This is a genomic window from Vibrio sp. 1F279, assembly GCF_041439815.1.
Lineage (GTDB): Bacteria > Pseudomonadota > Gammaproteobacteria > Enterobacterales > Vibrionaceae > Vibrio > Vibrio tasmaniensis_A.
In genome coordinates, this window is the sequence record NZ_JBGOOU010000015.1 from 1 (window position 1) to 110154 (window position 110154).

A 110154-nucleotide genomic window follows, 5' to 3' on the forward strand; every position below is an offset into this window, starting at 1 on the left:
GAATCGAACCCGCATCATCAGCTTGGAAGGCTGAGGTAATAGCCATTATACGATGTACGCACATCGTCTTAACGAGTTTGATAATGCCACATCTAACTGAAAACGAAACCTTTTTCTTTCATTTTTATTCTAAGTGCTCGCATAACCACCACTCCGCTAGTTTTTCCATCATGTTCGGCGCTTTTAGAGTGAATAAAATGTGACTAAACTCTCGTTAAACGTAGGGCGAGAAACAACAAAGAACCCTCCACTCTTTCTAAGACCCATTCAGTTGGATTTATAAACCTATTTTAGTGGTGTTTTCTCATCATAAAATCAACATAAATACAGGCAATTTGACCGTTAACATAAACTGATTTCCATTCGTATTTTGATGCCCAATAATAACAATCTGGATGCATTGTTTTAACTTGCCAGTCTGCCAAAGTATTCATCAAGCGAATGCGAAGCGGGTGGAGTTATAGGCTCCTCTAAGCGTTCGAAGGAAAAAGTAACGAATTTAGTTGATAATTCATGCAAAACTCTCGTCATTACGTCTATCGTTTGGTACATTTGCCGCACATTTTGTCTCCCCTAAAATTCCCATGCCTTCTCAGTTCCGAATTAACAAAATTGTTGAAATTGGTGACACTCTTCATCGCAGTGGTTGTGCTCCTTACAAGCTAGAGAAATACACCCAATTCTATGCAAAAAAGCATGGTGTTGATGTGATGATCCAAGCAACGCCAACCGCGATTAATTATCAATTTCCAGACGATAACAACGCCGTTATTCTTAAGCGTCTAAAGCCTGCTTCGATTAACTTGAGTTTGTTGGCCAATACCATCATTCGTATTAACCAACCGAGCAGTGAGCCTGTGCCAGAGCCTGTTGGTTACTCTAAACTTGTGACGGCACTGGCCAATATGGGTATTCCGCCAGCGTATCTGATGCTAATTGGCAGTACGTTAGAAGCGGTTGGCTTTTCTGCATTACTGGGTTTGATGGTTTGGGTATGTCAGCAAGTTCTTCATTCACGTCGCGCTATTGCGGTTGAATTCATCTCGGCACTATTAACGGGTATCTTCGTGGCATTTTTGGCAAGCACAGGGTTGCCGATCCCGGTGTGGGCGTTATGTATCGCTTCGATTGTCTTGTTTGTCCCCGGGTTATCCATAGCCAACGCACTAGAATGTTTGGCGTTTAATGATCTCGTCTCTGGTACCAGTTTGTTAGGGCAGAGCGCATTAACCCTGATAAAGCTGTTTGTCGGGATTATTATGGGGCTCAACATTGGTGAAGCGATATGGGGACAAGCGGTCTCCATTGACTATACGAATGCGGTTCCGACATGGATGCACATATCTGGTTTGGTGTTGATCTCGGTGTCGATTGGTGTGATGTTCAATGCGCGTCCTAAAGACATCTTACTTGGCTTGCCAGTGGCAGTTCTGGGTATGTGGGGGCCATTCTATCTTGGTTTTGATAGTGGCTGGGTTGTCGGTACTTGGGTTACGACGGTTCTTATTACTTTGTACGGGACTTGGATTGCCAAGAAGATGGAACTCACGGGCTCTATTTATATCGTGCAAGGGATCATCATCTTGGTTCCGGGTAGCCGAGTATTAGTAAGTGCCAGCCAGTCGGTGTTTGAACAATCGATTTTGCCTATTCCGAGTATTGGTTTATCGGCGTTATTCATGTTCTCTGCAATCGTGGCAGGACAAATCACCGCTTACTCGATTTACTCACCAAAAGTCGAACGTTAAGCCGTTCTGCTTCTCAAATTTTTAAACAAACACAGCTTAGCGACTGTGTTTGTTCGTTTTAGGTACTGATCTTTTTAAGACAATTAGCTCTCCGTAAAACTTGTTAGATTTATGCTCGCTAAGCCTGACAAGAGTCATTAAAATGGAACAAATTCTATTTAAATGAAGTATTAACGTATGTCTCTACCTCCTTGCCCGCAATGCCAATCTGAATATGTCTACCCAGACCAAAACAACCTAATCTGCCCTGAGTGTGCCTATGAGTGGAACCCAGAAGAAGAGCGTTTAGAAAGAGAAGCCGCGCGTGTTAAGGACGTAAATGGCGTTGTATTGGAAAGTGGCGATAAAGTTACCTTCATTAAAGATCTAAAAATTAAAGGCAGTTCTTCTGTACTGAAAATCGGCACTAAAGCGGTAATCAGACGAATAAATGAAGGCAAAGATCATCAGTTAGATTGCAAGCTTGATGGTGGTGGTGAAATGCTCGTTACAGCGAAGTACGTTAAGAAGCAGTAGTCGAGCGTTGGCTATATAGTTCATTGATTATTGTTGGAGATATTTTGAAGTATTCGACAAGACCCGCTCAGTCATCAGATTATGAATTTCTGTTCGAGCTGAAAAAGGCGGCTGAATTTGAGCCAATCAAAGCTGTTTTTGGCTGGGATGAGCAAATTCAACGAGATATACACGCCGAAGAGTGGGCAGAAGAACGACCTGAAATCATTGAATATCAAAGCAAAGCGATTGGCAGTGTGTTGCTGCAAGACAAAGGCGACCACTTCTATTTTTGCCGATTCTTCTTGCTGCCTGAGTATCATGGAAAGGGAATTGGTAGCCAAGTACTGAAAGACTTCTTAACTAAGGCTGATTGCTTAACTAAGGCTGACAGCCTCAATAAACCCGTCGAACTATGCTATTTACAAGGTAATCGAGTTGGAGATTTGTATCTGAGGTTTGGATTTGAAATTACTTCGCAGAATGACCAGTTTGTTTATATGTGGCGGTCACCTGGCCAACATAGCAGATGTTAGATATAGCCTTTTAAAGTTATAGAACAAATAGTTTTATATCAATGTAACTAAGTCTTAATCGCTATGTCTTGTGGCGGCACACCGAAGGTTTTCTTAAAAGCATTGGTGAAATTAGAAGGGTGCTGATAACCCGCTTCATAGGCGGCCTCGGTGATTGAAACCAACCCTCGTTCTAAATGCTGGCGTGCGATCTCTAATCGTCTCAAACGGATGTAACCGTTGATTGTCATGTTGTATGACTGCTTAAAACGCCTTTGAATATTAGATACACTCATCGAAAAATGCTCAGCAAGCATTTTTAGGCTCAGCTCTTGGTCGAGATGAATTTCAATAAAGCAGATTACAGCCTCAATTCGTTCGTCATAACTTTGATGTTCAATGTTAGTTACACGTGTCGCTGGTTTTATTATTTTTGGTTTAGTTTGGTAAGCCAGACAGCAAGTTTGTGGTAGTTGATGCATCGAATTCTCAAGGATCTGTTGAGTTAAGGATTCTATATGCAACTTCTGATGGAAGTTATTGGGTGAAGAGCAAGTCGTCAATTCTTGTGTCAGCTTCCAGATTTCTTCCGTCACTTCTAATTGGAAGTTGGCATTATGTGTATTGATGAAGTTTCGGCATTTACACTCTTCGGTTACTCGAGATTCGAACCATTTTGGTTTGACTAAGATGTTAATATTATTGAGTTTATTGCTTGCTGTCATCACTCGACGGAAATTGGCGGGTTTAGTGAGGTTGACCACCACACCTTGAGGTTGATGAGTGGCATCGAGATCAAATTCGAGATCATCGTAACCAAATGACAGCTTACCTTCCAAAAGAATGGTGATCAGAACTGAAGCGTGAGCGGTAGAGATTATCTTAGTATCGACGAGCTCAATACAGCGGCCACCGTGGATAAATATTAGTTCATTATATTGATAAGAAAGAAATTTCCCCTCAGCCAGTGATGTCTGTGTAGTTTGACCTTGTGTGACAATAATCTGCTTTTCTGTTTGCTCCAACTTTTTAGTCAGAGTGACTTTGCCAATTTTAGCTCGTTTAGACGTTACTTCACTCATTTGACCGTTCCTCATAACAGCTGTGCGTTTTTGCATAAGCAAATCATCTGTGCATTTATAGGTTACAACTCTATCATGATTGATAATTATTATCATTTACATCTAGGATTGAATCTATGGAAAGCCCAGTCAGATCAACAATTAAGCTTTCAGCCCTCTATATCGCAATTGCCAGCACGTTTAGTAGCTCTGTTATTGCCGAAGAAAGTACATCGCACTTCGATGAAGTTGTGGTTTGGGGAACGAAAGTCTCAAGCAACACTGAATCGATCATTGCAGATGACATGTCACTGAAGCAAGCTGACCATATGTCAGATTTGCTGCGCGAAATCCCCGGTGTTGATGTTGGGGGAACGCACTCGATCAACCAGCGAATTACGATTCGCGGCCTAAGCGAAACTGACTTAGACATTCGATTGGATGGCGCTTCTCAGCACGCCAACATGTTCCATCATATTGGTAATTTGACTCTTAACCCTGACATATTGAAATCAGCGGATATCCAAGTAGGTAACAACTCGGTGACGCAAAATGGGTTAGGCGGTTCAGTGCTGTTTGAAACCAAAGATGCCAAAGATCTACTTCGCTACGACGAGACTTTTGGCGCTCGTGTTTATGGCGGGTATGCCACGAATGCAAGCCAGCAAGGTTCACTTACTGTGTATGGTTTGTTGTCAGATAACGTCGATGCCATGCTTTACAGTCATTACATGAGCCGTGACAATTTTGAAGATGGTGATGGTACTGAAACCTTTGGCTCAGAAGGGGATGTATACAATATTCTAGGTAAGATTGGTTTTGAGCCAAGTGACTTACACCGTTTTGAACTCTCTTATGATATGTACCGTGATAACGGTGATTACAGTCCACGCCCTGATATGTCGGGTGGTACGAACGTGGGTTTGTCTAAAAACATCCTCATTCCCACCGATTACAACCGTGACACCATCACGGCCAGCTATGAGCTGCGTGGTGAAAGTCATCAAGGTAACGTGACTCTATACAACACGGAAACTGAGATTCAGCGAGATGAAAGTGTTATGGCACCACGTTGGCCTTCTAATCGCTTATCCAAAAACACGGCTAAAAACCAAAACTTTGGTCTCAACGCAAAGTTCCAATCCGATTATCGCCTGATGTCGTTTGATAACATCGCGACTTATGGCTTTGACTATATGGACAAGTCATCGAGCAGCTATTACGGCAGCAGCAAGTTTATGGACGAGTCAGCAATCTCTACAGCCCTTTTTGTTGAAGATCAGTTCTACTTTACTCAAGCATTCTCGGTCACGGCAGGGCTTCGTTTTGATGATTACCAACGTAAAGCAGAAGTTGGTAGCGAAGATTTTGACGATGTAACTTGGTCGTTGGCCACTCAATGGGATGTTACTCAAGATTGGACGCTGTTCGCGAGTACACGTTCGTTGTTCAAAGGCCCGGAGTTGATGGAGAGCTTTATTGCTTACCAAGATGTCGCTTATTTGGCTAACAATCTGAAGGCTGAGACAGGGCAGAACACGCAAGGTGGTGTCCGTTTCGATAAACGCTTGGATAATCACTTTATTGGTGCCAACCTGACAGTATTCCAAACTAATATTGATGACTATATTGCCGAAAAGTATCAACGTGCAAGTAAGAGTTATTTGATTTATAACCTAGGTGACGTTGAGATAAAGGGCTTCGAGGCGAGCTTATCTTATGGCTACGAGATGTTTAACAGTAAGCTGTCCTATGCGCTTTCAGAGACTAAAAATAAAGACACAGGCGGTGCAGTCGCAGGTGGCAATGGTCGAAGTATTGATATGGGTGACAGCATTACGCTGACACTCGATTATCAGTCTGAAGCGCTTGAGACTATCTTTGGTTGGAATTCGATGTTTGTTAAAGATGAAGACAACGTATTTGATGGTCAGCCGATCAAAGAAGGCTATGACGTTCATAACCTGTTTGCTCAGTGGGTGCCTTCGAATCTTGATGGATTGTCTGTCACCTTTGGTATCGATAACGTGTTTGATGAGCAATACACCTCACACGCTTCTCGTTCAGGTACGGCAAGAGGCTTTACCTTGGATGACTATGAACCTGGCCGTAACTACAAGCTTTCTGCCGCGTATCAGTTCTAGGAAAGGTTTAAACTCATAGGTTTGGTTGGAGCGATAAACTCACGGTCGTAGGGATCCGGAAGGGGTATTGCTCGAAATTGAAGTTATCCGTTTAAGTCATTCTAGTGAAAAGAAAAGCGCCTCTCGAGCAAGGAATCGAGAGGCGCTTTCGCCTTATTTGTTATTGTGGGAATCACTCAATAGGCAAAGACAGCACACCACAATTGAGTTCTACTTGGCTCAGCCATTCTGTTGGAATCGCTCCGTCTTCTTCGTAGAAACACGCCGCTAATACCGCGCCAATCACAATCGCACGCCCGCAGCTGTCACCACCACATAAGATGTTGTCGCGAATGCCTTGTTTGTAATTCTGAGCACCCGCAATGATGCGAATCAGCAGTGGAAACGCGGCACTTAGTTCACAATGTAATCCGAACTTTTTCGCGGCATCTGTTATTGAAAGCTCGGGATCAGCCAGAGCTTCGTCGATTTGGTCGTGTATAAACTTGCTACAGGTTTGTCGCACCATCTCTACCGACTGCAATGGCGAGTTGCCTTGAATCGCCGCTTGAACCAGCAGGGTGATGGCTTGCGCCCATTCCACGGCTTTGTCGTTGTTGTTGGTCACTCGCACCGCGCTCTCGACCATAGCTGGTAAAGTGTGAGACGTGTAAGTACAGGCTACTAATGGAATTATCTTTGAAACTGCGGGGAGCTGCGTGTCATCTGCGCCACAGGCAGTAATCGGGGCGTCCTCTAGTTCTAATTGATGGATATTCAGCAAGCTCATGCGCGTCGCTTTATCAATGTAGCCTTGCCAACTGCCGCCAAAATCAAACCAGTTGCGGAAATGTTGAATATAGCTCGCTTCATCGTATTTTTGGTTGTCGACTAAACTATCGACCATAGCCAATAACTGAGCACCGTATTGCGATTGGTCGCCAGCGGTTTTTCCTTGGTGCGCAAAGTAGCCTTTGTCTTGATAATCGAACTGATTCGGTGACCGAAATTCTGGCTCGAAACCAGCCACGTGTAAGATCCTCTCTTGGTCATACAGCCAGTGCAACCCCATGGAAGCGGCGTCTCCAACCAATGCGCCGACAACGGCGTAAAAAGCTCTTTCTTTATGATTGTCCATGCTGAGTGATGTCCTTGAGAAGAATCAACGTAGTTCGATACTTCAAGTATAGTGATTAGACGAGTATTTCGCTGTGTTTCTAAGAAGAAATATGAAGGGATAAATCCCGATTGGTCAATAGCTTAAACCAATCAGGTGAACTTGATAAGGGAAAGGAATGGTCGGGCGAGTCGGTACTATTAATTAATGACGTTACTGATGGTTAAGGTAAGCACTAGAACGTTGTTCAATCACTTTGAACAGACGCGAAAGCGCAAAGCATAAAGCAAAATATACGAAGCCTACAATCAGCCAGATCTCGAAGATCAACCCCGATGAGTTTGCCATCTCAGTACCAACAAACGTCATCTCTTGGATCGAAATCAGAGACACAATCGACGTGTCTTTAACCAAGGAGATTGCTTGGCCTGCCAATGGTGGGGTGATGGCAGTTAATACTTGTGGGCCAACCACAAATCGATACTTAGACAATGCAGACAAGCCAAGCGAATCGGCCGCTTCCCATTGGCCTTTAGGAATACCTTCTAAACCCGCTCGAATCACTTCCGCAATGTAAGCCGAAGAGAGCAAACCAATACAGATAACACCAGACGCTAAGTTTTCCCAAAGGTTAGCAGGACCAAACAGAAAGGCTTGAACAGCGTTAATCTCGCCATTGTGTTCACGTAAGATACTTTCTAAACCAAGTAATGGAATCAGTTGGTTAGAAACGAAGAAATAGAAGATGAAGACAAACACCAGTGGCGGAATATTTCGAACCAACTGGATAAAAATCAGTGCCGGTGTTTTGAAGAAAGCGATCTTTGAGTGTCTTGCTACACCTAACAATGTGCCAAAAGAGAGTGCTAACACCATACTCCAGACACTCAAGCGCAGTGTAGCGATCAAGCCTTGGAAGAAGTAGGGAATACTGCCTTGAGAAGGTGGAATGAAAATTAGGGTAAACGCATCTTCCCAGCGCCACTGGTAGTTGATACCAACAGCAGAACGATAATAAAGCCAGCCTGCAAACACACAAATGACAGCGAGTAACACGCCATCCAAAAGGTTAAGGCGTTGATACCAAGGCTTCATATAAACGTTGGGCTTAGGTGTTGTTAATGCGCTAGTACTACTCACGTCATTCCTGTTTAAACAATAATAATTAGTAGGCTGTTTTGTTGAGTTTTAGATCATCATTAAAGCGAATCAAGTTGCCGAATCGAGGCAGTGCAGACAACGCACTGCCTCGATTCACTAGCAAAAGTTCAGATTACTGACCTTGAGCAATCTGGTCCTGCCAATCTAGAGTAGAGAACCAGTACTCGTAACGCTCTTTCAACCAACCGTCTTTAGTACGTGCTTTGATCCATTCGTTGAAGAATTCTGCCTTGTCAGTTTCACCTAGGCGAACTGCAAATGCTTCGTTACCTTTTGATAGACGCTCTTCAAATGGAATAAATAGCGTGTCTGCATTTTTGATCGTTTCGTGTTCTGGTTTCGGGCTAGACGCGATAACCGCGTGCGCGTTGCCGTTTAACACTTCTTGGAATGCTTGAGCATCGTCATCGAACTGTAGAACTTTCGCTTTAGGGAAGGTTTCACGAGCGACTTGAACCGTGAATGCTCCACGACGTGCTGCAATTTTTACGCGGCGAGAATCAAAATCAGAGATCTGAGTAAAACCTTCCGCTAGCTCTTTGTTAGCCGCCAGTTGAACGCCAGAGTGCGAGTAAGGTTCAGTGAACAATACGCTTTTAGCTCGCGCTTCAGTGATAGACATACCGCCGATGATTACATCAAATTTTTTCGATAATAGAGAAGGGATAATACCGTCCCATGCCGTAGGTACAAATTCGACTTTCCAACCAGAATCTTCGGCAAGGCGTTTCGCCACGTCGATTTCAAAGCCAACGAGATCGCCTTGTTTGTTACGCATCGCCCAAGGAACAAATGTCGACATCCCAACGCGCAGTGAGCCACGTTCGTTGATTTTATCGAGGTTAGGCGTTTCAGAAGCAAGTGCAGGCAAACTTACGGCAAGCGCAAGTAGGGCTGTAATCGCGGTTTTAAATAGCTTCATGCTGATAAATCCTTATTGTGTTCGCCAGTTAGCCCCGAGCTTATGCTCAAGCCAAGCAGCAACGGCAGAAAGTGAAAGTGTAAGAGCAAGATAAATGATCGCCACAGAGAACCAAATCTCGAATGGCATCGCGGTTTCAGAAACAATGTTTCTGGCTTCAGTCGTCAGGTCAAAAATAGCCATGACACTCACAATTGAAGAGTTTTTAATAAGAGAGATCACTTCATTAGTCAAAGGTGGCAAGGTACGTTGCACCACCTGAGGAAGAATCACATCCCAGTAAGTATAGGTCTTTGATAAGCCCAAGGATTGAGCTGCTTCAAATTGTCCTCTCGCAATACCATTTAAACCGGCACGAAATATCTCGGCGGTGTAAGCGCCTTGGAAAAGTGCCAAGGCTAAAACGGCAGTGCTAAAGCGATCCAGCCCTAACACGGGGCCAAATACAAAATAGAGCAAATAAATTTGTACTAATAACGGCGTGTTACGAATCAACTCAACATAGCTGGTGGCTAAGGTGCGTCCAACCACAGAATTTGAGTTCCTCAATAGCGCCGTCGTTAAACCAATGATCAGCGTAGCAACCAAAGAAATCAGAGAGATATTGATGGTAACCAGTAGCCCTTCAACTAATTCTGCAGGCCACCATTCACCATCTTCATAGAAAGCAATATAGTCCGGCACACGCTCCCATTGCCAGCTGTATCCCATGGTTTGTGCGCCAGAGTCGAGAATCCAAACAACAGCAGCCACCAGTACAACAATCTGTACCAAAGCAGATAGGGCGGGTTTAATAATTCGAATCAACATCAATAAGTCAGGATCTGATTTAGGAACGCTTGAGTACGTTCATGTTGAGGGTTTTCAAAGAGCGCTTGTGGCGTATTCGATTCCACAATTTGTCCTTCATCCATGAAGATAACGCGGTCGGCCACTTGTTTCGCAAAGCCCATTTCGTGGGTCACACACACCATGGTGATACCTTCGCTCGCCAGTTCAACCATCACGTCGAGCACTTCGTTGATCATCTCCGGATCAAGCGCTGAAGTCGGTTCATCAAAAAGCAGTAATTCAGGCTTCATGCACAGCGAACGGGCGATAGCTACACGTTGTTGCTGACCGCCAGAAAGTTGTACTGGGTATTTGTTGGCTTGTTCAGCGATGTGTACGCGCTCGAGATAGTGCATTGCAAGCTTTTCGGCTTCTCGTTTGCTTTTTTTCAGCGTACGTATTGGAGACAGAGTCAGGTTTTCAAGCACGGTAAGATGGGGGAATAAATGAAAATGCTGAAACACCATTCCGACTTGGCCAGGTGTGTTGAATTTACTCGGAAGTACTTGTTCTAACACGCAAAGCTCGCCACTTTCGAAAGGTTCTAGCTGATTGATACAACGGATTAAAGTTGATTTACCCGAACCTGATGGCCCGCAAATCACCAGTATCTCTCCTTGTTCAATCTTTAAATCGATATCCTTTAGGGCATGAAAATCACCATACCACTTGTTAAGTGACTTAAACTTAACCATTTCCTTGAGATTGTTCAAATCGTTGTTCATACCTAATAAAGAGACAGGTTTACCTTAACAATATAGAAATATGATTGCACATTAAATTAAGGACTTATGAGAATTTAATAGCATCTTGTAGGGCAAATTAAAAAGCAGCGCCTGATTTGGACGCTGCTTGAGGATATACGCAAAGGCAAAGAATTTGGTTCAGTTTCACGGAATAAATTTTTAGATTATGGTGATTTTCTTTAGAACCTTGTTTTCCTTGCTTTAATTTTGACTGCTATTGAATTGCAGACTCTAAAATCTCACGCGTTTTCTGAGGCGTGATTGCTTTGTTCTCGCCAAGCTCTAGGTAACCGTGTGATTCAAGTTGAGCAACAACGTTGTCGATTGCTGCCGCTTTAGTTGCTTCGTAACCGTCGAACATAGTTGCAACGTCTAGGCTGTGGTAGAAGGCTTCGATTGCAGCAATAGTGCGCTCGGCTAAATCAGCACCCGCTTCTAGGCCAAATACGTTGCGACCCATTTGCTCTAGCTTGCCACGCTTCGCTTCGATTTGATTACGAAGTAGTGAAGGTTGAACAATCGCAAGAGAACGTGCGTGGTCTACGTGCCATAGTGCTGTGAATTCGTGGCCAATCATATGTGTTGCCCAATCTTGAGGAACGCCAGTACCAATCAGGCCGTTAAGCGCTTGGTTTGCAGTCCACATTAGGTTTGCACGCCATGCGTCGTTGTCACGCTCGTCGTATTGCTTACCCAGTACAAGTAGGTTCTTAAGCAGTGTTTCTGCGTAACCGTCTTGAACCATCGCGTCTGTTGGCATTGTGATGTATTGCTCACATACGTGAACCCACGCATCAACTAGACCGTTGATCAGTTGGCGCTCTGGCAGAGACTTCATTACGTCTGGGTCCATAACCGCGAACTTAGGTTGTACTGCAGGGTTCATGAACGCCAGTTTCTCTTGAGTCTCTTTACGAGTGATTACAGCACCCATGTTAGATTCAGAACCTGTCGCAGGGAGTGTCAGTACAGCACCAATAGGGGTTGCTTCAGTAACTTGGTGTTTGCCCGCTAGGATATCCCAACCGTCGCCGTCGTATTTAGCTGCCGCAGCAACGTATTTAGAACCGTCGATTACTGAACCACCGCCAACAGCGATAATGAACTCTACGTTTTCTTCTTTAACAAGAGCGACGGCTTTATCTAGCGTCTCTTTGGTTGGGTTAGCTTCAACACCAGCGAACTCAATCCAAGCGTGATCCTTTAGAGAAGCGACAACTTGGTCGTAAACACCGTTGCTTTTGATTGAACCGCCACCGTAGATGACTAGTACTTTCTTCGAAGTATCAACCGCTTGGCTGATAGCGTTGATTTGGCCTTGGCCGAAGTGGATAACTGTAGGGTTAACATAAGTGAATTGCATTAGAGATTCCTTGTGTAAAGCTCAATTTGTTATTTTATTTGATTGCTCAATTTCTATATTTGCATATTAGTACAGTAATCTAGGGTGATGAAGAGCTGATTCTCCAAATAAATTGCCTATTTCTACAAAATTGATATTCTTTCTCTGCTTTAGCTTACTTACTCTTAGCACTTGGAATGGAAAGTCGCCACTTATGAAAACACTCGCGCAGTTGTTACAGTCTTATGTAGAACACAAAGGTTGGGATGATCTCGAAGGGATCAGAGAAACTGAAATTGGCGGTGTGTGGTTGTATAGAAGCAGTGGCGGGAATCAACGTCAGCCATTCACTTACCAGTCGGGTATTATCATGCTCGGGCAGGGCAAAAAGAACATCTATATTGGCGATAGACCCGTTACTTACGCTGCTGGTGATTATCTTGTGGTAGGCGTGCCAATGCCATTGGAGTGTGAAGCCTTACCTGTAAATGGCGAACCATTGCTTGGTTTGTCGATAAGCATCGATTCTCAGCGCTTGCACAGCTTAGTCAAAAAGCTGGAAGACCAAGGCTTTCTAGAGAGCTACTGCAACAAGCACAAGCAGAATTCGAGCGGCTTAGAATCGACGCCAATGGAAGAGCAAATGCTGGAGAGCTTTACTCGATTGGTCAAAACTCTACATTGTGACATTGAAGCCAATATATTGGGCGATGCCATGGTCAGCGAAATTGTCTACCGCGCCCTAACCGGTTCAGAAGGGCGTGTGCTGTTTGATTTAGCTCATCATGACGGCCATTACGCACGTGTCGCTAAAGCGCTGTCTAAAGTGCATGAAGAGTACGACCAAACCATCACTGTTCAATCGCTTGCCGACGAAGCCAACATGAGCGTGTCTGCCTTCCACAATGCATTCCGTAATGTCACCTTTGAATCTCCTCTTCAATATTTGAAGAAGGTAAGACTCAACAAAGCCAAAGAACTGATTCAGCTAGAAGGCCTTCGCATCAGCGATGCTGCTCGCCGAGTCGGCTACTCCAGCCCATCCCAGTTCAGTCGCGAATTTAAGCGCCACTTCAATACCACTCCGAGAGCGGTTTAGTTCTTCTTTCAACGAAACTATCTGTTGAGAGCTATGGTGTCGATTGCTCATCGTTGACGCCATCGTGATTCCTGAAAGTACCATTTCTTGGTTGAACACCATACTTCTCATGTCATCCCCCTGAGTCTCATATTTGTTGAATTATATGAGTAAATGTATCTAATCATAGGCATTGTCAGATTGTAGGTATTTGATTCTCGAATATATTATTAACGTACTTATATAAAATAAGCTCTCAAAAATAATTAATTAAATAGCCTAAGAATTTATGCATGGGTATAAGAGGTAAAGTTACTAACCTAGCTAGTAATGGAGTTTTAGTGTGAACAACCTATCAAATATCATCTAAATTTTGTAAATTACCCATCGAATTATCTGAGAGAGTATTCAGGATTATTGAATAGACTTAAAATTAAAGAGAATTTAGCAGTTGATAAAGCCTAATGTGACGGATAATTAGTCGCTTGATGACTAATTATCCTGTAACTTGCTGATTTATAGTCAACTGAGAGTCTGATGTATATCACGTTTACCCTAAAATAATTCACTTAACATGGCGCTACTTTAATCATTCTTTCCAATACGATTGTTAAATATAAATACGTATTCCTATATTATTAAAAGGATAATTCCGATGAGTAGCGATATCATTAAAATTTCAAGAAATACTGAAAATGCACCAATTAATTCTGTATCTACACAAACGGTCGCTTTTTCTCATTATAATAACTTTTCTGCTCAACTGCCTGTTGACCCTAAAACAGGTGAAATAGTTATTGGAGATATTAAAGATCAAGCAGCACAATGCTTAAATAATATTAAGGCCATTGTTGAAAGCATCGACCATGTTATGGATGATGTTGTGAAGATTAATGTTTTCGTTAAGAATATTTCTGATATCGATGCTATCGATGAAGTTTACGCAAGCTTCTTCAACAACAGCCTGCCGACACGTACAGTCGTGGGTGTAGCTGCGCTACCGAACAGTGACGCTTTAGTTCAAATGGATGCTCTTATTTCAAACGGCGAAGGTACTAAACCACAAGCACCTTGCGCACTAGTTAAGGTCTCAAGAAATACAGATAATGCGCCTCAAAGTGCTGTATCGACGCAGACAGCGGCTTTTTCTCACTACAACAACCTTTCGGCTCAATTGCCTATCGATGTAAATACAGGTGAGTTGGTTTCAGGTGGTATCACAGAGCAAACGACACAATGTTTAGCAAACATTAAAACGATTCTAGAGAGTATCGGTCATGTCATGAATGATGTGGTTAAAACCACTATCTACCTTAAAAATGTTGAAGATGCAGAAAAGGTAAATGAAGTTTGCGCTAAGTTCTTCCCAAGTTATGTACCAGCGCGAACGGTTGTTAATGCTGCTGAACTACCAATGGGCGCTTTAATTCAAATTGATACATCCGTTTCACATGGCGACGGTACACCGCCGCAATTACCAGAAGACACTCGCTTGTTGGTTATTGAAGCTAATAATACTGTCGATGCCCCTTTCATGGCTTATTCGCACACCGTTGCTTTCTCTCACTACAATCATATTTCAGGCCAATTACCTTTAGACCCGAAAACAAATGAAATGGTTGCTGGTGGTGTAAAAGAGCAAGCGGAACAATGTTTACAAAATATTAAGGCGATCATTGAAAGTGTTGATCATAGTATGGACGATACTGTGAAAATTAATATTCAGCTTAAAAATGTTTCAGACATTGATACAGTGAACGAGGTCTACACAACATTCTTTAATGCTGAATTACCGGCAAGAACGGTGGTTGGGGTTTCAGAGATTCCTATGAATGCTCTAATTCAAATTGATGCAGTCGTTTCCAACTGCGAAGGTACACCACCACAAGACGTCGTTGCTTAAATTAATTGCACCCTTCTCAATAATAGCGATCAGATCTCGGCTTTAGCTCTTAAACATTGAGTCGAAACATAAGCCGGCGGTCTGATCTGCTAACTCCCCACAGATACTGCCAATCCCAAGCCTCGCTACATAACTTATTCGAAGCGATATAATTAAGCTTATACTCGACATATGGTGCTTATTGAGTCGAAGTGTCTTAATATGAAAAACAGATGCTTAACGTAAGAAAGAAAACCAGTTTATGCAATTTCGAGTTATTTTATTGTTGTGCCTAGCGGTAGTGGGGTGTTCATCTAATCAAGAGCTAACACCTGATCCAACAACTATCACGCTTTTTTATGGTGAGACGTCGATCTCGGCGGGTGTGTTAGAAGATAAAACATTTAATTCGGTTCTAGCCAATAGAAGAGAGAGTGTTACTTTCTCGGGCTCACTATCAAAACAAAACTCAGGTTACTTAGTTGATATGTTAGTGATCAGAGAAAATAGAGCACCACGTTCAAAGCGCCAATTAAACACCTTACTTCTTATGAAGCCGGGAGAGTTAGTGGATGTTGGCGGTGTGAACAATGATGTGTTCAGAGTCATTTTAGAGTAACAATCCCGAAGTAATCAATTAATGTAAAATTTTTCTTTACCTCAACCTAACTTCAAGTCTTAAGCTTCTCTTACCCAATAAGAAGGAGCTTATTATGCAAAATAACTACGTAAAAGAACTCGCCGTTAAAACTTACCAAGAAGACCTTAAGAAAGAGTACGTTAAATCTAAAGCTAGGCCATTCCACGGCCCGAGTTTTATCGGCGGCGTACTGTTGTCAGTCGTGTTGGTTGGGTTGTTTTATTGACTTGAAAGCGTACAGGCCATTGAGATAACTTATTACAGGATACTGATAGCCGAATTGTTGTGAAAGCTAAAACAATCAGAGGTACCGAGATAAACATAGTAACCTTAATTGCGTTATCTTCTACCGATGATTTGGCAAACTCACAGTAATACTGGCCAAATATATCCAACGACTACCCATTCGACAGTAACTTAGTGTAATTACACTAAACTATTCATTACAGCTTGCCTTGACCAGCCTTTATGTAGCTTTACTACCTCAGTGCTGATTTGTACTGGATGATTCTGCTAATACCTACAACAACGTTAGCTGTTGACGACTTTACGTCGCTATGAACTATGACTCTTCGTTAGTTTCTCTATCATCAATTATTGTTCAGTTAATTATACAGAGCAGCTTCCTTTTTATTTGGTTTTATCCATCAAAATGTCCTGCTCTCCTTTCAATGGAGATTTCCCATATATTCAGATGGTTGAGGTTAGGATTAGGTGTTTGCGTTAGGACTTAACTTACTCTCTAGCGTGCATTTGATTACATTTATGGTTTGTTTCACTTCCAAACAGATTGGTTTCATCAAGGGTATGTGGTGATGTAACCCAGATAAAGTTGCTGATTTCAATCCCTCCCCATTAAATATCGCGATCACTGTCAGTTTTTTATAGCGCAAATAAATACTAAAAAAAGCGATGCAATCATTACCCCCTGAAATGGCACTGTGGCGTAATTTTGTGGCTATTATGTTATGAAGTTGTCGGTAGGTTACGGTATGTATAATATACGGTTAGTAGTGTTTCCGTGCGTGATATTTATAAATGTGCACAATTACACTCAATTCAGGTAGATGACTATTAAGTGGTCAGATTTGTTTTTATTTGTGTAAATCTCATAAGTAAGAATACAATCATTCCGTTGCATCGCAAAATGCGATGCATATCACTTTGTTCGGGGTGCCGTGTTGTCTACTGTTAATTTACTTTGTCTGTTTTTTATTACATTACTAATAATATGCACATCATTTCATTTGAAGTCGTCGGAAGGTAAAAAAAAGCTATCTTTTGTTCAGCAAAGACTTGAACGAGAACAAAATAAACAAAGGCTCAAACGTTTTTTCTGTGAAGAAACAGATTTACCTAACATCAACTATATTCAAGAAAAATTATTAAGAACAAACAGAAGTACCTACAAGATCATGCATGTAATCTGTGTTGGGAGATCTGCAGATTTCTATAAGTTTTTCGACTCAAAAACTAGTCGAATAGTTAAAACAGAATTACATCACTACCTAAGTAAGACACTTTCACCAAGGGTTATCGGTTTGTTTGAAGACAAATACATTGTTCTTGTATTTGAAAGCGATACTCCCTGGGAAGAAAAAAAAATCCTTGAGCAGCAACAAAAAATTCAATTCTCTCTGCCTCTTGAAAAGAAAGTAGGCGATAAAACCCTAACTTTTGATTATTCTCTTGCTAGCATGATCCTATCTAATTTTGATAAACCCCAAGATAAAAATCAGTTGTTTAGAAGAATGGCTTACAGTGTTAAAAAGTCACTTCAATCTATTGATGGTGTCTACATATATAACATTAATGACTATGAAAAAAACGTTAGAACCCGTTCGGTAATCCAAGCTTTACATCACGATATAAAAAAGGGAGGGACTCAGTTCGAGCTTTTTTATCAACCCGTCGTTTATAGTATGAATACTTCTAAAGAGTACCTTTGGGAAATATTGCTTAGGTGGAAACGCACAGAGTTCGGAGGTCCTGGTGTATTTATGCCATTATTGGCAACGGAGCCGCACCTACATTACTCATTAACCATTATAATTTTTAAAAAAATAATTGAATACGCAAAAAAAACTCAAGATACACTTCCTAATATCAGTGTTAACATTAGTCATGCAGATTTAAGTATCGTTGACTTTTATGATGATGTAATGGAATTAACCAAATTAGTTCCAGAGTTAAGAAGTAAGATAATATTTGAAACAGTTGAATATAGTGAGGGTCTTTTACATAGTTATGCTAAAGAAAATATAATTGCTCTTAAAGGGGCAGGTTTTCGATTTGCTATTGATGATTTTGGATGTGGTTACTCCAATTTTAACCTTTTATCAGAAAAATATTTTGATTTTATTAAGCTAGATAAGTCGTTACTACAAAAATGTCAGGAAGATATTTTGGCCAATGAGACACTTAAGTTTATGGTTAAGCTATCTGAGCGTATTGATGTAACCTTGATTGTCGAAGGCGTTGAAAATCCTCAACACCTACGACTACTTCCAAAAAAATCTAACATATTATTCCAAGGCTTTCATTTTTCCAAACCAAGAAGGTTAATTAGCAATGTGAAAACAGGTTGATATATGTATGGGTAATAATATGTGAAGGGCTGTAAATGACATTAAACAAAATCGAATTCGTTAACTAATTTAAGAGTATTACTATTTTAAAATTTCAACAAATAATAGAGATCCATTTAAATGAAAATGAAAATGAAAATGATGATACCAATTTTGTGCATTCTGGCCTTATCAGCTTGTGGTGGCGGCGGTGATGGTGGGAGTAACCCGACAATTCACAAAAAAGCTACTGGAAAAGTAATCGATGGTTATATTGTTGGCGCTACCGTTTTTCTAGATATAAATAATGATGGTAAGTATAACGCAAACACTGAACCTAGAGCTTTAACTACAAAAGGTGGTAGTTATGAGCTTGACCTAAATGAAACCCAAGATAAATGCCTTGGTTATGCTCCAACGATAGTAGATGTTCCTGTTGGCGCTATTGATGAAGATTTGGGGCCTGTGAAAAATGCTTATCGTATGGTCTTACCCCCTGAATTTAAAGAACAGGTCGATTTCAAAAACCGTTTTATCACCCCTTTAACTTCATCTTTATGGGCGACAGTAGAAACCAATAATGGTAAAAGTAACTATACGTGTCAGGATCTAATGAGCGATATAGAAAAACAAACTAAACAGGCTCAAGCGTTAGAGCATGCTCTTACAGAAACAATTCGCACATATAATATTTCTGAGGCTAAAATTTATGGTGACTTTATTGCATCCGAAGATAGTGACCTTGCCTTAAAGGCCCAAAATATCGTAACAGGTCTAAAGAAATCGTTCACAGATACAAAAGATTTACAACAAACCAACCCCAATAGCTATGTGCAAGTTCATTACTACTTCAAAGATGAAAACGGCGCTAGGAATTGGTATAAAAAGGTTTATATTTCTTCTCTAGGTACTAATCAATCAGCAAAGCAAACAACCACAAAAATGAGCGATGATTTGTTAACAGAGGTGGAAGTGTTGTCTGAGTCCACATCGGTTAACCTTTCAACTCAGTGGGGTGTTTACAACAATACTTTTGATATTGCTAGTATTAACAATTTTAATAGCAGCATCCGTCCGGGGTGTACATTCACAGAGAAAATCATTATTAAAGATGATAAATTTGATAATGTACTATCTAACATTGCCTACGATGGTAATATACATAACTTAGTGAATTGTCAATCTCTGGATCTAACAAATAAAATAGTCTCTAGAACTACTTCAACTTGGAAATATAACAAGAGTATCAAAGAACAATTAAATCGTACTTATGTCGACTGGAATGAGCATACTTTTGGAAAAGGCGATGACTTTGGATTATCGACAGTCGTTAATGTTAAAAGTCATTTAAATAGTTTAGATTCTGAAAATATCAAAACAAACATTATGGGTAGATATAAAGATTACTCTAGTAATGAATTAGGTGACGCATCTAAGGTCATACGGTCAAAGATAGTTAATGATCAGAGTAAAGAAATCACCTATTGGAAAACACTCTTTCGTGCATCTCCGACGACATATTCACGAAGAATAACATCGTCAGATCAAACTTCTGTATACGAAAAAAGTACTGACGGAACTAATTGGGTAGTATCGAGTAAACCGTAGTCGTTAAGTATGTATATAATTGATGGGGTGGGTTGCTTAAATGTCACGCCCCATTCACTTCTATTAAAAAATATCTTCCTATGCCCACTAGAACCTCACTTTCAGCTGCTAACTCTGAAATAAGTAGTGACGTACCGTTTACTCAGAGATTTGGGTACTCGAATTTCAATCGTAGGCAAGGCTTTCGAAATAACCATTGGGAGTACTCGTATGGATGTATTTTTGCATTTACTTCAAACAAGTGATGCTAGGGCGCTCTTGGAATTTGAAGTAGACAATAGAGATTGGTTCGAGATGTCTGTACCACCACGGGAAGAAAGTTTTTATTCACTTTCAGGTGTAGAGAAGCAGATTGCTAGTTTTTTAGCGGAATATGAAAGTGATGAGATGATTCCTATGTTGATAAAAGATGAACAAGGGATTATCTGCGGTAGGATTAATGTACGTGACATCGACGAACACGGAGAACGAGGAGAGCTAGGCTATCGAGTGGGTCACTCCTTTAGTTCTAAAGGCATTGCGTCTAACGCGGTGAGGAAGTTACTTATCTATTTGGCGGAGCACTCTTCCCTTAAATATGTGGATGCCTATGCGTTAGGGGGTAATGTTGGTTCCAACAAGATTTTATCCAAGGCCGGTTTTGGCTTAGTTGAGCGTGTAGAGAATTACGCGTTATTCAAAGGGCAAAATCAAGACGCTAATTATTATCGTAAGGTATTAGCTGAGTAGGTGAGTATCAGTGCCTTATTCATTAGAAGCTGGCAGCGTCCTTCTAGCCAGCTTATGGTTTTATGTTACTTAAAATAGATCTTTAGGTTTACGGCCACTTATTAGATTTACATTTACTTCTGAGGCTTGTTACGTTCGATTACGCTAATAGCGATAGCCAAAAACAGAATATCTTTCACTAGGAAGAAGTTAGTGACTAAGATGCCATCCGATACTTTCCAAACGTTTGGCGTGGTGACTAGAAAGCTCAGTGTCACAACAAAGATAGCCGCTGCTGCAATACCTGAATAGAAAGCAATTGTCGGTTTCCTAAATCCAACGAGCAGTCCAATCGCAACAACGATCTCCGCGCCACCCACCATGTTAGAGACAGCTTGTACTGAGAACAGTTTGTAAAGCCAGTTCATTGCTGGGTGGTTTGCAATTAAAGGCTCAATTAGCATCGCTTCAGTTGGCGTAAACTTGTAAATACCAATCCAAGCTAACACTAATGCTACACCAATCACGCCTAGGCTGTATCCGACGTTACTCTGTTTTAAATCATAGGTTTGAACATGCATAAAAGTACTCCATTTAATAAAATCTCTGAATATGACCGCAAGAGTTCAGATTAAATTTCGCGTTGAGAGTAATACTTAATATATTTATCTAGAAACTCAATAGATGGTGATTTATTGTTTTGATATTAATGCGTAGGCTAGTGATGTTGAACACCAAAGTCATAGGTTGGCGATAGTGCTGTTTAGCCGGTACTACGAGCTTTCTAATTTTTGTTTTCAATGTTAGGAATTTGGATTAGATTACGCTGATGTGCACCCTAATTATAAGAAGAGTATAACCAGTGAAAATTCATAGAATTAATCCGACCAAGCGTTGGTCTGATGTGACTGTGTTTAACGGTATTGCAAGCTTTGTTGAAGTACCAGAGGCGGATACAACGGCAGGAATTAAGAATCAGGTTCAGCAAATCTTCGAACAAGCTGAAGAAATGATGAGTTTGGTAGACAGCGATAAATCTCGTGTATTGTCAGTGACTATTTACCTAACGGATTTCGCTAACTTTGATGCACTCAATGAAGTGTGGGAAGAGTGGTTCCCTGAAGGCTGCGCGCCAAGCCGTGCGTGCGTGAAAGCAGAACTCGCTAACCCTGAACTATTGGTTGAGATGTCATTCATGGTTGCTGCTGATGAAAAGTTTCAATAAGCCGAAATCTCGGTAGATACAAGCGCTAGTAGACATAACTATTAATAAAGTCGACAGCGAACAGATAAAAAAAGCCACTCAGGTGAATCACTTGAGTGGCTTTTTAGTGTTCTACGCTATCCGAAACTAAATCGGATTAGGTATTAAGCGAGACCTTGATCTCTTGCCATCTGCTTCGCGATCTTCGGTGCATGCCATAGACATGGCAGCAAGATAAACGAAACAGGAACGGCAGTGATCACAATGAACGACTGCAGAGCTGAGATGCCGCCAGAGCCCATTGAGATAAGCGCGATAGCCACTGCCCCCATAATGACGCCCCAGAACGTTCTAACTGCTGAGTTAGGTTCTGTAGTACCAGTCATTACTACACTGATGGTGTAGGTCATTGAGTCACCTGTGGTCACAATGAACGTGGTCGTCAGGATAAGGAACAGGATTGCAATCAGAGTCGGGAACGGTAGTTGCGAAGTAATAGCTAGTAGTACAGCTGGAAGGTTGAAACCTTCGAATGCGCTAGATATTACGCCTGGGTTCTCTAATTCAAACGCTAAGCCACTACCACCAACAATGCTGAACCAAAAACAAGTCACAAGCGGTGCAACGATGCTGATAGAAACGATCATTTGGCGAATAGTTCGGCCACGTGAGATACGAGCAATGAAGATCGCCATCATTGGGCCATAACCTAAGAACCAACCCCAGAAGAATACAGTCCAGCCACCTAGCCACGCAGTATCTTGGCGGTATAGCGCCATTGGGATAAAGTTGTCGACCATTTCACCGATTCCTTGTAGGTAACCATCAATGATAAAGCTGGTTGGGCCAACAAGGAGAATGTAAACGATTAGGCACACCGATAAGATGATGTTGTAACGGCTTACCAGTTGGATGCCTTTACTTAGACCACTTAATGCCGACAGCGTATACATTGCAATAGCGAATAGAATAACGACGCTTTGGGTAGCAAAGCTGTCAGAAATTCCAAACAGCTCGCTCAACGCGTAGCTGATCTGTAGGCCAAGGAAGCCGATAGGGCCGATTGTACCTGCGGCTACTGCCACAATGCTGCACGCATCAACGACGTTACCAATCCAACTGTTGATTGCCTTGTCGCCCAGTACTGGGTAAAGCAGGGTGCGTGGCTTAAGAGGAAGGCCTTTTTCGTAGTGCAAGTACATAAGCACAATCGAAGAGAGACCACCTAAGATAGCCCATGCAAGGAAACCCCAGTGCATGAAAGATTGTGATAGTGCATTGAATGCCATCGCTTGAGGGTCTGCATTGCCATACAGCGGTGGAGCTGAAACAAAGTGAGCAATTGGCTCTGCAGCTGCCCAGAACACGCCACCACCCGCAAGGAGTGTACATAGGACGATAGACATCCATTTAAACGTGGTCATTTCTGGTAGGGCAAGCTTCCCTAAACGAACATGGCCTGTGCGACTTAGTGCAAGCACTAAACCGATAATGAAATTGAGTAGTAGTAGGACTTGCCAGAAAGCACCGAACCATTTAGTTGAGTAACTAAAGCCGATGTTGACAAGTTCGGACAATACGGAGGTGTTGGTGAAAGCAAGGATGACAAAGAGGGTCAGGAAACTGCCACTCAGCCAAAAGACTGGGTTTCCGAGTTCCAGTTTTTCACCCAAAGATTGAGCTCTATTGAAATCGATAGAAGTAGATTCTGCGTTGATGTTTTCGTTGGCGACTTGCGTCAAGTTGGACATTATTTCTTCGCTATATTTGGCTCTTTCAAGCCTATGTATTTCTCCCACATTCGGATAAAAATGTGAGGCTCGTCAAAAAAGCCGCTGATACTAACATATTTGTTATCCAAAAGTGGGCGATTTCATAAAATAATCTCAAATCGCCCCTAATTCCCTACTTTTTGGTTAGTTTTGATACGAATTCTCATCGAATCTAAATCATATTTCTAAATTTTGAGACACTATTTTTTTAGCTTTGCGAAATAAATTAATATTAGTTGTTGGTGCAAAATAAGTGTCGAGTCATTGCATGCTATAAACAAATTAATGCGAGTCATTTTATAAATAAGGAATATTTTAGGTGTTTAATTGGCACTGTTACCTACAGTTGTTTTGCGAAGGAATTTAAGTGGCAAAAAAAGTGTCATTTACTTTAAATATCTTAAAACAACAACTTAAGGGACTGCAAACATGCACCTAAATCAAGGAAGAGTGGCCAAAAAGGTTTTTACACTCAGTACTCTCACTGCGTCATGCTTAATGGCTTTCAATAGCTATGCGGCTGTGGATTGCTCAACGTTAGAAGCGTGGGATCCTGCCACGGTTTACACCGGCGGCGATCAAGTTTCACATGACGGTAGTGCTTACAAAGCCAATTATTGGAATCAAAATAACAACCCAAACAAATTCGAAGGTGACCATGCACAATGGAAGAAGGTTGATGTGTGTAGCGGTGGTGGTACGCCCAATGAAGTGCCAACGGCTTCGTTAACGACTCCATCAGCCTCTGACATAATCACTGAAGGCGATAACGTGGTGTTGAGTGCAACGGCGCTAGATTCTGACGGCAGTGTTACCTCGGTTGAATTCTTCATTGATGGAACTTCAGTTGCGGTTGTAACAGCGGCACCTTTCGAAGCGGCTTGGGCTGCAACGTCTGGTAGCCATCAGGTTTCGGTTGTTGCTACAGACAATGAAGGCGCGGCTAGCTTAGCGAGCGCGGTCTCTATTTCTGTCGATTCAGTTACACCTGGAAATGAAGCGCCGACAGTATCGGTTGCGCTTTCTGCATCTTCGGTTGATGTTGGTGGTGTGGTAACGCTTACCGCAACGGCAACAGACAGCGATGGTACGGTTGATAAGGTCGATTTTTATGTGGCAGGTTCTTTAGTCGGAACGGCTGCGACAAGCCCATACACGCTTAACTACACAACCACTCAAGCGGGTTCTTTAGCGGTTTACGCAAAAGCGACTGACAATCAAGGCGCAACGACAGATTCAGCGCTGGCTTCTTTGACGGTGAATGGCGTACCAACGGTGAGCACTTGTCGACCTGATGGCTTGTATCAAACTCAAGGTGTCGATGTTCCTTATTGTACGATTTACGATGATGAAGGCCGTGAGAAAATGGGCGCGGATCACCCACGTCGTGTCATTGGTTACTTCACCAGCTGGCGTGCAGGGGATGACCCACAAGCTGCTTACCTAGTAAATGACATTCCTTGGGAACAACTCACACACATTAACTACGCTTTCGTGAGCATTGGCTCAGATGGCAAAGTAAACGTGGGTGATGTGAACGATCCAAACAACGCAGCGGTTGGTAAAGAGTGGCCGGGCGTGGAAGTTGACCCAGCATTAGGCTTCAAAGGTCACTTCGGTGCATTAGCGACAGCGAAGAAAAAACACGATGTTAAGACTTTAATCTCAATCGGTGGTTGGGCGGAGACCGGTGGCCACTTTGCCACTGATGGTAGCCGAGTGGCTGATGGTGGTTTCTATACCATGACGACCAATGCTGACGGTTCTATTAACCATCAAGGTATCGAAACATTCGCAACTTCAGCGGTTGAAATGCTTCGTAAATACAAGTTCGATGGTCTAGATATCGATTACGAATACCCAACGTCAATGGCGGGCGCAGGCAATCCGTACGATAAAGACTTTATGGAACCACGTCGTCAATACCTATGGGCTTCTTACCAAGTGTTGATGAAAGTGTTGCGTGAGAAGCTTGATGCAGCCTCTGCGCAAGACGGCAATCACTACATGTTAACTATCGCGGCGCCTTCTTCGGGTTACCTACTGCGCGGTATGGAAACATTCGATGTAACCAAATATCTCGATTACGTAAACATCATGTCTTATGACCTTCACGGTGCGTGGAACGATCACGTAGGTCATAACGCTGCGTTGTTTGATACAGGTAAAGATTCAGAGTTAGCACAGTGGAACGTATACGGCACAGCGGCTTACGGCGGTATCGGTTATCTGAATACGGATTGGGCCTACCACTACTTCCGTGGTTCTATGCCAGCAGGTCGTATTAACATCGGTGTGCCTTACTACACACGTGGTTGGCAAGGTGTAACTGGTGGTGAGAATGGTCTTTGGGGCCGAGCACCACTGCCAAACCAAGCTGAATGCTCAGCAGGTACTGGTGAAGGCGAGAAGAACAACTGTGGCCATGGCGCAATTGGTATCGATAACATGTGGCACGATACTGATCCGAAAGGCAACGAAATGGGTGCAGGTTCAAACCCAATGTGGCATGCGAAGAACTTAGAGAAAGGCATTTGGGGTTCTTATGCAGCAGCTTACAAGCTTGATCCTGTTAACGATCCTTCAGATGTTCTAATGGGGACTTACACGCGTAACTATGACAGCGTGGCTGTTGCTCCTTGGTTGTGGAACGCAGAGAAGGGCGTATTCCTTTCAACGGAAGATAAAGATTCTATCGATGTGAAAGCCGATTACGTTATCGACAAAGAAATCGGTGGCATCATGTTCTGGGAACTAGCAGGGGATTACAACTGTTACGTACTCGATGCGAACGGTAACCGAACTTCAATCGATACAACCGAACAGGCGTGTAATAGCGGAAACGGTGAGTTCCATATGGGTAACACTATGACGAAAGCTATCTACGATAAGTTTAAGTCAGCTACTCCATATGGAAACAAGGTTGCAACGGGTGCTATCCCAACGGAAGCATTAGATATTACTGTTTCTGTAGGTGGCTTCAAAGTCGGTGATCAAAACTATCCAATTAACCCTAAGATCACGTTTACAAACAATACAGGTCAAGCGCTTCCTGGTGGTACTGAGTTCCAGTTCGATATCCCAGTGTCTGCACCTGATAACGCAAAAGATCAATCGGGCGGTGGTTTGTCTGTGATTGCTTCTGGTCACACTCGTGCCAATAATATTGGTGGTCTAGATGGTCCGATGCACAGAGTAGCGTTTACATTACCTGCATGGAAAGAGCTTCCTGCTGGTGGTGTGTATGAACTCGATATGGTTTATTACTTGCCAATTTCTGGCCCTGCAAACTATACAGTGAATGTGAATAGTGTCGATTATGCATTTAGCTTTGAGCAGCCGGATCTACCACTGGGTGATATCAGTACTGGTGGCGGTAATCCTGGTGATGGCGGTACCAACCCAGGTACATGCGATACTGCGGGTTTAGCTGTATATCCCGACTTACCTCAGAAAGATTGGGCGGGTAACCCAAGCCACGCAAACACGGGCGACCAAGTGGTTCATAACGGTAGTGTTTACCAAGCAAACTGGTGGACAAGTGCCGAGCCGGGAAGTGACGGCAGTTGGACCAAAGTGTGCTCTTAATTTAATGCTAAGCAATGCATTTATAGACAATAGAGCGTAGTAATAGGTAATAAATGCGAATGCTTTTAAGTCTATTTATCAGGGCTTTAGTATAAATTAAGTTATCAATTTAAACGTAAAATCAAAACGCCGAACTGAATCCAGTTCGGCGTTTTTGCTATAAGTCACAGATTGCACATGAAGAGCGCTATTAATATCGGCTATCGTTCAGTAAAATCGATAAATGTGATATAAAACAATCTACTTATAAAAACAATAGCGTTACCTAAAATTTAAAAGCTATGAGGTGATTTTGAAAGTAAGACGTAAGTATATCCTCAACTTTTCCATCGTGTTGGCCCTCGTATCTTTGGTCCTCTCTGCTATTCAATTTAACCGAACCAAAGAATCACTTTTAGAGTCTAATCAATTCTTCTTCCGTACTATTGTAAACGCAAGCTACGACATCGTAGATACTACCGTTAACGAAGCTATTAAAACCTATCTCAAAGGTGTGACTGATACTGTCGCTTCTCACACACTAGGTGTCACTCCAGAACAAGAAGTTAAAGAAGTCATCCGAATTGCTAACGAATTGGTGATTGGAGAGTCAGGTTATATCTATTTGATGTCACCACAAGGTGTCCACCTGTATCATCCGTTTTTACAAGGGCAAAATCGCGCGCATTTAACCCATATTCAAACGCAACTGACCTCAAAGTCTGGAATGACTCAGTATTCTCATGCTAATCCACATGAAGTCGGCAAGCGTGCGAAGGTCGCGTATTCAGTGAGGCTACCGAGTGGTAATACATTGGTGGCGACCACTTATAAAGATGAACTCATGTACTTGGTCGATCTCGAAGCGCTTAAAGATAAACTAAGAAAGTATTCATATGGCGATAGTGGTTATGTATATATTGTTGATTTGCAAGGCGAGCTAGTCCTCCGACCCAATTTTGAACACGAACACTTGAAAGCCTTAATTGGTTATTCATCAGAGTTGCTCATCGATAAGGTCGTTGCTGAGCCTGAAGGGCATTTTAGTTACTCAATTTCAGATGACAACGGTACGACAAACAAAAACATTTTCTATAAGCTCTACCCATATCTGAATTGGATCATTTCTGCTGGAGTTTTGGAGCAAGAGCTCAATAAGAACCACAGTTTATTGCTAGTTAGTTTGATGACCTTGGTTATAAGTTTGCTTAGCATCATCGCCGTTTTGGTGCTTTACCTGCGGCACCGTCATTTAAAGATCTTAGATGTAGCTAGCTTAGATTATCTTACGGGGTTGAGTAATCGGCGGGACTTTATTACTCAGGTTAAGATGAGAATTTTAGAGTGTTCTCCTTATCCGTTAAAAGGTGTTGGTATCATTCTTCTAGATATTGACCATTTTAAATCGGTAAACGATCTACACGGGCATAATGAAGGCGATAGAGTGATCTGTGCCGTTGCAAAAGTATTGAAGCAATTTGCAAATGAAAATCGTCTAATTGCTCGCTATGGCGGTGAGGAATTTATCTTTGTGACTTTTGATTGCAATGAATATCAATTGTACGAGTTGTCGGAAGAGCTTAGGCGTAGCGTCGAAAAAATTGAGGGGTTAGTGTTACCTGTAACGGTCAGTGTTGGGTGTCGCTATGCAAATGCACTGTTCCACATAGAAGGCACGATAGACCAAGCTGACAAAGCACTTTATCAAGCGAAAAAGAATGGACGCAATAACACACAGGTGTACAGAGAGAGTCAATATCGTATTGTCTGTAATTGAAGTTTTCTAAAACTGATAAGCATGAAAAAGCCCAAATAGAACGTTCTATTTGGGCTTTTTTAGAATTGTTTGAAAGTGCTAGCCGTTAATCTAAGCTTTTGCTGCTTTCATCGCTTCATTTTTTTTTTCCTTTTGCATTTTTGCAAGGAAGTAGATGTTCACACAAGCGATGAAACCGTTGGTTGCAACCACTGGCCATGCGTCAATCATAACGCCGTATGCTGTGAATAGAGTACAGCCAACAAAGTTAAGGACACGCAGACGCACGATATCTTTCATTGTTAATGAAATTGCGACCATAATAGATGCCGCGTAACCTAAAATTTCAACCATATTGAATTCCATTGTGTGACCCTCTTAATTTTGCCGATGCTTTATCGGTACCAATTCTTCTCTTCATGAGATGATTGAGGAAGCTCCGTGCCCCGAATGGTTTGGTTATGTTTAACTAAGTTTACTATACCGAGTCTATTTCTGTGGTTAAACCCCCAAAATGAGTAGAAGTGAAGGTTAGCGATTACGCAAACGTTTAATGATCTTTCTATTAATATAATTACTGTTTATGTTGAAGGTTAAATTGATAATTATTCTTGTATAGGAAAGGAAGCCGCAAATGATAAAACGATTCATATGTGCAACAAAAGGCGTAAGTAAAGTCACGTTGTTGGCTTTGATAGCGATTGGACTGACAGCGTGTACAACCAACGAAACGACTCCAACTCACAATTATGGCGTGGTGACCAGTGGTGACTTTGATTTCATGAAACATGGGGTAGTCACGTACTCATGGCATCCCGAATCAGAGCAAGTGTACCTTTCTGAAAAATATGACAAGACGGTCGTCACTGATCTTGTACGCGAAGCGATTAAAGAACAACTTTCATTGAAAGGTTATAAGTTGAAACCCGGCGTTGGTGATGTCGTAGTAGGTTTTGGATTAGCTGAAGAATCTGAACTGAACGATGAATCGATCTTTGATGCGATTCAGCTATCTACAGGTGTGCCATTTTATAGTGATGATGGAAAGGTAAGCGAGAAAGGGTCTCTGTATATTGCTTTTTTTGTTCCTAATTCGGAAGTTATACAGTGGCAAGCACTGGCGCAGTCTGGTATCCAACCTGATTTAGAGCCGAGCGAAAGCAAACAGCGGGTTATGGGCTTTGTTGAAATGTTATTTAGACGTATGCCTGAGAGGTAAAGCGAAGTGTTGAATGTATTCATTGAGTCAATCGTTCTTGTGTAAAAAACGAACAGGTCGCAGATTATACTTTTTTATTTGTAACGAACCGTACAAATACGTAAAGCAACGTAAAGTTCGCGCTTCTTTTGCTAGCATTTGTCTATACTGAACAAAACGTTAACTTAGGTTTGATTCAATGAAACGGTTCTCAAAATACTCTCTCCCTCTATTAAGTATGTTCATTGTAAGTAACGCAGCGATCGTAACGAATAATGCTGTCGCGGCACCTTCTATAGTACCAAGCCCACCTAGCCTAGGCGCAAAAGGGTATGTGTTAATTGATTTTAACTCTGGTGATGTGCTGGTAGAAAAAAACGCACACACTAAGTTAAACCCAGCGAGTTTAACCAAGCTTATGACCAGTTATGTGGCTGGACAAGAGATGAAACGAGGTAACATCTCTGCTGATGATCAGGTGCGAATCAGCGAAAACGCATGGGCGAAAAACTTCCCTGATTCTTCAAAAATGTTCATCGAAGTTAACACTGATGTGGCGATGATGGATCTTTACCGTGGCTTGATTATTCAATCAGGGAACGATGCGAGTGTTGCGATTGCAGAACATGTTGCAGGCTCACAAGATGCATTTGTTGACTTGATGAACTCTTGGGCAGCTTCGCTAAAACTGGAAAATACCCATTTTGCGAATGCACATGGTTTAGATGCGGACGATCTCTATTCAACGCCTTATGATATCGCTCTATTAGGCCGTGCGATTATTCGCGATTTACCGGATGTGTATGGTTTATACAGCGAACGCTCGTTTAGCTACAACAAGATTACACAACACAACCGCAATGGCTTATTACGTGATAGAAGCTTGACGGTCGATGGCATGAAAACAGGCTACACCTCTGGTGCCGGCTACAGTTTAGCGAGTTCGGCGACACAAGGTGAGATGAGACTTATTGCGGTTGTGATGGGCGCATCAAGCGTTAAGAGTCGTGAGTCAGACAGCAAACAATTGTTGAGCTATGGTTTTCGTTTCTTCGATACGCTAAACCCTCATCAAGGCGGTGACCAAGTCGCTGAAGAGAAGGTGTGGTTTGGTGCTCAAGATACGTTGAAGCTAGGCGTTGCAGAAGATACGTTTATTACGCTGCCTAAGTCAGACAGCAAAAAGTTAACGGCATCGATTGAACTAATATCTGAACTGAAAGCCCCGATTTCAGAAGGCCAAACCTTAGGCGTTGTTCATTACACCGTTGATGGTGAAGATGTTCAAACTCAACCTTTGATCGCGTTGGAAGCGGTAGAGCAGGCTGGCTTGTTCAAACGCTTGATGGACTACGTAAAGCTATTTTTTGCTAGTCTGTTCTAAATCGAGGCTAGTCTGTTGTAAAGCGAGATAGTGGCGACAAGTCACGATGGAAAACCTAAATAGTATGGGCGTTGTGAGTAAATCACAGCGCCTATTTTTTTTCTACATCAACGAAAACAACGTGCCGCACTATCTTTATTAGCCGTAGCGGTCGGTTTCGATTACTATACGCAAAATTTAGCAGCGTAGTCACTTATGACGATTGAGATAAAGAACGTAACCGAACCCGAAGTAACATGTGCTAATTGTCAGGCATGCTGTTGCCGTTTAGAGGTTATGATCATCACAGATACAGGCGTACCTGAAGAGCATATCGCTTATGATGAATGGGGCGGCGAAACGATGTTGCGGCTCGACGACGGTTGGTGTTCTGCTGTAGATAGAGAAACACTGATGTGTACTATTTACGAAAACCGACCTTGGATCTGTCGTGAATTCGAAATGGCCTCTTTTGAATGTGTTGATCAGCGCAAAGATGTAATGGGTTAAGACTTTATCTTAGCTATCGATGTTAGTTGAGCTCTAACTGTTCTTAGAGCTTTAACTATTCCTTGCGCTCAAATACTTCGCAAGAAAATCGATAAACACTCGGATTCTTTGGGGCAAATAATCGCTCGCATGATACACCACGTACATTGGTAGCTGGTTATTACTCCAATCTTCCAATAACCTTTTTAGTTCTCCTTTCTCAACATACTCTTTGCCCATCCAATCCGGTAAAGCAACAATACCTAAACCTTGTCGAGCCATTTTAAGTAGCATATCTGGGCTATCTGAAGTGAATATTTGATTTACTTTAATGGTATTAGTTTTGTCGCTCTTGTCGGTAAAACGCCATTCATTCGCAGGGCTCATCAGGGAGTAGGTTAAGCATTGGTGTTCGCTCAAATCTTGTGGATACAGAGGAATCCCTTGTTTTTCTAGATAATCTGGTGATGCGAAGTAGTGAACTTTGTTGTTAAACAAGAAGCGTGCTTTTAGCCCTGAGTCTTTGAGTTGTGACGCGCGGATGGCAACATCAATATTGTGTTCATTAATGTTGACGATGCGGTCATCGATGCTGAGGTTAATGCGGATACCTGGGTGCTGTTCAATGAAAGCTTGAAGCGGCTCACTGAGTAACATCGATGAAAAAGCACTTGGCGCAGATATCTTAAGCTCACCTTCCACGGATTCTGTTTCACGCTTGAGCCTACTTTCTATGGTAGACATCTCTTCGAGTAAACGGGAGCAATAAGTCAGGTAGTCTTTGCCTGCATGGGTTAGGGATATTTTGCGACTGTTTCGCTGAAACAGCGTCATTCCTAAATCACTTTCTAACCACGCAATCTTTTTACTTACGGCACTTTGTGTCACGTCGAGTTTATTGGCAGTAGCAGTAAAACTGTTCAGCTGCGCAGTTTCCACGAAGATACGAATACACTCAATTTTATCCATTCTAGTTGTCCTATATCTTGTACCTAAACCCAATCATTCCAAATTGGAATCCTAACTATCATAAAACTAGCATTTATCGTTCTATTTATGAATGGTTAAATGATTCCACTACGTTAATGATTCTTAAGAAAGGTGGCAACATGAGTACAGTAGTGAGTGTATTACTAGTGGTGTTCTTTTTATTGGCGAGTTCAATCAAGACAATTGCTTGGCAAAAGAAAGTGTTTGAAATCCAGCTTGGCTTTTTTAAAAGCTATGGATTAAATCGCGTCATCATGTTTCTAGTTGGCATGGTTGAGTTTACTGGAGCTGTATTGTTGCTCTGTGCTTTGGTTGGTTTAGCACCTGAACATACGCAACTGATGGGAGGTTTGATATTAGCGAGTACTTCACTAGGGGCGATTTACTTTCATTTGAGATTCGATACGTGGAAGGATGGTATTCCCGCGATGGTTACTCTGTTGGGTTCTGGCTTCTTGGTCATTGCATCGTACTAAGTTTATTCGACATGTAGCGATAGCTATGAGAGGCAAAGGAAATAAGAGTAGGGCACGAAGCCCTACCAAATGGAAACGGTTTAGAACTCAGAAGGCACTTCAAACTCGAGCCATTCACCGGTTGTTGGGTGAATCAGTTTTAAGTAGCCAGCGTGAAGGTGTAAACGCTCACGTTTGTATCCGTATAAGTCGTCACCTCGAATCGGTACACCAAGGCCTGACGGGTGAGCACAGTGTACGCGCAGCTGGTGGGTTCGTCCTGTTTTAGGGTACAAGTGAACCTTGGTTTTGCCATTGTTGGTGCTGACCGCTTCCCAATGAGTTTCAGCATTACGTCCATGTTCATGGCAAACCAATTGTCTTGGTCTGTCTGTTATGTCGCCGCGCAAGGGCAAGCTGATATCGCCAGATTTGCCGTCGATTTCACCATCTAACAGAGCTGTATATCGTTTCTCTACGGTTCTATCGATGAATTGCTTTTGGATGTGTTTATTGGACTCTGCGGTCAGTGCCAAGATCAGCAATCCAGACGTCGACATATCTAACCTATGGATAATCAAAGGGCCTGTTGCGTCGGGGTAGCGCGCTTTAATGCGGGTATAAACAGAGTCCTCGATAAACTTACCAGGAACCGATAAGAACTCCTCGGGTTTATTCACCACCACGATCTCGTCATCTTCATAGACAATATCAAACGACTTACCAACCGCAGGGTTCACGATAAGAGGGTTATCTTCTAATTCGATGCCGTTTAGCTGGTGGTCGAGGATCTCGAAGCTTTTGCTTTGGCAAACCGGGTACAGGTTTGCGTGCTGGCGAATGACAGCCGTTGGAGGCAATCCCCACCAAAACTCAGACAATGCTAATGGCTGAAAGCCGTGTTCAAAAGCAAAATTAAGCAGCTTAGGTAGGCAGCAGTCGCCAGAGCCTTCAAGAGCGTCTTTGCCATCTAACAATTCAAGCAGGTTCTTTGATTCGAGAGCTTGGTTGTTAAAGCGATAATGAGACAACCGTTGCGCTTCTAATTCGGCTGAGATCGCTTGGTACTCTTGCTTGCGGCTCGTGAGTTCGCTTTCGATAGCATCAACTTGCGACTGGCGTTCTGCGATCTTTTGTTTCCACTCGATTCTAAGTGCTTTTAAGTCGCGTTTCTCTTGGCTGCTTTGATTGCCCAGTTGTTTGAGCAAATTCGCTGCTGACTCTAGATTCCCCAATGCCTTTTCTTGATTGGCTTGTTCTCTGAGTTCGTTACGCTGAGATTTGTTTGCTGCCATGGCTAATTGAAAGGCTTCGATAGCTTGTGCTGATTCGATTTTTAACTCTTCAAATTCAGCCAATAATGCGTCTAGGTTGTGCGACTGTTGTAGTTTTTCAATGTCATCCGCTAGTTGCGATTGGCGAGCAAGGTTTGCACTGTTGTGAGATTGAAACTGTTCTGAATCGAAGGCTGATGGAACAAAGTTAATGTTGTTTAACTGAGAGGCCAAAGACGGATATAACTGCAAACCTGAAAACGCAGAAAGGTAACCTAGCTCTTGTGTAGTTGGGTTCTGAACAAGAAGCACGGCGTAGAGGTTGCCTTGCGATGTTTCATTCACACCGCAGTCGAGTAACGACTGCTGAAGTTGCTGCATGGCAAACTCACACGTTGGATGTGGTGTGTAGTAGTACGGAAACGTAAAACGAGTCGGTAGCGGTAAGTCTACATTCGTATTGTCGTTTTTTAGGTGCAGTGGTGTGTATTGAGCAAGGTTTGCTGACATGAAGATCAAACTCTATGGCTGTTCAGTTAGAGTTCGGTATTGTTGTCGAAATGAAGGCAAATGAGAAGCCAAAGCGAAAGATAAATCGGCTTTGGCTTCATTTAGTTGCTTGTGCTTATCCGAAGCGCGTCCGAGCTTGATTGAAACTCGATCAGTTCGAGTGTTCTAGCTCTAGTTGCTCGGCTTTTTGGTAAGCAGGGTGGCTCGTTAAAAGATCACCGTATTTAGCAATGTTAGGGTAGAGCGCAGTGGCACCGAAGTTACCCACGATTTCTACGATGAACGACATCATGAAATCGGCACCCGTCAGAGTATCAGCAACAAGGTAAGTTGTACCTTCAAGCGCTTCGTTGACAAAGGTTAGGATCTTTTGGTTTTCATCATCAGCGTAGCCGCCAAGGAAATTAGTCTCGCAACCGTCTTTCATCACAAAGATTTTAAGTAGCATTGGCAGAATACCAGAGCTTTCAGCGAAGTGAAGCCACTGTGAGTATTCCACGTAGTCAGCGGTGCCGCGCACTGGTGCGAACTTACCTTGACCGTATTTGTCGATTAGGTACTCGGTGATAGCACCAGATTCGCTGATCACGACGCCATCGTCTTCAATAACCGGAGATTTACCAAGAGGATGAACGGCCTTCAATTCTGGTGGCGCTAGAAACGTTACACTGTCTCGTTGGTATGGTTTGATTTGGTAATCTACTCCAAGCTCTTCCAATAGCCAGATGATGCGTTTTGAGCGAGATTTGTTTAGGTGATGCAAAGTAATCATGATTTTACCTAGTTAACTGGTTCAGTTTTTGAATTTATTTAGCTTCGTTTGTTTTGATAACAAGCTTACCGAAGTTTTGGCCTTCCAATAGACCCATGAATGCTTGTGGCGCCTCGTCTAGGCCTTCAACTAGGTGCTCACGGTAATGCATCTTGCCTTGAGACAACCATTCTGTCATTTGAACAGCAAACTCATTGTAACGGTGTGCGTAATCATCAAAGATAATGAAACCTTGCATCTTAATACGCTTGACCAAAAGAGTGCCCATAAGGCTAGACATGCGATCTGGGCCTTCAGGAAGTGATGTCGCATTGTATTGTGAAATAAGGCCACAAACAGGAATGCGAGCACCAGTGTTAAGCAACGGCATTACCGCATCGAACACCTTGCCGCCAACGTTTTCAAAATAAACGTCGATGCCGTTGCTACATGCTTTAGCCAGTTGCTCCGCGAAGTCGTCGGCTTTGTGGTCGATACATTCATCAAAACCAAGCACTTCTTTCGCGTACTGACATTTCTCTTGACCACCAGCAACGCCAATGACACGACAGCCTTTTAATTTTCCGATTTGGCCAACGGTTGCGCCTACTGCACCTGTTGCAGCCGCAACGACTAGAGTGTCGCCTTCTTTAGGTTGGCCGATATCAAGTAAGCCCATGTACGCAGTAAAGCCTGGCATACCCATGATGCCTAGTGCGTAAGAAGGGTGTGTTGGCTCTTTACCTAGTTTGATTAGGCCTTCACCATCAGACACACCAAGATCTTGCCAACCGGTGTAAGCCAGTACCCATTCGCCAACTTCAAAATCGCTATTGTTTGACTCTTCAACCTGACACACGGTTGCACCGACCATCACTTCATCAATCGCAACAGGGTCTGCGTAAGATTTAGCATCGCTCATTCGGCCACGCATGTACGGGTCTAGAGAAAGGTAAACTGAGCGAAGTAACATCTCGCCGTCTTTAATTGTTGGTGCGGCTACTGTCTCCAAACGGAAGTTATCTTGAGTCGGTGCGCCTACTGGGCGAGAAGCCAATACGATGCGGCGGTTGTCTTGTTGAGTCATTGGGTATCCTTAATTTTATATTATGTTTATTTAGAATTAGACCAGTCGTCTAGTCTTGTTGTCTAAAAATCCCGCCGTCATCAAATGATAAGAGGGCGGGTTATCTGTCGTTAGTAAAGACTAAACACAGTACGTGGTTAGTTTTTACCTTTTAAAATCTGTTGGGTTAGGTTTAAAGCTGATTCTAAGCTACGTGAACTCTGGCTTAGTTTGCTTAATAAGCTTGCGCCTAACCACATAGAATATAGATTTTGAGCGGTTTCTTGGCTCTCTTCAACCTTTATCGAACCATCATCAATACCACCGACAATGCACTGCTCGATGGTATGCGTCACTTTCTCAGCACCTTTCAATAGCGCTTGGCGCATAGGATCAGAAAGATCAGAAACTTCGGCGCTGAGCTTAACGACTAAGCATTTATGAGCGTTACAAGTACCGTTTTCAATCTGTGACCATCGAGTGAAATAACTGATAATTCTCTGGTAATGGTTGCCTTCACCATGAACCAAAATAGTTTCAACTCTGCTGATGTAGGTCTCAAAATAGTGCTGGATCAGAGCCTCGCCAAATTGCTCTTTAGATTTAAAGTAGTGGTAAAACGATCCTTTTGGAACATCCGCTTCTTTAAGCAATTGCGATAAGCCAACGCCGTTAAAGCCGTTGTTCACTATTAATTGGTAGCCAACATCTAAAACATGCAGGCGTGTGTCGTTCGTTTTATCGTTCATGGGCTTACTATAAGTTAAATTAGACCAGTCGTCTAGTCTTCGGCTTTTTGAGGTATATTCCGTCGTTACAAAAGTGGCTTCAATTATTCAAACGTTCACATATAAAAAAGCCCCAACATAGCTCGTATGTTAGGGCTTAAATCAGTCTCTTCAATTATTTGATAGAGATTAACTCAACATCAAAAATCAAAGTTGCTGATGGTGGGATAGGGCCTGAACCACCTTTACCGTAAGCCAATTGGCTTGGGATAAACAGGCGAACTTTTTGGCCTTCGACCATGTAAGTCAAACCTTCTTGCCAGCCTTTTATCACTTGTTTAAGAGCAAATGAGATTGGCTCACCACGATCAACAGAGCTGTCGAAAACAGTGCCGTCGATAAGTGTACCGTGGTAATGAACCGTTACTTTGCTGTTCTTAGTTGGGTGCTCTGTACCAGTACCTTCTTCAAGAACTAGGTATTGAAGACCACTTTCAGTCGTAACAACCCCTTCTTTAGCGCCGTTTTCGATAAGGAATTGTTGGCCTTGTTCGATATTTTCTTCGCCAGATTTATGGTTAATCCAAGTGCGGTAGATCATGAAGCCAGCCAAAATAAAGACAATGACCGGGATGATAAATTTAGACATAGTAAAACCTATTTATTGTTGATTTTTTATAGAGAAAAGCCGTTACGGCTGAGTCAAAAGGTAGTTGATCGTTTTTGCGATGCCTTGAACATCTTGGTGACCTGCTGTTAGTACTTGGTATTTACCGTTGATGATAAATGTTGGTACTGAGTTGATTTGACCTTTAACCGAGATCTCCTCAGCTTTCTTTACGTAGTCAAATAGAGCGACTTGCTGTTCTTTGTTCAGTTGGTATGGGCTAACCAGACCACGAGAAGTGAACGCAGTCTCTAGAGCTTGTTGACGTTGTTCTGGAGTCGCATCTGTACCCATTTGAACCGCACCAAATAGGTCGTCCATGAACGCGTGGTCAGGTGTCGCGTCAAGTTGCATCACCGCTGTGTAGTAGATCATTGCGCTGATTTGAGCACTTTCATTGAACGTAACGTGCATCTTGCCAATAGTTTGGTTCGTTAGAGATTCGATCTCTGGAATTGCACTTTCCATTTGACGGCAGTGACCACAATTAAGAGAGAAGATTTCAGTGATCGGAGACAGGTTAAATTCAGTTAGAGCAGTAGGCAGCGCTTCGTATTGAACGCCTTTCTGTGGCTCGTTTGTTTCACTACAACCCGCGATAATCAGTACGGCAGCAAGTGCTGTGATGAATTTAGTAAATGGTTTAAACATAATGTTTGCTCTAGCGTTGAGAAGTCGTGAGATTCTAACTATTTAGTACGAATTGGAAAACAATTATAAGGTAAATAAATGCAAACAGTTGGAACTGGCGGGCGATGACTGGCGAGTTGCCGGTGAACTGTGATCAAAAACACTTTTTTTGGACGTGCTTTCTTTTTGTCTAAAGTTTTTCTCTCAGTGCCGATATAGACATTAGTGAATGGTTTATCTGCATAAGTGGTTGGTGAAGTAATGAGATATTTAGCGATAATGTTAAGCATAGCTTTGGCTGGGTGCGAAACTACGTTACCAACAGGGTTATTCGGTGAGGATATGTTACAAACTGCACCGAAAACTGATTACGACATTATGTACCCTGAATGGGGTGTAGTTCAAACCACTCATCAGCAAGGAACTATTACCACTAACTACGGACGTGGTGTTTCGACCAATGATCCACTGGAAGTCTTTTTAAGACAAAACCGTATCGATTTTGAAGTTTTACCTGGCAACCATGTGATGGTAAAGCTTGTACAGCATGTGAACTTTAAAACAGGTTCGACATCTCCTGAACCCGCTTACAACAATTGGTTGGACACGTTAGGCAGCTATCTTTCTCGACGCCAAGACATTGATGTCGTCATTGAAGGACACACGGATAATACAGGCAGTGATCGTGTTAATGATCCGCTCTCTGAACAGCGCGCAAAAGAAGTGAAAGCTCGCTTAGAAAGTAACTATGTTTCGAGTCGTGCTATTTACACCCGCGGTTTCGGTGAGTACGTTCCCGCGTGTAACAACGCTTCAGCACAAGGTAAAGCCTGTAACCGCCGTGTAGAGTTGATGCTGATTGTGGCGAAATAGATGCGAGAAGCTTGATTCTTTGAATCGAAAGAGCGTATCGATTACAGACATAAAAAAATCCCTCATGAAGAGGGATTTTTTGTATTTAGCTTGTGTTGCTTTTTCCGCTTATGCGAACTGTTTTTCTAAGTAAGATACGATATCCGAAGATTCGTACATCCACTCAGTTTTACCGTCTTTCTCGATACGTAGACAAGGCACTTTCACACGACCGCCGCCAGCTTCAAGCTCTGTACGGTGTTGTTCGTTGTTTTTTGCATCACGAAGTTCAAACTGAACAGACTGACGTTTCATCGAGCGTCGTACTTTTACACAAAATGGACATGCTTCGAATTGGTACAACGTGTGCGTTTTTGCCTGTTCGTTCACTTTGCTTTGTTCTTCTTGAGAACGCTTCACACCGCGTGGGCTGAAAACAAAATTCAACAGCAAGATGACGCGACCTAAAAACCAACGGATAAACTTCATAACTCTCTCTACATATTTAAAATTAGCGTTACAATTTGCAGCATTATATACACAAGTTTTGTCAGATGCTCGCAACAAACCGCTAATATCTATTTTGTCCGTTCGATCGTGTGAGACTTCGCCACATTTAGCCCTAAACGTTTGGACAGTCGAGTCAGGTTTGCTCGGTCTGTTTTCAGAACTCGCCCTGCTTGCGCCCAGTTAAAGTTGGCATCTTCCAACACCTCAGTGATGATGCTGCGTTGAAAATCATCGGTAGCGCCACGTAAACCTGCAGATAGGTCGATCGTTGGTGTTGATAACGGTGTGTTTTTTACCTGTGTCGTCGCTATAGGCTGATCTTGGTCGAGTGGGCCACAATCTTCTTTAGTGATTGTCACGAGATTTTTGTTGGTGCTACGAGCTAATGCTTTTAGTGCCGAACGGCTAATCACGTGCTCAAGCTCACGTACGTTACCTGGCCAACCGTAACGGTTTAGAAATACCAGTACATCAGAGCGGAATTTAACTTGGTTGATACCAAGTTTACGACGTGCCTGTTCTAGGAAGAAGCCTGCTAGCAAGCTGATGTCGTCACCTCGGTCTTTCAGAGCTGGCACTGCGATAGGGTACACACTCAATCGGTGGTACAAATCGGCTCTGAATCGACCGTCTTCAACTTCTTGCTTTAAGTCTCGGTTGGTTGCAGCTAAAACACGAACATCAATAGTTTGAATGTTGTCTTGGCCTACAGGTTGGATTTCGTTGTTTTGCAGTGCACGCAATAGCTTACTTTGCGCAGCCAAAGGCAATTCACCAATTTCATCTAAGAACAGTGTGCCGCCATCGGCTAAAGCAAATTTACCCAAGCGGTTTTTGTCTGCACCAGTAAACGCGCCACGAACGTGGCCAAATAGTTCACTCTCTACCAAGTTCTCAGGAATGGCTGCACAGTTGACGTAGACGAGTGGGTTACGTTTACGCTGCGATTGGTGGTGCAGGGTTCGAGCAACGAGCTCTTTACCAACACCTGTATCACCATGAATCAGAATATTAAATTCAGAGGGTGCGACAACCGCGATATCGTTTTTAAGCGCGACCATGGTGTCACTATTACCAATCAATTCGCCGCCGTCACGTTCCCACGCTTCAACATTCAGCTCTTCCAGTAATTGCTTTGACTGTTTTGCTTGATGTTCAAGTTGCGAGAAAGTCATCGCCATTTGCATCGTAGAGGCAGCAATAGCGGCGAGAACTTCTAGGTTCCGAGCAGGAATATTCGCGAAGACATCAGGTTTTAGGCTGTCGAGGGTTAGTACCCCTAACAATTTTTCACCAAAAAGAAGAGGCAAACCCATACAGGCATGCATGGGCAAATCGCCGTCGTGGTCGATCAGTAAGCCATCGAAAGGATCAGGCAATGAGCTATTCGCATCAAAACGAACTGGAGAACGCGATGCACAAATCGCATCAAAACGTGGATGTTCTGAAATAATAAAGCGGCGACCGAATGTATCTCGACTGAGCCCTTGCATTGCGATGGGTACTAGCGTGTCGCCTTGAAGGCTTAAAAGTGCGACACAATCACACGTTATGGTTTTACGAATGGCATCGATTAAGCGATTGAAACGGTCTTGATCGTTCACACCGCTGGCTAAACCAATGGTCATTTCCATGAGAGTGGATGCTGAGATATCTTGCATAAAGGGCTCATACTGTTTGTATTTTCATACATGGTAGAGTCTTTATGACATAAAAAAAAGGTCTTTTTGACTAAAGTTTGAAGAGGGTTTTTGAAGGAATGCTAGGCACAACAAGCTTTCGCATGTTGGCACCGTTTGTGCAATGTGTCCATTGCGTGTTGTCTATATGACTGAATATCTGACCTATCATTGATTTGAATCAATTAATGCGAATTTATCAGTCCACGTAATTCTCATAGAAATAGTAGCCAAAGAGCTCATTGAGAAAGAATTAATATAAAGTCATCTTTAAATAAAATTAGTCAATTTGACATGAAAGGTCAAAAGACTAAGTGTTCGGAGTAAATCAATGCTAAACAATCTACATATCAACATCATCAAATCGACGATTCCTCTTTTAGAAAGCGCAGGCCCTGCTTTAACTCAACACTTCTATCAACGCATGTTCACGCATAACCCTGAATTGAAAGATATCTTCAATATGACTCACCAAAGAACAGGTCGCCAAGGTGTCGCACTGTTTGAAGCTATCGCGGCTTATGCAAAGAACATCGAAAATCTAGCAGCGTTAACCTCAGCGGTTGAGCGTATTGCACAGAAACACACAAGCTTTAATATTCAACCAGACCATTACCAAATCGTTGGTCTTCACCTAATTGAAACACTGCGTGAATTAGCTGCTGATGCATTCACACCAGAAGTTGAAGAAGCGTGGACTGCGGCTTACCTATTCTTAGCGCAAGTATTCATCGACCGTGAAGCCGAACTTTACCTACAGCGCAAGCAAGCTGTTGGTGGTTGGGAGGCGGCACGTGCATTCGTAATTGCAGATAAAATTGAAGAATCAGCATTAGTAACAAGCTTCATCCTACAACCAAAAGATGGCGGTGACGTTCTGGATTATACGCCAGGACAATATATTGGTATCGAAGTGAAACCTGAAGGTGCTCAGTACAGCGAGATCCGTCAATACTCACTATCAGACAAGCCAAACGGCAAGCAGTACCGAATTTCTGTGAAACGTGAAGGCCAAGGTCAAGAAACTCAAGGCGTAGTATCTAATCACATGCACGATACTGTTGCTGTCGGTGATGAAGTTAGCCTATATGCCCCAGCGGGTGACTTCATGTATCAAGAGCGTAGCAAGCCAGTAACGCTTATCTCTGCAGGTGTGGGTGTAACACCAATGCAATCAATGCTTGAGTTCTTAAACAACCAGCAGAAAAACGAACCTGTACTGTACCTTCACGCTTGTGAAAACGTAGGTCAACACTCTTTCACGACTCGCGTTAAAGATATTGTTGCCGATAAAGGTTGGGAAGCGAAAACGTGGTACATGAACAAAGGCGAGTCTGCGTGTGAGAACACACATGAAGGTCAAATGGATCTAGCATCTATCTCTGACACCAACGGCTTTGAAGAGAGCGATTTTTACATTTGTGGCCCTGTTGGCTTCATGAAGAACATCGTAGAACAGCTAGATGCACTTAAAGTCGACCGTTCTCGCGTCCACTACGAAGTCTTTGGCCCTCACGCCGATTTCTAATCGTAGTCGCCTGATCTATTAATTCCTTGCCTATTCAAAGGCCTCACAGTGTGAGGCCTTTTTTGTTTTGGTTTGTCCAGCGAGAGACAATTGGATATTGGAGTAGGGGGTGATCAAGGTAAGATCTTCTGGCGTTCGTTTTAAGAACGCTTAACCTTTTTGGACATGTAATCAGAATCAAAAAACTCAGGCCAGTACATTTTCACATAACCGCCTGCCACCCAAATCACTAGGATGGTCGCGATGGTTAATTCAAAGAAGCCGAATTTATGCAGCCAATACCATTGTGGGTATTCAGCACCGAAAAATGTGGTTAAGCGGTGCATAGCAATGGCGCTGATCACGGACGGGAAGGTGACGGCTGCAATCGAAGGTTGGAACTTCAGACGCATTAGACGGATGTAACATAAGTAAATCAATAGAGTCATGGTGATAGCAATGCCAGCCAATGCTCCTGTCAGAATCGGATCTGGGTTGTCGAAGTTCACCAAGTAAGCGGCTAAAGATAAGTTAACCGGAGCCGCCATGATTGCGAGTGTTGGTCTTGCTCGACGTGGCAGGTTTCCTTCGAATACCAAGCGGTACAACACCACTGGCAGCATTAGGAAATAGATACCGATACAAGTGGCCGCCAGTGTCTCTGAAAAAACGGTGTGTCCAAACTGTGTACCTGCTAAGGAACTGCTGATTAACCCCACGGGATACAGGAACCAACTCGGCACAATGTTCGACATTTTGAAATTGAGGATCTGGAAACTAAAGAACAACACCATCATGGTAAAATGCAACAACAACGCGCAGAACCAGACTGGATAGGCGATTATTGGAGATATCTCGGCGAGATAGTCACATAGAATCAATAACGCCATGCTCATCGGCGCCATTAAGCTTCCGCTAAGTGGATGGCGAATGTCATTGATAAAAGTATCAAAACTTGTGAGATAACGAAGTAAAACGGGCAGCAATAACAGTGCGCCAAACGCAGCAAGGTAAGAACGAATGAGCTCACCAACCCCTGGAAGATATAATGCCCAAGCTTGCCCCAGCCCTATAACGCCAAGTGCTAAAGATGCCTGAGATGGTGGAACATTCTTTACTTGGGTTAATCTTCTCCAGTTCAACGACTTGCTCCACTCAGTTAAATGTAGAACGTATACTCTAATCAAAACGTTCAGTCATGCTCACAATCGGTGTTGTTAGGCATGTAAATAATTTCGTGGATAATAGCAAGTTTAACGTTTGCTTTTAAGGTTTTGATTCGAAATTGATATATAAAGCGCGATGAAAGTGTTTTTGATTTTCTTGAGTGTTCTATAAATATTGAGCTTGGTTTGCTTATTGTAGTAGTGGAATTTGACTGTATTAGTGGAACTTAACGAGTTACGTTTAAGTCCCACATTTGAACTGACGTTTTCAATGTAATTAACGAACTTCCTCTTGCTGAGGGAGATCTTGCTGTCTTAGTTTCTCGTTTTTCAGCGTACGGTTAAGTAGTTGGCTGTAAATTGGCTGACCACCTAACATCTGAGCAATGATTACCGCGCCTAAGCAGGTGATGATCAACGGTAGGATCAGGTAGTAGTTATTGGTCATTTCAATAACCAACAGAATACCAGTGATAGGCGCTCGCACGGTGGCGGCAAACAAGGCTCCCATGCCAGCAATTGCAAACATACCCGGTTCAATATTCAGTTCAGGAAAGAATGCCGCCGCGATAAGCCCAAACGCGTAACCAAAGAGTGTTCCTAGGGCAAGCATTGGTGCAAAGATACCACCCGGTGCACCAGAGCCGAAACAAAGTAGCGTGGTGAGCACGCGCCCTAAGAAGATTAACAGCAGCACGTTTGCGCTGTAGTTGCCATTCGTGATGTTCGGGATGATACCAATACCACCGCCAGTCAACTCGGGTATATAGAGCAGCAATAAGCCAAAGCAACCGCCCAGCAGGGAACCTGTCATTAAGTAGCGTTTACGGTCATTCTTGTGTATTGCCACAAACAGGTCTTGCGAAAGTGTAATCAGCTTATTGAAAATCACACCAAACAGGCCGAACAACACGCCTAACAACAAGAATAACCACAGAGCATCCAGTTCAGGCGGTTGGTATTGAGGCATAGTGATAACGGCAGATTGTCCGTTGATTGATCGAAAAACGATGTTGGCTGAAACCGCGGAGATGATGACGGCTTTAATTGATATGAGTGAGTAGCGAAACTGTGGTCTCATCTCCTCGACTACAAACATGATGCCAGCCAGTGGTGCATTGAATGCGGCGGCTAAACCACCTGCGGCACCCGAAGCTAATAGTGAGTGGCGAGTATCGTCATCTTTAACTCGAAAGATATCGGTGACCATGCGACCAATACTGCCGCCCATTTGAACGGTTGGTCCTTCTCGACCTAAAACCATACCAGAGCCTAATGCGCCCATACCGCCAAAGAATTTTACTGGCAATACTCTCCACCATCGAACAGGGCGCATACCGTCCATAGCACCTTCAATTTCGGGGATGCCTGAGCCTGCAGCCTCTGGAGCAAAGCGGTGAACGAGGAAGTAACCAATAAAGGCAAATGCAGCACTAATAAGGAAAGCGGCCAGCCAAAGGGGTAAATAGCTACCGATTTCATCTTTAAGCCAATCGGTACGAGTTTCTGTGATGAAATGAACCGCGACTTCGAAATAGGTACCCACCACGCCAGCAAGTACACCTACAATACAAGAAAGAAAGAGAACGGAAGCGGGTGTTTTATCTCTTGAGAGAAATTGATTAATAGCATCCCTTGGCATTTTGGCGAGTAGGGACTGCTTAATTTTCTCTCTTCTGGTCATTGAGATAAGGCTCCTGAATGGGTTGAGGCGGGACTGCAATAAATTATACGCGTCCTCTGCATATCCTATAGCAGCAAAGATGCAAAGTTGAATTTCATTTATGGAATATACGTGTTACATAAATGGAATCTATAGGCAATAGTTGAATCGCCGTCACAATTTTGATCGATTCTCCGGTGGCGGCTTGAATATCCCCAAAAATGAACCATAGTTAAATCGTAAAGCAACATAACGAACCGCAAGGAGAAGTGAGGTTTTACACACAATTTGGATGGATTCAGAATAAAGTTTTAGTTCCTCGTTAAATGTTCAGGTCGATATTTAAGGCTTCCTGATTCGCGAACTCACGATTGAGTAACGAGGGTGAGGCGTACTGAGTAAGTACGCCTTTAGTTCGTCTGGAGCATTCCTTTTTCATAGTTCCCCCCTTTCTAGTGACACTCATACAACTTCTGGCTTAAATCATTCTCCGTATAAACAAGCGATTGGGGTCAATTTCTCCGTGATTGTGTATATACTCCTAAAAAAAGGAGAACTGATATGACCAAAAAAGTTCCTACAAACATAATTACGGGTTTCTTGGGTGTTGGCAAAACGACAGCTATTTTGAACCTGCTCAAAAATAAACCTGAGAATGAAAACTGGGCTGTCCTGGTTAATGAGTTTGGCGAAATCGGCATTGATGGCGCATTAATGACAGACCAAGGTGCTTTAATTAAAGAAGTACCGGGTGGCTGCATGTGTTGTACTGCAGGTGTGCCTATGTCGGTAGGTATTAATGCCTTACTGCGCCAAAAACCGGACCGTTTATTGATTGAGCCAACTGGGCTTGGTCACCCTAAACAGGTTATTGCGACACTCACTTCAGAGCAATACACACCTTATGTTGATTTAAAAGCGACGCTTGGCTTGGTTGACCCACGAAACCTATCCAATGAAAAGTACACGTCGAATCAGAACTTTAATGATCAACTGGACAGTGCTGATGTGATTCTTGGTACTAAGGTTGACCTTGTTCATTCTGAAGACATCGATGTGTTCAATGATTGGGTGACGGATCAAACGCCAGCAAAAGTCTTCCATAAGCTAATTCACGATGGTGAAGTGCCATTGGAAGTGTTGGACATTGAAAGAGTATACGGCAGTGCTTCCTCTCATATTGAAGCGCATCATCACGATCACGCTGAGCAAGAGCCTCAATTCCAACTTCCTCCCGGTGAAGCTTTCATCCGTAAAGAGAATAAAGGGCAGGGCTACTTTAGTTGTGGCTGGTTGTTTGGCGCAGAGCATAAGTTTGATTTTGATGCGCTGTTTTCAATGCTGTCGGATCTAACGGCTGAGCGTGTAAAAGCCGTAGTGAACACCGACCAAGGTTGCTACGCATTCAATGTGGCGAATCAAGTGGTGTCAGTGAATGAAATTTCCCTTGATGGCTTTGAGTCTCGTCTTGAAGTGATCGACTCGCAGTTAATGCCTTGGGACGATCTCGAGCAGATTCTACTCAAGCTGTGTGGTATCAAATAGCCCTGTTTTTGCTGTTTGAACTAAGGATCTTGGTGTTTACCTCGTTGAAGGTGGGGTAAACACCAGATTAAATGAGAAAGTTTGCGTTATATCACGATAAATGTGAGATAAATCACTCTAATTACTTTATAGTGCTCGGCTGAAATAAGAATGTAGGCTGTCTGCTTAAGGAACCCGTAACAATGTCATTTTCCTCTCAAGGTTTTGCTCCTGAATTAGTCAAAGCGTTGACTGAGTGTGGTTATGAAAAACTCACTCCAATTCAACAAAAAGCGATTCCAATGGCTCGTAAAGGCCATGATATTTTTGCTACTGCTCAAACCGGTACGGGTAAAACAGCGGCATTTTCATTGCCTGTTATCCAACACCTTTTGAACAGCGGCAAAAAGGCTTCTAGAGGAACGGCTCGCGGCCTTATTCTTGCTCCAACTCGTGAGCTTGCTGCGCAGATCGCTCAAAACATTAAAGACTACGTTAAATACACTGAACTAAGCGTTTCAGCGGTTTACGGTGGTAACAAAATGTCTTCACAAGTTCGTCAATTAGAGCTGGGTGTGGATATTTTGGTTGCAACACCAGGCCGTTTAGAAGAGCACTTAGAAGCGGGTAACGTGTCTATTGCTAACCTAGAGTTTCTAGTATTCGATGAAGCTGACCGTATCCTTGATATGGGCTTTATCAACGCCGTTCGTAAGATCATGTTGGATGTAGAAACATCGCCGCAAATCATGATGTTCTCAGCGACAACATCAACTCAGTTAAACCAACTGTCTGTTGATATTCTACGTAAACCAAAACGTATTAGTGTTGAGCGCGAAAACTCAACGGCTTCTACTGTTGGTCACGTGGTTTACCCTGTGGATCAAGAGCGTAAAACAGAACTGCTTTCTGAGCTGATTGGCCGTAAAAACTGGCGTCAGGTTCTTGTGTTCGTGAACTACAAAGAAACAGCGAACGATGTGGTTAAAGAGCTTAAGCTTGACGGCATTAAAGCGGTACTTTGTCACGGTGATAAAGCGCAAAGCGCTCGTCGTCGCGCATTAGATGACTTCAAAGAAGGCAGAGCTCGCGTGATGGTAGCAACCGACGTTGCGGCTCGTGGTCTTGATATCGAAGACTTACCACACGTAATTAACTATGACATGCCTTTCCTAGCGGAAGATTACGTTCACCGTATTGGTCGTACAGGTCGTGCTGGTAAACAAGGTCACGCAATCTCTTTCGTTAACCGCGAAGAAGAGCTGACTGTTGTTCAAGTTGAAAAACTGATCCAACAACGTATTCGCCGTGTTGAACAACCGGGTTATGAACCGAAGAAACGTGATGCTTACATCGAGAAGCTGAACACTAAATCGGCGTACAAAAACCGTCAGGGTCGTAAGAACAACGCAAACGAAGAGCCACAAGATCAAGCAAGTGCTGAACGTCGTTTGACTATGATGAAGCGAATTAAAAACCGTCGTAAGTAATTACGGTTGGTGATTGAAAAGAGCCACTGTTATGTGGCTCTTTTTGTTTGTATTGTTCGCAATATTGGTTATTGTCATCACTACTTCGTTTCAACATCGCTTCATTTCAAGTCCGATCAAGAAGCAAAAGCCACTAAATAAAAATAAGCCAGTAAGGTAATAATATGGATAGCGCACTACTTTGGGCTTTTATTCCCACGTTTTTCTTCGTGTCAATCACGCCCGGTATGTGTATGACTTTGGCGTTGACACTTGGAATGAGTGTTGGATACAAACGTACATTATGGATGATGATCGGTGAATTGGCTGGTGTTGCGGTGGTTTCCATTGCTGCGGTATTGGGTATTGCATCTATTATGTTGAACTACCCGTGGCTATTTACGGGCTTCAAGTTTGTTGGTGCAGCTTATTTGTTCTATTTAGGCGTTCAGATGTGGCGCTCAAGAGGCAAGTTGGCGATCAGTACTGACAACCAAACAACAAAAGTCAGTAATGATTGGGATTTGGTGGTACAAGGCTTTGTAACGGCAATCGCGAATCCTAAAGGTTGGGCATTCATGATTTCGTTACTGCCTCCTTTTATTAACAGCAATAAAGACTTAGCGCCGCAGTTGTTGATTTTAGTGTCGATTATTCTGGTTTCTGAGTTTGTTTGCATGACCTTATACGCGACAGGCGGAAAGAGCTTAAAGCATATGCTGGGCAAAGCCGATAACGTTAAGTTAATGAACCGTATTGCAGGTACGTTGATGATGGGCGTTGGTGTTTGGTTGTTCGTGAGCTAGCGATAACGGTTAGAGATCCCCGCTCAGTCGTTCCTCCTTCTCGAGGATGACGGTGCGTGATTTGGTTTGGGGTGAAGAGCAGTTCACAAAGCCGCAGATCATTAGTTGAATCAAAGATCGTATAGAATTTAAAAAAGAGCAATAAGGCATTTGGCCTTATCGCTCTTTTTTGATTTTACTTAGCTAGCGAACAGAAACTAGGTAACAGTAAGGTTGCTGATCTTAGCTAGATTTGCTTTTTAAACCGCGATTTCACCGCCGTCTTCACGACGAATCACAACGGTAGATGCTCTTGGGCGAACATTGCCTTGAGTTTGTGCCGTTGCATCTTCTGAAGATGGCCAGTTAGCAGGGTGTTGAATGTTTACAAATAGTGATTTGAAGTCTGGGCTGATGGTAAAGCCTGTTACTTCACAACCGTTTGGGCCCACAAAGAAGCGTTTAAGCTGTGCTTGGTTGTTTGCATCAATCACCGCGCTGTTGCCGTTGTCATCCGTTAACTGAGATGGAACCACTGTCAGCATTTGATCGTTGGTGTAGCCTGTAACTTCATCTGCGCCGTTATCAGTCTGAATCCACAAGATGCCACGAGCATCAAACGCTAAGCCGTCAGGGCTCGCGAATTGGTTCATGTCAGTTAGACCTGAGCGGTTAATAGATTTGTCTTCCACTGCTGGAGAACCGAAGACAAAGATATCCCAATCGAACACGCCTGCTGTTTTGCCTTCATCCCAACGAATTACATGACCGAACTTGTTGTCTACGCGAGGGTTCGCAGAGTTCGCTTCTTTACGCTTGTTGTTATTAGTCAGCGTAAGGTAAGCCGTCCCCGTCATTGGGTCAACAGAGCACCATTCAGGGCGATCCATTGGCGTTGCGCCTACAAGGTCGGCTGCGCCTGCTGTATTGATGATAAGCGCTGCTTGAGAGTCAAATGAATCACCTAGCTTGCCACCGTTTGTCGTCTTGCTACTCAGAGTTAGCGGTAGCCAAGTACCTGAACTATCATCATTGAATTTAGCCACATACAGCGTGCCTTTGTCCATGTACTTGTCACCCGCGCTTAGGCGATTGCTCGGCTCTGCGTCACGTGGGTCCCATTTCGCTTCAGAAACGAACTTGTACAGGTATTCAAAGCGAGAATCGTGGCCAGAATAGAACACGATAGGCTCACCTTCAGTAAGTTTGCCAAACGTACAACCTTCATGACGGAAACAACCCAGTGCAGAACGTTTCTTAGCGCGAGAGTTCGCTGTGTATGGGTCGATTTCGACAATGTAGCCGTGACCATGTGCTTCGTTACGGTAGTCATCAATCGGCGAATCAGCGCTTGGTGTTACGTCAAAGCGTGCAAATTCGTCCAAGCGTTCTTGTTTGTTACCTGAAAGTGTGTCCCAACCGTAACGTGTTTTGTCGGTTGCGATACCAATACGCTCTTGTGCTGGCGTTGTCTCGCCTTTGTTCACGAAATAACCCGGCCAGTTTTCTTCACACGTTAGGTAAGTGCCCCATGGCGTGTAGCCATTACCACAGTTGTTCAACGTGCCACGAGCTTGGCTGCCGTCTTGTGAGAACTTGGTTTTGGTAAATTCACTGTGAGCAACAGGGCCAGACAGGTCCATTACTGTTGCGCCTGTGTAGCGGCGGTTCAGTGGATCGTTATCGACCATCACCCATTGGTTGCCTTCAAGTTTCACTCGAACAACACTCACGCCGTGCGCGTTGATCTCTTTACGTACTTCATCAAGGCTAGGGCGAGCGCCTTCGTTGTATGTTGGTCCGTTGGCGTGCAGCGCTTTTTGGTCGATGTATTCGTGGTTGATCACCAATAAGCCATCATTGCTGTTGCCATTAAGCGGGAAGAAGTGCATGCCATCGTGATGCATGCCTAATGCGTTGGCTTGATCTTGTGCGTTGTTGGTGCCGTCTTTTAACCAAGCGTTGCCTTGTTTGTTGAGTGGAGTACCCCAAGGAACCAATACTTGTGCTGTATAGCCTTTTGGTACAACGACACTGTCTGTCAATGATCCTTTAACCGATTCGAAGGCAAGTGTTGCAGTGCTTTTTTGTGCGCTCGTTGCTTGCATTGTCGCAGCGTTGGCCGCGCTGTGACCCGCTAAACCAAACGCGCCAAACGCCGTCATTGCACTGATGCCAAGACCGCCTTTCAATACATTTCTTCTTGAAAGGTTCGCATCTAGAACTTCTTCGAAGGGCTTGTTGTTACTCTTGTTAAAACGAGTGCTATCAAATGTTTCCTTGCTCATCGGGACTGCTTCCTGTTGGCTGACTTTATTATTCGTTATTCACGTGTAACCAAGCTATTTCTAATGAGTTAATAGCTGGTTCAATGTGTGACCAATCGTGAAGCAGTTAAGTGACAGATTTTTATAGTTTTGATTAAGGTTTTGTTTCTGCAGCACGATTTTTCCCGTTAAGCCTCTCGTGCAATACAAAACTCTTGGGAATTAACGAAGAACTGTGTATAAATGCTTTATCAAACGAAAAGAGAGACAGTTATGAAATTAGATAAAATCGAAAACAAAAATCGCCGCCTACGCAAGAAGTTATACCTAGGTGAATTCGCTATTCTAGGTTTTGAAGTAAGCTGCACGACTTCGATTGCTGATTTTGACCAATACGATGTGTTCATCGATGAATTTATCGATTTTATCGACAGCATCGGCCTGTGCTTTGGTGGCGGTGGTTTAGAGCTGTTCGAAGGTTTCTTATGTTCTATTGAGCGCTACCGTTCAGTGACAGAAGCAGAGCAACTGCAAGTAGCGCAGTGGCTTGAAGCTCGCGCAGAAGTAAGCAAAGTTGAAGTAAGCGAACTTGTTGACGCAAACTACGCATTCTAATTTGGTGGTGTATGGTTCGCTCAGCTGAAATCGATTGAGCTTTCGTGAGAGAACTTTGACACATCAGATAAAAGGCCCAGTCGGTATGTCGATTGGGCCTTTTGCGTTTGGTCTGCACTATTCTTGAACCATGATTCCTTGTCTAACTCTCATTTCTAGAACGAGAGTTTCTAACTATATATCAGTCTCTTAGAACTATATTTCCGGATAGTAATAAGTTTGAATAAACTTGTGAGAGTTTTATGAGAATTCAATGAAGTTGCTGATAGATTTGATCGCCATTCTTAGAGTCAACAACACCACAGTTCGTTCTGGCAAAGGTAACGGTATATCGCTGTTATTCGTTTTGTTGGCAACGATAGGACTCGATAAAGGATGGAATCAAAATGAACAAACGTACTCAAATCAGCTTAGTGATTAGCTCGGCTATGTTGGCCTTCGGAGCGGCTCAGGTTCAGGCTGCAGAGCTTGAGGTGACCGTTACCAACGCAACGAAAGGGATCTACTTTACGCCTATCTTGGCAGCCGCTCATGACTCCAGCTTGTTCATGTTTAGAACGGGTGAGAGTGCTTCTGCGGAATTGGAATCGATGGCCGAAGGTGGCGATATTTCAGGTCTATCGAGTTTGATTGCAAACGCGGGTGGTGTGGTGGTTGAAAACCCAGCTACCGGTATTCTTAATCCGGGCGTCGCAACTACGTTTGATATCGACACCGGTGATTTAGCTTACTTGTCATTGGGTGCCATGCTGCTGCCAACCAACGACGGCTTTGTTGGCTTAGACAGTTGGAAAATCCCAACTCAAGCGGGCACCTATAAAGCGACCCTCAATGGCTATGACGCAGGCACAGAAGCCAATGATGAGCTAGCGGGCAGCATGCCAAACCCGCCATTTATTACCTTTGGTGCTGGTGGTACTGGAGTTGAAACTGCAGTCTCAAACGCTAAGGTTCATATTCATCCGGGCAACATTGGTGATAGTGACGCGGCTGGCGGAATCAGCGACCTCGATAGTAGCAGTCATCGTTGGTTAAACCCTGTGGCTACTATCACCATTGTTGTGAAGTAAGGGGGATGTATGAAAGCTAGAATTCTATTTATCGCTGCATCAGTAGCTGTGTTAGCAGGTTGTCCGGACGATGACGACGATTACTATCGCTATGATGTGAGTGTGACTAACCTCACCCCCAATCAACCTATGTCGCCCCTCGCGGTATTGACTCACAATACGAATTTTGACCTGTTTGAAGTTGGGCAAAGTGCCTCTGTCGATCTGGAATACTTAGCGGAAGGAGGCAGTAATGCACAATTGCTTGCGCTCAGTGACAGTGACGCCAATGTTTATCAAGGCATCTCAGGCAATGGGCTGATTCTTTCAGGTGAGCAAGACACGGTGTCTATTCGTGTTGACCCAAATCAAGAAGGGTATATCTCAGTTGCTTCCATGTTGGTGAACACCAATGATGCGTTTGTTGGTGAACACCAATGATGCGTTTGTTGGTGAATCCGGTTTGTCGCTTAAGTCATTAGCCGTGGGTGATACCTTTGTGATGAACATGAATGTGTGGGACTCAGGAACGGAATTGAACGACGAGCTTGCTGCAACCATTCCAGGGCCTGCAGGCGGTGGTGAGGGTTTTAATACCACACGAGACGACACCGATGTAGTGAGTTTCCACTCTGGCGTAATCAGCCAAGATGACGGCCTTACGACGTCTGCTTTAAGTGCTAACCATCGTTTCCTCAACCCAGGAGCAAGAATCACCATTACTCGAACTGAATAATAGGGTTGAAAGCACGATGAAAGAATTCCTGCTCTGTTCCGGTCAATTGAAAGGTAGGCAGACTCCGAATAGAGCAGGGATCATGAATAGTGCTGCGGTAAATTTGATGGCAAACATGTTGTTGGTTGAAGACGATGATGACCTAGCTGAACTGGTGCAGATGCATCTTAAGTTCCAAGGCCATAATGTCGAAAGAGCCAATACGATTGAAAAAGCACAGGATCTATACCTGGATGGTCAGTTTGATCTAGTCGTGCTCGATCGAGGTTTACCTGATGGTGATGGACTCGATTTTTGTCGGATGATCCGTCAGAAAGAAGATTGGACACCGGTACTCATGCTAACAGCAAGGGATGCTGAGCTAGATAAGGTGTCAGGTTTAGAAGCCGGTGTTGATGACTACATAACGAAACCCTTCAGTGTTCTTGAATTTCAAGCAAGAGTGAGGAACGTACTACGCCGTTTAAGCCATGTTGAATCAGTCACTCAAGAGGCTATGACAACAGAATCAATTATGAATTTTGGCGGGCTCATTATTCAACCTGAACGCCATCAGGTGTCACTCAATAATCAAGACGTACCGCTGACTGCTACCGAGTTTACCTTACTTCACTTCTTAGCAACCCGCCCGGGGCGTGTGTATAGCAAAGACGAGCTGCTCGATCACGTTTGGAATACTCATCACTCCGGCTATCACCATACTGTGTGTAGCACGGTCAACCGTCTAAGAACCAAGCTTGCGATGCCCAATAGTGATGATGATTTCATTAAAACCGTTTGGGGTGTTGGCTATAAATTTGAGTCAAAAGCTTAGGTCTATGTGTCGCGCCCTAAGTTTACTAAAAAGCCAGTAAGACCTACGAGCCACCGAGGAGAGAACATGAGTTTCAAATCGCGTTTAGTGCTGTTCACAAGTTTGTGGTTTTTGTTGGTAAGTGTGGTGATTGCTTACACTTATCATTGGCAAAAAGAGACCATAGAACAAAGAACTAAGCAGAGCTTACATAAAGAGCTCGCGGTTCATATGCGCGATGATAATCCTCTCATGATCGGTACAGACTACAATCCCAAAGCACTCAAATCTATATTCCATACCTTGATGTTGATTGGGCCTGATTTTGATATCTATTTTCTGGATAGTCAGGGCAATATCACCACCAATGCAGCACCTGAAGGCACTGTGTTAGCCAATCAGATAGATCTAGCGCCCATTCAACAGTTCTTAAATGACGAGCCTTATCCTATTTTGGGCGAAGACCCGATCAACCCAGGCTCTCCTAAAGTATTTTCTGTGGCGGCGATTGAAGAGTTAGGGTCGACGGTGGGTTATTTGTATGTGGTGATAGGAAGTAATCGCCATACTGTGATCACCAACTCTCAGGTTGATACACCATACATCGCACTTGCAGGGCTTGTGCTGGTTTCTATTTTTGGCTTTGCGATTGGAGCTTATCTGCTAGTGAAACGCAGTCTGTTGAACCCAATTGAGGCGGTAACCAATAAATTGCAGCAACAAGCTGAGCAAGATTTTAGATTGGAACCTAACTTTGTCCATCAAGTGCCAGAATTGGTGCCCATTGCACGTTCTTATCAATTGATGGCGAAATACATCCAACAACAGTTTTTGCAGCTTGAGTATCAGTCATCACACCGCAGACAAAGCTTATTACAGCTCAGTCATGATTTGAAAACGCCATTATCGAGTGTTCTTGGCTACCTAGAAACGTGGAAGATTCAAAATCCGAAGTCAGACCCGTTGATTGACGTCGCTTACCGTAATGGCAACAAGTTGTCTGAACAGCTCCATTCATTACTCGATAGCGCCAGGAATGATAATCCTTTGCCTACGTATCAATACGCTTCAATCGATTTTAATGTGTTGATGAACGAATGCTTAGAAACGATACAAAGCCAGCATCGCCATAAGAATGTGGAGTTGAACGTCAATATACCTATTGGAATCAAGGCTGTGGGTGACAGTGATTTACTTGAGAGGCTGATCTTGAATCTGCTAGATAATGCGTTAAGGCATAGCCCGAGCGGAACAATGGTGTCGTTAGATGTAGGTTTAGAATCGGATTCAAAACGGGTGAAGGTCGTTATCCATAATGAAGTTGAACTAGAGGCCCCTAATGGTTCGTTAGGTATTGGCACCAAAATCGCTCAGTCGATACTGATGTTGCATCATAGTGTTTTAGAAACAACAAAAGCAGAAAACTCATTTCAACAAAGTTTCTATTTGCCTTCGGTATAGCCCTGACTGCCTTCGATTTAGTTCTATTTTCTTTCGATATCGTTCTACTTGCCGCTGTTCTAGGGGATAGTCGAGTTGTTCCTTGAGTAACGAACAACTCGTTGAGTCGCTTTTAAGTTAAGAAGTTAAGAAGTTGAGAAGTTTTTAAGTTGAAGGGGATTTATGCGTCTTTTTTGGCTTCATTGCCTTTATTGCCTTCATTGCCTTCATTGCCTTCATTGCCTTCATTGCCTTCATTGCCTTCATTTAGTTCAGCATAGAAGTGCAGCAACTCTGTGAGCTCTTTTACCCAACCAAATGCTTCTGTCGGTGCTTTCGACAAAATCTTCTCGACTTTGTCACAGTGAGTTTCAAGGCTGATCGCTTGCTCAAGGTTGAACGACATTGCATAGAAGTGCCAAAGCAATAGTCGAGTCATGCGCTCGATGTTTTGTTGTGAGTTATCCGACTCACTAAACGCAAGATTCACTTCACTCAGCGCGATTGCTGTCATTCGCAACATCGCATCAAATTTTGCTGATTGCATACGCTCGTCATTGGTCACATCTTCCTGTTCGAACGTAAACAGTTCCGTCATTGCATCTTCAGGGACAAGGCGATGAATCATTCTTAAACTAAATTCTTCTAGTTCTTCACGAGGCATGTTGTTTAAGCAAGTTAAAGCGTAATCGCGTTGCATGGTGTTCTCTTAGATGAGCAAAAAGGTCGGACAGTTTAATGGAGAAGCGGACTTAGAAAAAGTAGATTTTGGATAAGCCTACATTTGTAGACTTATCTGTGTACTACAAGCCTTAAAATCACGGCTTAGACTGGCAGGTTTGAACGTAGTATCAGGCTTTGCTATGGCTTGGGGGTTGATACTGCATAGACCTGTCATGCCTCATGAAAATGTTGCTCGCAACCAGGCTGCCGATGCAAATCGAACCAAGCGCTAACCAAGTCATCGTATCCGGAATTTCGTTGAACAGTGGGATCGCCAACAAGGTTGCAACAGCAGGTGTTGCACTACCAAAAGCGGCTGAGCGTTCTGCTCCTAGTGTATTAACAGCATATAGATAAGTGAATGCTGCTATTAAGCCTGCACCTACGCCTTGCACCGCAGAATGCACGGCAAGCTCTGTAACTGGCCATTGAGCAATTGGTGTATCCACTAAATGGCTAGGGAGGGTTCCTGTAAAGATAAGGATCAGCAACAGCAAGGTGGAACAGAATGAAATAAAACCTGCACTGACAAGCGCATTAAGATTGGCAACACGTGCTGAGATGGTAAACGTCGCCCACATCAAGCTGCCACACAAAAACAACACGTGACCTTTGGTATATTCAAAGTTGAAGCTGCTTAAGCTACTTCCCAGAAACAACAATATCCCAAGCGAAACCAGACCTAAACCAACGACACGGTGTCGGCTAAGCGGCTGCTTAAAAAAGAGTACCGCGATCCCTGTTACGAATAGAGGAAGCGTTCCCGGAACTAAAGCACTCCCGTGTGATACCGGAACGAACTGCATGGCTGTTCCTGCAACGAGTAAATAAGGTAACCCGCACCCCACAAACATACCGGCCAAGTATCGATTCGGGACAGCAGCGATCGTGCTACGTGCTTTCCACACCAAAGGTAATAACGCCAATGCTGGTATGAGGAATCGAGTCAGTGCGATGTCTGCAGGTGTTAAATCTGAATTTGCGCCGCCTTTAAGAGAAAGGAAAAAGCTCGCCCAGATGAGCAGAGTGACAGTAATAGATAAATAGCCTAGCTTCATAATAAACAAGGAAAGTGAATGATGATTAATTATGGGGTACTTGGTGTGCCATAGGTTGGCAAGTTTTGTTCTAACTTGAGTTGTAGTTGATGATTTCTGCTAATATATTGCCAATTGTTAACGAATTTAACCAATAATTGGTATTTGCTATGGATAGGATTGATAGACATCTTCTTGAGTTGCTTCAGAAAGACGGGAGGCTAACCACCGCAGAGTTAGCTGATGAAGTTGGCTTATCGGCTTCACCGTGCGCGAGGCGCATCAAAAGACTGGAAGAAAAAGGGATTATTGATGGCTACCGTGTGAGCCTGTCACGGGAACAGGTAGGCATCGCAATGAGCGTGTTTGTTGAGGTGAGCTTAAACAACCACCAAGAAGTGTCGATTGATAAATTTGAAAGTGCGGTTGTCGAGATGGAAGAGGTCATCAGCTGCCACGTTGTGTCTGGGGCTTATGATTACTTGTTAGAAGTTGTCAGCCCTAACTTGATGGCTTACGAAGCATTTACCAGAAAGCTACAGCGACTCTCCAACGTAAAAGATATACATACTCACCTTGCGATTAGGCAAGTGAAAGGCAATGCGCCACTTCCGGTTTATACTGACTAAGCGACAGGTAGGGGAGACGTCTTTGGGTGAAATGAGCTGAAAACGAAATGACTTTCGTTGTTAAACTAGGGGGCCGCTGCTCTTAAAGACTATCGTCAAATACCAGATGCGCAGCAATAAAAAACGGAGCGCCTCGTGAAAGGCACTCCGTATATGATAGGTGCAAAACTTAGTGATACTTAAAGTTAGAGATTGAACAATCCCCGGTTTGAGCGTTGATTCTGAATGAAAAAGCATGTGAATGATAATCCACACCGTCATTCCAAATCGTCTCTCCAAATATCTTACATAGCTCTAGCTCACTTACTGAACCGAACTCTTCCATGTGTTTAGCGACAGATAAAAGTTTATCTCTTATCTCTGCAGTCCCTTCCGTGTTACTCAAGCAGTTGAAAGCCATAGTTTTTTGCATATTACCTAGCCAAAATATTTCTTGTTATTAAGTTATATGAATAATCATGATAACAATTTTTTGGCGTTTGTAAATCTATTTTGTGATGAATATCTCACATAGTCGCTTGCATTGGTCGGAAAATGAACGTCATTGTTGATAGTTACCACATTAGTTTTACAACTTATTGATAAAGCTTTGATTGATTATCTTTCTGAATGTGTTGATTTGTTCGAACTATGATTATTGGGATAATCAAGTTAAGCAAGTGAGTAATCATTTTAGTTTTGTACATCGTTTATCGGTTGGTTTGTGTGACGAGCTTCGTCAATCATCGTCGCTTCTTTACGGTATTTTGAAGAGAGCTGACGAAATTTTTTACTGAGTGTATGAAGATCTTGCGAGAGTGATTGTGAGCTTTGTACGTGTACCTGTGCACTTTCTGTTTGACGCGGTAGTCTTGCTTTAGCGCAGTGTTTAGCTATGGCTTGCCACGAATGCGTTAGAGACTCCGCTCCATCTAGTTCTGTAGACACAATATACGCCTGTTTTAATAGAACCTCAGAAACATCATAAGCGGTATTCATATGACTATTGAGCTGCACATTAAATCTTTGTTCGTACTTTGCCCAAAGCCCAATGATCTGCTTTTCGTTGAAATGTTTCGATAGCAACGTTTGTGATTCATAGGTCGAGAGAACTTGGTTAAATTCTTCAGTGTATTGATTATAACGTCCTTCAAATGAGAGCTGGCGATCTAACAGTGTTTGCCAGTTTTCACGGTCACAATGGTCTGCTAGCGCGACATTAGCACTCAAAGGTACACTCACAATGACAACCTTCACCAAAAAATTCATGATTTACCTCTACTTAACTCGCTCTCTATTAAGAGTATAGATGAGCAGCAACATGAGTTGATGTACACTTGAAACATACCTAAAACGGAAGAGCTGGTGGATTTGATGAAAAAAGCGCTGATCGCTTTACTTGTGTTATTAATATTGGGCGGAGGAGGGGCTGCATACTACTTCTTCGTCATGAAAAAAGACCCCACTCCACCTGAGAGAAAGGAAGCGCCGGCTGTTGAAGTCGCGGCGCAATCTGAATCTGACCTTACATCCCTCACTACTCGTCAGCCTGAGCCAGAACAGACTGAGTTCTACGTTTTAGATAGAAAACTTAAAGTAGTCGAGCAGCCCGAGATTGATGGTTTGATAACTGACTATCTTTATAAGGGTGAAAAGGTCGAACTACTAGAGAAGCAAGGCGAATGGGCGCGTATCTCTGACTATATTGTTTTAAAGGAAGGCGGACCACAGACGGCGGAATGGATTTCAATGTCTGGACTATCTAGTGATGAAGTGATTATCTCTGAGCAAGAAAACAGAGAGATATTAGATTCATACTTGGCTAAATCCGATGATCTGAAGCTCCATCAAGAGAAGTTCCGCAACACGGTAGCTAAGCTTATCTATGAAGGGGAGTGCGACCCAAGTGATTTTGAAGAGTTAGGCGGTTGGGTTAAATCAGTTAAATACAGCAACCGAGACGTTTATTTTATTTATTGTGGTGGGTTGTCTCTTGAAAACAAAATTTATCTAGATGTAAATACTAATGAAACATTCACGAAGTAGGAGCCGATTCCTATTTAATGTGGGCATTCGTCACTGACTTTTAATTACTCTATTTTTCCAAGATATTAACTAAAGCCTACTCATAGATTGAGTGGGCTTTTTTATGCTATCTATAATGCTTGTTTTTCTATTTACCCTGCAATTCATATTGAAGATTATATATAACCATCATTAAATATTTATTAATGAGTAATAAGGTCTTTCCTATTATTCTCATGATCAATCATTTCAAATTCCCACATTGCATTCTTCTTGAAACAAGCTGAGAGATATAGGTTTGTCTCATATTAACAAAGGTTTATCTGCTTGGTGATAAAAGTGAAATTAAATAAACTTTATTAATATCAGAGTTTTGCTTTTATTTACATGTATTTAACATTTCATTGGTTTTGGGATGTAAGTCTAGTTTTTAATCATAATGCGAAAATATTTTCTATTTGTAATAATACTTTTTGATTTTGAGTTGTAGGGTTTAATTAAAGCAAAACGTAAAGTTTAATTATCAACTAAGACATTATCTTATTAACATCATTGTTATTTAATTGCTTGTAAGGGATGGAATCATTAATGAAAAAACTTGCTTTAATTACAGGGTCAAAAGGCGGTATCGGCTCAGCAATTTCCTCTAAGTTAGTTGCAGACGGCTATCGTGTTATCGCGACTTATTTTACTGGGAATTACCAATGTGCCTTGGATTGGTTTAACGAAAAACAATTCACCGAAGATCAAGTGAGATTGTTTGAATTAGATGTTACCAATACTGCGGAATGTGCGCTGAGCTTAAGCAAGTTGTTAGAAGAAGAAGGCACGGTGGATGTGTTAGTCAATAACGCAGGTATTACACGTGATAGCGTCTTTAAAAAGATGGATGCCGAAGCGTGGAAAGACGTGATTGAAACAAACTTAAACAGCCTTTTCAACGTGACTCAACCTCTGTTCGCTCCTATGTGTGAAAAGGGTAACTGCCGAGTCATCAACATTTCTTCAGTGAACGGTCTTAAAGGTCAGTTTGGACAGACCAATTATTCCGCAGCAAAGGCTGGAATGATTGGTTTTTTAAAAGCCTTGGCAGCAGAGGGGGCTAGAAGCGGAGTGACGGTAAACGTGGTTGCCCCTGGCTACACAGGCACACCTATGGTTGAGCAAATGAAGCCTGAAGTCCTTGATTCGATTAAAAACCAAATCCCAATGAAACGTCTAGCGACGCCTGTAGAAATTGCAGACGCAGTGGGCTTTTTAGCAAGTGAATCTGGCGCGTACATTACAGGCGAAACACTGTCTGTGAATGGCGGCTTGTACATGCACTAATTGGCGAAACTGAAGGGAATGGAATAATGAAAAAAGTATTTATTGTTGCGGCTAAGCGCACTCCTATTGGTGCATTCACCGGGTCACTAAAAAACGTATCTGCGGGCGAGTTGGCTGGCGTTGCGATCAAAGGCGCGTTGGAGTCCGTAGATCTTTCGTTGGATGCGATTGATGAAGTGATCGTTGGTAATGTGATTTCGGCAGGTCAAGGTATGGGGGTTGCTCGTCAGGCTTCCATCTATGCAGGGTTACCTGAGGAAACTCCTGCATGCGGTGTGAACATGATTTGCGGCAGCGGCATGAAGTCGGTGATGGACGCAGCAGCGCACATCAAAGCACAAGATGCTGAAGTGGTTATTGCTGCTGGCGTTGAAGTGATGTCCCAAATCCCTTTTGTAGTGCCCGCGAGCGTTCGTAATGGTCACAAAATGGGTGATATCTCAATGAAAGACTTACTGGTTGGTGATGGCTTAACCGATGCGTTTAATCACTACCACATGGGCATGACGGCGAAAATATCGCCAACACGTTAAATATTTCGCGCCTAGCTCAAGATAACTATGCCCTAGAAAGCCAACAGAAAGCCGTCGCAGCGATTGAAGCGGGTAAGTTTAACGAGCAAATCGTGCCTGTAGAAGTTAAGCAGCGCAGACAAACCGTCATTTTTGATACCGATGAGTATCCAAAGTCAGACGCGACATTCGAAGGTCTACAAAAGCTTCGCCCAGCCTTTGACCGTGAAGGTTCGGTTACGGCAGGTAACGCTTCGGGCATCAATGATGGCGCAAGTGCCATTATATTAGCGTCTGAATCGGCGGTAGCGAAATATGGCCTGACACCTTTAGTGGAACTGACCAGTTACGCACAGTCAGGTTTGGACCCAAAGATCATGGGGTTAGGACCTGTAGAAGCGGTTTCTAAAGCGCTTGATAAAGCGAATCTCACTCTCGAAGAAATCGATTTGTTTGAATTGAATGAAGCGTTTGCAGCACAAGCCCTTGGCGTAATGTACCAATTGTCAGAGCAGCATGATTTACCGCTTGATGCGTTCAAGCCAAAGGTCAATGTGAATGGTGGTGCAATCGCGCTTGGTCACCCTCTAGGTGCGTCTGGCAATCGAATTATTGTTTCACTCATCCATGAAATGCTTGAACAGAAAACGACTTATGGCGTTGCTTCGCTCTGTGTGGGTGGAGGAATGGGAACCGCTGTTTTGCTAAAAGGTATTGAAGGTTAGAGCCTAAGGTATCGGTAGCAAGCTTAAAAACATCGGATCAGCTTTTCAAAGCATCGCGAGCTCATAGATGAATGTTGGCTGAAACGATGATTATACAAATTTATTAAACTATGTATTCATCAGGAGTTACTTATGTACACGGATATTTTCAAAACAATTACTGACCAAACAGAAAAGCAATTTGAACCGTACTTAAAGTTCAACAAGTTGGTTGCTAAGAACATTCAAACGATGACAGAACTGCAAATGAATGCGATGCAGACTTATACGGATATGGGTCTTTCTCAAATGAAGGCAGTAAGCGAAATCAAAGACGTAAACAGCCTGACCGCTTTCAATAGTCAACAACTCACGGCATTAACTCAACTGTCTCAGCAAATGATGAGTGACAGTTCGAAACTGCAAGCGGCTGCCAAAGAATTCAAAGACGATGTTGAAACACTAACAACTGAAAACTTGAAAACAGTTACACCTGCATAAAACTAGTCGCCATCGAGTTAGTACAGGTTGGCCTGTGCGGCTTGGTGGCGATTTTCCGATTATTGGAGTCATGTTATGTTTCAACACTTCTTTTCGGACTACCTTGTTAAACTTCAACAAACAAACCAGCAATGGTGGGATAACTTTGAACAAAACAAGGAAGCCGCGCAATCTCCCCTAAATCAAGCGATGCAAGAATTGAATTTTGATGATGCATCAAAAATCTTCGAGCAAGCCGCCAACCAACCCGCCGTCCTGCTTCAGCTGCAATCTCAATGGTGGGAACAGCAACTGCAAATCTGGCAAAACGCAGCACTGATGGGCAACACTGAAAGTGTCATCTCAGAAGATCGCAGTGATAAGCGCTTTATCGATGATGCATGGAAGAATGACCCTTTCTATAGCTTCATCAAGCAATCCTATTTGTTATTCAGTAAAAGCTACATCGACACCATCAATTCTATCGAAGGCATCGACGAGAAAACCAAAGAGCGTGTGGCGTTCTTTTCACGTCAGGCAATCAATGCTCTCTCTCCAAGCAATTTCATTGCGACTAACCCAGAGTTGATGAAACTGACGCTTGAGCGAAATGGTGAAAACCTGCTTGATGGGTTAGAGCAGTTACAAGCAGACGTTGAAGCAAGCGCCGATATACTCAAGATCCGCATGACCAACAACAACGCTTTCCGATTGGGTGTAGATGTTGCGAACACGGAAGGTGATGTTGTTTTTCAAAACGAGCTGTTTGAGCTGATTCAGTATCATCCAAAGACACCGCAGGTTAACGCGACGCCTTTGTTGATCGTTCCGCCGTTCATCAATAAGTACTACATTCTTGACCTTCGTGAGAAGAGCTCGATGGTGCGCTGGTTACTTGAGCAAGGACATAGTGTATTCATGATGTCTTGGCGCAACCCAGGTGAAGCGCAGAGGGACACTGAGTTTGGTGACTATGTCACGGAAGGCGTGGTTAAAGCCGTTGCTGCGATTGAAAACATCACAGGCAAAGAACAAATCAATGCGGCAGGTTACTGTATTGGCGGCACGGTACTCGCGTCTACGGTGGCTTACTACGCTGCGAAGCGCATGAAAAAGCGCATCAAAACAGCGACCTTTTTTACCACCTTGTTGGATTTCTCGCAGCCGGGTGAGGTGGGCGCGTATATCAATGAGACAATCATCAATGCTATTGAGAAGCAGAACGATGGCAAGGGCTATATGGATGGTCGTTCGTTGAGCGTGACGTTCAGTTTGCTTCGAGAGAACAGCTTATACTGGAACTACTATATTGATAACTACCTCAAAGGCAGTAGCCCGATGGAGTTTGATCTTCTGTACTGGAACAGTGATAGCACTAACGTGGCGGCTAAATGCCATAACTTCTTGCTGCGAGAGCTTTATCTTGAAAACAAACTGGTTCAAGACAAAGGCGTGAAAGTGGGCGGCGTATGGATTGATTTGAATAAAATTAAGATACCAAGCTACTTCATCTCGACCAAAGAAGACCATATTGCGTTGTGGCAGGGGACTTACCGTGGTGCATTGAACACTGGTGGCAACAAGACGTTTGTTCTGGGCGAGTCTGGTCATATCGCAGGCATTGTTAACCATCCAGAGAAAAAGAAATACGGCTACTGGTTGAACGACAACCTAGACGACTCTGCTAACGAATGGCTAAACAACGCAAGTCACAACGAAGGCTCATGGTGGACACACTGGGGGCAATGGTTACAAGGCTTTGAAGCTGACGAGAAAATCGAACCTTTCAATCAAGGTTCCGAGCTTCACCCTGTGATTGGCAAGGCACCGGGTAACTATGTAAAACAGGTACTTCCTATCGTCGATAAAGAGGTCGTCGATGTAGAGGCTCCGAAAAGCGACGCTTAGCTTGTTTAACGTGAGTGGTTGATACCTATTTCTACTAGGGTATTAGCCACTTATATCAGAGGTGCACTTATCAAGCGCGTCAATACCCAAACGCCCGATACCACTTGAGTTGTAACAATACAAATTGTCGTAAAAAACGGCTGTATCGATTTGTTGCATATGCCGTCAGTATATTCCCAAAATGAAGTATCTCTATTCACCCCAAATTTACCTTCGAGTTGGCAAACTATTCGCTACTTTCATAAGGAGAAGTAGCGATGAATTACCGCATGTTAATGACTCTAGGGGTTTTGTTTAGTGCAAATGTATTGGCTGAACTTGATGAACCAGGCTGGGGAGGCGAAGTTGGAGTATTGGTCGGCTTTGGTAGTGAAACCGATGACTCAGAGGCTGTAAAAAAAGGCAGCTTGAACAGCAAGGGAGAATCGGATTCGAGTGCGCTTGTTGTACCATTAGGACAGTTGCGCTACACGTTTGGTTCAGATAGCGACCAGCAGGTCTTTATGGGGACCTCGCGTGGCGATATCATTGAAGGTGTTTTTGCTTTTGAATTTGGCTACGCACTGGAATATGGCAACGAATCGGTTGTATCGTTCTCTTACCTTCCAACAATCGCAAATGGTGAAGTATGGGAAGACCCGTTCATAGCCAATACTGCGAGGACTAAAACCGATATCTCTGGTGATACCTTTCGTGTACAACTCGACAACTTATTAGATATTGGTTTATCGGGTGATTTCGCTGTCTACAAGCAAGACATTAAAAATGACAAATCGGGCGTTCACCTAGGAGTGCCAACAGGTGTACTCCAACGTGACGCTAAAGGCTATTATGCAAGCCTATCTATGGAGATGCCTGTTAGTGGGAGCTCTTTTATCGAACCATCGTTGTCTTATCAAAAACATCTTGCAGACGGTGAAGCAGTTTCTTTCTCTTATTACTCTGGCTCGTTGACCTACATAATGATGGTGGATGATCATGCATTCTCGGTCAATGCAGATTACAGCCACCGCTCATATGATGCATCCAATCCAGTATTCAAGAAAACACGTGAAGACAATGGATATAGCGCAACGCTTGGCTATGAATATATGGACGTTATGGGTTGGCAAGACTGGGGATTCAACGCATTAGCGGGTTATTCTAGTAACAATTCCAATATCGCATTCTATGATACCAGCGGATATTTGATGAGTGTTGGTGTTAGCTATCACTTTTAAGTAATTGACTACTTAATCACGATGAGTTGAGGGCTAGCATATTTGTTAGCCCTTTTTACTGTTTACTTTTTCGGCTAGAGGCTGCGACTGAATATGAGTGATGAAGCTTAAATTCAGTCAATGGTGACCAAAAATGTCCGGTCGGATCGCCATGAAGCTTGGTCATTCAACTTAAACGAAGTTAAGTATTGGTATTTGATTTTTCTTCGACCGGCAAATGAAGCCGAGCCAACAAGCCTCCCTCTATTTCCTCTGCTTCAAGATGCCATCCTAGCTTCTTACATATTTTCTCGGTTAAATCCTGCCCAAGGCCAAAGCTATCTTGAAATGGCAGATCAAGTTCCTGTGTGTTTATATTCTTGATGACTATGCTGTTTTCTTCGAAATAGATATGGATAGTGCCGCTATGTGTGTATTGGAAAGCGTTACGAATGAGGTTACCAACGACAATTTTGATTGGAGTCTCTGGAAGTTCCACTGTTGGGGCATGAAGGTAATTGCGGATGATGTCGATCTCTTCACCTTGAATTAAATACTCCAACTCTTCTATCAAATTATCTAATAAAGCGACTACCGAAACTAAGCTCTGATTCGGTGGCGTTTCACTCTTTCGGACTAGCCAGAGCATGGTTTCGGTAATTTGCTGCATGTTGCTGCTCGCGCGGTCGATACGATTGATCGGGCGCTGTAAATCTGAGGGCAGGGAGATGCGCTCTAAGATCTCCATATTTGCTCGTATGATTGCAATAGGCGTTCTCAATTCGTGACTAGCATGAGATAGAAAACGTTGTTCTCTTTCTACCAAATGCGCATTCTTACTGAGTGCCTTTTCTAGATAAAGCGCAACTCGATTGTATTCACTGAATTTAAAGTTGGGAGCGGGGTTCGCCAATAGGTCGTTGGACGCGCTTTCTGACCATTCGACGAGTTGTTCGGTTTTTTTTCCTACTCGGTAACTGTAGAGCCAAAGCGCTAATACAATAAAAAATATATAGCCAAGAGCAATATAGATAATAAGGTTGAAGCGATGATCGAACCACACATCTATTGTGTCGCCAATTAGGCGGTAGTCGTACCGAGCGACTCCGAATACCAATCGTCCGTCTTCGAGAGCAAAACGGTAGACACCAAAGACAGCCTCTTTCTTGATGTCGTTGGTAACCGTTTCATCAACGAAGACGACAGTGAACTCATCATTAACAAATGTCACATCCCGAAGTACGTCTTTACCATCGACCTTTATGTTAGGCAATTGGTCATAATAAAATGACACTACGTAAGATTTAGGTAGTTTGGCTTCTGGATTTATAAGGCGTACTTCGTTAAAGCTCAACCATTCACTGGCGAGTCGCATTTTTACTGAATCTTCTATTCCATATTCAAAGTGACGGATTAAAAGTTCTCCGAATAGTAAGGCTGTCAGAAGTGACAAGCCCAAGAAAAAGGTAGTAAGGTGACCCCGTATTGGGAAGCTCTTTTTCATGCTCATAGTTACCCTTTGATCCTCAGACCTTGGCCAACGACGGTTTCAATCAACTTAGATTCAAAAGGCTTATCGATTTTTTGTCTCAGTTGATAAACCTGCACTTTTATGTTGTTACTTTCTGGTGCGTCATTTGGCCATAAACACTCCTCTATTTCTCTACGAGTAACCACTTGTGGACTTCGGCGCATGAGGAGTTCTAAAAGCATTAGGTTGAGTCGATTTAAGTCCAAGACTTGCTCTGATCTTGATACTTGCTGGCTTTCTAGGTCATAGACTAAGTCACCTTGTACTAACCTTTTTTGTTGGCTACTTCTTCGCTTAGAGAGCGCCTTGATACGTAAGGCGAGCTCTTTCATTGCAAATGGCTTGATTAAGTAGTCATCGGTGCCTGCATTGAAGCCAGCTTCTTTGTCTTGCAGCGTATCTTTTGCCGTCAGCATCAAAATAGGCGTATCGTCACCGTCGTCTCGAAGTCTTTCACAGACAGTAAAACCATCTATTTTGGGTAACATTAGGTCAAGAAGAATAACGTCATAGTAGTTTTGTTTTGCGAGTGTAAAACCGCTTAACCCATTGTAAGCATGATCGCATTTGATGTTTTCAAATTCGAGAAACTCTGCAACTGAAGCGGCGAGCTCCTTGTCATCTTCAACTAATAACACGTTGATAGATAAGTTAGATTTCATTTTTCTTAACCCCAGTAAAAGAAGCGGATCGTTGGGTGGTTATGTTGTGAAACAGCTGCTTGATATCTTGCTGAACCATTAGCAATACGGGTACCAAAAGAAGTGTTATTACCGTTGCGAATAAGATTCCATACCCCATTGACGTAGCTGCTGGTATTAAAAACTGAGCTTGAGGAGAGGTTTCTGACAGTAAAGGCACTAAGCCAAAATACGTGGTTGCAGAAGTCAGCACAATAGCCCTTAAGCGTCCTGTTCCTGATTCAATTAACGCCTCGTATACGGTATCACCACTCATTATCTTGGTATTAAAGCGTGAGATAAGTAAGAGGCTATCATTCACGACGACCCCGGTTAATGCAAGCATTCCAAACAGAGAAAGTATACTGATGGGTATCCCTTGGATTAAGTGTCCCATCAAGGCGCCCACAATACCGAATGGAATTGTGCACATGATCAGCAGTGGCTGGAAATATGAGTTGAGTGGTATTGCAAGCAATGCGTAGATGCCGATAAGAGCGATAGCAAACACGCTATACAGTGAATTAGATATTTGTTCCTGCTCTTGTTGCTGTCCAGAAAGGACAATGTTTAGGTCACGATACTTATTCTGTAACCTTTTAAACAGGTCGCTATCTAGCTTATTAATGATCTCTTCTGGAGAAGCGATCGTTTTATCAACATCAGCTGTTATCACATTGACTCTGTTACGATTCATTCGTTCAATGTTTTTGGACACATATCGAGTCGATATATTGGCTACCGCATTGAGTGGTACTAACTTACCATTGCTCAAGCGAATTTGTGCGTATTTGAGATTATCCAGTGTTTGTCTTTTTGCCCGCGGATACTGAATTTTGACCTTTATTTCATGCGAACCTTCTTGAAATTGCTGCACTTCATAACCTTGATAGGCCATGTTGAGTTGTTGTAAGAGATTCGATGTAGTAAGCCCCATAGTTAACCCCATTTCGTTAACTTTAATATCAACTTGGGCTTGTGTATTCGCGAGGCTACTTTTTATGCCATGCACACCTTGTACATTATTGAGATGATCAGTCAGTTCACGAGTTGCGTTGCTGATCGTTGCTTCATTTTGACTTCTTAATTCTATGCTTATTGCTTTATCGCTGATCATATCGGCTAAGAAATTGGCGCTGTCTATGCCTTCAAGTGTTGGGACCATGGATTGCCATTCTTTAGCGATTGCACCCGCGCTGATTGGGCGTTGAGTGTTGCTCGAAAGGCCAACAATGATTTGCGAACTGTTATTGGTGGTTTCTACCAATACACTTTGGATTGGTGGTACAGACAGCGCATATTGCTTCACCAACGAATCATTCAATGATGCCGCCATTTGTTCAACTTTAAGTGTTTCACGTTGTACTAATCCGTAGCCAGTATCATCTTCGAATGCGAGCTCGATCGTGATGAAGTTAGTAGAAATCTCTGGGAAAAATACCGACTTAAGTTTGCCAGTTATTAGCGAACCGCCAACTAGAATACACAGGGAAAAAAAGCCAAAAATTACAGCATAACGGTAGCGTATAGCCAGTTGTAAACAGGGTTTGTAGAGATGCCAAGTGATGTATTTGAAACCACGTAGAACACGCTGTTGAATATAGTGCCATACGGCAGGAATACCCCATGCTGAAGTCGGTTCCATTTTGACTCGGGCAAGGTGAGCTGGGAGAATTAATTTGGACTCAATGAGTGAGAAAATCAGACAGAAAGTTGCAGCCATGGCAAATTGCGCAAAGATTTTACCGAGTTCCCCTTCGATTAAGCTGAGAGACATAAAAGCGACGATGGTCGTCAACACACCAAATGTGGTTGGTGTTGCAACTTTTTGCGCGCCAGCGATGGTCGACTCAACGGACGCTCCGTGTTTCTCTCTTTGTTCGTAAATACTTTCACCAATGACGACTGCATCATCAACAACAATTCCGAGGGCCATGATGAAGCCAAAGGTGGTTAATTCATTAAGGGTGAGTCCAAAGAAAGAATCTCCCATAAGGACCATTGCGCCGGCAAACGTAACAGGTAGGCCAACGGCAACCCAGAAAGCCACACGTATGTTTAAGAGCAGAGCCAGTAAAATAACAACGAGAGCGATACCTTGAGCACTGTTCTTAAGTAGCAAAGATAAACGGTTTTTAATCGGCTCACTTTGATCATTCCATTGGGTCAGGTGGATACCGTTCGGCAGAGTCAATTGGTAAGCATCAACGATGGATTTGGTCTCTTTGGCTAGCTGGTTGATGTTTGATTGACCATACATTTTCACCTTTAATCCCACTGATGGATGGCCGTTATAACGAGTAATGATGCCGTCGTCGTCAAATCCTAATTCAATATGTGCCACGTCGGACAAGAGTATGGTTTGCCCTGTTGCTGTGCGTTTAATTGGCAGCGAAGCGAACTCTTTCGCGCTTCGGTGTTGCTGGTCCGCTTTAAGAACTAACGTCCCTTGAGAACCTTTGAGCTGGCCGGCCGTTTGGGTTAATGATTCTGCTCTAATTTGGCTGACAATTTGCTCCATCGTGAGACTGAAAGCTTGCAATTTTGCCTCGTCAATTTCAATCGAGACCTGCTGAGATTTTCGGCCAATGTAATCAACCTTTTGTATCAAAGGAGAGTTTAGGAGCTTGTGTCGTAACTCGTCTAAATAACGATGTAATGCACCGATAGGCACGTCACCAAACAGGTTAATTGAAACTACCTCTTCAAGGTCGGCTTGACGCGTGATCACAGGTTTTTTTGCTTCGCTAGGTAAATCGCCAATAGCATCAACCACACTTTTTACATCTTGTTGCAGTTTGTCGAGTGAATAGCCACTCGACTTAGTGATGGTTACCGTTGCACCGTCACTATTTGAACTGCTGTGTATCTGTTTGATGCCTTCTACACCTAACAATGAATCTTCTATTTTTATCGCAATGCTTTCTTCAGCCGAGCGGGCTGAGCCACTTTGATATTCGACACTTACCGTAATATTGGTTGGAGGGAGTGAGGGGAAGCTTTCTACCCGTGATTGGATAACCGAAAAACCACCCGCGACTATGATCAAAACCATTAAAAGATTTGCAGCAACAGGATTGTGAACAAACCATGCGATAACACCATGAGTTTTTAGGTTATTGTCCATCATTCGCCTCTTTAAGTGATTTGTCCCCAGAGGCAGGAGTCGGGAGGCTCCGATTTGATGCGAGTTTGTCCGTGTCGTCTGGCTGAGGGCTATCCGAGAGTGCTAGTACTTGCATTCCCTCCACATAGCTGGACAACGGCTTTACAACCAAAGTGATGTGTTGATTTAGGTTGCCCTGTTTAAAACCAATCGCATCGATATCTTGAAACAGTGATTGAGTCTTGTGACGATGAAGTTGACCTTCTTTGACGTACCAAATATTGCCGTCTGCAGTAATGGAAGAGGATGAAACTACAAAACTATCTGAGTGGCTCTTACCTTGAATGACAACTCTAACAAAGCTCCCGATCAGCAAAGGATCTGGCTGTTGAAGAGGGGAGTCTATTTTTAATATGAGGTTACGCATACGTGTTGATTGTTCCACGAGCAGTGAAAGGTGACTCGCCCGTGCTGCCCATTGTTGCCCTGAATCTAAATCAGATGCTGACTGAATTGTCACCGACAGTGCACTCAAATCGGAGGGGAGCTGTTGCCAGTCGCGTTCTGTGAGCTGAAGATGTACTTCAGCAGTTTCTATGGATTTGATCTGTCCCAACGAGGTTCCGGATGCAACAACACTGCCTGTGGTGACGTTGCTTTGGCTGACAATGGCATCATAAGGAGCATGGATATTCGTGTTATTTAGTTGTTGCTTAGCATCTTCAACTGCTTGTTGTGCGGCGTTTAATCGTGCCTTTGCTGCTTTAAACTGAGGCTCTCGCAAAGCGAGGGGGCTCGGTGCCTCTTCTATACCTGAAGTTTTCCATTCTTTTTGAGCACGTTGATGTTTGCGTTGTTCTTGGAAAAATGAAAGTTGTGCGTTAGCTAGCTCTTTTTCTGCGTTAGCCAGTAGTACTTGGTAACTGGAATCGTCAATGTGAAATAGCAGATCACCTTTAGAGATTTGTTCACCTAGTTGAAATTTTTTTGCTTTTGAAAGAATCACTCCTGAAACCTGGCTCGTGAGCGTTAAAGTTTCTTCTGGAATTACCTGCCCGTAACCTTCAATGGTAGAGCGGTGTTGCCCGGCAGCAATGTCGACTGTGGTGACTTTGATATATTGTCGAGGCTGAGCTTCCAGCGCTAACGTTGTTTCTTCGGGGTTTGACTTCATGATGTACATCGCGGTGGCAATGATACTGAGCAAGCCCAAAGCCGTAACAAGTATCTGTTTCATTTTAAACCCCCATTCCTAATGCTAACCCTAAGGTAATTCTGTTTGAGAGCCGAGTACGCTGAGTATTAAGCAACTGGATTTTAGATTGGTAAATAGATTGTTGGGCGATAAGCAGTGCCAAAACGTCACTGGCTCCTTCCTGGTAAAGGTTTTGATAGTTTTTCATACTAGCCTTGGAGAATGTAAAAGCATCTCGATAATGCTGTTCTTGTTGTTTGAGGTAGAACTCTTTGTCTAGTGCATTTCCTACCTCATTGATGGCAACCAATAGTTTCTTTTGGTAATCAACAAAGCTCTCTTCTGCTTGAAGCTGAGCTATTTTGGCTTGGGTTTGTAGTGATGATTGGTAAAGAAGAGGTGCACTGATCCCCCCAACGAGATTCCACAGGGAAGGATTGTCGATAAGCTGGTTTGGTGTTGAGCCGCTACGATAAACAGAGGCAGACAGCGTGAATTTAGGCAGTAGATCTTTGTAAGCAACTGCCGCGCTTTTGTCGGCGGCGAGCACTTTCTGATAAGCGGCAAGGAGGTCAGGACGTGATCCAATCATTTCTCCGGGAAGACGTAATGGCGGAGCTTCAACTTTTGGGATCGTGAAAATCATTCGGTTAAGCTGGGTGTCTCTCTTACCTCGCAAGGTATTAAGTCCTCTGATTGCGATAAGTTGATCTTGTTCTTTAGCCGCTAAACTCGCTCTTACTCTGGATGTCGCAGCTCGAGCGGTGTCGAGGTCTGCTTGTTCTTTAAACCCATCGAGCACTTGTTCTAGTACAATATTTTCAGTGTTTGAAAGACTTTGTAGCCAGCGTTGCTCAACCCCTATCACTCTTGCTCTGTAAGCAACATCAAGCCACGTCTCTATTACGCGAGCCGCGAGAGAGTTTTGTGCGTAAGCATAGTCGAGTTGTGTTGCCTGTTGTTTCGCGTTAGCTGCGCTTGCTGTGTCGGCTAAGCGTCCCCAAACATCAAACTCCCAACTTAAATTCAAAGACAGTTTGTGACTGTTCTGAATCTGACTTGTTTTTTGTCTAGAGGCTTGAAAGTCTGTATTTAAAGAAGGTTGAAGGTATTGATCACTTTGAGCCGCTAATAGTTCAGCTTGCTTCAAGCGAAGTGCAGTTTTATGTAGGTCGTGGTTATTGGTGAGGGCTTCTTGAACCAGATCGGCTAGAGCTTGATTGTTGAACAGCGAGAGCAATTGTGTTGACATCGTAGTGTTTACGTATCGTTGAGAGCTTTCCCATTGCTCGGGAATCTGGGTTGTATTGTTCAAACTGGCTTGCGGCGTTGGTGATAGAGAAGCGCAACCCGTGAGATAGGTCAGACTACCCAGTAGTAATAACGCGGATAGGGGGCGGTGTGTGTTCATGCTGTCTTACTCTAAGGTATTTATCTATAGATATACCTAACAGCGAGTAAATTGGAGGTGAAATGAGTGTTTGGTTATTGATTAAAATTGGATATGGATATGGATATGGATATGGGCTAGTAAAGGGTTTATGAAAGAACTTCTGAAAACATAAAAGCCACTGAAATCAGTGGCTTTCTAGACTTGTCCGTTTTATCTAATCAGGCCATACATGGAAAGTGCTGACCTCATCCCCCTCGAATAGCAGGCTCTATTAAAAGAAAGGGGTGACATCAATTTCAGCCTTCGTAGGAGAAATTGCTTTTACAATCGTATGCCAGCTGTGTTTTAAATCCACATACTTGACGTCAATGAAACGTTTATTCTTTCGTGAATAGAAGCACTTAACGACAGGCTCAACAGGAGCATCATCATTCGATGACCATACAATTCCAAGATGGCCATTGCTCAGCTCAACGATGGCCCCAATAGGGAAAATACCAATGCAATTAATAAATTTGTACACCAATTGCCGGTCTAAGTGATTAGGTGTCATACCTAACATGATTTTAAACGCTTCCGCTGGGCTCATTCCACGTTTGTAGCAACGGTCAGCCGTTAATGCGTCATAGATATCGACGATACAAGCCATTCGGCCGTGCTGCGGGATTTGCTCGCCACTCAGTCCATTCGGGTAACCTGTACCATCTAACTTTTCATGGTGCATTAAACATACATCACGGCTAATTTGACTTAAGCCTTCTATTTTTTTAATGATAGGTTTAGCAAATACTTGGTGTTGCTTGATGTGAGCGAATTCCTCCTCGGTTAAACGAGAAGGCTTATGCAAAACGTTATCATCGATATGCACTTTACCGACATCATGAATAATCCCACCAATAGCCAATGGCTTTAATCGGTCTTTGCCAAAACCCAAATGCTTGCCAAAAGTGACCAAAAGTGACCAAAAGTGTGGCGACATTAACGGAATGTTCAAGCAAATAGGCATCTTTCTTACGTAATGCAGAAACACATTGCAAGGCATCTGAATTGATCAGTGCTGATTCAATCAGCTCATTCGCCCAACCATCCAGTTCATCCGCAACAAACGTATGCGAATCAAATGTTGCCGTAATAATTTTCTGAGCAAGACCACGCGCTTCTTGGATGATTCGCTCTGCATTTTTTTGTCTTACTTCTCGAGAGACCAATTTACTTGGAGAACTTTTACTGCTCTTTTGTTGTTCCTCACTCGTTTCATCATCAGGAACTGGATGAAATTTACAACCTTTAGCAGAGAGCTTCTTGTCAACCCAGACATACTTAATGCCTTTATTAACTAATGTATCAATTCCTTTTTTTGAAGACACGCGTCCAGCGTTAGATAAATAAACACGCTCACTTTTCTGAATTGATGTCACAAACATTCCCACAACCAATGTGTTTATGGAAATTTTTACTGAGTCTTTAAGGTCGAACTGCATTAAATTCAATTAAGTGTTGTCAAAAACAGTGTGATTCTAATCCAATTTCGCGACGAATCTAGTCAAATTGTTGATTTATTTACTCAAAACACCTGAAATTAATCGTGAAACACGTGAAATCAATAGCAAAACACATGAAATTAAAAACAAAAGGCCGAAATGTCACCGAGTTATGCTTCGATCTTAGCGATATTGTTTACACCGGTTAAGTGGCTGTGGTGTAGTAATAACCGTTCTTTTCTATCGAAGTGTCTATCTAAAGGGCTCTGTAGAAAGGTACTTTGTATTGTGGATGTGACTTAAGAGGTGAGGTAGGGAGCTTGCCACCTATTAATAAAAAGATAAAACGTTAGATATTAAAAAAGCCACTGAAATCAGTGGCTTTTTAGAGTCAACCCATATCAGAATGGATTAAAATTAGCTGATAAAAGTTGACGTACTCTTCGATTTCTAATCGATTTCTTTGTCTTTAGTCATAGATAAAAGCCAAAGAGATACGGCTGCAACACCTGCAAAGCCACCAAGAATGATAACTGGCATAGCGCTGTAACCTAGGATGTGCCAAATTACGTTCTCTAAAGTACTCATTCAATCGCTCCTTATTGCCAGCCTTCAACGCCGTGCATGTCTGGTAGTTTGTGTGCGATACCTTTGTGACAGTCTACACACGTTTTTTCACCAGAAGCTAGCGCTGTCGAGTGTTGTTTCGCACTACGAGGGCTCTGCTCTGAGAAGTCCATGTAATCGAACTGGTGACAGTTACGACACTCAAGTGAATCGTTCTTTTTCAATCGAGCCCATTCGCGTTCTGCTAAGTGAGCACGACGTGCTTTGAACTTTTCTTCAGTATTGATGGTTTTCGCAATAAAGTGTGCGTATAGCTCTTTAGAAGCCTGAACCTTACGAACAATTTTATCTGTCCACTCATGAGGTACGTGACAGTCTGAACAGATAGCACGAACACCAGAACGGTTAGAGTAGTGAATTGTTTCTTGGATTTCAGCAACGATAGGTGCGTGACAACCAGAACAGAACTCTTCCGTATTGGTTGCTTCCATACCCGTGTTGAATGCACCCCAGAACAAAAGACCACCCGAGAAACCCAAGAACAAAACAACGCCTACCGCTGCTTTACTTGGTGTCGCGAGTCTTTTCCAAAACGCTTTAAGTAATTTTATCATATATAGCCTCTCTTACAGTCCGGCTACGATTAACGCAGTGAATCTACAGGTTTGAACTCGTTCTCAACTAGCGGTTTAGCATTAGCTTGAGGTACGTGACACTGTAGACAGAAGTAACGACGAGGTGAAACATCAGCAAGTACCGCATCTTCGCGGTTCATGTAGTGAGTTACACTCACTTTAGTTGCACCCATTTCTTTTGCGTTTTTCCAGCTATGACAAGCAAGACACTTGTTAGCGTTAAGAGACACTTCATAGCTACGAATAGTATGAGGTACTAAGGGTGGTTGGTATACGTAGTCACTCTCAAGTACTTGGTCACGAGGAAACTTTTTGAAGTCATCTGCTGCGCGAGTTGCTTCAAGTTCACTTGCACCACGTAGAGATTCTACGCCACCAATGCCGCCTGGGTTATCCAGCTCAGCTTGAGCTTGAACTGCACCAGCTAGCAAAAGACCAGCTGATAGTAGGGCAGTAATCAGTTTTTTCATGGTTAATTTCTCCGCCTAAAGGCTAATTCTTTGAGTGGACTACTTCCTTCAAAAAGTGATGAAAAAAGTAGTCGCAATATTAAATACGTTAGATCTTGTATCTAGGTTCGAAAAGCGCTTGGCTCTTAAGAAACCTTGGTGATCTTAACTGGACACTTCTTGTAATCCGTCTGCTTAGACAGAGGATCCGTTGCATCCAAGATCAACTTGTTGATCAGAATTCTTGCATCAAAGAATGGTACGAATACCAAGCCTTGTGGTGGACGGTTACGACCACGAGTTTCAACACGAACGCGTACTTCACCACGTTTGTTTTCGATAAGAACTTCATCACCACGGCGAAGGCCACGAGCTTTAGCATCAGCAGGGTGGATGTAACAAAGTGCATCCGGTACTGCTTTGTAAAGTTCTGGTACACGACGAGTCATAGTACCTGTGTGCCAGTGCTCAAGAACACGACCTGTACATAGCCACATGTCGTATTCGTCGCTTGGTACTTCTGGTGGCGCTTCGTAAGGAGCATTGATGATAAGAGCTTTACCATCTGGCTTACCGTAGAAATCCCAACCAGAACCTTTCTTAGCGTATGGATCTGAACCTTCTTTAAAGCGCCACAGTGTTTCTTTACCGTCAACAACAGGCCAACGTAGGCCGCGGACTTTGTGGTAAGTGTCGTAAGGTGCTAAATCGTGACCGTGATCGCGACCAAAGGCTGCGTATTCTTCGAATAGACCTTTTTGAACGTAGAAACCTTGAGCTTGAGCATCGTCGTTAAGCTCTTGTGCTTCAGACAGTGGGAATGCATCAACGTTGCCGTTTTTGTACAGCACGTCGTACATCGTTTTACCACGATACTCAGGTGCTTTAGCTAGAAGCTCTTCGCCCCAAACTTCTTCAACAGTGAAGCGTTTAGAGAACTCCATGATTTGCCATAGGTCAGACTTTGCTTCACCTACGGTTTTAACTTGTTGGTACCATGCTTGTGTACGACGCTCAGCGTTACCGTAAGCACCTTCTTTTTCAATCCACATTGCTGTAGGAAGGATAAGGTCAGAAGCTTGCGCTGTTGCTGTTGGGTACGGGTCAGAACATACAATGAAGTTATCTGGGTTACGGTAACCTGGTAGACGTTCAGTGTTGATGTTTGGACCAGCTTGCATGTTGTTGTTACACATTACCCAGTACGCGTTGATCGTACCGTCTTTTAACGCACGGTCTTGAGCAACAGCGTGTTTACCCGGTTTAGGTGGGATAGTGCCTTCTGGAAGCTTCCAGATGTCTTCTGCAATCTTACGGTGTTTAGGGTTAGCAACAACCATATCTGCCGGTAGACGGTGAGAGAACGTACCTACTTCACGAGCTGTACCACACGCAGATGGTTGACCCGTTAGTGAGAATGGGCTGTTACCTGGGGTAGAAATCTTACCTGTAAGAAGGTGGATGTTGTACACAAGGCTGTTCATCCATACACCACGAGTATGTTGGTTCATACCCATAGTCCAAAGTGACATTACTTTGATGTTTGGATCTGCGTATTGCTTAGCCAGCTTGATAAGGTCATCTTGAGATACACCTGACATTTCAGATGCTTTTTCAACGGTGTATTCAGCAACAGAAGCTTTGTAGTCTTCGAAGCTGATATCAGTCATTTTACCTGAGTTAGGGTTCGCAGCGGCTTTCTGTAGTGGGTCATTGTCACGAAGGCCGTAACCGATGTCTGTTGTTGCTTGCTTGAAGTTCGTGTGTTTGTTCACGAATTCCCAGTTCACCGCATCGTTTTGAATGATGTAGTTAGCGATGAAGTTAGCAATCGCTAGATCTGATTGAGGTTCGAAGATGTAACCTGTGTCTGCAAGCTCGAAAGAACGGTGGTAGTAAGTAGACAGTACGTTTACTTTAACGTGTGGGTGGCTTAGACGACGGTCTGTAATACGAGTCCATAGTACTGGGTGCATTTCTGCCATGTTTGAACCCCATAGTACGAATGCATCTGCGTGTTCAAAGTCATCGTAACAACCCATTGGCTCATCGATACCGAAAGTACGCATGAATGCACCTACCGCAGATGCCATACAGTGACGAGCATTTGGATCGATGTTGTTTGAACGGAAGCCCGCTTTCATCAGCTTAACCGCTGCGTAGCCTTCCATTACTGTCCACTGGCCTGAACCGAACATACCAACGCCTGTTGGACCGTTCTTCTTCAGAGCGGCTTTCCATTTCTCAGCCATTACGTCGAAAGCTTTGTCCCAAGATACTGGTGCAAAATCACCATCTTTGTGGAACTCACCATCTTTCATACGAAGAAGAGGCTGTTCAAGACGGTCTTTACCGTACATGATTTTTGAAAGGAAGTAGCCTTTAATACAGTTAAGGCCTTTGTTTACAGGTGCTTCTGGGTCGCCTTGAGTCGCGACCACTTTACCGTTTTGAGTACCAACTAGTACCGAACAGCCCGTACCACAAAAACGACAAGGCGCTTTATCCCACGTGATTTTTGTTTGATCAGAGCTAGCAATCAGGTTGGTTGCTGTTGCTGGTAGAGTTACACCTGCAACGGCTGCCGCTGATGCAGCTGCGTTTGCTTTCACAAACGCGCGTCTTGTCATTTTCATACTTCACCCTCAAGTTGAGAATTGTTGCTTCCAGTTTCTAAATCCGTTTCGTCTAGTCCAGTCTCGATTTGGTGGTAAACCAAAGCTGTCCCTAAAACGTTCGTAATATTATTAATTTCTTCGATGGTGTCCGTAACAAAACCTTGGTTCTCGGTTTCTAGGACCACGATGATTTTGCCTTCAGGGCTACTGCCGTAGATTTCCGCATTATCGTATTGCTCGATTTGTGCTTTGATCTCGTCTAGATGCTCTGGGCTCACATGCACGACTAAACTTGATATATGCACTTCATTTAGTGCCATAAATTGCTCTCGTTATTTTTGTTTTATGCATTACTCACAAGAATAGCCGAAGTAGGGCAAACTGCTACGCAGGCTCCACAACCGCTACACTCATCTAACTCGATTTTTGGTAGAGCAACACTGCCTGCTCTAAGTTGAAATTGAATCGCCATAGGTTCACACATGTCACCACAGCTTCGGCATTCAACATTTTGTTGGGCCAAGCATTTATCAGAGATAGTTGCTTTTGCCAGCCAAGGCGTTTCTTCCTTGGGTTTAAAAATTGGCTCTGGACAAACGTCTGCACATTGATAACAGAATGTACATTCGTCTTTTGAGAAGTCGACAGTAGGAAAACCACCGTCGCCGACAATGATGATGTGTGTCTCGCAACTTTCGATGCATTTACCACAACGTGTACAATCATCTGCGAAGCTTTCTAGACTTTTAATCCAAGGCAATCGAATTTGGCTTGAATCTACTTTGCGCCTAGAGAATAGGCGGCGTCTCGATAGGTCTACCACTAAATGCCTACTAATGTTGCTAAGATGTTGTAATTGTAGATCATTGTTTCGTTAATATCTTGTCATTTATCCTCACAAGTAGTATAGTTTTAGAAATATTTGTATAAATACCCCTTAAGGGCTAAATAGGATCCTATATTGTCTTAGATCAATAAATTATGAAGCGTTTGGTCACATATTGAATGGAGCTCTGTTTTTTGATGTGTGACAATAGGTTCCCGACAGCCATTTTTATACCTTCAGGATATTAACTTTGCTTATTAAACCTGTTTCATCTGTGACGAGGACAATAGCTAAATCATTGCTATTTATATTGCTCCTTTCAGTTGCCACCACCGGTTTTGCTATTTTTACATTAGCGTCCAGCCTTAATGATGCCGAGGCGGTTAATGTGGCTGGCTCGATGCGCATGCAAAGCTACCGTTTAGCGCATGATATTCAAATAGAATCAGTGGATTACGATTCTCATATTCGTGAATTTGAAAGTTCCCTTTATTCCACATCGATGACTAATTTGGTGAGTTGGGAAGTGCCAACTGATATTACAAATGATTATTATTTAATAATTGGCCGTTGGCACGAATTGAAGCAGGTCTTAAATAGCGAAGATAGAAAACACTACCTGGTACTTGTTGAAAATTTTGTTATTGAAATCGACCGCTTTGTTTTTAAGTTACAAGAATTTTCAGAAAATAAATTAATTAAATTGGCATGGGCTGGTGGTATAGGTCTAGGTGGAATACTCGTCATATCTCTTTTTGTTGTTCATTTTGTACGTAAACAAGTTGTTAAGCCTCTACACGCTCTCGTTAGAGCTAGCCAGAGAATCAAAAATAGTGATTTCGAGGTTAAGTTAGAGGTTACCAACAATAATGAATTGGGCATTTTGACCAAAACATTTAACTCGATGGCGAAAGATTTAGGCGTGCTGTATCGAAACCTTGAAGATGTTGTCGATGCCAAGACGGTTGAGTTACAAAATGCTAACCAATCATTGCAAGCACTCTATTATTCTTCTCAAGAACTCACGGTAACGCGTGTTGCACCGGAAAATTTCCGAGCTATTTTGCAGCACTTGGTCAGTCTAGAAGGGATTGAATCGCTAAGGTTAGAAATCGTCGATAATTCGGGACGTTCTTTGATTATGGATGAAGGTTACGACCCGACTTGCGATTATGAAAAGTTTGAAATGAAACTGGATGATAACGAACTTGTTTTGGGTTATCTGTATTGCTCATATCATCACGGTCATTCAACTAAGACGCTAATTGAGAGTTTTATCCAACTGCTATCGAGAGCTATCTACTATAATCGTGCTCAAAAGAAAGCTGAGCAGCTTATTATTATGGAAGAGCGAGCGACGATTGCGCGTGAACTGCATGATTCATTGGCCCAATCGCTGTCGTATTTAAAAATCCAAGTGACATTGTTAAAGCGTGTTATTGGTAAACTTCCGGAGCACAAACATCGAGAGCAGTCAGAGCAGATAGCATCTGAGCTAGGGAATGGATTAGCGGGTGCTTATACTCAATTGAGAGAGCTACTCACCACATTTAGGTTATCCATCAAAGAGGGTAGCTTTGGAGATGCTTTGAGCACCATGCTAGAGCAACTCAGTGAAAGAACCGATGCGAAGATTAAATTAACTAATAACCTTTCATCGCTCGAGCTTGATGCACACAGTCAGGTTCACTTGCTTCAATTGATTCGTGAAGCAACAATAAACGCAATAAAACACGCCAATGCCGACTTGATAGATGTATGCTGTATCGATGAGGACGGACAAGTATTAGTCGTGATTAAAGATAATGGAGAAGGCTTTGACCCAAGTAGTTCGAAGATGAACCACTACGGAATGAGTATTATGCAGGAGCGTGCGGCAAGACTGAATGGTGACTTAACGATTGAAGCGGCTCAAGGTGAGGGCTGTACAGTCATATTGAAATATAAAAGTTTAAAGGAAGTTAAAGTTGACGATTTGTAAAGTAATGTTGGTTGATGATCATCCATTGATGCGCAGAGGTATAAGCCAATTACTGAGCTTTGAAGATGAATTTGAAGTGATTGCAGAAGCAAGTAACGGTACAGAAGCGGTCGCACTTGCCCATGAAGAAGAACCTGATTTGATCCTATTGGATCTGAATATGAAAGGCATGTCTGGGCTAGATACCCTAAAAGCACTTCGAACTGATGGTTCAAGCGCTAACATCGTTATTTTAACGGTTTCTGATAGCCCTGCGGATATCGAAGCGATTGTTAAAGCGGGCGCTGATGGTTACTTACTGAAAGATACTGAACCCGATGAGCTGATTGAACTGCTTAAGCAAGCACATAGCGGCGATAAGGCATACAGCAGTGTGGTAGCTCGCTATTTGAATGATGCTGAGAGCCGCAACGACATCTTCGACCAACTGACTGAACGTGAAATGCAAATTCTTCAAGAAGTCGCGAAAGGTTACCGTAACAAGCAGATCGCCGATCACCTGTTTATTTCTGAATCGACAGTTAAGGTACATATGAAGAGTTTGTTGAAAAAGCTGCAAGTGCCTTCTCGTACCGCAGCAACCGTTCTTTATTTAGAACGTTATGGTGACATGAAGTAGGGCTTGTTCTTTTTAAGTAATACTATTTAAAGCTGTGCTGTTTCAATCCCTTGTGCATTTTTAGTGTCATGCTCCAATAGATAGAGTTTTGAATTCTCTAATTAATATGACGCAAAAAAGGCGCTGAACTTATTAAGTTCAGCGCCTTTTTGTTAGGGCATTTTATATCGGCATCTCTATCTTAGCTTGTATCAGTCTAGATAGAGTGTTTCTTTAAGTTAAGCTGCCATTGGAACCAATACCAGCGTACCAAAGATAACCGTGATAAGACCACAGATTACTGGAACAGAAGTACGTTTTACAACTTCAAACGGGCTGATTTTACCCATACCCGATGTCGCAACAATTACGCCAGATACTGGAGAAATGGTACGGCCTAGGTTAGATGCTTGAAGCATAGGGATGATTAGGAACGCTGGGTTCAAGCCCATTTTCGCCGCTAGTGATGGAGCCAGTTCTACGAATGCATAGAAAGGCGCGTTACCAGAACCTGTCGCGATAGCTGCAGCAACCGTTAAACCTGTTAGGATAAGCATTAATGCGATACCGCCTGCGCCTGCCGATTCAGCAAGACCGATTAGGTTATCAATTGCACCGATAGACATTAGACCTTGAGCAAATACGCCCGCCGCAACCAACAACATTACTACGCCTTTGAACGCGTCAGCCATGCCTTGGTAGCAAGAATCTAAGTCTTCTAATGTTTTCTCGCCGTCAAACTTCTTAACAACGTAATCGATAACTGCACCCACGAAGATAGAACCTACGACAATGGTGTAGATATCAAGTGAAAGCCCTGGAATCGTACGACCGTTGAATAGGAAAACACCGATGATAGGTAGGAATGGCAGTGCCGCGTAGAAAGCCGGTGCTGTTGTTTCGATTTCAGATACGTCTACTTTTTCCATTGGCGTGTTTTCTTTCTTATCTAGATATTTGTTCCAGAAGAAAGCCGCGCCAGCCATCACGATGATTGCACAGATAGAAACAGGCAATACTGTTTGAACAGCAAACACATCAAGAGACATGCCTGATTTTTCAGCTGCGATAACCACATCACCAGAGGTTGGTGAAAGAATGATTGCTGCAGGTGATGCACAAACGGCAACCGCTGCTGGGCGTGAAATACCCATCGCCGTCATCATTGGGAATAGTGTCGCCATCAGTAACACACCAAGGCCTGTTGCAGAACTTACTGCTAGAGACATTAGACACGCTACGATGTAAGCCGCAACAAGAAGTACATAGGGAGATTTAATAGCAGCAAGCGGTTTAGAGAACTGTTTCACTACTACGTTGTTAGCACCAATGTGCGTCATGTAAGAAGCAAAACCACAAAGAAGCATGATTTGCATGCCCAGGCCGCCCCCACGGTACTGAAGCATGTACTTAACAAATTCTAGTGAGTCGGTAACCATGTTACCTGTTGATGCGACTTTAGCTGGTAAGACTGTGTGACCAATAAGGCCGGTAATAAGAAGTAGGGCAAGGCCAGCAGTTAGTAACACGCCCGCTGCTTTATAGCCTTTTACAATAAAGTAACCAACAGCAATGGTAATCACTAATCCGATCAAGAGCTCTAACATAGAAATCTCCACAAAGTTTAAAAAATATAAGAAAGTGTTTCAGAATATGACAATGAATGTACAGAAAACTACACTGTGGCACGAGGCAAACTTGAGTTTGGTATGATCTAAGACAAACATTTTTTTCGATGTTAATTGTGGTTATAAATCGTGATTAACTACTGTTGTTTGGATGTTAATAAACAAATTTCGCAGCTTGCTAGAATATAACTTGGATCACCTTTGCTTGTTTTAGTTGCATATGAAGGGGTGTTTTATAAATCGTGAGTGGTTTTTGTGCGTTGAAAGGAAGCTTATAATGAAATGGGTGTTTACCTGAGAAAGGCGGTGAGAGAGGCGGCTTTTTTATAAGTAGAATGAGCAGATATAAGTGTGTAGAAAAGACAAACCCTGCGTTGAGAGCAGGGTTTTTATTGAATCAGTGCTGAGTGACTGCTTAAGCAATGTGCGTCATTTTGTTAAGCTCAAAAGTTTCTATACAACCTTCAGTTGCAGCCATGTACTGAGCGATGTGTTGGCTCGCTAAGTGTTTCTCTAGATGAGCTTCAGACTCCCAGTTCTCATGAAAAACGAAGTGAGCAGGGTTACTGTTATCTTGGTGCAGGTCGTAGTTAATACAACCGTCTTCAACACGGGTTTTATCGATCAATTTAATCATCTCTGCTTTAACAAGCTCGGTTTTGTCTTCTTTAGAGACGATAGTTGCAATAATAGTCAGTTTGCTCATTTTTAATTCCTTAGGTCTAAACTCAGTAAGTTAAAGTAATATAAGTATAAATTCAGATTGAAGAAAGAGTTCTGGAATCCAATAACTATGGTTCTTGAAGTCCACAATTTAGACTTGAGAGTCTTTGGCTAATGGCTAATGGCTAATGGCTAATGGCTAATGGCTAATGGCAAATAGGTTACGCTCATAAAAAAGCCCTCATAGAAATATGAGGGCTTCAAATAAGAGTTAAGCAGTGTCGTTACTGGTACATTAAGCGGACTACTCAGCCTTAAGTATATTGTTCTACCTTAAGCATACTGTTCCACAGTCATTGCCCAATTTTTTTTCTGTTGCTCAAAATTCATTTTGATTTGTTGGTAACGAACTTTAAGTAGAGAGTGTTCGTACTTCTTCACAACATCTTCGCGTTTGCTTTCAAGTAGCTGCTTTTTGACTTCGTAATACTCGTTCATGTTTGACACTAGAGCATCGAATTCTTGCTGAAGTTTGTCCGCGATTTGTTGTTTGTCGGCACGATGCATGATCTTTTGCTGCGTGCGTTGAAGTAACATTGATGCTTCTGCTTTTTCGATACGAGCTTGAGGGGTTTTCTTAAGCTTGCTTGCCAATCCCATCAAAGAAGCACTCTTGATCAACCATTTTGTAGGATCGTATTGCCACCAGTAGATGCCGTTGCGGTAATCGTTCTCAAAGATGTGGTGGAAGTTGTGGTAGCCTTCGCCAAAAGTTAGAACCGCTAACACACCGTTATCACGGGCCGTGTTTTTGTCGGTAAAAGGTTGACTACCCCAGATGTGAGCAAGAGAGTTAATGAAGAATGTCGTGTGATGGTTAAGCACCAAACGAACAGCACCTACGATTAACAACATGCCAAGTACGTCACCGTAAATAACGCCTAAAGTGATAGGAACACCGAAGTTCATTAGCAATGCCAACAGAACATAGTGCTTGTGCTGCCACATAACAATTTTGTCTTTCTTTAAATCTCGACAATTTTCATAATTTTCATACATCGAGGTGCTGTAGTTACGAATCATCCACCCGATGTGAGAATACCAAAAACCACGTTTTGCTGAGTATGGGTCTTTGTCGTTGTTATCTACATGCTTGTGGTGCACACGGTGATCAGAAGACCAGTGTAACGCGCTGTTCTGCAGAGCAAATGCGCCACCTAATGCAAATAAAAATCTTAGGCTTGAATGCGCTTCAAACGCTTTGTGTGACCATAAGCGGTGATAACCCGTTGTGATTGAAAGGTTACAGAACGTAAAACAGATTGCTAGCCATATCCAGTGCTCCATACCATAGCCAAAAAAGTAGCCATAAACGGGAGCCGCAACAACAGCAAGCAGCATACTAAAAGAGAATACAAAAATATTGAGCCAGATTAATGGCGGCTTTTTTGTAGATTGTTTGTCGGCACTATTCATTAGCAAATTTCCATTGAGCTTACATCTGTGCGCTAGAATATCAGCGTGCACGTGTAAGTCAATATTGAAAGTGTAAACGTGTATTAGTATGTTTTGCTTAAATATTGTATAAAGGTAGTGTGAAATGTAGTAGCAAGTCATAAATGGAAGTACTAAGGGCTAATAAATGGAAATTAAGGTAGCTGAATATAAAGATTATGAGCGGATTGCCCAATTACACGCGGATAGCTGGAAGCTATATTATCGTGGCATTCTTGCTGATGATTACTTAGAAAATGATGTTTTGGAGGACAGATCTGTTATTTGGCAGACTCGTTTGATTAATCCTCCTTTTAACCAACATGTTTTATTGCTTGAAGAGGGTGGTTTACTGGTTGGTTTCGTCTGCGCGTTTGGTAATCACAACTTTGAGCGTGGCACGTTCATTGATGCATTACACGTAGACAATAATTATCGCGGTAGAGGTGTCGGTAAGCGTCTATTGTCTGAATTATCGAAGTGGTTGCAGCAATACTATTCGGATTCAGGTCTGTACCTAGAGGTGATGTCTGAAAATCACCAAGCCATTGCTTTTTATCAAGCGATTGGTGGTAAAGAAGAGCTAGAGCAAGTTTGGAATGCACCATGTGGAAGTCAAGTGAATGAGAAGGTGATCTCTTGGAGCTCTCCCGTTGAACTTGAACAGAAAACAGCAAGCATTGTGTATTCTTAGTCACTTCAAGTTGAATAATGGTTCCTTGCTCAACAGCGACCTCTTACTGAAGTTGCTTTAAAGCAGAAGAACAAACTAAAAAGCCCCGAGCATTAAATTGTTCGGGGCTTTTTTGATTAGAGTAGACGCTTCAATTATTTGGCGTTTAGTCGCACCATGTAATTTTTTTCATAAAACGAAGAGAGATTAACGCTTGTTCTTCAAGTAACGTTTACGACGCTCTTCTTTTTTCTTAATCTGTTGTTCGGCTTTCAGCGCAGCCGCTTCTTCAACTTCGATCAACTCTTGTGTGATCATTTCTGGTAGCTCTAACGTTACTTTACCTAAAGTACCATTACGCAGTTCATGAAGTAGGATTTCCGAACATTTGTGAATGTCTATATGACCACCAGCACGAAGTGCGCCACGCTTACGACCAATCGCTTCCATCAATTCGATGTCAGACTCTGGAAGCTCTTCAATTTGGTAGCGTTCTTGCAAAAGATTAGGGTATTGCTTTGCAAGGTACTCGACTGTGTAGAATGCCACTTCATCGTATTCCATTGCCGTATCTTTTACAGCGCCTGTTGCAGCCAAGCGGAAGCCACTGTGTGGGTTTTCTACTTTAGGCCATAGGATTCCAGGAGTATCTGAAAGGATCACGCCATTTTGTAGATTGATACGTTGTTGACGACGAGTTACCGCAGGTTGGTTACCAGTAACCGCGATCGTACGTCCCGCTAAACAGTTGATGATGGTCGATTTACCCACGTTCGGGATGCCCATGATCATTGTACGAATGTTCTTACCCATCTGTTCACGGTGCGGTGCTAACTTACGCACGAGCTCCATAACGTGGTTAACTTCTTCTTTAGCGCTAGTAGTAATCGCAATCGCTTTAACGCCTTGCTCTTTCTCGAAGTGCTCAATCCAACGCTCAGTAAGCTCAGGATCCGCAAGATCGCGCTTGTTCAACACTTTTACACAAGGCTTATCGCCGCGCAGTGAAGAGATCATTGGGTTTTCACTACTGAACGGGATACGAGCGTCCAGTACTTCGATGATCACATCAACCTGTGGGATAACTTCTTCGATTTCTTTACGGGCTTTATGCATGTGACCCGGAAACCATTGAATAGACATAGAGATAAACCTTGATAAATATATTTGCTGCACATTGTAAGGGTTCGCTAGGGCGTGTAAAGCGCTATATCGCCTAGAAACACAAGAGTCAACCACCTTAGGCTAAACGATTGGAGTTCTATTTTGAAAAATTCACTAGTACATTTTGATTTTGAAACGCATGACTGTTTTTCTATTCCCGCTAATCTGAGATTAAGCCTGATACCTAAAATTATCATCAAGTGGGTGTGTTTTGTGATACTAATTTGATTTAGATTTAGTTGAGAGTTTACGAATTGATGAGTAGTTTAATATTTGATTATAAGGACATTTTTATAAACCAGTCATGCATTAACCTCCGATTAAGACCGTTGGTATTCCCATAATAATTGTGCCAACATGTACGGTAAGATCACCCATTCTGGCAGCGGGCTTATTATTGACTAACACTGTCGCACTACCTTTTACCACACCGTCTGGTGGGCCTACACAAATACATATTTTCCCCAGCGTTGCTGCTGGAAAATTACCTATCAATACCGTTGTGGACAATGGGAGTAACGGTCCACTTACATGAGGAGTAGGGACAAGGTCAGGGGTCTGCATTGGGCGCATATGCATGTCAGTGGCTCTTACAGCAGGTAGCATTTAGGACTCCAATACTTGCTTTCCGGTATTGGATCTATTACCACCTTGGACAATGTTTAGACCCATTTCGATAAATAGCTCGTAACGTTGTTTTGCTTGTTCACCTTCAGGTAAAACAGCTGTAAGGTTGATACTGCCCGCAGCGGCTTGAGCATACAAATATTGTGGCGGGGGAACGATTGGATCAGACGGAGCCGTCATGCTACCACCCCTCCCCAAAGCAGCTTGGGCTGCCCACTTGCGCTTGCGTCAAGTCCGGCCTTGATAGCACTATTTCCTGCTTGAGGGCTATTTGTTTCATCGGGAACATGAACCCAAACTTTTGCTGACTGAATCGCTTCATTCTCAACTGAGTTCCAATCCAATTTAGCTTACGCGCAGCATGTTGCCCACCATACCGACTCTCGGACAGGTAATGCATGGACAAGATACGTGACGGCATCAGGTAATAGCTCTTGTATCACTAACATTCATTGTAAACTGCCTTGAGAACAATGTAAGGGCTCTAATCTTATTTTTGAACTGAATGTCGATTGTTTTGGTTTTCCAGATAACGAGTATATCAAAATGGAAGCCGATCCAATGTGGATCTAAATTGAAAATCTTTGATGATCTTACAGCGACTTTGAAAGTAACGGTTGTATTGGCTAAATCATTAAATAGCTTGATTATTTAAGGCTTGAGTTAGAGGCAGCCACTTATCCCCTTAATTGGTTGATAATTGTTCAGTGTTTGATTGCTTTATATAAGAAAATATTAATAGCCACACTAGTGTGAAGCAAAATCATAGTGATTATTTTTACGTCGGGGCGCTCGATAAAGAGGGGAAAGAGACAGAAGGTTACTGTGTAAACCTTTAGTCTGCCCGATAGTTATCGGGCAGGTAATTAGTTTAAACTATTAAAAAAAGCCTAAAGGATCAACACTATGGCTTACAATAATATTTTTAGTGTTTTGGTAGTGATCTAACATCATTTTGTGTGTTTCTCTACCAATGCCGGATTTCTTATAGCCACCGAACGCAGCGTGGGCAGGGTATGCATGGTAACAGTTAACCCAAATCCGTCCTGCTTGGATGTTTTTCGCCATATGTGCAATTAGATTGTTGTCGCGTGTCCATACACCTGCACCTAAACCATATTCAGTGTCGTTGGCGATCGCAAGTGCTTCTTCATAATCTTTAAATGTCGTAACAGCAACGACTGGACCAAAGATTTCTTCTTGGAAAATACGCATTTCGTTAGTTCCTTTGAAGAGAGTAGGTTCTACAAAGTAACCATTCTTATCATAGCTCTTACCGCCAGCAAGTAACTCTGCTCCTTCTTCATGGCCAAGGGCTATATATTGACGAATTTTATCAAATTGCTCTCGTGAAACTTGTGAGCCGACTTGTGTATCGGTATCCAACGGGTTCCCTTGCTGAATTGTTTTCATACGAGCCTGTAAGCGCGAAATGAAGCGGTCATAAATTGATTCCTGAATCAAAACTCTAGAAGGGCATGTGCATACTTCGCCTTGATTGAAGAAAGCCAGTAATACGCCTTCTATACATTTATCGAGGTAATTATCTTCGTGATCAAATATATCGGCCATAAAAATATTTGGAGACTTACCACCTAGTTCGACAGTTGATGGAATTAGGTTATCGGCTGCGCACTTAAGGATGTGTTGCCCAACCTCCGTAGAGCCGGTAAATGCAATTTTAGCAATTTTCTTATGTGTAGCGAGTGCTTGACCTGCCTCGGAGCCATAACCATTTACGACATTGATCACACCGGCAGGAACTAGATCCTCAATGAGTTCCATTAGTACTAAGATCGACGCTGGAGTTTGTTCCGCTGGTTTCAATACAACACAACAGCCTGCGGCTAGCGCTGGTGCTAATTTCCAAGCAGCCATCAATAGTGGGAAGTTCCATGGAATAATTTGTCCTACCACACCAACAGGTTCTGGGAAATGGTATGTTATTGTCTGTGAATCCAGTTCTGCAGCTGAGCCCTCTTGTGCTCGAATGCACCCAGCAAAGTAACGGAAATGGTCGACAACTAGAGGAATATCAGCGGCGAGAGTCTCACGAATAGGTTTCCCGTTATCCCATGTTTCTGTAATAGCAAGCATCTCAAGATTTTGTTCAATACGGTCAGCTATTTTTAACAGTATGTTTGAGCGTTCTGTACTAGATGTTGACGCCCAGTCATTTTTTGCACTGTGTGCGAAATCAACTGCTAAGTCGATATCTTCTTTAGTAGACGCCGGAACTTCACAAATTACGGAATGGTTTACTGGTGAGGTGTTCGTAAAATATTTCCCTTGTTTTGGTGCAATCCATGCTCCGCCAATGAAGTTTTGATATTGTGGCTTGAAATCAACAAGTGAGTTTTCAGTTCCTGGTTGTGCATATAACATTTTCGGTTCCTTTTTAAGTTTCGATTTTGTGCATTATTATCCATTTGCATACTAGAAATAAAATAGGCAATGTTGTCCATATACTCAGCCATTTTATTAATAACCTTTTTATATCAATGGTTTATTTTTTATGATTTGATGTAAAGTCTCGAACCCAAAGGGAATATGTCTTTTTTATAATGCCAACAATTGTGAGAATGAAATCCCCGTTGTTCTTAATAGAGAGTCTTTGTTTCTAATGCATAGCGACCAAATAGGACATATATGCCATATGTTCTGGACGTAATTGCGACATTTTTTTTTAACATTCTGATATCTATGATATTTCACTTATTGATGCAATTGGTTTCATTGTTTGTTTTTAAACATATATCGTTAACATATAAGGGTAAGGTCAATAAGTCAGAGGAATGCAAAAGTGTATCAAGAAGTGAGTCAATTACTCGATGACATCGGGTATGCATTTGATAAACATGAGCTGAAAATATGTACTATAAGAGCTCAAAAAAATAAAGTTATTAAAGCAATGATTGTTAAAGCAAAAGAACTAAAGTTCGACATTTCAACTAATCTAGCGAAGAGCGTTTTATCGGCAATAGTCAGCCAAGAAGAAATTACTGAGTATCAAGCCATTGATACATTAACTAAATATGTACTTTTTGATAGTAAAGAACAAAAAGAAATGAGAGAAAATCTTTTTCTTGCTGCGATGAGAGAAAGCGAAGAATTTCACATTGTTATGTTACTTAATGGAGAGGGAGCAAATCGTGTTGTCTGAAGAAATACTTTATGAAAGAACTAAAGAAGCGCTGCGATGTGCACGTCTACTTGAGCTTGATACAACAAAACAATTTATTAAAACATGTTTAAGTGCTTGTATAGCTGATAAGCGTATTCATATTAACAATATTGGTGAGGTTTTAAGTCATTCAATTGCTTATCCGAGCAAATTATTAGCAGGAGCATATGAAACTAGTGAACTTCATCAATCGATCACTCCTGTCCTAGAGGAGCTCTCTCTATAGAGTTTACTTTTTGATAAAGGTGATTCCCCTTAGGTGTATCGACTTAGTATTTTAGCCTCCGATCTGACAGTCACTAGTTTTTGATTCGTGTTTGTCAGATTGTGTCTAGGATAGCTTATTTTTCAAGTTTACACCCAGCCTACCTATGTATTAGTCTAACCTAATTGGAGATCACTACTTTTTCGAATTTCCTGTCAACCGCACATTCTATTGACCTAGGTAATTCCTAGCCTACTTTTACTTGACTCCACCAGACCGTGATAGGTTTGACTTGATTCTCCGTTCGGCCTAAATCAATAGCTATGAGCTATTTGATGACGAGCTGAATGAGGAACTGATTGTTTCTTTCTTTGTGTGTTCTATCGAGTCATTCACTCAATCGTTGGTGAATAAATACAATGTAGTCTCACGTGTCGCAGTTACTAACGTATAAGCAACGTAGGTAATTTCTGACCTGTAGGTTCTACGATTTAAAACGCTTTTGTCTATGACTAGTCGCAATAGCTGTTGAATAATCCACTTAGTTGGTTTTTAATCCCAAGTTTTATCTGCAATTGATTTGGCTTTCCTCGTCTTCAACCCCGAAATTTTTACTATTCAAAACATTGGTTCTGTGGGCATTCTTTTTAAGTTCTTTATACTCGTTGACTACCTAAGCCTAACGTAAAAGAAATCGAGGGCTTGTTTGGTCATAAATCCAGTAAATGACGGGATGTTCAAGACGGCGCTGTTAGGTTGCTTAACAAGGAGGGTAAACTATTATTTACTGGAGAAAACAAATGTAGTTAGGGTTAAAAGGCATAAGCGGTCGCAGAGTTTATGATTCAACGGTTGGATTACTACGGAACATGTAGTCAATGAAGTCTTTAAACTAAGTGTTATTCGTTGAACGTTCACATATTATTAGTATGGAAATACGAGAGTTACCTGTTATTTTCTTTGAGTCCGAATTAAGCATCTATCTTAATTGAAATGGGTAACTCTCTTGATCTAAACTTGTGGTTTAGGTTTAGCCAAAAACTATGATAGTTAAATTTCGCAAACCTGTGTCATCTTTCGATACTCTGTTGGTGTCATTTCGTAAAATTTTTTAAACAACGAGCGGAAGTGGTTGGTGTCATTGTAGCCAACTTGTTGGGATATCTGTTCAATATTCAAACTTGTAGTATCTAATTTTTCTCTAGCTAACGCTACTCGAATGCGTTGTATGTAATTCATTGGCGATTCTCCGGTCGCTGCTTTGAAGCGACGCTTCATTTGTCTTTCGCTCAAAAAACTTTTTTCTGCACACATAGCCACAGATAACCTACCGGGGTCTTCATTATGCATATACTCTTGCAATCGGTTAATCAAACCATCGCTATGTTGATGGTATTGAGCAAAATTCGTTAAACAAATTCGTTTTATTTTCGAAATGTCACCGCCTAAATATTGTTCGCATTTTATTCTTTGTCTTGTACCTAATAGAGCATCGATTAACATTATTGTTGCGGAAAAGTATTCTTTAATACCTGAGGTGCAAATATATTTGCCTTCATGAGTTATTTTCAAATGTGGTTTAAATTTCACTTGAGGGAATTGTTCGCGGAAGCGTTCAGCATATACCCAATGTGTGGTTGCGCTTCGTTTGTTTAAAACACCAAGCTCAGCTAAAAGAAATGCTCCTGTACATAAAGAGAGAACAAATTCGCACTGGATGATTTGTTTTTTCAACCAACACTTAACATCTTCGAGTAAAAAATAAGATTCATTGCTTACGTCACCACATGCTCCTATTAATAAAATGTCTGTATGTTCAACAGATTCCCAATGTGTGTAACAGTTGATAGTAAGTCCGCCCAGAAATTGCGTCGGGCCTCCTGTGACGGATACATAGCTAACTAGGGGAGCAGGAAATCCCGCTTGTATTAAGGCAATTGTAAGCATTTCCACTGGTCCCGAAATCGCTGTAATTGGGCTTCCTTCCAATAAAAGTGCGGTGATCTTTAAGGGTTCTCTTTTATTGATCATAAATACTGTATTTCTCTTAGATGTCCTATTTGCTAACACTATGTCCTAATGGGGGGGGGCAAGACTAATAAACAAATCTGAAAAGTGGAATACGTATTATTGATTGTAATGTAAGCGCTTGTTTTTAAGTGTATGATAATTATAGGTTATATTATCAATATTTTCAGTTATAACCAAATCTGTTGATTAAGTTAGGGTAATAACTCTATTTATTTGGTTAATCTGCGGTGATACATTGAACACTACTGGTTAATAAACTTGAATAACAAAATGTATACCTGTCTTGATACAAAGTCTGAAAAAATTGTTCTGATGAGCCTTCCATCAAATGGGCCTCTACTAAGTCTGGTTCAACCGAAGACGTGTAGTTTTCACTTCGTAAGGCATTAGCTGTAGAAAAGAGGTTTTCTCCAAAAAAATTAACTGAGTAGTAGATATTCAGTGCTTTGGTTTCGCCTTCAGACAATATACTCGAATGTACGTCGTGAATCCCTCCAAATTTATGATCAACGGTAATAACCTCTTTGAACGAGTCGACCTCAAAGTCTGTGTACGTACGACCACGCGAGAACAGCATGGTATTCTCACGACCTACAAGAAATGGAGGGTTATTTAGGTTGTTCATCCATGAAATAACGGTCATAAACAATGTATTCGCGAGCACCAGTAATATAATGATTTTATTGACATTGCTCATTAATTACCTCTTTCATTTGTTCTACTGAATACTTTTGGGAGAAACTCATATTCATAGTATTGCGCATGTGTGATCTGTTTAATTGATAGGTGCAGGATATATAAAATGTTTCAGGGTTGTCGGATAGGTATAACATACGCAAATTGTTTGTGTACTTTCCTTTGAACGCTTTGAAGTGATCTTCTCCATTTTGATTGTTAGTAAAAAAGTATGTTACCCCTAAGTAATCTCGTTGCCCCCACTCTATACGCTCTGTTGTACTATTGTAATATATTAGTTGTGTTAACCAGCTAATACTAAGCAATAACAGACATGACAGAACCAACAAGGTAAAGTTTTGAAAGTGTTTTAAAAAAAATACTTGTTCTTTAACCTCTATCTTAAGAAGTTCTTGGGTTGTAGTTGGACCATCAGTTGATTGGTTATTTTGTGTGTTGATAATTGGTATCTCAATTTCTACAAGATCTTCCACAAGACTGTAGCCATGTTTTGGGACGGTTTTTATTATATTTTGCTCACGACCGTTATCACCTAAAGCTATTCGAAGGTGGGCTATGGACTGTGTCAAACTGGCTTTGGAGACGACTCGGCCTGGCCAAGCCGCATTTGTCAAAGCGCTCTTAGAAACGGTTCGTCCTTTATGTTTACACAAGGTCTCTAGGATTTTGCAATCTGTAGAGTGCAATTTTTTACTTGTCCCATCATTTTTGTTGGTTAGCTGCCGCCTAAGTGTTGGATTCAATATCCATATATTGCTACTTTTTTTTGTCATTAATATCAACTATTTATTCTTACTTGTGTCTATATCTACACATTGAACTGAACTGTTCGATAATTGCACATAGCAATATTGATGTGAGTTGTCCACTAAAACTTGAAAGTTTTCTTCGTTCCCATCGAAAAGAACATGTTGCTCCGGTAAATCAAAATATTTTGTTTCTCGTGCGTCTATTAGTTTGTTGATGTATTTTATTGAGTAAACGCTTTTGGGCCAGAAAGTGATAAGAAACTGCGTATTCGTATTCTCCCCACTATCAAAGTGAATTGATGTAAGTAAAAGGAAGCGATTCCATAAATAAGGCTTCAATTGATAATCAATCGTTCTAGATTTTCTGTCTTCACTTTTTTCACCGTAAGTCAAAATTGTTTTACTGATTTTTGTGTTAGGGTTTTGAGTGAAAGTCGGTACAAACGAATTATTTAGGATGACTTGTATAGGTAACAAGGCAAGCAATATCATTACAACAAGCAAGAAATATTTATTGGCATTCATGTACAATGTCATTAACAACCTTCGCTATGGGTCTTTTGATATCAACGGAGAAATTAACGCTTTGGCTAGCAGAAGTTGAGTTTTCCTTATAGATACAACTAACATAAATCCTTGTTCTGTTAGACGTTATATAAAAATTTGAGTTATTCAATTCAGGTAAGCTCACAAGTCGATCTAAGAGGGATTTACTCTGGGGGTCATTACTTTCGATTGTAAATGTGTTGGTCTTGTCGTTCACTTTAGACATGTTCAATCGATGGGTAGGTTGTGAAGGGACAAATATAAACCAAAACAGTAACAAGTTTACGCTGACCAATGAAAGCAATATTAAAGTCTGTGAAAAGTAACTGAGATTGAATAATCGTAACTTTGCTGGGAACTTAGGTTGAGGCTGGATTTGGTTAACTGAAACTAGAGTTATTGTATTTTTTGTGAGAAAGTAACCAACTTTAGGAGCTGTTCGAATGATACATTGAGTTTGCACGGTATCATGCAAAGCTAGACGTAGCGAAGCAATAGCGTGTGTAATGCTAGCATCTGAAACAAATTTTCCTCGCCAAATCTTGTTATGAATTTCTGCTTTAGTTACGATGCGATGATTATTTGATAGCAATAGCAGGAGCAATTGGCTTTCTGTATTAGTGAGTCTCTTTTCTTCACCTGATATTCGATTTCGAAGTTGAGAGTGTGCTTGAGGTCTGAAGTCCCACATAGATTATTTACATTACCTATACTTGGTTTCGTCGAAAGTGAAGAGGACATAAATTTATCAAATTAATCAGCAGACAACAACAAAGAATTAGTTTTAAAGGTTGAACAATTAGGTTCATATTTGTTGTTTCATTGAAAAATATGACCTTGTCATACATTTAACTTGTCTAAGTGACTTTTTACGATCTAAAGCATGACAAGAACATGTTATGCCTTCTACATACGTCAAATTCTATTTTAGATGTGCCAAAAAAATGAGTAGTATAACTATTTTGATAGAGAGACTAGTGGCATATTGTACCTTGAGTTATTTATATATTGTTCTATTGTGAGTTCTGATACTGAAGTTTCAGATTCTAAAATACCTCCAATATAAATAGTTCCTAGCAGTATTGAAATTAATAGGGTTATTAGGGTTTTGGTCATAAATGTTTAAATTGGAATATAAGAGGACTTTACCTCTTATATTCCATAAGATCCTAACGATTTTCTAAAGCAAAATTTATTGCATGCTTTAAACTTGGAATAGTTGTAAGTTCTGGTACTCGTTGTGTGAAAATGACTTGGTTGTTTACATCTACAACAATAATACTTCGACTAAGTAACCCTAACTGCTTGATTTGAGTTCCGGTATTGAGACCAAATCGATGTTCTGAAGAGTCAGAAAGATAGGTCACTCCTTTTAGAGAATGTTGTTTGATGAACCGCTGTTGAGCAAAAGCAGTATCGGCACTCACGGCATAAAATTCAATGTCCTGGAGTTTCTGCTTGTTACTCTTTATGTATTGAGAAAGCTCTATAGCTTGTTGAACACAGACGGGCGTGTCAACGGACGTTAGTATGCTATATACTTTTATCGATTGATTTTTCGCACTAGTATCATAATGCTCTAATCCTGAAGTTAGCAACTTAGCCGAAGGCATCAAATCACCCACTTTTAATGGATTACCAACCAGGTCAAACTTTGTAGTCTTCTCAAGTGTGACTACTTGACTTTCTCCGAACCCAGCATCTTCTTTAGTTGTTTCAAATTTTGCGAAGGTGTTTATTGAATAAATGGCAGTAGCAACAATAAGTAATCTACGCATGATCATAATAAAGCCGTTAGTGCAGATTTGTAGTTAGGCTCTGTAGTGATCTCAGAAACCAGTTCACAATATTTTACAACTCCCTCTTGATCGATAACGACAACGGCTCTCGCCGATAGCCCTTTGAGAGCACCTTCATTTAAGTTTACACCGTAGTTTTCAGTAAATGACGATTCTCTGAAGAAAGACGCTGTTATTACATTGTCAATCCCTTCTGCACCGCAAAAACGGTTCATGGCAAATGGCAAATCAGCAGAAATACATATCACTACAGTGTTATTTAAATCAGCGGCGTTTTTATTAAATGTACGAACGCTTGCAGCACAAATAGGTGTGTCAATGCTAGGGAAAATGTTTAGTAAGACATTTTTTCCTTTTAAACTATCTAAGGTTAAATTATTTAACTCTTTGTCGCAGAGGGTGAATTTTGGTGCTAATTGATTAAGCTTAGGAAGTTTACCTGATATTGAAACTGGTACACCTTGAAAAGTTACCGACATATTATTTCCTCGTTCTATTTATTTTTAAGTTCTAAATTATTGAGCGATGAGATGATAGTTTGATATTTATAAATAACAAGTCCGATGTGCTGTTTTTGATGTTTGTTTTTTGTGGGCTTGTTTATTGGTGCTTTCCGTCCTAAATGTCCGCTATATTGGTCTGATTTGTTCTTATCAGTTGGTGTATGATTTTTTTTTACGCGTTTAAATTTAATTGATAATAACTTTAACGAGATTGACTGCATACAATAATAAATGCGATCATGTACCTAATTATAGGTATGCGTAGTTTATTCAGGGATTGATACGCATTGCCAAAACAAAATCCCCCGCGATGCTAGCTTTTTTGGTTAGCTCTCAAAATCAGTATAGATTTTGAGACTTACAATTAAATGTTGAGAGCCCTAAATAATACGGGTATCTGTCATTAACTACTCTCAGGATTCAGTCTTATGTTCAAAATAATATTACCTTTCTTTCTTTTTTTTCCTATTTCCGGGTATGCATCCAGCGAAGTTGTTGATAATTTTTCACATGTTGGTTTTGGGTATAGAGGCGCGAATTTTCACCAAGGAGCGTTGAAACCTTACCTAAATGGTAAATATGACAATAATGAAGATAAAGCTTTAGGTGGGTTGTATTTAGATCTTAGTGCTCAAGTCTTCAGTAATGTTTTTCTAGAAGGGCATGCAGACTTCCTAACTAGATTCAGTTCTGAAGTTGATACTTGGCAATCTGGTGGTGGAGTCATCGGTCGATTCGGAGGGGCTGCAGCAAGTTCCTTTTCATGTGGGGTGATTAACTATCGTGCGGATAGTGACTATAGCGTATCGTTTTCAGAGCAAGGGGGATACTGTAAAACCATGGTCAGAAAACAAATAGCTAGGCATTGGGTATTAGGTCTTTCTTATCAACATGATTTTTTGGAACGGTCACGGGATGCAGTTAAGTTAAAAAATGTTTTTCAATTTGGCTCTGTTTTCGGTTTAGTGGCTGATTTTGAATACGCTAAACGAGACGCTGTTGAAATTGGTTATCAATTGGGGGTCCAGTTTTCTTTTTAGCTTTTGATAATTATTAACTATTGCCTATCTTGATTTTCTAGCTTTAGGAATAAAAATAAGATCGGGTTCGATGGCCTATTAGCGCATGTCATGGACATAGAGTCATAAAAGATGAACTATGATTTTTAAATTGTTCATTATTAATCACGGGATTCGCCAGCATACTTTTCCCCTACATGATATATGGGAACGGAAATATGAACCCACTTGACTATGCATTATACACTCTAAACGCTAAGCAGCTTTTGATTGATCCTGAATCAAAGCTCCCTCCGCAAAGAAAAAGAGGAGCGGGGACAAGAAATTATGGTTACTTAGTATCATTTATAATTGGTATTTTACTAGGTCAGCTAATTAAATTTATCTAAATGTACCTGGTTGTCCAACATTCTACGCGTTTGTCACTTATTTTTAGTTAACTCATAGCGAAATTAACCAACTGGTTTGTGGTTAAGCCAGGTACAAATCTGAGATGAAGGAGACGTATGGAACATTTACATCAATTATCAAGCAGCCACTTAAAACGTTTGAGACAATTAGAGCGTAAATTTAATCAAAATCTAAAAACTGAAGTGACAATCACTGACCTGGCCGAGATTCTTTTCTGTTCGGAGCGTAATGTAAGTAAGTTAATGGTATCTCTGGAGTCGCAAGGTATATTGAAATGGCTTCCTGGACGCGGGAGAGGGAATCATTCTAAGTTGACATTGGTTAAAAATTTTGAAGATGCACTGTTTGATAAAATAGAAGGAATGGTTCAGGGCGGAAAAATGAACGAGGCGTTCATTTTGGCACAACAATTTGATTGTGTTTGGCAATTTCAAAATCACTTGCCCCAATGGTTAGATGAAGCGAAACAAAGGTTAAAACAACAGAATACTTTAATGTATGTAGTACCTTATAGTTTGCCCGAGTGGCGTCCCCATCTAGCGCTTTCAACACGATCGATTCTCATGATAGAAAGTGTGTTTGATACATTGGTTCGTTTCGACTCTGAGCAGCAAGAAATAAAACCCTACTTGGCTCATCAAGTTGATGTTGATGGTCTACAAATCCGAGTTCGGATTCGTAATAATATACAGTGCACAATGGTGAAATGTTAACACCAGAAATGGTAAAAACTAACTTTGATATGCGGTGTAAAACCACCCATCCATACCAGATTCTATTTAGCCATTTAGTTAATATTGAAGTAGAAAAGCAGTGGATAGTATTTTACTTGGATCAACATGATCCGGTGTTTCTTCATTTATTAGCTGATATTCACAGTGCGATATTTGACCTCAATTCCGATACTCCAGTAGGCTCGGGAGCATACCAAGTAGAAAGACTGGAACCTCATCGTTGGAGTTTAATCCGAAATACGCATTATTTTGCTTTTGGTGGGCATATAGAACGTGCTGAGTTTTGGTCGAGTAATGAACTACCAATATCAGCGATACATGTCGAAGAATCGTGTTGGACTTATTTAGATCCAACAGATAGCAAGGACATTATCGAACATAGTGGGTGCACAGTGCTTCAATTTCCCCATCATAAGAACGTATTGTCGAATGAGGAATTGAGTTGGATTGTCCATTATAGTCGCGCATATGTTAATGGTGCAGAGGTTCGTGAGGCGAACAGCATTATGCATTGTCATCAAGAAAAAGGTTTTCATTTATTTAACCGAGGAATGAAGCGCCCCTCCAGACCTGTGGTTTTTGAAGTAAAGGACACTCATCGAGCAGAAATTCAACCATTATTGTCTGCTCTGAGGAGGAACGGTTTAGATCTGTTAATTAAAGACAAAGCCGGCTTTGATAGTCCAGGTTCTACTGATGTATTCTATGACTGCTATGCATTTGGGGATGACATAGCTTTTCAATACTATGAATGGCTTTTATGTGGTGATGTATTTACACGTTGCCTTTCAAATGATGCTAAGAAAAGCCTATTATCTTTTGTTGATGCATTGATGCGAGAGAGTATTAGTAGCTCCGAATTTTTACAAAAATTGCATCGAGCTGAAGACTGGTTGATTCAAAATTATTATTACTGTCCGCTTTGGCGAGATCATATTGCTTACCGTCGTGCGGATAATGTATATGGAACAGATACCAGTAGTATGGGGGTTATGACATTGAGTAATATGTGGTTAGAGTGAATTTTAAGTCATTGTAATTCATGTTACATTATCGAAATAGAGGGTATTTAGTGAAGAGTTGTAAGGAGTTATTTTGCATATAGGAATTATTGGCGGAATTGGTCCTGCCTCAACAGAGATGTACTATAGAGAACTAGTGAAGCAATATCAAGTTGTTAATATATCGCTCGAACTTACAATCGTTCATGCTGATATTCATGAGCTTACAAAAAATTTATTAGCAGACGACAAGAAAAAACAAGTTAACATATTTCTTAACTACATTAATAGATTGGTTAAATGTGGCGCGACCCACGTAGTGATTCCCTCGCTAGCTGGGCACTTTTGCTTAACAGAATTGGAAATTCGTTCTCCTTTGCCAATCATGAGTGCTTTAGACGTTTTAAAATATTACGTTCAAGAAAATGCAATTTCCAAGGTCGGAGTATTAGGTACTTTACCTACAATGCAAACCGGAATTTTTGGTTGTTTTGATAAAAACTGTTTGATTGTACCAGACCCCGACGAGCAATTAATTGTGGCTGATACTTACCGAAAATTTGCTAGAAATGGGTACGCGTCTGCAGAGGATAAAGCTACTATTTTCTCAATAGGTCAGAAGTTAACTAATGACAATAATGTAGAGATTGTATTTCTAGCAGGAACAGATTTCTTTCTAGCATTTGATGGTGAGGATTGCGGTTTTAAAGCCATTGATTGTGCTCAACTTCACATAGCCTCAATAGTTGCTTTGGCAAAAAAGCCCCAGTTTGCCTGATAGTTGGCACTACATGTCTCTGTGATTTCTGTTTATCGGGTTGCCTCTGTAAGATGACTATGACTCTCTGCGTGGCTTAGTGATGGAGAGTTGAGTTGGAAAAATTGTGTAGTTTTTCTAACTCAACAGCAATATCGATTGCTTTAATAACAGTAGGCCAGCTGTTTACGGCTCGTAATATTCAAGATGCTATAAGGAAATAAAGACGTAATTTGCTAGCTTGTTGTTGAATGAATGCAAGTTGGTGTATAACTTGAATTGGTTGTTAACTTCCTAGTGTGAGTGATTTTGTCTGTTTCTTTGATGATAAACCAGGAAGGCTGAAAGTTTAGGTTCTAATTTCCAAGGGCTTAAAATTCTAATACGTCAGTTTGAAAAAGAACTGCAATCTGCATTTTTGTATTTATGTTCATAATTTCAACTACATGCCTGGTTGTATAATAGTCTCTAAACTATTGATAAAATTTGCTTTTCTTATTGCTTCTTTTCGGTTGGTTACGTTTATTTTTTTATATATATTATATACATGCGTTTTTACTGTACTTTCTGAAATAAATAGTTCACTTGATATCTCTAAATTTGTATCTCCTCTGATAACTCGTTTAAATATTTGAGCTTCTCTTTTTGTAAGGGTAGATAATATTACCTGTGACTTGAATGTTTGGGAGCGCGCATTGGATAAAATATGCGACATTAACTTCCTCGGTAACCATAGGTCGTCATCACAAACCGTTTTCAAGCAACGTGTAAGGTGTTCTACAGGAGCATCTTGATAGATTATGCCCTTTATATTAAACATGTTGAATAGTTGCATTACGGTAATACTCTGTCCGGTAATATCAGAGGGAACGTCATAGATTACCCATTTGTTGGACTCTACTTTTGATAAGGTGATGTAAACATCTTTGATGTCAGCTAAGAGTAAGTAACTAATGAGAATGACATCAAACGTCTTGCGATGATTCGAACGTTCAATGCCTGAAATACATTCGCGACTAAAACAAAAGTCACTGTATTTCTCTATTTCTCGTTGAATAAACTGGTTATTTATACCGTTATCGCCAATTAGGAGCATGTGCTTTAAATTATTTTTACTGTTATGCATACTTTACTCCGAAACTGACAAATCGTGTTGTGATTATATGATACTGGGTTTTATATAATTGCGTTGCATATCTCAGGATTTATATAATTACATATTTAAGGCTGCTGTGAAAGGAGGGGTTCTATAGAAATTTGTAATGTATCGTCATATATTCCTCCCGGTTTGTTCTCTGTTTCCCCAATTACAAAACTCAAAGGAATAGGTTGACCGATCGTAGCCGAAATACGCTGAATTTTTGCATCAAGTTGACCGAGGTTTACTCTATCGTTATCTAGGGAAAGTTCGTATGGAATATCCCATTTTGTCTCATCAGATTCATGACGTAGCATCCCTTGATGGGATGATTCCAATACGATGGTATACGCTGTATTACTTTGCACCCATAGGTTCGGTGCAGAACGAATAATCTTGTTTGAATATAATGTTCCTAGATCAAGGTCATAATGCTGTTGAGTTAACCCATAAAAGTGAACTTTTGCAGCTGGTGGCACGGTAACAGATACTGGGAGTGAGCTAGGGCTAATCTCTATTTGTTGGTTGTCTGAGGTATAAGAGGGCGACACTTCTAAAAGCCCCCGGTAGGTTCCTGACGCTAGCCACTGTTTGCTTGGGAAACGCATTTGTATGGTTGTCGAAGGTTGACTGTCGGTTAATGATAAATGCCACTGATTCGCGATTGGCACACCCACTTGTCCACTCCACTCGAAGTTGAGTTTGTCTTGGTTTACCCCTTTTAACGTCCGACTAGTATCATTAAGTTGTAGAACCAAACTCAATTTACAGTCTTCGCCAATTATATTCGCATCGATCCTATAAGTATTAATTGTTGCGTAAGTACCTGTGTTGAACACGTCGTATTGCGACTCGGATGAGACGGGTTGAATCGTCAATGCACTAGCTTCACAAGCTAATACAGAGGATACAGAATTTATGGCGATGAGGAACCATCCTCCCCACCGAAGTTGTTTAATCCACATACACATCTCCTAGTCTGATCAAGTTGTCACTGCGCTCGCTGAGAGTAATGACGGCTGACTCTTGTCCTTTAGTGTCAAGAATCAGTTGATATTTCCCTGGCTTTAACCCAGATATCGCAAATATGCCACTCCGATTGGTAAAGAAGTCAATCGGTAACTGTTTAGCTTCACCAAGGTAATGTGCTACACCAGCGACAAGTGAAATTGGATTGTTACTTTGACGGTCGTATAGCTTACCAATCACGGTTAAGACAGCATCGGAACCAATTTGTAGTTGGAAGCCCCGCTTGTAATCAGGCTTAACCCAAAAAGCACCATCCCCCAAATCATATCCCGGTGGTAAGTTATCGACCTCATAACCGATGACTTGGCTATTATAAGCAACAAGATCAGGGACCATGGCACTGGCATCTCCGTTAAGGTAAACGCGTGCGTACTCTCCATCTTTTGTTGGGTCTAATGCCACGTCATTCTCTGCGAGGCTTTCGTGCTTGCTGACAATAGCGAATGCTTCTCGGACTGGTCTGCCGATCGTTATCGATGAACCTGCAAACGCAAGTGCACTGCTGATGGTCACGTCGGTACTGTGGTTTCTTGTGTCACCACTAATGTCGTCAAGTCGCGAGGCATGGGTGGCACTCAATTCGTAACGGTTTGCTGTATAGTTAATACCAGCGTCCATATCGGCGTCCGTTTCTTCATTCGTAATGACACTCGCAAAGCCTGATATCCCTCCGGTGTTACCTATATTATTCTGATAGCTGTAATCTAAGGCGGCTTCTCTTAGCTCTGTACTGTAACGACCGACGACACGAGTTTGTCGGCTAAGAGGCCAACTTATGGTGAGCGTAGTGCTGATGTCATCGTCTTTACTGGCGTGATCTTGATAGCTAACACGGGCACTCCAAGTCGCGTGAGTATCAAACAGTCCGTCCGATAAACTCGGGCTAATTAGCCAATAGTCGTTCTCTTTGTCTATTCCTAAACGGTAATTGACTGTCATGGCGGCACGTAATGATCGACTTAGATAAATCGAACCGAATGCAGAAGCATAATGAGTGGTTAAGTTGATGTCTTTATCGGAGGCGTCAAACCCAGCAACACCAGTAAAATTGTTGCTCAGATACTCATAACTAACACTCAGTTGTGGAGCCAGTGTATTCTTGCTGGAAAATTCCGCATCGAATGCAAATTTGTAAGCATCGCCGTTTCCTAATACAGGATGTTCGCTACGTGAAGCATTGAGTTCAGTGACTCCCCATCTAGAAGCGATGAGTGCGGTAGTACCATATTGGTATAAATCTTCACGGGTTTGAAAGTTGGTACCTAACGTTAACCAAGGGTTAATCCCCACATCAACATAACCATGGAAAATACGCTCATCGGTTAGGTATTCTAATTGTCCATTTTGGAGTTCAGAGGGTGCTCCATACATAATGCTATATTCAAACTCACCGCTATTGAGTAAGTCGTTACCCGTCGCAATAGAAAACTCGATACGCTCTTCATTCCCAGAACGATCGGTAATGACGAGTACAATATCGTTACTACCTTGCGCAAGAGGTATATCACTCAGGTTGTAGCTACCAGCGCCTAAGGTCAATCGTTGGACTGCAATCCCATCTATATAGACATCGACATTCGAGGCTCTTTGAAGTGTGAATGATTGATTGGCTCGTGGTCGTGCATTTCTGGTTGGAATCAGTGTGAAATCTCGAGTTAAGCCAATACCAAGTATGTCGGTACTGTCCTGAAAAGATTGGCCACTGTTGTACATATCGCCGAGCACAAGTCGTGTACCTTGCTGTGCAAAGTCAATATTAAGACGAGTTCCTTCTCTCACATATTGTGACTTTTTCGATGAACCATTTTCTAAATAGGATTCATATTCAAAATTGAAAAAACCAATGTTAAGTGCAGAGTCGAATTGACTGCGATAAAGATCTTGCCTTGACGATTTTTGATCGACATATTGGCTCTCATTGGCGGAAAGGGCGACGTTAACGTATCCGCTTAACAGACTTGGCTCAGCATAGTTATAAAAATCATCTGCGCCGTTCATCGAGAGTTGTTGGGTTAAGCTAAATTCTGGCGGAACCGTCACGATACATTCCAACGAAGAAAAGTCGAAATTAAGTCCCAGCCCTACGCTCATAAAGTGGTGCTGCGACAGCATCTCATCGTCTGTCGTGTCATGGAGCTTACCAATACCTTCTTGAGTGACGACAGACGAAAGGAGAGACAGCGTACTTTCCTTTGGCAAAAGAATTTCGTTGTTTGCGGTAATGATAATGTCCGCTTCACCAAGAATGGTGTCACTTATCCTTAGTAAAGAGGTAAGTTGAATGTCGCGTCCTGTCGGGTTCAATACCATATCCTGGCCCCAAGCTACAGGGCTTAAGGCGGCACAATAAAACAGTACTAATCCCAAGACATAGAAAACTTGCCACATCTTGTGAGAGGTTTCAGTTTTCATATCCATGATAAGTGCCTACTGGTAAGTAATTTAAAGAAGAAGGCAAAGTAATAGTCGAGCGTGGTGGAATAAACTGTTCACCTAAAGCCTCATGTACCTTTTGGTTCTGAGATTCGAGCCCCTTAAAATGAAGTAACGATGTATAGGTAAATCGCGACCCTGAATTAGTGAGTGTTAGTTTTCCTTGTTCATCTATATGTAAGTTCACGTCAGGCTCTAGCGAGGATGAGTGAATGTGCAACAACGCATTGTAGTGAACTTGCAAATTGATACCGGTTGTTAAACTGGTAGGACTGTCCATTTTTTCGTTGTTTTGACCAATATTTAAGGTACTGAAACGAACAAAGTAACTTTGGGAAGTTTCGAGTTGGCGGTTTCCCAACCATTGTATACGGAATACTTGACGTTCACCGGGTGCCAACATAGCGGCAGGTGGAAACACAAACATCACCTCACTCGATAGATCTATTGTTTGGAACGTACCATCAGGTAAGAATTTCAAACGACGAACGTTAGCTTCAAGTGGGAGATCCCGCGTTGAGTTGTTAGTCACAACCAGTTGCGATGTTGCCCTGTGATCGGTATTGAGTTCAATGACGGTTGGAAACAGTGTTATGCCAAGCGCTTGTCCACACAGAAAACAAGAAATGAACCCACCAAAAATATAACGTCTCATTGCTACTGATCCTGCTCGATTTCAATCGATAGCGTCTCTACATTGTAATTTTCAAGTGGCTGCATTTCGAAAAAACGAGTGGAATAGGGAAGAACTAAAGTTCCTGGAATACGTTTGGCGATTTCTACGCCTTTTAAATAGGTTGATTTTTTGCCGTCAGAAATTTTCCATGTCGTATTGGTTAACCGACCATAACTATTACCGCTGTTCAGTACTTCAAGGACCCATTTGTTATTCTTGTTATTTGGTTCGATACTTTTAATTTCTAGTTGAGAGGCAGTGTTCTGAGGTCGCACGTTGATAAGCGTATTAAACTGAAGTAACAGACTCACTTGCCCTTGGTTGCTACTTGCTCTGGCTTTGTTGCGTAATTCAGTTTAGAGACAGAGCCGCCCGTTTTGCATGCTTTTT

The 110154-nt window shown here is 42.2% G+C and carries 98 protein-coding genes and 5 pseudogenes; 46 read left to right on the forward strand and 57 right to left on the reverse strand.

Features of this window, described 5'->3' with window-relative positions; translation table 11 throughout:
* Positions 1-584 precede the first annotated feature (584 nt).
* From ACED60_RS12510 to ACED60_RS12520, 3 genes are all read left to right on the forward strand, one after another.
* On the forward strand, positions 585-1748 hold the full coding sequence (locus ACED60_RS12510; RefSeq protein ID WP_009845522.1) for a threonine/serine exporter family protein: 1164 nt from the start codon (positions 585-587) through the stop codon (positions 1746-1748).
* A 177-nt stretch (positions 1749-1925) separates the two neighbouring features.
* The gene (locus ACED60_RS12515) at positions 1926-2264 is read left to right on the forward strand and encodes a zinc ribbon domain-containing protein YjdM (protein ID WP_004731484.1); all 339 of its coding nucleotides are present in this window, start codon (positions 1926-1928) and stop codon (positions 2262-2264) included.
* 44 nt (positions 2265-2308) lie between these two features.
* Entirely contained in the window at positions 2309-2779 is a 471-nt protein-coding gene (locus ACED60_RS12520) for a GNAT family N-acetyltransferase (protein WP_017101368.1), read from the forward strand.
* A 47-nt stretch (positions 2780-2826) separates the two neighbouring features.
* Here the strand turns inward: ACED60_RS12520 and ACED60_RS12525 are convergent, their stop codons facing one another.
* Entirely contained in the window at positions 2827-3936 is a 1110-nt protein-coding gene (locus ACED60_RS12525) for a helix-turn-helix domain-containing protein (RefSeq protein ID WP_371727688.1), read from the reverse strand.
* Between the two features lie 20 nt (positions 3937-3956).
* On the opposite strand from ACED60_RS12525, the gene ACED60_RS12530 reads away from it, so the two are divergent.
* Complete coding sequence (locus ACED60_RS12530; protein ID WP_371727689.1) at positions 3957-5963, forward strand: TonB-dependent siderophore receptor; 2007 nt, start codon at positions 3957-3959, stop codon at positions 5961-5963.
* A 172-nt stretch (positions 5964-6135) separates the two neighbouring features.
* Here the strand turns inward: ACED60_RS12530 and ACED60_RS12535 are convergent, their stop codons facing one another.
* The 6 genes from ACED60_RS12535 to ACED60_RS12560 form a co-directional block, all read right to left on the reverse strand.
* On the reverse strand, positions 6136-7080 hold the full coding sequence (locus ACED60_RS12535; RefSeq protein WP_371727690.1) for an ADP-ribosylglycohydrolase family protein: 945 nt from the start codon (positions 7078-7080) through the stop codon (positions 6136-6138).
* A gap of 192 nt (positions 7081-7272) precedes the next feature.
* Entirely contained in the window at positions 7273-8199 is a 927-nt protein-coding gene (locus ACED60_RS12540) for an amino acid ABC transporter permease (RefSeq protein ID WP_017102887.1), read from the reverse strand.
* Between the two features lie 133 nt (positions 8200-8332).
* Positions 8333-9142: a transporter substrate-binding domain-containing protein gene (locus ACED60_RS12545; protein ID WP_371727691.1), complete on the reverse strand. Its 810-nt coding sequence runs from the start codon at positions 9140-9142 to the stop codon at positions 8333-8335.
* Positions 9143-9154: 12 nt separating this feature from the next.
* Positions 9155-9952, reverse strand: coding sequence for an amino acid ABC transporter permease (locus ACED60_RS12550; RefSeq protein ID WP_009845515.1), 798 nt, complete (start codon positions 9950-9952; stop codon positions 9155-9157).
* Complete coding sequence (locus ACED60_RS12555) at positions 9952-10698, reverse strand: amino acid ABC transporter ATP-binding protein (protein WP_012600470.1); 747 nt, start codon at positions 10696-10698, stop codon at positions 9952-9954. Before ACED60_RS12555 ends, ACED60_RS12550 begins: the two co-directional genes overlap by 1 nt.
* Positions 10699-10933: 235 nt before the next feature.
* Positions 10934-12082 carry an iron-containing alcohol dehydrogenase gene (locus ACED60_RS12560; RefSeq protein ID WP_012600471.1) on the reverse strand — a complete coding sequence of 383 codons (1149 nt, stop codon included), beginning with the start codon at positions 12080-12082 and terminating at the stop codon, positions 10934-10936.
* Positions 12083-12275: 193 nt separating this feature from the next.
* Between ACED60_RS12560 and ACED60_RS12565 the strand changes: the two genes are divergently transcribed.
* The 7 genes from ACED60_RS12565 to ACED60_RS12595 all read left to right on the forward strand — a co-directional run bounded on the left by ACED60_RS12565 (position 12276) and on the right by ACED60_RS12595 (position 20565).
* Positions 12276-13160, forward strand: a complete 885-nt coding sequence (locus ACED60_RS12565) for an AraC family transcriptional regulator (protein ID WP_009845512.1) — start codon at positions 12276-12278, stop codon at positions 13158-13160.
* A gap of 634 nt (positions 13161-13794) precedes the next feature.
* The gene (locus ACED60_RS12570; protein ID WP_371727692.1) at positions 13795-15042 is read left to right on the forward strand and encodes a RidA family protein; all 1248 of its coding nucleotides are present in this window, start codon (positions 13795-13797) and stop codon (positions 15040-15042) included.
* Between the two features lie 241 nt (positions 15043-15283).
* Positions 15284-15640, forward strand: coding sequence for a hypothetical protein (locus ACED60_RS12575; RefSeq protein WP_135383784.1), 357 nt, complete (start codon positions 15284-15286; stop codon positions 15638-15640).
* Positions 15641-15734: 94 nt separating this feature from the next.
* A complete protein-coding gene (locus ACED60_RS12580) occupies positions 15735-15887 on the forward strand; it encodes a hypothetical protein (protein ID WP_009845509.1) in 153 nt (50 codons plus the stop codon).
* 952 nt (positions 15888-16839) lie between these two features.
* The gene (locus tag ACED60_RS12585) at positions 16840-18249 is read left to right on the forward strand and encodes an EAL domain-containing protein (RefSeq protein ID WP_371727693.1); all 1410 of its coding nucleotides are present in this window, start codon (positions 16840-16842) and stop codon (positions 18247-18249) included.
* A gap of 120 nt (positions 18250-18369) precedes the next feature.
* On the forward strand, positions 18370-19836 hold the full coding sequence (locus ACED60_RS12590) for a hypothetical protein (protein ID WP_371727694.1): 1467 nt from the start codon (positions 18370-18372) through the stop codon (positions 19834-19836).
* Positions 19837-20046: 210 nt separating this feature from the next.
* A complete protein-coding gene (locus tag ACED60_RS12595) occupies positions 20047-20565 on the forward strand; it encodes a GNAT family N-acetyltransferase (protein ID WP_009845506.1) in 519 nt (172 codons plus the stop codon).
* A gap of 113 nt (positions 20566-20678) precedes the next feature.
* On the opposite strand, the gene ACED60_RS12600 is transcribed toward ACED60_RS12595, so the two are convergent.
* Positions 20679-21125: a DUF417 family protein gene (locus tag ACED60_RS12600; protein WP_135441688.1), complete on the reverse strand. Its 447-nt coding sequence runs from the start codon at positions 21123-21125 to the stop codon at positions 20679-20681.
* A 281-nt stretch (positions 21126-21406) separates the two neighbouring features.
* On the opposite strand from ACED60_RS12600, the gene ACED60_RS12605 reads away from it, so the two are divergent.
* The gene (locus ACED60_RS12605) at positions 21407-21769 is read left to right on the forward strand and encodes a RidA family protein (protein ID WP_371727695.1); all 363 of its coding nucleotides are present in this window, start codon (positions 21407-21409) and stop codon (positions 21767-21769) included.
* Positions 21770-21912: 143 nt separating this feature from the next.
* Here the strand turns inward: ACED60_RS12605 and ACED60_RS12610 are convergent, their stop codons facing one another.
* Positions 21913-23499: a BCCT family transporter gene (locus ACED60_RS12610; RefSeq protein ID WP_009845503.1), complete on the reverse strand. Its 1587-nt coding sequence runs from the start codon at positions 23497-23499 to the stop codon at positions 21913-21915.
* A gap of 450 nt (positions 23500-23949) precedes the next feature.
* Between ACED60_RS12610 and ACED60_RS12615 the strand changes: the two genes are divergently transcribed.
* Both ACED60_RS12615 and ACED60_RS12620 read left to right on the forward strand, forming a co-directional pair.
* Complete coding sequence (locus ACED60_RS12615) at positions 23950-27108, forward strand: chitinase C-terminal domain-containing protein (protein ID WP_371727696.1); 3159 nt, start codon at positions 23950-23952, stop codon at positions 27106-27108.
* 292 nt (positions 27109-27400) lie between these two features.
* Complete coding sequence (locus ACED60_RS12620; protein WP_371727697.1) at positions 27401-28864, forward strand: diguanylate cyclase domain-containing protein; 1464 nt, start codon at positions 27401-27403, stop codon at positions 28862-28864.
* 90 nt (positions 28865-28954) lie between these two features.
* Here the strand turns inward: ACED60_RS12620 and ACED60_RS12625 are convergent, their stop codons facing one another.
* Entirely contained in the window at positions 28955-29209 is a 255-nt protein-coding gene (locus ACED60_RS12625) for a YgjV family protein (RefSeq protein ID WP_009845500.1), read from the reverse strand.
* A gap of 268 nt (positions 29210-29477) precedes the next feature.
* Here ACED60_RS12625 and ACED60_RS12630 point away from each other — a divergent pair, with 268 nt between their 5' ends.
* From ACED60_RS12630 to ACED60_RS12640, 3 genes are all read left to right on the forward strand, one after another.
* Positions 29478-30062: a DUF4136 domain-containing protein gene (locus ACED60_RS12630; protein ID WP_371727698.1), complete on the forward strand. Its 585-nt coding sequence runs from the start codon at positions 29478-29480 to the stop codon at positions 30060-30062.
* Between the two features lie 178 nt (positions 30063-30240).
* Positions 30241-31425, forward strand: coding sequence for a serine hydrolase (locus ACED60_RS12635; protein ID WP_371727699.1), 1185 nt, complete (start codon positions 30241-30243; stop codon positions 31423-31425).
* A 195-nt stretch (positions 31426-31620) separates the two neighbouring features.
* Entirely contained in the window at positions 31621-31914 is a 294-nt protein-coding gene (locus ACED60_RS12640; protein ID WP_012600484.1) for a YkgJ family cysteine cluster protein, read from the forward strand.
* 51 nt (positions 31915-31965) lie between these two features.
* Here ACED60_RS12640 and ACED60_RS12645 read toward each other — a convergent pair whose 3' ends face one another.
* Positions 31966-32862, reverse strand: coding sequence for a LysR family transcriptional regulator (locus ACED60_RS12645; RefSeq protein WP_371727700.1), 897 nt, complete (start codon positions 32860-32862; stop codon positions 31966-31968).
* Positions 32863-32978: 116 nt separating this feature from the next.
* Between ACED60_RS12645 and ACED60_RS12650 the strand changes: the two genes are divergently transcribed.
* Positions 32979-33359, forward strand: a complete 381-nt coding sequence (locus ACED60_RS12650) for a DoxX family protein (protein WP_009845495.1) — start codon at positions 32979-32981, stop codon at positions 33357-33359.
* Positions 33360-33439: 80 nt separating this feature from the next.
* On the opposite strand, the gene ACED60_RS12655 is transcribed toward ACED60_RS12650, so the two are convergent.
* The 6 genes from ACED60_RS12655 to ACED60_RS12680 form a co-directional block, all read right to left on the reverse strand.
* Positions 33440-35122: a pseudouridine synthase gene (locus ACED60_RS12655; RefSeq protein WP_371727701.1), complete on the reverse strand. Its 1683-nt coding sequence runs from the start codon at positions 35120-35122 to the stop codon at positions 33440-33442.
* A gap of 151 nt (positions 35123-35273) precedes the next feature.
* Positions 35274-35894, reverse strand: a complete 621-nt coding sequence (locus tag ACED60_RS12660) for a glutathione S-transferase family protein (protein WP_371727702.1) — start codon at positions 35892-35894, stop codon at positions 35274-35276.
* A gap of 34 nt (positions 35895-35928) precedes the next feature.
* Positions 35929-36960 (reverse strand): NADP-dependent oxidoreductase, encoded by a 1032-nt coding sequence (locus tag ACED60_RS12665; RefSeq protein ID WP_012600487.1) that lies wholly within the window; start codon positions 36958-36960, stop codon positions 35929-35931.
* 137 nt (positions 36961-37097) lie between these two features.
* Positions 37098-37688, reverse strand: a complete 591-nt coding sequence (locus ACED60_RS12670; protein WP_009845490.1) for a TetR/AcrR family transcriptional regulator — start codon at positions 37686-37688, stop codon at positions 37098-37100.
* Positions 37689-37842: 154 nt separating this feature from the next.
* On the reverse strand, positions 37843-38316 hold the full coding sequence (locus ACED60_RS12675) for an FKBP-type peptidyl-prolyl cis-trans isomerase (protein WP_371707430.1): 474 nt from the start codon (positions 38314-38316) through the stop codon (positions 37843-37845).
* Positions 38317-38358: 42 nt separating this feature from the next.
* A complete protein-coding gene (locus ACED60_RS12680; RefSeq protein ID WP_102249988.1) occupies positions 38359-38985 on the reverse strand; it encodes a thioredoxin domain-containing protein in 627 nt (208 codons plus the stop codon).
* Between the two features lie 258 nt (positions 38986-39243).
* Between ACED60_RS12680 and ACED60_RS12685 the strand changes: the two genes are divergently transcribed.
* On the forward strand, positions 39244-39837 hold the full coding sequence (locus ACED60_RS12685; RefSeq protein WP_009845487.1) for an OmpA family protein: 594 nt from the start codon (positions 39244-39246) through the stop codon (positions 39835-39837).
* A 108-nt stretch (positions 39838-39945) separates the two neighbouring features.
* On the opposite strand, the gene ACED60_RS12690 is transcribed toward ACED60_RS12685, so the two are convergent.
* Positions 39946-40305: a glutaredoxin gene (locus ACED60_RS12690; RefSeq protein ID WP_009845486.1), complete on the reverse strand. Its 360-nt coding sequence runs from the start codon at positions 40303-40305 to the stop codon at positions 39946-39948.
* An 89-nt stretch (positions 40306-40394) separates the two neighbouring features.
* Positions 40395-41987 (reverse strand): nitric oxide reductase transcriptional regulator NorR, encoded by a 1593-nt coding sequence (gene norR, locus ACED60_RS12695; protein ID WP_371727703.1) that lies wholly within the window; start codon positions 41985-41987, stop codon positions 40395-40397.
* Between the two features lie 349 nt (positions 41988-42336).
* Between norR and hmpA the strand changes: the two genes are divergently transcribed.
* Complete coding sequence (hmpA, locus tag ACED60_RS12700; RefSeq protein WP_122046323.1) at positions 42337-43533, forward strand: NO-inducible flavohemoprotein; 1197 nt, start codon at positions 42337-42339, stop codon at positions 43531-43533.
* A gap of 140 nt (positions 43534-43673) precedes the next feature.
* Here hmpA and ACED60_RS12705 read toward each other — a convergent pair whose 3' ends face one another.
* Together ACED60_RS12705 and clcA are read right to left on the reverse strand one after the other, a co-directional pair.
* A complete protein-coding gene (locus ACED60_RS12705) occupies positions 43674-44654 on the reverse strand; it encodes a TDT family transporter (RefSeq protein ID WP_122047488.1) in 981 nt (326 codons plus the stop codon).
* A 301-nt stretch (positions 44655-44955) separates the two neighbouring features.
* A complete protein-coding gene (clcA, locus tag ACED60_RS12710; protein WP_017078301.1) occupies positions 44956-46362 on the reverse strand; it encodes a H(+)/Cl(-) exchange transporter ClcA in 1407 nt (468 codons plus the stop codon).
* 540 nt (positions 46363-46902) lie between these two features.
* Here clcA and ACED60_RS12715 point away from each other — a divergent pair.
* The 3 genes from ACED60_RS12715 (at position 46903) to ACED60_RS12725 (ending at position 50140) form a co-directional block, all read left to right on the forward strand.
* A complete protein-coding gene (locus tag ACED60_RS12715; RefSeq protein ID WP_017082085.1) occupies positions 46903-47886 on the forward strand; it encodes a GTP-binding protein in 984 nt (327 codons plus the stop codon).
* A 182-nt stretch (positions 47887-48068) separates the two neighbouring features.
* Positions 48069-49355, forward strand: coding sequence for a DEAD/DEAH box helicase (locus ACED60_RS12720; RefSeq protein ID WP_122047490.1), 1287 nt, complete (start codon positions 48069-48071; stop codon positions 49353-49355).
* Between the two features lie 164 nt (positions 49356-49519).
* Positions 49520-50140, forward strand: a complete 621-nt coding sequence (locus ACED60_RS12725; protein WP_004731394.1) for a LysE family translocator — start codon at positions 49520-49522, stop codon at positions 50138-50140.
* A gap of 239 nt (positions 50141-50379) precedes the next feature.
* Here the strand turns inward: ACED60_RS12725 and ACED60_RS12730 are convergent, their stop codons facing one another.
* The gene (locus tag ACED60_RS12730) at positions 50380-52407 is read right to left on the reverse strand and encodes a PhoX family phosphatase (RefSeq protein WP_371727704.1); all 2028 of its coding nucleotides are present in this window, start codon (positions 52405-52407) and stop codon (positions 50380-50382) included.
* 252 nt (positions 52408-52659) lie between these two features.
* On the opposite strand from ACED60_RS12730, the gene ACED60_RS12735 reads away from it, so the two are divergent.
* From ACED60_RS12735 to ACED60_RS12760, 6 genes and pseudogenes are all read left to right on the forward strand, one after another.
* Positions 52660-53001: a YggL family protein gene (locus ACED60_RS12735; protein ID WP_004731398.1), complete on the forward strand. Its 342-nt coding sequence runs from the start codon at positions 52660-52662 to the stop codon at positions 52999-53001.
* 253 nt (positions 53002-53254) lie between these two features.
* Entirely contained in the window at positions 53255-53422 is a 168-nt protein-coding gene (locus ACED60_RS12740) for a hypothetical protein (RefSeq protein ID WP_012600501.1), read from the forward strand.
* Complete coding sequence (locus ACED60_RS12745; RefSeq protein ID WP_009845478.1) at positions 53388-54071, forward strand: spondin domain-containing protein; 684 nt, start codon at positions 53388-53390, stop codon at positions 54069-54071. The genes ACED60_RS12740 and ACED60_RS12745 overlap by 35 nt, the downstream gene beginning before the upstream one ends.
* A 9-nt stretch (positions 54072-54080) precedes the next feature.
* A pseudogene (locus ACED60_RS12750) lies at positions 54081-54786 on the forward strand (spondin domain-containing protein).
* Between the two features lie 82 nt (positions 54787-54868).
* On the forward strand, positions 54869-55600 hold the full coding sequence (locus ACED60_RS12755; RefSeq protein WP_012600504.1) for a response regulator transcription factor: 732 nt from the start codon (positions 54869-54871) through the stop codon (positions 55598-55600).
* A 66-nt stretch (positions 55601-55666) separates the two neighbouring features.
* Entirely contained in the window at positions 55667-57040 is a 1374-nt protein-coding gene (locus ACED60_RS12760; RefSeq protein WP_371727705.1) for a histidine kinase dimerization/phospho-acceptor domain-containing protein, read from the forward strand.
* A 160-nt stretch (positions 57041-57200) separates the two neighbouring features.
* On the opposite strand, the gene ACED60_RS12765 is transcribed toward ACED60_RS12760, so the two are convergent.
* Together ACED60_RS12765 and ACED60_RS12770 are read right to left on the reverse strand one after the other, a co-directional pair.
* Positions 57201-57719, reverse strand: a complete 519-nt coding sequence (locus tag ACED60_RS12765) for an exoribonuclease R (RefSeq protein ID WP_371727706.1) — start codon at positions 57717-57719, stop codon at positions 57201-57203.
* 151 nt (positions 57720-57870) lie between these two features.
* A complete protein-coding gene (locus ACED60_RS12770) occupies positions 57871-58800 on the reverse strand; it encodes a DMT family transporter (protein ID WP_371727707.1) in 930 nt (309 codons plus the stop codon).
* Between the two features lie 149 nt (positions 58801-58949).
* On the opposite strand from ACED60_RS12770, the gene ACED60_RS12775 reads away from it, so the two are divergent.
* Complete coding sequence (locus ACED60_RS12775; RefSeq protein WP_009845472.1) at positions 58950-59408, forward strand: Lrp/AsnC family transcriptional regulator; 459 nt, start codon at positions 58950-58952, stop codon at positions 59406-59408.
* A gap of 169 nt (positions 59409-59577) precedes the next feature.
* Here the strand turns inward: ACED60_RS12775 and ACED60_RS12780 are convergent, their stop codons facing one another.
* Both ACED60_RS12780 and ACED60_RS12785 read right to left on the reverse strand, forming a co-directional pair.
* Complete coding sequence (locus ACED60_RS12780; RefSeq protein WP_371727708.1) at positions 59578-59820, reverse strand: hypothetical protein; 243 nt, start codon at positions 59818-59820, stop codon at positions 59578-59580.
* 260 nt (positions 59821-60080) lie between these two features.
* Positions 60081-60656 carry a hypothetical protein gene (locus ACED60_RS12785; protein ID WP_371727709.1) on the reverse strand — a complete coding sequence of 192 codons (576 nt, stop codon included), beginning with the start codon at positions 60654-60656 and terminating at the stop codon, positions 60081-60083.
* Positions 60657-60752: 96 nt separating this feature from the next.
* On the opposite strand from ACED60_RS12785, the gene ACED60_RS12790 reads away from it, so the two are divergent.
* The 6 genes and pseudogenes from ACED60_RS12790 to ACED60_RS12815 all read left to right on the forward strand — a co-directional run bounded on the left by ACED60_RS12790 (position 60753) and on the right by ACED60_RS12815 (position 67565).
* Positions 60753-61433 (forward strand): SH3 domain-containing protein, encoded by a 681-nt coding sequence (locus ACED60_RS12790; RefSeq protein ID WP_371727710.1) that lies wholly within the window; start codon positions 60753-60755, stop codon positions 61431-61433.
* A gap of 567 nt (positions 61434-62000) precedes the next feature.
* Positions 62001-62741, forward strand: a complete 741-nt coding sequence (locus ACED60_RS12795; protein ID WP_371727711.1) for an SDR family oxidoreductase — start codon at positions 62001-62003, stop codon at positions 62739-62741.
* A 26-nt stretch (positions 62742-62767) separates the two neighbouring features.
* Positions 62768-63978 (forward strand): annotated as a pseudogene (locus ACED60_RS12800) (acetyl-CoA C-acetyltransferase).
* Positions 63979-64110: 132 nt separating this feature from the next.
* Positions 64111-64458 (forward strand): phasin family protein, encoded by a 348-nt coding sequence (locus ACED60_RS12805; protein ID WP_009845466.1) that lies wholly within the window; start codon positions 64111-64113, stop codon positions 64456-64458.
* Between the two features lie 75 nt (positions 64459-64533).
* Positions 64534-66345, forward strand: a complete 1812-nt coding sequence (gene phaC, locus ACED60_RS12810; RefSeq protein WP_371727712.1) for a class I poly(R)-hydroxyalkanoic acid synthase — start codon at positions 64534-64536, stop codon at positions 66343-66345.
* Positions 66346-66602: 257 nt separating this feature from the next.
* Positions 66603-67565 (forward strand): DUF2860 domain-containing protein, encoded by a 963-nt coding sequence (locus ACED60_RS12815; protein WP_017101828.1) that lies wholly within the window; start codon positions 66603-66605, stop codon positions 67563-67565.
* Positions 67566-67746: 181 nt separating this feature from the next.
* On the opposite strand, the gene ACED60_RS12820 is transcribed toward ACED60_RS12815, so the two are convergent.
* From ACED60_RS12820 to napF, 12 genes and pseudogenes are all read right to left on the reverse strand, one after another.
* On the reverse strand, positions 67747-69054 hold the full coding sequence (locus tag ACED60_RS12820; protein WP_135381545.1) for a HAMP domain-containing sensor histidine kinase: 1308 nt from the start codon (positions 69052-69054) through the stop codon (positions 67747-67749).
* Positions 69055-69056: 2 nt separating this feature from the next.
* On the reverse strand, positions 69057-69737 hold the full coding sequence (locus tag ACED60_RS12825) for a response regulator transcription factor (protein WP_102258336.1): 681 nt from the start codon (positions 69735-69737) through the stop codon (positions 69057-69059).
* Positions 69727-72882, reverse strand: coding sequence for an efflux RND transporter permease subunit (locus ACED60_RS12830; RefSeq protein WP_371727720.1), 3156 nt, complete (start codon positions 72880-72882; stop codon positions 69727-69729). Before ACED60_RS12830 ends, ACED60_RS12825 begins: the two co-directional genes overlap by 11 nt.
* A complete protein-coding gene (locus ACED60_RS12835; RefSeq protein ID WP_371727714.1) occupies positions 72872-74098 on the reverse strand; it encodes an efflux RND transporter periplasmic adaptor subunit in 1227 nt (408 codons plus the stop codon). Before ACED60_RS12835 ends, ACED60_RS12830 begins: the two co-directional genes overlap by 11 nt.
* Before the next feature lies 1 nt (position 74099).
* Positions 74100-75308, reverse strand: coding sequence for a TolC family protein (locus ACED60_RS12840; RefSeq protein WP_371727721.1), 1209 nt, complete (start codon positions 75306-75308; stop codon positions 74100-74102).
* Positions 75309-75720: 412 nt separating this feature from the next.
* Positions 75721-76930: pseudogene (locus tag ACED60_RS12845) on the reverse strand (HD-GYP domain-containing protein).
* A gap of 450 nt (positions 76931-77380) precedes the next feature.
* A complete protein-coding gene (locus ACED60_RS12850; RefSeq protein WP_009845457.1) occupies positions 77381-77518 on the reverse strand; it encodes a TIGR02808 family protein in 138 nt (45 codons plus the stop codon).
* A gap of 11 nt (positions 77519-77529) precedes the next feature.
* Complete coding sequence (locus ACED60_RS12855; RefSeq protein WP_009845456.1) at positions 77530-78111, reverse strand: NapC/NirT family cytochrome c; 582 nt, start codon at positions 78109-78111, stop codon at positions 77530-77532.
* A gap of 29 nt (positions 78112-78140) precedes the next feature.
* A complete protein-coding gene (locus ACED60_RS12860; protein ID WP_009845455.1) occupies positions 78141-78602 on the reverse strand; it encodes a nitrate reductase cytochrome c-type subunit in 462 nt (153 codons plus the stop codon).
* A gap of 125 nt (positions 78603-78727) precedes the next feature.
* Positions 78728-81217 carry a periplasmic nitrate reductase subunit alpha gene (gene napA / locus ACED60_RS12865; protein WP_009845454.1) on the reverse strand — a complete coding sequence of 830 codons (2490 nt, stop codon included), beginning with the start codon at positions 81215-81217 and terminating at the stop codon, positions 78728-78730.
* Positions 81214-81519: a chaperone NapD gene (locus ACED60_RS12870; RefSeq protein WP_009845453.1), complete on the reverse strand. Its 306-nt coding sequence runs from the start codon at positions 81517-81519 to the stop codon at positions 81214-81216. Before ACED60_RS12870 ends, napA begins: the two co-directional genes overlap by 4 nt.
* Before the next feature lie 23 nt (positions 81520-81542).
* Positions 81543-82022: a ferredoxin-type protein NapF gene (gene napF / locus ACED60_RS12875; protein WP_017101835.1), complete on the reverse strand. Its 480-nt coding sequence runs from the start codon at positions 82020-82022 to the stop codon at positions 81543-81545.
* A 253-nt stretch (positions 82023-82275) separates the two neighbouring features.
* Between napF and narQ the strand changes: the two genes are divergently transcribed.
* Both narQ and ACED60_RS12885 read left to right on the forward strand, forming a co-directional pair.
* Complete coding sequence (narQ, locus tag ACED60_RS12880; RefSeq protein ID WP_371727715.1) at positions 82276-84006, forward strand: nitrate/nitrite two-component system sensor histidine kinase NarQ; 1731 nt, start codon at positions 82276-82278, stop codon at positions 84004-84006.
* On the forward strand, positions 83993-84625 hold the full coding sequence (locus ACED60_RS12885; protein WP_371727716.1) for a response regulator: 633 nt from the start codon (positions 83993-83995) through the stop codon (positions 84623-84625). The genes narQ and ACED60_RS12885 overlap by 14 nt, the downstream gene beginning before the upstream one ends.
* 218 nt (positions 84626-84843) lie before the next feature.
* On the opposite strand, the gene dcuC is transcribed toward ACED60_RS12885, so the two are convergent.
* The 3 genes from dcuC to ACED60_RS12900 form a co-directional block, all read right to left on the reverse strand.
* Positions 84844-86211 carry an anaerobic C4-dicarboxylate transporter DcuC gene (gene dcuC / locus ACED60_RS12890; protein ID WP_009845449.1) on the reverse strand — a complete coding sequence of 456 codons (1368 nt, stop codon included), beginning with the start codon at positions 86209-86211 and terminating at the stop codon, positions 84844-84846.
* Positions 86212-86647: 436 nt separating this feature from the next.
* Positions 86648-86938: a putative quinol monooxygenase gene (locus ACED60_RS12895; protein ID WP_135381552.1), complete on the reverse strand. Its 291-nt coding sequence runs from the start codon at positions 86936-86938 to the stop codon at positions 86648-86650.
* Between the two features lie 290 nt (positions 86939-87228).
* A complete protein-coding gene (locus ACED60_RS12900) occupies positions 87229-88371 on the reverse strand; it encodes a fatty acid desaturase (protein ID WP_135381553.1) in 1143 nt (380 codons plus the stop codon).
* A gap of 166 nt (positions 88372-88537) precedes the next feature.
* On the opposite strand from ACED60_RS12900, the gene ACED60_RS12905 reads away from it, so the two are divergent.
* Complete coding sequence (locus ACED60_RS12905) at positions 88538-89083, forward strand: GNAT family N-acetyltransferase (protein WP_102250368.1); 546 nt, start codon at positions 88538-88540, stop codon at positions 89081-89083.
* Positions 89084-89269: 186 nt separating this feature from the next.
* Here ACED60_RS12905 and ylqF read toward each other — a convergent pair whose 3' ends face one another.
* From ylqF to ACED60_RS12925, 4 genes and pseudogenes are all read right to left on the reverse strand, one after another.
* Positions 89270-90205, reverse strand: a complete 936-nt coding sequence (gene ylqF, locus ACED60_RS12910) for a ribosome biogenesis GTPase YlqF (protein WP_009845440.1) — start codon at positions 90203-90205, stop codon at positions 89270-89272.
* A 330-nt stretch (positions 90206-90535) separates the two neighbouring features.
* Entirely contained in the window at positions 90536-90832 is a 297-nt protein-coding gene (locus tag ACED60_RS12915) for a PAAR domain-containing protein (RefSeq protein WP_012600534.1), read from the reverse strand.
* Positions 90833-91290, reverse strand: a pseudogene (locus ACED60_RS12920) (Twin-arginine translocation pathway signal); the annotation flags it as partial.
* Between the two features lie 442 nt (positions 91291-91732).
* Positions 91733-93238, reverse strand: coding sequence for an aldehyde dehydrogenase family protein (locus ACED60_RS12925; RefSeq protein ID WP_012600538.1), 1506 nt, complete (start codon positions 93236-93238; stop codon positions 91733-91735).
* Between the two features lie 418 nt (positions 93239-93656).
* On the opposite strand from ACED60_RS12925, the gene ACED60_RS12930 reads away from it, so the two are divergent.
* Together ACED60_RS12930 and ACED60_RS12935 are read left to right on the forward strand one after the other, a co-directional pair.
* Complete coding sequence (locus ACED60_RS12930; protein WP_012600539.1) at positions 93657-94016, forward strand: hypothetical protein; 360 nt, start codon at positions 93657-93659, stop codon at positions 94014-94016.
* On the forward strand, positions 94006-94263 hold the full coding sequence (locus tag ACED60_RS12935) for a hypothetical protein (RefSeq protein WP_004731227.1): 258 nt from the start codon (positions 94006-94008) through the stop codon (positions 94261-94263). The genes ACED60_RS12930 and ACED60_RS12935 overlap by 11 nt, the downstream gene beginning before the upstream one ends.
* 1029 nt (positions 94264-95292) lie before the next feature.
* On the opposite strand, the gene ACED60_RS12940 is transcribed toward ACED60_RS12935, so the two are convergent.
* The 7 genes from ACED60_RS12940 to tpx all read right to left on the reverse strand — a co-directional run bounded on the left by ACED60_RS12940 (position 95293) and on the right by tpx (position 100542).
* Complete coding sequence (locus ACED60_RS12940; protein ID WP_041473087.1) at positions 95293-96273, reverse strand: GlxA family transcriptional regulator; 981 nt, start codon at positions 96271-96273, stop codon at positions 95293-95295.
* Between the two features lie 217 nt (positions 96274-96490).
* Positions 96491-96970: a hypothetical protein gene (locus ACED60_RS12945; protein WP_012600542.1), complete on the reverse strand. Its 480-nt coding sequence runs from the start codon at positions 96968-96970 to the stop codon at positions 96491-96493.
* Positions 96954-97742 carry a winged helix-turn-helix domain-containing protein gene (locus ACED60_RS12950; RefSeq protein ID WP_041473207.1) on the reverse strand — a complete coding sequence of 263 codons (789 nt, stop codon included), beginning with the start codon at positions 97740-97742 and terminating at the stop codon, positions 96954-96956. Before ACED60_RS12950 ends, ACED60_RS12945 begins: the two co-directional genes overlap by 17 nt.
* 9 nt (positions 97743-97751) lie before the next feature.
* Entirely contained in the window at positions 97752-98243 is a 492-nt protein-coding gene (locus ACED60_RS12955; protein ID WP_004731215.1) for a hypothetical protein, read from the reverse strand.
* Positions 98230-98955: a winged helix-turn-helix domain-containing protein gene (locus ACED60_RS12960; protein ID WP_012600544.1), complete on the reverse strand. Its 726-nt coding sequence runs from the start codon at positions 98953-98955 to the stop codon at positions 98230-98232. The genes ACED60_RS12955 and ACED60_RS12960 overlap by 14 nt, the downstream gene beginning before the upstream one ends.
* A 478-nt stretch (positions 98956-99433) precedes the next feature.
* Positions 99434-100048 carry a redoxin family protein gene (locus ACED60_RS12965; protein ID WP_135383814.1) on the reverse strand — a complete coding sequence of 205 codons (615 nt, stop codon included), beginning with the start codon at positions 100046-100048 and terminating at the stop codon, positions 99434-99436.
* On the reverse strand, positions 100045-100542 hold the full coding sequence (gene tpx / locus ACED60_RS12970; protein WP_012600547.1) for a thiol peroxidase: 498 nt from the start codon (positions 100540-100542) through the stop codon (positions 100045-100047). Before tpx ends, ACED60_RS12965 begins: the two co-directional genes overlap by 4 nt.
* Before the next feature lie 452 nt (positions 100543-100994).
* Here tpx and ACED60_RS12975 point away from each other — a divergent pair, with 452 nt between their 5' ends.
* From ACED60_RS12975 to ACED60_RS12995, 5 genes are all read left to right on the forward strand, one after another.
* A complete protein-coding gene (locus ACED60_RS12975) occupies positions 100995-101606 on the forward strand; it encodes a hypothetical protein (RefSeq protein WP_135383815.1) in 612 nt (203 codons plus the stop codon).
* A 197-nt stretch (positions 101607-101803) separates the two neighbouring features.
* Positions 101804-101974, forward strand: coding sequence for a hypothetical protein (locus ACED60_RS12980; protein ID WP_181257528.1), 171 nt, complete (start codon positions 101804-101806; stop codon positions 101972-101974).
* A gap of 117 nt (positions 101975-102091) precedes the next feature.
* Positions 102092-102709 carry an SgrR family transcriptional regulator gene (locus ACED60_RS12985; protein WP_371727717.1) on the forward strand — a complete coding sequence of 206 codons (618 nt, stop codon included), beginning with the start codon at positions 102092-102094 and terminating at the stop codon, positions 102707-102709.
* On the forward strand, positions 102703-103752 hold the full coding sequence (locus tag ACED60_RS12990) for an ABC transporter substrate-binding protein (protein WP_371727718.1): 1050 nt from the start codon (positions 102703-102705) through the stop codon (positions 103750-103752). The genes ACED60_RS12985 and ACED60_RS12990 overlap by 7 nt, the downstream gene beginning before the upstream one ends.
* A gap of 73 nt (positions 103753-103825) precedes the next feature.
* Positions 103826-104509 carry an aspartate/glutamate racemase family protein gene (locus ACED60_RS12995; RefSeq protein WP_012600551.1) on the forward strand — a complete coding sequence of 228 codons (684 nt, stop codon included), beginning with the start codon at positions 103826-103828 and terminating at the stop codon, positions 104507-104509.
* A gap of 421 nt (positions 104510-104930) precedes the next feature.
* Here ACED60_RS12995 and ACED60_RS13000 read toward each other — a convergent pair whose 3' ends face one another.
* The 5 genes and pseudogenes from ACED60_RS13000 to ACED60_RS13020 all read right to left on the reverse strand — a co-directional run.
* Complete coding sequence (locus tag ACED60_RS13000) at positions 104931-105614, reverse strand: helix-turn-helix transcriptional regulator (RefSeq protein WP_009845438.1); 684 nt, start codon at positions 105612-105614, stop codon at positions 104931-104933.
* Positions 105615-105709: 95 nt separating this feature from the next.
* Positions 105710-106591, reverse strand: coding sequence for a hypothetical protein (locus ACED60_RS13005; protein WP_371696163.1), 882 nt, complete (start codon positions 106589-106591; stop codon positions 105710-105712).
* On the reverse strand, positions 106581-109073 hold the full coding sequence (locus tag ACED60_RS13010) for a fimbria/pilus outer membrane usher protein (protein WP_371727719.1): 2493 nt from the start codon (positions 109071-109073) through the stop codon (positions 106581-106583). Before ACED60_RS13010 ends, ACED60_RS13005 begins: the two co-directional genes overlap by 11 nt.
* Entirely contained in the window at positions 109057-109743 is a 687-nt protein-coding gene (locus ACED60_RS13015; protein WP_012600554.1) for a molecular chaperone, read from the reverse strand. Before ACED60_RS13015 ends, ACED60_RS13010 begins: the two co-directional genes overlap by 17 nt.
* Before the next feature lie 2 nt (positions 109744-109745).
* Positions 109746-110099: pseudogene (locus tag ACED60_RS13020) on the reverse strand (molecular chaperone); the annotation flags it as partial.
* Positions 110100-110154 lie beyond the last annotated feature (55 nt).

Bases quoted from the DNA above. Each gene is read 5' to 3' on its own strand.
- ACED60_RS12510 (WP_009845522.1), top strand. From the start codon at position 585: ATGCCTTCTCAGTTCCGAATTAACAAAATTGTTGAAATTGGTGACACT.
- ACED60_RS12515 (WP_004731484.1), top strand. From the start codon at position 1,926: ATGTCTCTACCTCCTTGCCCGCAATGCCAATCTGAATATGTCTACCCA.
- ACED60_RS12525 (WP_371727688.1), bottom strand. From the start codon at position 3,936: ATGATAATAATTATCAATCATGATAGAGTTGTAACCTATAAATGCACA.
- ACED60_RS12530 (WP_371727689.1), top strand. From the start codon at position 3,957: ATGGAAAGCCCAGTCAGATCAACAATTAAGCTTTCAGCCCTCTATATC.
- ACED60_RS12535 (WP_371727690.1), bottom strand. From the start codon at position 7,080: ATGGACAATCATAAAGAAAGAGCTTTTTACGCCGTTGTCGGCGCATTG.
- ACED60_RS12545 (WP_371727691.1), bottom strand. From the start codon at position 9,142: ATGAAGCTATTTAAAACCGCGATTACAGCCCTACTTGCGCTTGCCGTA.
- ACED60_RS12550 (WP_009845515.1), bottom strand. From the start codon at position 9,952: ATGTTGATTCGAATTATTAAACCCGCCCTATCTGCTTTGGTACAGATT.
- ACED60_RS12555 (WP_012600470.1), bottom strand. From the start codon at position 10,698: ATGAACAACGATTTGAACAATCTCAAGGAAATGGTTAAGTTTAAGTCA.
- ACED60_RS12560 (WP_012600471.1), bottom strand. From the start codon at position 12,082: ATGCAATTCACTTATGTTAACCCTACAGTTATCCACTTCGGCCAAGGC.
- ACED60_RS12565 (WP_009845512.1), top strand. From the start codon at position 12,276: ATGAAAACACTCGCGCAGTTGTTACAGTCTTATGTAGAACACAAAGGT.
- ACED60_RS12570 (WP_371727692.1), top strand. From the start codon at position 13,795: ATGAGTAGCGATATCATTAAAATTTCAAGAAATACTGAAAATGCACCA.
- ACED60_RS12575 (WP_135383784.1), top strand. From the start codon at position 15,284: ATGCAATTTCGAGTTATTTTATTGTTGTGCCTAGCGGTAGTGGGGTGT.
- ACED60_RS12580 (WP_009845509.1), top strand. From the start codon at position 15,735: ATGCAAAATAACTACGTAAAAGAACTCGCCGTTAAAACTTACCAAGAA.
- ACED60_RS12590 (WP_371727694.1), top strand. From the start codon at position 18,370: ATGAAAATGAAAATGAAAATGATGATACCAATTTTGTGCATTCTGGCC.
- ACED60_RS12595 (WP_009845506.1), top strand. From the start codon at position 20,047: ATGGATGTATTTTTGCATTTACTTCAAACAAGTGATGCTAGGGCGCTC.
- ACED60_RS12600 (WP_135441688.1), bottom strand. From the start codon at position 21,125: ATGCATGTTCAAACCTATGATTTAAAACAGAGTAACGTCGGATACAGC.
- ACED60_RS12610 (WP_009845503.1), bottom strand. From the start codon at position 23,499: ATGTCCAACTTGACGCAAGTCGCCAACGAAAACATCAACGCAGAATCT.
- ACED60_RS12615 (WP_371727696.1), top strand. From the start codon at position 23,950: ATGCACCTAAATCAAGGAAGAGTGGCCAAAAAGGTTTTTACACTCAGT.
- ACED60_RS12625 (WP_009845500.1), bottom strand. From the start codon at position 29,209: ATGGAATTCAATATGGTTGAAATTTTAGGTTACGCGGCATCTATTATG.
- ACED60_RS12630 (WP_371727698.1), top strand. From the start codon at position 29,478: ATGATAAAACGATTCATATGTGCAACAAAAGGCGTAAGTAAAGTCACG.
- ACED60_RS12635 (WP_371727699.1), top strand. From the start codon at position 30,241: ATGAAACGGTTCTCAAAATACTCTCTCCCTCTATTAAGTATGTTCATT.
- ACED60_RS12640 (WP_012600484.1), top strand. From the start codon at position 31,621: ATGACGATTGAGATAAAGAACGTAACCGAACCCGAAGTAACATGTGCT.
- ACED60_RS12645 (WP_371727700.1), bottom strand. From the start codon at position 32,862: ATGGATAAAATTGAGTGTATTCGTATCTTCGTGGAAACTGCGCAGCTG.
- ACED60_RS12650 (WP_009845495.1), top strand. From the start codon at position 32,979: ATGATTCTTAAGAAAGGTGGCAACATGAGTACAGTAGTGAGTGTATTA.
- ACED60_RS12655 (WP_371727701.1), bottom strand. From the start codon at position 35,122: ATGTCAGCAAACCTTGCTCAATACACACCACTGCACCTAAAAAACGAC.
- ACED60_RS12660 (WP_371727702.1), bottom strand. From the start codon at position 35,894: ATGATTACTTTGCATCACCTAAACAAATCTCGCTCAAAACGCATCATC.
- ACED60_RS12665 (WP_012600487.1), bottom strand. From the start codon at position 36,960: ATGACTCAACAAGACAACCGCCGCATCGTATTGGCTTCTCGCCCAGTA.
- ACED60_RS12670 (WP_009845490.1), bottom strand. From the start codon at position 37,688: ATGAACGATAAAACGAACGACACACGCCTGCATGTTTTAGATGTTGGC.
- ACED60_RS12675 (WP_371707430.1), bottom strand. From the start codon at position 38,316: ATGTCTAAATTTATCATCCCGGTCATTGTCTTTATTTTGGCTGGCTTC.
- ACED60_RS12680 (WP_102249988.1), bottom strand. From the start codon at position 38,985: ATGTTTAAACCATTTACTAAATTCATCACAGCACTTGCTGCCGTACTG.
- ACED60_RS12685 (WP_009845487.1), top strand. From the start codon at position 39,244: ATGTTAAGCATAGCTTTGGCTGGGTGCGAAACTACGTTACCAACAGGG.
- ACED60_RS12690 (WP_009845486.1), bottom strand. From the start codon at position 40,305: ATGAAGTTTATCCGTTGGTTTTTAGGTCGCGTCATCTTGCTGTTGAAT.
- norR (WP_371727703.1), bottom strand. From the start codon at position 41,987: ATGCAAGATATCTCAGCATCCACTCTCATGGAAATGACCATTGGTTTA.
- hmpA (WP_122046323.1), top strand. From the start codon at position 42,337: ATGCTAAACAATCTACATATCAACATCATCAAATCGACGATTCCTCTT.
- clcA (WP_017078301.1), bottom strand. From the start codon at position 46,362: ATGACCAGAAGAGAGAAAATTAAGCAGTCCCTACTCGCCAAAATGCCA.
- ACED60_RS12715 (WP_017082085.1), top strand. From the start codon at position 46,903: ATGACCAAAAAAGTTCCTACAAACATAATTACGGGTTTCTTGGGTGTT.
- ACED60_RS12720 (WP_122047490.1), top strand. From the start codon at position 48,069: ATGTCATTTTCCTCTCAAGGTTTTGCTCCTGAATTAGTCAAAGCGTTG.
- ACED60_RS12725 (WP_004731394.1), top strand. From the start codon at position 49,520: ATGGATAGCGCACTACTTTGGGCTTTTATTCCCACGTTTTTCTTCGTG.
- ACED60_RS12730 (WP_371727704.1), bottom strand. From the start codon at position 52,407: ATGAGCAAGGAAACATTTGATAGCACTCGTTTTAACAAGAGTAACAAC.
- ACED60_RS12735 (WP_004731398.1), top strand. From the start codon at position 52,660: ATGAAATTAGATAAAATCGAAAACAAAAATCGCCGCCTACGCAAGAAG.
- ACED60_RS12740 (WP_012600501.1), top strand. From the start codon at position 53,255: ATGAAGTTGCTGATAGATTTGATCGCCATTCTTAGAGTCAACAACACC.
- ACED60_RS12745 (WP_009845478.1), top strand. From the start codon at position 53,388: ATGAACAAACGTACTCAAATCAGCTTAGTGATTAGCTCGGCTATGTTG.
- ACED60_RS12755 (WP_012600504.1), top strand. From the start codon at position 54,869: ATGAATAGTGCTGCGGTAAATTTGATGGCAAACATGTTGTTGGTTGAA.
- ACED60_RS12760 (WP_371727705.1), top strand. From the start codon at position 55,667: ATGAGTTTCAAATCGCGTTTAGTGCTGTTCACAAGTTTGTGGTTTTTG.
- ACED60_RS12765 (WP_371727706.1), bottom strand. From the start codon at position 57,719: ATGCAACGCGATTACGCTTTAACTTGCTTAAACAACATGCCTCGTGAA.
- ACED60_RS12770 (WP_371727707.1), bottom strand. From the start codon at position 58,800: ATGAAGCTAGGCTATTTATCTATTACTGTCACTCTGCTCATCTGGGCG.
- ACED60_RS12775 (WP_009845472.1), top strand. From the start codon at position 58,950: ATGGATAGGATTGATAGACATCTTCTTGAGTTGCTTCAGAAAGACGGG.
- ACED60_RS12780 (WP_371727708.1), bottom strand. From the start codon at position 59,820: ATGCAAAAAACTATGGCTTTCAACTGCTTGAGTAACACGGAAGGGACT.
- ACED60_RS12785 (WP_371727709.1), bottom strand. From the start codon at position 60,656: ATGAATTTTTTGGTGAAGGTTGTCATTGTGAGTGTACCTTTGAGTGCT.
- ACED60_RS12795 (WP_371727711.1), top strand. From the start codon at position 62,001: ATGAAAAAACTTGCTTTAATTACAGGGTCAAAAGGCGGTATCGGCTCA.
- ACED60_RS12805 (WP_009845466.1), top strand. From the start codon at position 64,111: ATGTACACGGATATTTTCAAAACAATTACTGACCAAACAGAAAAGCAA.
- phaC (WP_371727712.1), top strand. From the start codon at position 64,534: ATGTTTCAACACTTCTTTTCGGACTACCTTGTTAAACTTCAACAAACA.
- ACED60_RS12815 (WP_017101828.1), top strand. From the start codon at position 66,603: ATGAATTACCGCATGTTAATGACTCTAGGGGTTTTGTTTAGTGCAAAT.
- ACED60_RS12820 (WP_135381545.1), bottom strand. From the start codon at position 69,054: ATGAGCATGAAAAAGAGCTTCCCAATACGGGGTCACCTTACTACCTTT.
- ACED60_RS12825 (WP_102258336.1), bottom strand. From the start codon at position 69,737: ATGAAATCTAACTTATCTATCAACGTGTTATTAGTTGAAGATGACAAG.
- ACED60_RS12830 (WP_371727720.1), bottom strand. From the start codon at position 72,882: ATGGACAATAACCTAAAAACTCATGGTGTTATCGCATGGTTTGTTCAC.
- ACED60_RS12835 (WP_371727714.1), bottom strand. From the start codon at position 74,098: ATGAAACAGATACTTGTTACGGCTTTGGGCTTGCTCAGTATCATTGCC.
- ACED60_RS12840 (WP_371727721.1), bottom strand. From the start codon at position 75,308: ATGTCAACACAATTGCTCTCGCTGTTCAACAATCAAGCTCTAGCCGAT.
- ACED60_RS12850 (WP_009845457.1), bottom strand. From the start codon at position 77,518: ATGAGTACTTTAGAGAACGTAATTTGGCACATCCTAGGTTACAGCGCT.
- ACED60_RS12855 (WP_009845456.1), bottom strand. From the start codon at position 78,111: ATGATAAAATTACTTAAAGCGTTTTGGAAAAGACTCGCGACACCAAGT.
- ACED60_RS12860 (WP_009845455.1), bottom strand. From the start codon at position 78,602: ATGAAAAAACTGATTACTGCCCTACTATCAGCTGGTCTTTTGCTAGCT.
- napA (WP_009845454.1), bottom strand. From the start codon at position 81,217: ATGAAAATGACAAGACGCGCGTTTGTGAAAGCAAACGCAGCTGCATCA.
- ACED60_RS12870 (WP_009845453.1), bottom strand. From the start codon at position 81,519: ATGGCACTAAATGAAGTGCATATATCAAGTTTAGTCGTGCATGTGAGC.
- dcuC (WP_009845449.1), bottom strand. From the start codon at position 86,211: ATGTTAGAGCTCTTGATCGGATTAGTGATTACCATTGCTGTTGGTTAC.
- ACED60_RS12895 (WP_135381552.1), bottom strand. From the start codon at position 86,938: ATGAGCAAACTGACTATTATTGCAACTATCGTCTCTAAAGAAGACAAA.
- ACED60_RS12900 (WP_135381553.1), bottom strand. From the start codon at position 88,371: ATGAATAGTGCCGACAAACAATCTACAAAAAAGCCGCCATTAATCTGG.
- ACED60_RS12905 (WP_102250368.1), top strand. From the start codon at position 88,538: ATGGAAATTAAGGTAGCTGAATATAAAGATTATGAGCGGATTGCCCAA.
- ylqF (WP_009845440.1), bottom strand. From the start codon at position 90,205: ATGTCTATTCAATGGTTTCCGGGTCACATGCATAAAGCCCGTAAAGAA.
- ACED60_RS12915 (WP_012600534.1), bottom strand. From the start codon at position 90,832: ATGCTACCTGCTGTAAGAGCCACTGACATGCATATGCGCCCAATGCAG.
- ACED60_RS12925 (WP_012600538.1), bottom strand. From the start codon at position 93,238: ATGTTATATGCACAACCAGGAACTGAAAACTCACTTGTTGATTTCAAG.
- ACED60_RS12940 (WP_041473087.1), bottom strand. From the start codon at position 96,273: ATGATCAATAAAAGAGAACCCTTAAAGATCACCGCACTTTTATTGGAA.
- ACED60_RS12945 (WP_012600542.1), bottom strand. From the start codon at position 96,970: ATGAGCAATGTCAATAAAATCATTATATTACTGGTGCTCGCGAATACA.
- ACED60_RS12950 (WP_041473207.1), bottom strand. From the start codon at position 97,742: ATGACAAAAAAAAGTAGCAATATATGGATATTGAATCCAACACTTAGG.
- ACED60_RS12955 (WP_004731215.1), bottom strand. From the start codon at position 98,243: ATGAATGCCAATAAATATTTCTTGCTTGTTGTAATGATATTGCTTGCC.
- ACED60_RS12960 (WP_012600544.1), bottom strand. From the start codon at position 98,955: ATGTGGGACTTCAGACCTCAAGCACACTCTCAACTTCGAAATCGAATA.
- ACED60_RS12965 (WP_135383814.1), bottom strand. From the start codon at position 100,048: ATGATCATGCGTAGATTACTTATTGTTGCTACTGCCATTTATTCAATA.
- tpx (WP_012600547.1), bottom strand. From the start codon at position 100,542: ATGTCGGTAACTTTTCAAGGTGTACCAGTTTCAATATCAGGTAAACTT.
- ACED60_RS12975 (WP_135383815.1), top strand. From the start codon at position 100,995: ATGTTCAAAATAATATTACCTTTCTTTCTTTTTTTTCCTATTTCCGGG.
- ACED60_RS12980 (WP_181257528.1), top strand. From the start codon at position 101,804: ATGAACCCACTTGACTATGCATTATACACTCTAAACGCTAAGCAGCTT.
- ACED60_RS12985 (WP_371727717.1), top strand. From the start codon at position 102,092: ATGGAACATTTACATCAATTATCAAGCAGCCACTTAAAACGTTTGAGA.
- ACED60_RS12990 (WP_371727718.1), top strand. From the start codon at position 102,703: ATGTTAACACCAGAAATGGTAAAAACTAACTTTGATATGCGGTGTAAA.
- ACED60_RS13000 (WP_009845438.1), bottom strand. From the start codon at position 105,614: ATGCATAACAGTAAAAATAATTTAAAGCACATGCTCCTAATTGGCGAT.
- ACED60_RS13005 (WP_371696163.1), bottom strand. From the start codon at position 106,591: ATGTGGATTAAACAACTTCGGTGGGGAGGATGGTTCCTCATCGCCATA.
- ACED60_RS13010 (WP_371727719.1), bottom strand. From the start codon at position 109,073: ATGGATATGAAAACTGAAACCTCTCACAAGATGTGGCAAGTTTTCTAT.
- ACED60_RS13015 (WP_012600554.1), bottom strand. From the start codon at position 109,743: ATGAGACGTTATATTTTTGGTGGGTTCATTTCTTGTTTTCTGTGTGGA.